This is a genomic window from Nonomuraea glycinis (assembly GCF_014646515.1).
GTDB classification, from domain to species: domain Bacteria; phylum Actinomycetota; class Actinomycetes; order Streptosporangiales; family Streptosporangiaceae; genus Nonomuraea; species Nonomuraea glycinis.
Genome location: NZ_BMNK01000022.1, coordinates 1 through 111,489, shown reverse-complemented (window position 1 = coordinate 111,489; position 111,489 = coordinate 1). Strand labels below are relative to the sequence as shown.

Sequence of the window (111,489 nt, the reverse complement as noted above, 5' to 3'; positions counted from 1 at the left end):
CGTGCACCAGGCGCTGTTCGGCATCTACCTGGGCTGCTCGTTCGCGCCCAACCACAAGGGAATGCCGATCCTGACCGCCGAGGACAAGCTCGACTTCCTGCGCAAGCAGGTGCTGACCTCGCGCAACGTCAAGGGCGGCATCTTCACCGACGTGCTGCTCGGCCAGCTCAACTACCAGATCGAGCACCACCTGTTCCCGAACATGCCCGCGCCCAACCTGCGCAAGGCCCAGCCGATCGTCCGGCGCTACTGCGAGGAGATCGGCGTCAGCTACCTGGAGACCGGGCTGATCAAGTCCTACAGCCAGGCGCTCGGCCATCTCAACGAGGTCGGCGCGCCGCTGCGCTGACGCGCTTCGGGGGCCGGCCGGCCCTCGGAGCGCTCACTCCTGTTCCAGCCGCAGGCGCAGGGTCTCCCTGCGCGCTTCCAGCTCGGCGATGAGTCCCGCCCGCTCATCGGCCTGAGCGATCATGGCGGCGATCTCGAACTGGTCGGTCGCCCCCATGTCACGGATCTGGTCGCGTAGGTCCTTATTATCCTGCTTCAGCTTCGCCAAATCCTCGTCGAGGCGGCGCAGGTCGTCTTTGGTGCTCATTCCTCAGCACTACCCGCGTGCACCGGGGCTACCACCAGGGGTTGATGTATCCGCCGCGCAGGCCGTGGACAATGGGCAGCATGCGCAGGTTGACGACGGGCACCGTCGGGTCGCTCGCCGTGATCGCCGTGGTGGTGGCCGCCGTGGCCATCACCTGGGCGGTCCGGCCGGACAGACAGCCCAACGTCCTGGACGTGCTGCTGCCGCTCATCGCCACGGCGGGGATGCTGCTCCGCGAGCGTTATCCGGTGCTCGCGCTGGTGGTCGTGTCGGCGGCCGTGGTCGCCTACTATCCCTTCGCCAGGCTCGACGCGCCGCTCATCTTCCTGCCGTTCGTGGTCCTCTACACCGCCGCCGACCGGGGCCGTCTCATCGCCGCCATCGCCACCGGCGCGGCCTCGTTACTGGCCATGGGGCTCGGCGAGCTCCAGGGCACCCGGCACGTCGACGACAGCACCTTCGTGATGATCGCGGGCTGGGTGGTGGCCGCCATCGCCGCGGGCGGCGTGACCCACAACCGCCGCGCCTTCCTGCGGGAGGCAGAGCAGCGGGTGCGCGACGCGGAGCACAGCAAGGAGGAGGAGGCCAGGCGGCGGGCCGGCGAGGAGCGGCTGCGCATCGCCAGGGAGCTGCACGACCTGCTCGGGCACAACATCTCCATGATCAACGTGCAGGCCTCGGCCGCGTTGCACGGGCTGAAGAAGCGGCCCGAGGAGGCCGAGTCGGCGCTGCGTACGATCAAGGACACGAGCAAGGAGACGCTGCGCGAGCTGCGTACCACGCTGGGGGTGCTGCGCCAGGTGGACGAGGACGCGCCGACCGCGCCCGCCGGGAGTCTGGCGCGGCTGGACGCGCTGGTGGAAACCTCCGGGCTGAGCGTGCGCACCGAGGTGTCGGGGCCGTTGGACGCGGTGCCCGCCGAGGTGGATCTGGCCGCGGCCCGGATCATCCGGGAGGCGCTGACGAACGTGTCCCGGCACTCCGGCAGCGAGGAAGCCACCCTGACCGTCAGCAACACGTCCGGAAATATCGTGATCCGCGTTGAGGATGCTGGTCCGGGCGTCACCTTCACCGAGGGCAGCGGCTTCGGCTTGCAGGGCATGCGCGAACGCGCCACCGCACTGGGCGGCAGCCTCGACGCGGGCCCCAGACCCGAAGGCGGCTTCCGAGTCACCGCCCGACTACCGCTGAACGGAGCGCCATGACCCGCACGCCGCCCACCGGCCATCCCCATCCGGACGGAGTGTCATGATTCGCACGCTGCTCGCCGATGATCAGCATCTGGTACGGGCCGGGTTCCGGTCCATCCTGAGCGACGAGGACGACATCGAGGTGGTGGCCGAGGCCGCCAACGGCGCCGAGGCGGTGGCCGGAGCCCGCGAGAGCAGGCCCGACGTGGTCCTCATGGACATCCGCATGCCCCGGCTCGACGGGCTGGAGGCCACCCGCCAGATCATCGCCGACCCACGGCTGGCGCAGGTCAGAGTGATCATCCTGACCACGTTCGACCTCGACGACTACGTCTACGGCGCGCTGCGCGCGGGCGCCAGCGGCTTCCTGGTCAAGGACACCGAGCCCGCCGAGCTGATCCACGCCGTCCGGGTGGTCGCCAGGGGCGACGCGCTGATCGCGCCGTCCGTCACCCGCAAGCTGATCGCCGAGTTCGCGAGCCGGGTCAAGCGCCCGGAGCCGGGGCCCGAGCTCAACGCGCTCACCGAGCGGGAGCGGGAGGTCCTGGGGCTGGTCGCGGGCGGGCTGTCCAACGACGAGATCGCGGCCAGGCTGGTGCTCAGCCCGGCCACGGCCAAGACGCACGTCAGCCGGATCATGAGCAAGCTCCGGGTGCGCGACCGGGCCCAGCTCGTGGTGCTCGCCTACGAGGCCGGACTCATCACGCCGGGCTGGCTTACTCCCTGACGGACCGGCTCACCTCTAACGGGCCGCCGGGTCACCTCTAACGGGCCGGGTCACCCGTGACGGGCCGGCTCACCCCTTACGGGCCGGTTCACCCCTTACGGGCCGGCTTACCTCCTGAGTCGTACGCCTTCCGGCGTCATGTCACCGGAGGTGTACACCAGGTGCCCGCGCTGGGCTGACGCGCCGGGGCAGGCCAGGGCCGGATGCTCCTCGGCATGGAAACCGTGGAACTCGCCCGCCTGCAGTTCGCGCTCACCGCAGGCGCGCACTTCCTGTTCGTCGCGCTGACGCTCGGCCTGGCGACGCTGGTGGCCCTCCTCCAGACCCGGGCCACGTTCGGGCGCGACCCGGTCCACCAGGCGATGACGCGCTTCTGGGGGCAGCTCTACATCATCAACTACGCGATGGGCATCGTCACCGGGCTGGTCATGGAGTTTCAGCTCGGGCTGTCGTGGAGCGGCCTGACGAAGTTCGCGGGCAACGCGTTCGGCTCGGCGCTGGCACTCGAGACCATGATGGCGTTCTTCGTCGAGGCGACGTTCCTGGGCCTGTGGATCTTCGGCTGGAACAAGCTGAACCGCTGGGCCCATCTGACGCTGATCTGGGTGGTCACGCTCACCGCCTACGCCTCGGCGTTCTGGATCATGGTGGCGAACGGCTTCCTGCAGCACCCCGTCGGCCACCGGGTCCAGGACGGGGTGCTGCACCTGGGCGACTTCGGCGCGATGGTGGCCAACCCGGCGGCGCTGGTGGCGTTCGGGCACATCCTGAGCGGCGCGCTGGTGGTCGCCGGGTTCTTCATGGCCGGGGTGAGCGCCTACCACCTGCGCAGGCGGACGGCCGAGCAGGACTTCTTCCGCAAGTCGCTGCGCGTCGGGATCACGGTCGCGCTGCCCGCGACACTGGTCACCGCCACGTTCGGCGGCATCGCGTTCCAGACGCTCCAGCCGGCGAAGAGCGCCGCCTGGGTAGGGAACGCCGGGCGGATGGCCGAGGCGCAGGCCGAGATGGTGGCGCTGCACGGGCCCGGCGACTACCTGCCGCCCGTGGCGTGGGTGCAGAGCGGGGCGATGACGATGCTGATCCTGTTCGCGCTGATGTTCTTCTTCGCCGGGCTGAGTTTCCTGCTGATGCTGTTCCGGCCGGTGGTTCGAGGGCTGCGGATCTGGCACTGGCTGCTGACCGCGATGATCCCGGTGCCGTTCGTCGCGATGCTGGGCGGGTGGATCTTCCGTGAGATGGGGCGGCAGCCGTGGGCGGTCTATGGGCTGCTGACGACGGCTGAGGCGATGTCCCCGGTGAGCGCCGGGCAGATGCGGTTCTCGGTCATCGCCTTCACCTCGGTGTTCGCCGTACTGATCGTGATCAATTACTGGCTGCTGGCCAGGGCCGCCCGGCGCGGGCCCGCCGGCGTGACCCTGGGCGATCGGCCCATCGAGGCGGCCGTCCCCGTCGCGACGTTCTGAGGGAGCGGATATGGAGATCTTCATCCTGGCCTTCTTCGCACTCGGCTATCTGGTGCTGGCGGGGGCCGATATCGGGGTCGGCATGCTGCTGCCGTACCTGGGGCGGACCTCGGGCGAGCGGCGTGAGACGATCGCCGCCATCGCGCCGTTCTTCCTCGGCAACGAGGTGTGGCTGGTGGCCACCGCCGGAGTGCTCGTCGGCCTGTTCCCCAAGCTGGAGGGCGACCTGATGGCCGCGCACTACTCGCTGGTCGTGGTGCTGCTGCTGTCGTGGGTGATCCGCGACATGGGGCTGTGGCTGCGCGGCCGGGTATCGGGCCCGCGCTGGTGGTCGCTGTGGGATGGGGCGATCGTCGCCGGCAGTTGGGGGCTGGCGCTGAGCTGGGGGTTGCTGCTCAGCGACGTGCTGCTCGGGATGAGCGGCCCGCTCGCTCTGCTGCCCGCGCTGGCGCTCGCGGCGCTGTTCGCCACGCACGGGCTGGCCTTCGCGGCGCTGCGGCTGCGCGGGACGCTGCGCGAGCGGGCGGCGGTGCTGTCGGGCGGCGCGAGCGAGGTGCGCACCCTCGCCCTGACGGCGGCCGCCGTGGCCGTCGTCGGGGTGCTGGCCGGGCTGCGGCTCCCCCTGGAGGCGGGGACGTCCGGCGCGCTGCTGGCCCCGGTCATCCTGGTCATGATGCCGCCGCTGGTGGCCTCGCAGGCCTGGGTGTGGTGGACTTTCAGGCACCGCGTCAGCGGCCCGTCCTACCTATGAACCTCAGTGGGACAGGATCGAGGCGTCCTCAGGGGGGACATCGGGGGACGAGACGCGCAGCCAGCGGCAGCCGTACCCGTCGAGAGGCAGGCTCACCCGGCCGCTCTCGGGCACTTCCAGCGTGCCGTCCACCAGGAGGTCGGTGAGCCGGCAGCCTTCCAGGCCGGCCAGTGACAGCTCGACGTCCGCGTGGCGGTCGGCGAGGTTGTGCACTGCGATGACCGTGGCGCCATCGGCGTCGCAGCGGTGCGCGAAGACCTCCGGGCTGCCGGACTCCAGCAGGGTGTGGGTGCCCCAGGCCAGCTCGGGACACTGGCGGTAGCGCTCGATGAGAAGCTGGATCCAGCGCAGCAGCGATGAGGTGTCACGCAACTGGTCGGCCACGTTGACCCGTTCGGGGCCGAACTCGCCCTCGGTCATCGCGCGCACCGGCGTGCCCCTGGTGAAGCCGCCCTCCTTGGACCACTGCATGGGCGTACGGACCGCCATGCGGCCTTCGGCCCGCAGGTCCTCGCCCATGCCGATCTCCTCGCCGTAGAAGAGCACCGGGGTGCCCGGCAGGGAGAACAGCAGGCTGTAGACGAGCTTGACGTGCCGCGGGTCGCCGCCGAGCATCGGCGGGACCCGCCTGCGCAGCCCTCGGCCGAAGAGCTGCATGTCCTTGTCCGGGCCGAACGCCTTGAAGATCTCCTGGCGTTCGTCCTCGGTGAGTTTGTCCAGGGTCAGCTCGTCATGGTTGCGCAGGAACACCGCCCACTGGCAGTCCTTCGGCGGCGCGGGCCGCTGCTTGAGCGCGGCGGCGAGCGGCGCGGCCTCGCCCCGGGCCAGCGACAGCCAGGCGCGCTGCATGCCGATGAAGTCGAAGCACATGCTGAGCTGGTCGCCGAGCCCGTCGCCGAAGTAGGCGAGCAGCTCGTCGTAGGCCACGTTGACCTCGCCGAGCAGCACCGAGTCGCCCTTGCGCCGGGTCATGAAGGCCCGCAGGTCGGCCAGCACCTCATGCGGGTCGGGCAGCTCGGGCGCGACGTTCTCGATCAGGAACGGCACCGCGTCGACCCGGAACCCCGACAGCCCGAGCTCCATCCAGAAGCCCAGAATGCGGGTGATCTCGTCGCGCACCTCGGGGTTGCCCATGTTCACGTCGGGCTGGTGGCGGTAGAAGCTGTGCAGGTAGTACTGGCCGGTGCCCTCGTCGAGCTCCCAGACGCTGTCCTCCTTGTCGGGGAAGACCACCTCCTTGGGCTCCGGCTCCGGGGTGTCGGACCAGACGTACCAGTCGCGCCGCGCCGAGTCCTTGCTCTTACGCGCCTCCACGAACCAGGGATGCTGGTCGGAGGTGTGGTTGACGACCAGGTCGGCGATGACCCGCAGGCCGCGGTCGTGCGCGGTGCGCATGAACTCCACGAAGTCACCCAGCGTGCCCAGCCGGGGATCGACGCTGTAGTAGTCGGTGACGTCGTAACCATCGTCCTGCTTGGGCGTCGGATAGAACGGCATCAGCCACAGGCAGGTGACCCCGAGCCCCGCCAGATAGTCGATCTGCTGCGTGAGCCCCCGGAAGTCGCCGATGCCATCACCGTTCCCGTCCTTGAACGTCTCCACGTCCAGGCAGTAGATGACCGCGTTCTTCCACCAAAGGTCGCTGGTGTACGTCATTCGCATCGCGCCTCACTACCCCGGCAGGCCGCGATCTCACCACACCCACAAGTGACCTCAAACATTGACGCAGTACGACAAGTCGCCACTAAGGTCTGACCCGACACGATCCACTGGAAGGGCCACCATGAGCGACTACGCGATCACCTTCGACCTGATCGACACCGACAAGGACGGCCGCATCTCCGCCGTCGAGCTGGTACGGCTGATGGAGGTCCTCGGCCGCCCCATCACTTTGGAGGCGGCCCAGGAAGGCGTCCGCAAACTCGACCAGGACGGCGACGGCCTCATCGACGTCACCGAACTCGGCACGTTCCTCCAGCCCTGACCTACGCCCTAGGCGATCCCCAGGCTTTCAAGCAGACGCCACATCCCCGTCGACGGATCCTGATCAAGCGGGCCGCAGTCCGGCTTCGTGCCGCGCCGATGCGCACACTTGCCGGACCTGCAACGCTTGTCCAGGCTCCGCGCATGGTCGCAGGTCATCTTGATGCGCGGGAGCAGGTTGTCGGCCCTGGCCTTGGTGATCCTCTTGTCCTTCGCACCGAACCCGAGGAAGCCTGGGCTCTGTGCCAGGAGTTGGTGAATCTGATGATTCCAGCCGTCCTGAGGCACATCGTGCAGCGCGTAGTGCAGATATAGCCAGAAGTCGAAAGAGGGGTTGGAAAAGGCCACCCTGACCTTCGAATGTCCGTCGAGCGCGTCCAGGGCCTCGGCGACGTCCCTGTGCCTGTCGCGATCGAAGAGCGCCCAAATTTCGGCGTACTGCTCGCCTTCCGGCCGGCGGGCGTCCTCCTCGGCCACGGCCAGGACGCGCTCGGCAACCCGCCACGGCTTCATGTCGTCCGGCCGAGATCGGGGCATGTCGATCCGGAACGAGCACTGTTCGGAGAACGCGTTCTGCAGCATGGTCAGGTAGTCGTACTCCGTGACCGCGCCCTCAGCCACCGCATAGAAGATCCGGTTGGCCGCGCGAGGCGGTGGCTGAGCCGTCAAGCTCGAGCCGCGTTGCCGCTTCGTCTTTCGCTTGTCGGGGCTCAAGCCAGCGCCTCCCCGGCCTCGCGCACCAGCTCTCCGGGCGCGACCCGAGGTGCGCCGCCGAAGCGGCCCAGAAGCCATCCCCGTTCGAGGTTCTCGTTCGGGCGCGGGGGCGGGCGCAGGCTCGACAGCGGATACAGCTGGGTGACCCCCTGATGATCCTTCTCGCTGATCCACACCATGTCCCGGTCGAGGATTCTCTCGCCGCCCGAGAGGGGACGCAGAAGTGACGCGTCATGCGTGGTGAACACCATCTGCGCACCACGGACGTTGACCTCGGCGTCCTCGAACATCCAGATCACCTCCGCCACCAAGGCCGGATGCAGGCTGGCGTCCAGCTCGTCCACCAGCACCGTGGTCCCCTGCTGGAACGCCTCCAGCAGCGGGCCGAGCAGCGCGAACCAGGAGCGGGTGCCCATCGACTCGTGGGCGAAATCCAGAGAAGTGGTGTGCTCACCGGCCCGATGCAGCAGGCGCACCTCGCCCGTCCGCAGCGCCTCGTCGTCGAACCCGACGATGCCCAGATCGGCCCGAGTCAGCAGCCGCCCCACCTGATCCCTGAAGCGCTCTTCGCGAACCACTCGCGCCTTGGTGAACTCCTGGCGTTGCGGCCGGTCCTGCTCGGGGCTGATCAACCACAGATTGTCGCGGAACCACTCGAACACCGGCAGCAGCTGCTCGTTGTTCCACTCGGCGGCAACCGTGAGGAAGAGGGAGTCCGGCCGGGTCTTCCGCACCAGGTCCTGTTTCTCCCCACGCAGTCCCTCACCGGCGAAGTGGATCTCGTCGCCGTCCCGGTCGAACCAGACCTGACGCCGTCCCTTGGGGTAGGCATGCAGCCACTCCGCATGCACGCGCTCGTCGTCGATCTCGAACCCGTAGGTGTAGCGGATCCCGTCCAGCTCGAGATCGACCTCGTAGAAGGACGTCTCCTCGGCGCACTGGGGATCGAGCGCGAAGGGGACGCGCCGGACCGGGTGCTCTTCGTTGACCCAGGCGACGGATTTCAGCACGGCATGACGCATCATCCGCAGGCCGGTGAGGGTGTTGGACTTGCCCGAAGCGTTCGCTCCGTAGATGCCCACGACCGGCACCACGGATACGGGCCGCCCGGCCTCCTTGATCGGGAGACGACGGGCGGCACCGCTGCCCAGCTCCGTCGCGACCATCGAAAGGCGCTGATCGCTCCTGAACGACAGGACGTTCGCCAACCGGAAACCGAGAAGCATGAGCACCCCCTTCCTGGCCGTCAGGATACCGTTTCAAGCTTTCTGGCGAACACTTCATACGTAGGATGGCATCAAATGGATTGACCATCAGGTTGTGACGGCACGTCACGAAAGGCGGGGTGTGAGTAAAGGCCGCCTATCTGGTACGACCTCACCAGGGCAGACCTTCGCGTCCTGAGTGCCTGCCATGGGCCGGGCGGTTCGGTGGCGTGCCGAACCAACCAGGCGTCTGTGTCCCGCGCGAGGAGCGTTTCACTCTCGGGGGAGCGGGAGAGGGCCGGGAGGCCCCCTCGCCGGGGTGTGGGGGGCTGCCCCCACGGTCACAGCCTGAGCTCGTCGGCGCGTAGCGCCTGATCAGGCGAAGACCGTGTCGAGCATGGCTGGAGCGTTCAGGCGGTGTGCAGGTAGATCTGGCCGAAGACCTCGGACAGGTGCTTCAGGTCCGTGGTGGTGTCCACCTCGGGGGTCGCCGGGTCGTAGACGGTGGCCAGGCGCGGGCGGATGGTGGTGAGCTTCTTGAGCTGGTCCCAGGTGGTGTTGGCCGCCCACTTCTCGCCGTACGCCCGGCTGATCTGGCCCTGGGAGTCGCGCCAGCGGCTCCACAGGGTGACGGTTTCGGCGGCGTCGTTCTGGAGGGGCGCCGCGACGCGGTCGGTGATCGACGTGGTGGCCTGCTCGGGGGTGAGCTGGGCGGTGCCGGGGGTGGTGAAGCCGGCGTCCTCCGCGGCGATCTGCGCGTAGGCGTCCCAGGCGCGGGCGCGGACCTGGATCCACTGGTTGCGCTGGGCGGTGGCGGCGTCGATCCGCCAGGTGGTGTACTCGGTGGCCAGGTGGCCGCTGTCGAGGGCGAGCTGGTCGACGAGGCCCTTGGTGAGCCAGGCGCCGACGCGGTCGGCGTCGAGCAGCGGATACTTCTTGGCGATCTCCGTCTTGCACGCTTCGTCGGCGCCGCAGCCGAACACCGGCATCAGCGTGTGCACGGCGAGCTTCTTGCCCGGCGCCGCCTGGCGGAGCGCGGCGGAGGCCTGGGCGACGAACGCGTCCATGTCGTCGGCGGTCTCGAAGTCCTTGTCATAGCCGAGCTGCGAGCTGAACCGCACCCCTACGACCCCCGGCTGTACGGCCAGGGCGGCGAGCTTCTTGGCCGCCGCGGCGAGGGTGCCGGCCCGGTAGTCGTCGGCCAGTTCGGCGTCGATCCAGATGCGCAGGCCCGTGGCGGCGGCGGTCTTGGCGGCCTGGCCGGTGGGGGTCTCGGCGGCCTGCTGGGCCTGGGCCGGGGTGATCCCGTCGGGGCCGATGAAGCAGGGTTCGGCGGTCTCGCACTCGGGCGTGCCGCCCTCACCACCGCCGTCGTCGGGGCCGGGAGCGCCGCCGTCGTGCATCTCGCCGTCGCCCTCGGCGTCGAAGTCGGCGCACCGCTCGCCGGACGTGGTGCAGTCGACGACGTTGTCGTCCATCGGCCCGGTGTCCTTCATGTTCTGGCCGTCGTTGCCGAGCCAGAAGTTGGCGATGTCGTCGACCTCGTCGGGGGTCGCCATCCAGTGGCAGACGACGTACGCGGGGGCGTCCTCGGACATCAGGTCGTTGCAGCTGCGCGGATCGTCCTCCGACCACGCGGGGACGCCGACGCCGAGCAGGGAGAGGGCGAGGCCGATGACGAAGATCTGCCGCAGTCGCATGGCGCCTAACTTCCAAGGGGGTGATCGTCGGGCATATCGCACAATATCCGGCTGATCAGTATCGTTCAATGCGTTCGGACACCCGACTCCACCCTCAGTAGCCGTACGAGTCGAGCCGGAAAATGGCGCGACAGCAGGTGAACGACCCAGGCAGACTAGGTGCTTTCAAGGGGGCGGCGTGCGTACTTTTCTGGGTGATCTCGGCCTGCTCCGGGACCGGCGTTTCACCTTGCTGCTGTCGGCCCGGACCATCTCGATGCTGGGCAGCTCCTTCGCCCCTGTGGCCCTGGCCTTCGGCATCCTTGAGCTGCCCGGCGCGACCGCCACCACGCTGTCCGTGGTGCTCACCGCCGAGGCGCTGCCGATGGTGCTGTTCATGCTGTTCGGCGGCGTGCTCGCGGACCGGCTGCCGCGACAGCGGGTGATGATGGTCGGCGAATGGGTCAACGCGCTGGCGTTCTTCGCGCTGGGCGCGATGATGCTCAGCGGCTGGACCCCGCTGTTCGGCATGGCGACGGCGGCGGCCTGCAGCGGGGTCGCGATGGCGGTGCTCTACCCGGCGCTGACCGGGATCATCCCCGAGGTGGTGCCCGCCGACCGGCTGCAGACCGGCAACGCGCTGCTCGGCCTCGGCGCGAACGTCTCCCGCGTGGCCGGCGCGGTGCTCGGTGGCGGCACGGTGGTGCTGGTCGGCGGCGGCTGGGCGCTGGCGGTGAGCGGCGCACTGTTCGCCGTGGCGGGGTTGCTGCTCGCGGCGCTGCGGCTGACGCCCGCTGAGCGGGCGTCGGGCCCGGCGCAGTCGGTCCTGTCGGACCTGCGCGAGGGGTGGCGCGAGTTCAGCTCCCGGCAGTGGATCTGGGTGGTGGTCGCGCAGTTCTCGGTGCTGGTGATGGCGCTGCAGGCGGGGCACGGGGTGCTCGGGCCGCTGATGGCCAAGGAGAGCCTGGGCGGGGCCCCGGCCTGGTCGGCGTTCCTCGCCGGTGAGGCCATCGGCACGATCGCCGGCGTCTTCGTCTCCCTGCGCGTGCGGCCACGCCGCCCGATCCTGGTCGGCACCCTGCTCTGCCTGCCGTCCGCGCTGCCGTACTTCCTGCTGGGCGCGGAGGCGCCGCTCTGGGCGAGCGTGTTGGCGGCGTTCGGGCTGGGCGTCTGCTTCGACGTGTTCGGGGTGCTGTGGCAGACGACCATGCAGCGGGAGGTGCCGGCGGAGTCGCTGTCGCGGGTGGCCTCGTACGACGCGCTCGGCTCGCTGATGTTCGGCCCGCTGGGACTTTTGCTGGCCGCGCCGGCGGCGGCGGTCATCGGCCCGCAGGCGGCGTTGACCGCCTGCGGGGTTCTCATCGTGCTGTCCACCTGCGCCGCCCTGCTCTCCCCCGCGGTGCGCAACCTGCGCGCCCCGATGCCGGAGCCGGTCTCAAGCTGAGCGGAAGTGGTCGCGGGCCCGCGGCTGGAACATCAGCGCCACCGCCCCGAGCACGGCCAGCACGTGCAGCAGCCTGCTGCCGCCGAAGAGCAGCTCCTGCACGCCGGCCTGGGTGACGGCGTCGATGATCGAGCCGCCCGCCAGCAGCCACTGGACCGGCTCGACCACCATCGACAGCAGGCCGAGCACGCCCAACAGGCCCACCAGGCTCCAGCGGGCCCAGTTACGGCCCTGCCACATCCGCCAGACGAGGAAGAACGCGGTCCCGAAGACGACGACCCGCAGGCCGACCCCGGACAGCACCTCACCGGCGCCGGCCGTTCCGCTGGACAGCAGGCCGGTGACGGCGAGCACGGTCTCGAAGATCCCGGCCGCCACCGCCACCAGCCATAGAAGGGCGGCGGCGCGCACGGTTTGCGGGGTCTCGGTGGGCGGTGCGACGGTGGTGGTCATGACGGCTCCTCGGGTCGTTGTCACCCGGCAAGTCTGCGCCGCCACCCCTGCTCGGGCACGCCCGTCGCCCCCCGAATCGTAGGTGAGGCCTGCCCTACCCGGCCGTTCCGCTGGTCCGCAGCCCGCGTGAGGGGGTCCGTTCGTGCAGGCCGAACCGCGCCTCCGGCTCGTGGTCGCCGTCGAGGACGCCGGTCACGTAGGAGGCGAGCTCCGGGGCGTGCTTGAAGCCATGTCCGGAGTCGCCGCCCAGCAGCCACACGCCCGGTGAGACCTCGGCGATGATCCACTCGGTGTCGGTGGTGAGCGCGTACTGGCAGACCTGGCTGAAGAGGACCGGCGCGGACACCAGCGAGGGGAACCGCCGCGCCAGGTAGGCCCTGGCGCCGGCGACGCTGGCCTCGTCCACGGTCCGCTCGCCGTGCTCGGGATCGTACGGCGCGCCCTCGAGGTCGGAGGTGGCCTTCATGCCCACGCCGTCCACGTCACCGTGCCCGTACGCGGCCGCGCCGTGGTCGACCCAGGCGGGCGTGCCGGGGACGGTCCACTCGGCGGGCACCGCGAAGTGCAGTGTGTCCTGCTTGGTCACGGTCAGCGGGACGTCGAACAGCTCGGGCAGCCAGGCGCCGCACGCCCACACCACCCGGTCCGCGACGAGCACCTCGCCGCCGACCCGGACAGCGCTCCGGTACGGCGCGTCGTCGCCGGTCACCGGCACCGCCCGGCCTCTGACCAGGTGTACTCCGGCGGCCTCGGCCAGCCTGGCGGTCACCTGGGTGGCCCGCCGTGCCCTGATCACCCCGGCCTTCGGCTCCCAGAGCAGGAAGCTGAGGTCGTCCCCGCGGAACTCGGGGAAGAACCGGGCGCCGTCCGACGGGTCCAGCACCTCACACGGGATATCCAGATTTTTCAGGACCCGGGTGCTGTCGCTCTCCCAGCCGTCGGGCGTCCCCGCGAACCACATCATGCCCGCCTCGTGGTACAGCTCCTCCCCCGCCCGCTCGGAGAGCCGCCGCCAGCCGTCCCGCGCCCGCCAGGCCATCCGGGCATACCAGTCCTCCGCGCCGTGCGCGCAGCGCATCAGCCGGGTCTCGCCCGCGCTGGCCTGCCGTACGTGCCCGGGTTTGTGCTGTTCGACCAGCGTCACCTGCCAGCCGCTCTCGGCCAGCCGCAACGCCAGCGATGATCCCCAGATGCCCGCCCCGATCACGACGACCGTCTTCATGGCATTACGGTGACCGAAAAACACCGATTTCCGCAAGGTCAAACGATGATGAGCGTGACCACGACGCCGGCGCAGTTGCCGGCCACGCAGATCCGCATCGGGACCCGGGACACGCCGGGCGCGGTGGGCACGCCGCCGATGTGACCGTCCGGGCCGATGGTGACCCCGGCGGGGACGGCCTCGTAGCTGGTCACGGTGAAGGTCGGGATCACACCGGAGGGGCCGCCGTTCACCTGGATCCGGCCGTCCAGCCGCTGGCCGGCCCGGCCGGGGAAGGTGAGCGTCCCCGGCGACCACGGCACGTTGCGCAGCACCACGAACGTGATGCGCTCCTCCGCGCAGGACTGGCCGCTGCAGAGCCGGACCGGCACGTTGTAGGTGCCGGTGCGCTCCGGCGTGCCGTACAGTCTGCCGCTCGCGTCCACCCCGACGCCGGGGGCGAGGTCGGTGGCGGCCTGGACGGTGATGCCCTTCTCCAGCGGCATCAGGCTCCGGCTCACCTCGATGCCCTCGGTGACGTAGAAGACGTCCTCCAGCAGCCGGTCGGACGGGCTCGCCTGAGGGGCGCCCCAGGCGAGCCGGATGGCTTTCGTCCCGACGGTCGGCAGGACGGGAAGAAGGGCGCACATGGCCAAACCGGCGACCAGGAGTGTCCACGTTTGCCGCATATTTACCCCCCGGTGCTTCTGCCCAGCTACGTACCCCTTTAGGCGCTTAGCGTCACCCCCATCTCACGCATAGATAATCGGGGGCATGGTCGCTGAATCCGCCCAGACCCTGGAGCGCGGGCTCCGCCTGCTGAGACTGCTGTCCGACGGGAGGAACGGCCGCACGCCCACCGAGCTGAGCGCCGAGCTGTCGCTGAGCCGCCCGGTGGTCTACCGGCTGCTGACGACGCTGCTCAACGAGGGGTTCGTGCGCCGTGACGCCGAGGGCCGGGTGCATCTCGGCTTCGGGGTGCTCGTGCTGGCGCAGGCCGTACAACCTCTGTTGAGAGCGGCGGCGCTGCCGACGCTGCGGCGGCTGGCCGAGCGGGTGGGCGCGACCGCGCACCTGACCGTCGCGGAGGGTGACGACGGGCTGGCCGTGGCGGTGGCCGAGCCGTCGTGGACCGACATGCACGTGGCCTACCGCGAGGGGTCGCGCCATCCGCTGGCCAAAGGGGCGGCCGGACAGGCGATCCTGGCCCTGCGTGCGGGCCGGGCCGAATATCTCGCGACCGAGGGGCAGTTGCAAGAGGGCGCACGAGGGGTGGCGGCGCCGGTGACGGGGCTGCCCTGGCTGGAGGCCTCGGTCGGGGTGGTGACGTTCGGACCGCTGGAGGACTCCACGGGCGCGCGGGTCGTCGAGGCCGCGGCCGAACTGGCTGACGCCCTGGGTTGACATGTCCGGGGTGATGACGGACCGTTGTCACACATAGAGGACGAAAGCGTCCGCTATACGGACGGTTTGTGGAGGGGTAGATGCCGTACTACCGCGTCGTGGGAGAGGTGCCGCGCAAGCGCCACATCCAGTTCAGGCGGCCCGACGGCGGGCTCTACGCCGAGGAGCTGATGGGCGAGGAAGGCTTCTCGTCGGACGCCTCGCTGCTCTACCACCGTCATCTGCCCACCGCGATCGTCAAGGCCGAAGCCGTCACGGCCACGGCCGACACGCGGCTGGAGCCCAACCTGCCGCTGTCGCCCCGCCACTTCCGCACCCAGGCCCTGTCCAGCGCGGGCGACCTGGTGTCCGGGCGGATCCTGCTGGCGGGCAACGCCGACGTCCGCTTGTCGTACGCCACCAGCGACCGGCCCAGCGAGCTCTACCGCAACTCCATGGGCGACGAGTGCGTGTACGTCCAGGCAGGCCGGGTCCGGTTCGAGTCCACCTACGGGGTGATCGAGGCGGGGCCCGGCGACTACGTCGTCATCCCGACCGGCACCATCCACCGCTGGGTGCCCGACGGGCAGGTCAACGTGCTGGCCATCGAGGCGTCCGGGCACATCAGGCCGCCCAGGCGCTATCTGTCGCAGTACGGCCAGTTCCTGGAGCACGCCCCCTACAGCGAGCGCGACCTGCGCGCGCCCACCGAGCCGCTGACCGTCGAGGGGGCGGAGGTGCCGGTGCTGGTACGCACCCGGGGCGGGCTGACCAGGCTCGTCTACCGCGACCATCCCTTCGACGTGGTCGGCTGGGACGGCTGCCTCTACCCGTACGCGTTCAACATCGACGACTTCGAGCCCCTGGTGAAGAGGACGCACGCGCCGCCGCCGGTGCACCAGACGTTCGAAGGGCCCGGCTTCGTGGTGTGCTCCTTCTGCCCGCGCCCGCTCGACTTCCACCCCGATTCCGTACCGATCCCCTACAACCATCACAACGTGGACTCCGATGAGTTCATGTTCTACGTGGGCGGCGACTACTCCGCGCGCAAGGGCTCGGGCATCGACGTCGGCTCGATCTCCCTGCATCCGGCCGGCTTCACGCACGGGCCGCAGCCCGGCGCGGTCGAGGCGGTCATCGACGCCGTCGCCAAGGGCGTCACCACCACCAGCGAGATGGCGGTGATGGTGGACACCTTCCGCCCGCTCGACCTCGGTCAGGGCGCGCTGTCCTGCGAGGACCCCGGTTACGCCTGGACGTGGTCACGATGACGCACACTTCGCCAACGTTCTTCACCGATCTGGTCGACGACGCGGGCCTGTTCCCGCCGACGTCGCTGCACATGTCCGAGGCCCTGGGCCGCCACGAGCGCGACCAGGAGCGCGGCACCCGGATGCTCACCCACCGCTTCCTGTGCCCGACCAGCCGCCTGGACGCCCTGCGCCGCGAGTCGTTCAGGCCCCGGCGGATCGGGCTGATCGTCGACACCGAGGAGATTCCCCCGTTCGACGACCTGCCGGTGGACTTCGTCGAGGTGCGGCTGAACGACGACCTCAGCCTCGATCGGACCGCCCGCGAACTGCGCGAGACGCTGCCGCCCGACGTGCGGCTGTTCGTCGAGGTGCTGCCCAGGAAGCACTTCTCGGACGTGCCCAAGGGGGTGGAGCTGAAGGTCCGCTGCGGCGGAGCGGAGGCCCATGACTTCCCGCAGGCCGAGCAACTCGCCGGGTTCATCCGGTTCTGCGCAGACAACGACATCCCGTTCAAGGCCACCGCCGGGCTGCACCGCGCCGTCCGCCACTTCGACCCCACGCTCGGCGTGGACCGGCACGGCTTCCTCAACCTGCTGCTCGCGGTCTGCGAGGCCGTCGAGCACCGCGACCCGGCGCCCGTCCTGCGCTCCACCGACGTGGGACATCTCGTACGGATGGCGCGCGCCGTGCCCGAGGAGACCGCCGAACGGGCGCGTCACCTGCTGGTGAGCTACGGCTCGTGCAGCACCGTGACGCCCATCGAGGACATGCTCGCCCTGGGACTGATCGAGGAGGACGCGTGAGCTGGGGACTGGACAACCTGCCGTACGGGGTCTTCTCCCCGCAGGGCGAGCGGCCGAGGGTGGGCGTGCGCTACGGCGACAAGGTGCTCGACCTGGCCGCCGCCCTGCACGACGAGGTGTTCGCCGCCCCGACGCTCAACCCGTTCATGGCCCGGGGGCACACCGCCTGGCGCGACACCAGGGCGCTCATCCAGAACAAGCTCACCAGCGACCTGACCGTCACCGAGCCGCACCTGATCCCGCTCGACCGGGTGCGGCTGCACATGCCGTTCGAGGTCGCCGACTACGTCGACTTCTACTGCTCGCTGGAGCACGCGAGCAACCTCGGCCGGATCTTCCGGCCGGACGCCGAGCCGCTGCTGCCCAACTGGCGTCACCTGCCCGTCGGCTACCACGGCCGGGCGGGCACCGTGGTGCCCTCCGGCACGCCGGTCAGCCGGCCGCACGGCCAGCTCGGCGCGGGCGTGTTCGGCCCGACCGCCAAGCTGGACATCGAGGCCGAGCTGGGGTTCGTGGTGGGCGTGCCGTCCGAGCAGGGCTCGGCCGCGGGCGCGTTCGAGGAGCACGTCTTCGGCGTGACGCTGGTCAACGACTGGAGCGCGCGCGACATCCAGGGCTGGGAGTACGTGCCGCTCGGGCCGTTCCTGGGCAAGTCGTTCGCCACCTCGATCTCGCCGTGGATCACCCCGCTGGAGGCGCTGCCCAGGGTCCCCGGCCGGGCACAGGACCCGGCGCCGCTGGACTACCTGCGCCGGCGGGACGACTGGGGGCTCGACGTCACCCTGGAGGTGTCGATCAACGGCGAGGTCGTCTCCCGGCCGCCGTACCGGGGGATGTACTGGACGCCGGACCAGATGCTCGCCCACCTGACCGTGAACGGCGCCTCGCTGCGCACCGGCGACCTGTTCGCCAGCGGCACGGTCTCCGGCGAGCAGCGCGAGGAGCGGGGCTCGCTCATCGAGCTCACCTGGAACGGCACCGACCCGATCAAGCTGACCAACGGCGACACCAGAACATTCCTGAAGAACGGCGACACCGTGACCATCCGCGCCACCGCGGGCGAGGTCAGCTTGGGGGAAGTTTCCGGAACCATCGGATAAGTGACTCCGGGTGCCTGACACATGACACACCGCTACCCTTGAGGGTCCCGTAACCCAGGAGAGCACAGGAGTGACATGCTGCGGCGTGCCGCGACGATCTGCCTGGCCGCCCTGCTCACCCTCGGCGGCTGCGGCACCCCGGACCCTCCGCCGCGCCCGCCCGTGGTCCACGTCTTCCCGCCTTTCGACACCAAACGGGCCCTGCCCGAACAGCGGATCGTGGTCAGGGCGCAGAGCGGCACGCTCAGTCAGGTCCTCGCCTACACCTCCGGCGCTTCCGTGCCCGGCACGCTCGACGCCACCCGCACCGCCTGGCGCTCCGACTGGACGCTCAAGCCGGGCGCCGAATACACGATCACCGCCACCGCGAAAGGCTCGGGCGGCCCCGCGACGGTCGCCATGGGGCGGTTCCGCACCCGCCCGGCCGAGCGCACCTTCGGCCTGGCCGCCATCGCGCCGCTGCCCGGTGAGACCGTGGGCGTCGGCATGCCGATCATCCTCGACTTCGACACCCCGGTGCACCCCAAGGCCGCCGTCGAGCGGGCGCTGGAGGTCAGGACGACGCCTCCCGTCGAAGGGGCCTGGCGGTGGACGAGCGACACCCGGGCGGTCTACCGCACCCGGCGGTTCTGGCCCGCCAGGCGGAAGGTCACGGTCACCGCCCACCTGGCCGGCGTCCGCCTCGCCCCCGGCGTCTACGGAGCCGCCGACCAGACGTTCGGCTTCACCGTGGGGCGCGAGCAGATCTCCGAGGTCGACGCGGCGACCCACCGGATGGCCGTCCGCCGCGACGGCCGCACCGTGCAGCACATGGCCATCAGCGCCGGCACGGCCAGCACCCGCGAATACACCACCACCAGCGGCATCCACCTGACCATGGACAAGGGCGACCCGGTGCGCATGATCTCGCCCGGCCGCTCGAAGGGCGATCCGGGCTTCTACGACGTCATGATCGACCACGCCGTCCGCATCTCCGACAGCGGCGAGTACGTGCACGCCAAGGACAACGTGTGGGCCCAGGGCAGGGCGAACGTCAGCCACGGCTGCATCAACGCCCGGCCGGACCAGGCGGCCTGGTTCTACGCCCACTCGCTGCGCGGCGACCCGGTGACGATCACCGGGACCACCCGCGAGCTCGCATGGCAGAACGGCTGGGGCTACTGGCAGTTGCCGTGGGGCGAATGGCGTAGCGAAAGCGCCCTCTTTTCCGAGGCCTCGAAGCCATCACAGGGCCTGCCATAAGGGCAAATCCAGCATTACGGTGGAGGGAGGGGGGAACGGTCTCGCGTTCTGGACCGTTGTTCCTTATAGGAGGCGGAGCATGGATGCATGGATCATCTGGATAATCCTCGCAGTCGTCCTCGGCGTGGCCGAGATCTTCACGCTCACCGCCGCCGTCGGGCTTCTCGGGATCGCCTCGCTCCTGACCGCGGCGAGCGCCGCCATCGGGCTCCCGGTGCCGCTGCAGCTCCTCGTGTTCGCCTTGTCATCCACGGCGGGGCTGGTCGTCATCCGGCCCATCGCCGCGCGCCACATCCGCCAGCCGCAGCTGCGCCGCTTCGGAGTGGAAGCCCTCGTCGGCAAGCCCGCCTACGTGCTGGCCGAAGTCACCGGCCGGGACGGCAGAATTCGCCTCGCCGGCGAGGAATGGTCCGCGCGCGCATATGACGAGACCCTTGTGATCCCCACTGGCGCCACCGTCGACGTCATCGAGATCGACGGAGCGACCGCCCTCGTATATCCCCGGGAGTGACCCATGGATCCGTTGTTGATAGTCGGGCTGTTCATCATCCTTTTTGCGGTTTTCACCGTACTGAAAGCCGTGCGTATCGTGCCGCAGGCCCGAGCCCGTAACGTCGAGCGGCTCGGCCGCTACAACCGGACGCTCAAGCCCGGCCTGAACTTCGTCATCCCGTACGTCGACCGCGTCTATTCCATGATCGACCTACGTGAGCAGGTCGTGTCCTTCCGTCCCCAGCCGGTCATCACCGAGGACAACCTGGTCGTCGAGATCGACACCGTCCTCTACTTCCAGGTCACCGACCCGCGGGCCGCGGCGTACGAGATCGCGAACTACATCCAGGCGGTCGAGCAGCTGACCGTCACCACGCTGCGTAACGTCGTCGGCTCCATGGACCTGGAGAAGACGCTGACCTCCCGCGACACCATCAACAGCCAGTTGCGCGGCGTGCTCGACGAGGCCACCGGCAAGTGGGGCCTGCGCGTCAACCGGGTGGAGATCAAGGCCATCGACCCGCCCAAGTCCATCAAGGACGCGATGGAGAAGCAGATGCGGGCCGAGCGCGACAAGCGGGCCGCGATCCTCAACGCCGAAGGCCAGCGCCAGTCGCAGATCCTGACCGCCGAGGGTGACAAGCAGAGCCAGATTCTGCGGGCCGAGGGCGCCCGGTCGGCCGCCATCCTGGAGGCCGAAGGCGAGTCCCGCGCCATCGACCAGGTCTTCCAGGCGGTCCACCGCAACGACCCCGATCCCAAGCTGCTCGCCTACCAGTATCTCCAGGTGCTGCCGCAGCTCGCCAAGGGCGACAACAACACCTTCTGGGTCATCCCCAGCGAGGTCACCTCGGCCCTGCAGGGCGTCTCCAAGGCGTTCACCGAGGCCCTGCCCACGGTCGCCGCCCGCCAGGAGGTGTCCGCGGACTCCGCGGCCATCGAAGAGGAGATCGCCAAGGCCACCGAAGCGGCCGCCGAGGCCGTCGCCGACGCCCAGGAAGCCGAGAGCCCGAAGGGCCCCCGCCAGCTCACCAAGGGCGTCCCCGACCCGTCCCCCTTCCCCGACCTGGACCGGGAGCACCGCGAGTCAGGCCGCTGACCCCTTGGGAGGATGCCCGCTGTGGACAGTCCGCAGCGGGCACCTCTGTGTCGGGCACCTGCCCGGGACAGGTCTCAGGTGCTGTCCGCGCGACAAGCACGAGCCACCGAGCGGCCGGTCCGTATGCCCTCGCCGGCCCCTTCAGGCGACTTCGAGCAGTCGGCGCACCTCACTCTCCCGGTGCAGGATCCGCGCCCGGCACGCGAGCTTGACGGCCGCGTCCGCCAGCGCGAGACTCCGATCCACCTGGGGAATGTCGTCCCCCATCTCGGTGCGCAACCACTCGGAGACCTCCGCCCAGGAGTAGACGCTGATGTTGTCGGCCTCGATGACCGGCTCCGGGAATCCCCCCGGCCCCCGCTGCCCGGCGGCCAACTGCCTCAGGCTGGCCTGCGTACGCCCCCCATGCCGCCGCGCCGCGTCCCCCAGCGTCACCCCGTCGCCCTGCCCGATGCCGACCGCCCACAGATCTTCGACCTCCCTGATCTGGACGAGCACGCTGAGAATGGCCTCCATCAGGCTGTCCGCGTCGCGGTCACACATGAGCTGGACACTGCCGTCACGATGTCCAGCAACCGCACAGTCATCCAGACCGGCTTCGTAGAGGGCGTCAACCTCATCGTCGGTAGGCTCCCGGTTCAGGGTGACGCGGAAGTTCCAGGTAATCATGAGATCTCCTCGCTTTTACCGCACTCCGAATGATCGGCGACCCATTCGAGAATGCCCTTTGCGTGGTTTCCGGGATTGCGAGGCGTGCACCACACCTGATAGGGCGTGGCGCCACACACACATTCGACCCATCCCCAGCGGTGCCTGTTGTGGCTCTCCACTACAGCCAAGCCGTCGACCTTGCGCACCTTCTTGAAGGCGGCGTTGATCTCGTTGTGCTGATGTCTCCCTCGACCGACCATGTTCTAACTCTGCAACAGTGTTGCATAGTTAGAACGCTGTTTCCAAGCCTGGGGCGCCCACTGATTCTGAGCCCCGTCAGGTCTGGGCGGTCGGTCAGCGCTGGCCTTGGTCGAAGTACGCCGCCAGGTCCGGGTCCAGCGGCGGGACGTCGTACGGCGTGCCGTTGTCGCGCAGGGACATGGTGGCCATGTAACCGGCGGCGACGCTCATGCGGGCGGCCACCGGGGAGGTGTCCGTGACGCCGCCCTCTCTGACGAAGCGGCGGAACTCGGCGATGATCTCCAGGTCGGCGCCGCCGTGGCTGCCGGTGGCCCGGGGGACCTGGTAGGCGATGTCGCAGTCGGCGCGGTAGTCGCTCGGGCCGGTGTTCCAGACCTTGACGGTGTCGCCCGGGCCGTCGCCGAAGTTCTCCAGCCGCCCCTCGGTGCCGATGACCGTGTAGTTGCGCACATAGTCCGGGGAGAAGTGACACTGCTGGTAGGCGGCGATGACGCCGTTGTCCAGCCGCATGTTCATCACCGAGACGTCCTCGACGTCGACGACGTCGTTGAGGTCCCGGCGGGCGGTGGGCGGCCAGTCGAAGTCGCGCAGCCAGCCTTCGGGCCGGGGCGTGCCGGGCTCCCGGCGCGGCAGGTCGCCGTAGAGCATCAGGTCGCCCAGGGCGTTGACCCGGGTGGTGTAGCCGCCCGCGAGCCAGTGGATGACGTCGAGGTCGTGCGCGGCCTTCTGCAGGAGCAGGCCGGTGGTACGGGTGCGGTCGGCGTGCCAGTCCTTGAAGTAGTAGTCGCCGCCGTAGGAGACGAAGTGCCGCACCCAGACGGTCTTCGGCACGCCGATGTCGCCTCTGGCGATGATGTCGCGCATCAGCCGGACGACGCCCATGTGCCGCATGTTGTGGCCGACGTACAGCCTGGTGCCGGTCGCGCGGGCGGCGCGCAGCACGTTGTCGCAGCCGTCCACGGTGATGGCGAGCGGCTTCTCCAGGTAGACGGCCTTGCCGGCCTGGAGGCAGTCGATCGCGACGCGCTCGTGGGTGTCGTCCGGCGTCATCACGATGATCGCGTCGAGGTCGTCGCGGCCGAGCAGCTCCCGGTAGTCGAGCGTGGTCGCGGGCTCGCCGAAGAGCGGCGCCTGCGCCTTGAGCGCCGCCGGGTCCACGTCGCAGACGGCGGCCACCACCGAGCCCCGGCCGGGCTGGTGTGCGGCCAGGGCGAGGCTGGTGCGCAGGCCAAGGCCGACGACTCCGAAACGCAGGTCTTCCACGGGTGTCCTCTCCATCCTGTACGGCATCCGTACGAAACTACTCGTTACCTGGCGCGACCCCCCGCGTGAAGCTGAGCTGTGGGGGCACTTAAGAATCCCTCGATGGACACGGCGGGGGCACGGCGGGCACAGTGCGTAAGGTTCGAACTGGGGGGATGCACGCGATGAAAGCGCTGGTCAAGGAGCGGGCCGAGCCAGGTCTGTGGCTGGTCGACGTACCGGAGCCCGTTCTGGGGCCGGGCGAGGTGAAAATCAGAGTGCTACGCACCGGCATATGCGGCACAGACCTGCATATCCGGAAATTTGATGACTGGGCGCGGCAAACGCTGACGCTTCCGCTCATCGTGGGACATGAGTTCTCCGGGCACGTGGTCGAGGTGGCCGACGGCGTCGAGGACATCGCCGTGGGCGACCTGGTCAGCGGCGAGGGCCACCTCGTCTGCGGCAAGTGCCGCAACTGCATGGCCGGCCGCCGCCACCTGTGCCGCAACACCATCGGCCTGGGCGTCCACCGCGACGGCGCGTTCGCCGAATACCTGACCCTGCCCGCCACGAACGTCTGGGTGCACCGGACCCCGGTCCATCCCGACGTGGCGGCCATCTTCGACCCGTTCGGCAACGCCGTGCACACCGCGCTGTCGTTCCCCCTGGTCGGCGAGGACGTGCTGATCACCGGGGCGGGCCCGATCGGGCTGATGGCGGCCGCCGTGGCCACCCACGTGGGCGCCCGCAACGTGGCGATCACCGACGTCAGCGACGAACGCCTCAACCTGGCCACCAAGCTCGGCGTCTCCCTGGCGCTGAACGTCTCCCGCGACACCCTCGCCGAGGGCATGCGCCGCCTCAACATGCACGAGGGCTTCGACGTCGGACTGGAGATGTCCGGCAACCCGGCCGCCCTGCGCGACATGATCGCGAACATGACCCACGGCGGCAAGATCGCCATGCTCGGCCTGCCCGCGGCGGACTTCGCCGTCGACTGGTCCACGGTCGTCACCTCCATGCTCACCATCAAGGGCATCTACGGCCGGGAGATGTACGAGACCTGGTACAACATGTCGGTCCTGCTGGAGAAGGGGCTCGACCTCTCCCCCGTGATCACCGACCGGTTCTCCTACGAGGACTTCGACACCGCCTTCAACACCGCCGCGAGTGGACGTACCGGCAAGGTCATTCTGGATTGGAGCGCTTGATGTTCACGAACGTGCGCGATCAGCTGCGTGCGACGCTGGAGGAGATCACCGAGGCCGGGCTGCACAAGCCCGAGCGGGTGATCACCACCCCGCAGAGCTCGTCGGTCGGCGTCGCCGGGCGCGAAGTGCTGAACTTCTGCGCCAACAACTACCTCGGCCTGGCCGACAATCCGGAGGTCGTCGAGGCCGCCAAGCGGGCGCTGGACCAGTGGGGGTTCGGCATGGCCTCCGTACGGTTCATCTGCGGCACCCAGGAGGTGCACAAGGAGCTCGAAGCCCGCCTGTCGGACTTCCTCGGCATGGAGGACACCGTCCTCTACAGCTCCTGCTTCGACGCCAACGGCGGCGTCTTCGAGACACTGCTCGACGCGCAGGACGCGGTCATCTCCGACGCGCTCAACCACGCGAGCATCATCGACGGCATCCGGCTGTCCAAGGCCCGGCGGCTCCGCTACGCCAACCGGGACATGGCCGAGCTGGAAGCCCGGCTGAAGGAGGCGTCGGACGCCCGGCGCCGCCTGATCGTCACCGACGGCGTCTTCTCCATGGACGGCTACCTCGCGCCGCTGGCCGACATCTGCGACCTGGCCGAGCGCTACGACGCCATGGTCATGGTCGACGACTCGCACGCCGTCGGCTTCGTCGGCCCGACCGGGCGGGGCACCCCCGAGCTGCACGGCGTCACCGACCGGATCGACATCATCACCGGCACCCTCGGCAAGGCGCTGGGCGGCGCCAGCGGCGGCTACGTGTCGGCCCGCGCGGAGATCTGCGAGCTGCTGCGCCAGCGCTCGCGCCCCTACCTGTTCTCCAACTCGCTGGCCCCCGTCATCGCCTCCGCCTCGCTGCGCATCCTCGACCTGCTGGAGACCTCCAGCGAGGCTCGTGAGCGGCTGCGCGCCAACACCGAGCGCTTCCGCGCCAAGATGACCGAGGCCGGTTTCGACATCCTGCCGGGCGACCATCCGATCGTCCCGGTGATGATCGGCGAGGCCGCCGTGGCGGGCGCCATGGCCGAGCGCCTGCTGGAGCTGGGCGTCTACGTGATCGGCTTCTCCTACCCGGTGGTGCCGCACGGCCAGGCCCGCATCCGCGTCCAGCTCTCCGCCGCGCACTCCACCGAGGACGTCGACCACGCCGTGTCCGCCTTCATCCAGGCCCGCGCCGACCGGCTCTGACCCACCGGCACGGCGGTCGGCTCGGGAGGCTGGATAAGCTCGCCGCGTGATAGATACGCGGCGGCTGCGCACGCTGCGCGCGGTGGCCGACCATGGCACGGTGACCGCCGCGGCCGCCGCCCTGCACCTCACCCCGTCGGCGGTGTCCCAGCAGCTCGTCGCGCTGGAGCACGAGGTGGGCCACCGGCTGTTCGTCCGCGACGGCCGGGGCGTCCGCCTCACCGCCGTCGGCAAGATCATGCTCGGCCACACCAACGAGGTCCTCGCCCAGCTCGAACGCGCCGAGGCCGAGGTCGCCGCCTACAGCTCCGGCGAGGCGGGCGAGGTGACCGTGGCCTGCTTCGCCACCGCGATCAGCGCCGTGCTCTCCCCCGCGATCACCTCGCTGCGCGCCGCCGCTCCCGGCCTTCAGGTACGGGTACGCGACGCCGAGGGGGACCAGAGCCTGACCATGCTGCTCGACGGCGAGGCCGACGTCGCCATCGCGGTGGAATACCGGGGCGGCCCCGACGTCACCGACCGCCGCCTGCATCGCCTGCCGTTGTACGCCGAGCCGTTCGACCTGGTGCTGCCCGAAGGCCACGCCCTGGCCGCCGCCCCGCTGTCGGCCTTCGGCGAGCAGACCTGGATCGGCCCCTATCCGGGCAACCCGGTGCACGACGTGATCGCCTTCGCCTGCGAGCAGGCGGGCTTCACCCCCCGCTTCGCGCACTGCTCCGACGACTTCCGCGCGGTGGTCGCCCTGGTCGGCGCAGGCGCGGGCGTGGCACTGGTCCCCCGGCTCGCGCTGCGGGACATGGCCCTGTCCGGCGTGACGGTGTCCGGCGTGACGGTGTCCGACGTGACCATGTCCAGCGTGACGGCGCCCGGCGTGACGGTTCACCACGTGCCCGGACCCGAGCGCCGCGTCTTCGCCGCCGTCCGCCGGGGCGCGGACTCCCACCCTCTGCTGCGCCCCCTGCTCGACACCCTCCGCGAGATCGCCGGCTCCCTGGGGTCGAGTGACACATCCGGCAGAACCGGTGAAACCATACGCGACGGCTACGCCCGCGCGATCCCGATGACCTCGGCGAACCGGTCGTAACGGGTCAGCTCCTCATCCACCGGCCCGAGCACGTACTCCTGCCCCACCTGACCGATCGCCTCGTGCAGCGCCTTCGCGGCCCGGCGCGCCCGGCGGCGGCCCCCCAGCCACGCGGCCAGCCGCGCAAGCAGCGCGACCAGCACCCCGGCCAGCGCGCCGCCGGCCAGCAGCACGGTGGGCCAGGGCAGCTCCCCCGCCGTCGGCAGCGGGGGCTGCGGCAGGCGCAGGTAGTCCATCCCGAGCAGCACGCCCAGCCAGCCGGCCCCCGCCACCATGGTGGCGAACAGCAGCCACTGCAGCACGTTCACCGCCCGCCACCAGCGCGGCCTCCGGGTCTCCCGGAGGGAGGTCCGGCCGACGGCCCGATCCACCGCGTCGGGCAACTCCGCCTCCCGCGAGCGCGCCGCCCGCCGCACGGCAGCGCCCCAAGCCTGCGGCAGGTCCGTCGCCGCCGCCTCGCCGACGTCCCTGATCGCCGTCTCCACCTGCGCCCGCTGTACGGCGGAGGCGGCCGGGAGCGAGGTGTGCCCCACCGGCTCCCGCTCGGCGGCCACCCCGATCCGCAGCCTGCGCAACGGATCGGGCCGGAACCGGCGCACCCATCGGGTGACGGGCCACCCGGTGGCGATGACGGCCCGGTGCCGGTGCCCCTTGCGCACGGCCGCCACGACGAGCGGCACCCCGGCGGCCTTGGACAGCGCCGCCGTCAGCGGCCGATCCAACCGCCCGGCGCCCTGCCCCTCCGCCACTCGTACCAACTCCACCCGCCCGGCGCCCTGCCCATCCACCCGTACCAGCTCTGACCGCCCGGCGCCCATCCCATCCGTCACCCGTACCAGCTCCACAGCCCCGTCGGCGGACGCTGCGGCCAGGTGGTCGGCGGCGGTGATGACGTCGGCGGCCAGGCGGGCCGACCAGGACCGCCGCTCACTCACCCGGTTCGCCAGCAGGACGCGCAACTCGGCCAGGCCCGCGCCGGTACGGGCCGAGACCCCGACGATGGGCACCCCCGTCAGCCCGTCCTCGTCGAGCAGCCGCCGCAGGTCGCCCAGGCACCGCGCGACGGCGGCCTCGGGCAGCCGGTCGATCTGGTTGAGCACCACCACCATCACGTCCTGGTGCCCGGCCAGCGGCCGCAGATAGCGTTCGTGCACGGCGGCGTCGGCGTACTTCTGCGGATCCAGCACCCACACGAGCAGGTCGACCAGCTCCACCAGCCGGTCCACCTCCAGCCGGTGCGCGAGCCGGATGGAGTCATGGTCGGGCAGGTCGAGCAGGACCAGCCCGGACAGGTCACCGGAGGAGGCCGAGTGCCGGCGGGGCACCTCCAGCCAGTCGAGCAGCGGACCGGCCCCCTCCCCGTCCCACAGCGCCGCCTGGGCGGTCGCCGTGGTGGGCCGGGTGACGCCGACGGCCGAGAGCTCCTCCCCGGCCAGCACGTTGAACAGCGACGACTTCCCGCTGCCGGTGGCCCCGGCGAGCGCCGCCACGGTGTGCTCCACCGACAGCCGGCGCCGTATCCCCGCCCGCTCGGTCACTGTCCGCGCCGCGGCCACCGCCTCCCCGGGCAGCCGCCCCTCCCCCAGCTCGACCGCCTCCGTCAGCGCGGCCAGCCGCGAGTCCAGCGACGGCCCCTTCTTACGGCGCAGCAGCTTCATGGCGATCCGCCCTCGGGTAGCTCCGCCTGGTGGGTACGGACCGATCGGGCGGACGCCCGCAGCATGGCGGCCGTGTCCGGCGGCGGCTGGACGGTCTCCAGCAACGTGGTGTAGCGGACCGCCTCCTCCTCCATCAGCCCCCGCACCCGCTCCCGTAGGTCCTCCCGGGCCGCCACGGTGAGCGTCCGCACCGCCTGGTCGCCGAACACCGCCTCCAGCAGCTTCTGCGACAGCACGCTGGTGCCGCCCGCGATGCCCACCTCGATCCCGGTCAGCCCGCCGGTGGAGGCGAAGACGGCCAGCATCAGCAGCACCCCGGCCCCGTTCACGCCGAAGGACGCCAGCCGCGCCGCCGACCGCCGGGACGCGCCTTCCTCCCGTACGAGATCGAGCACGTACTCCTGCCAGCCCCGTACCGTCGCCTCGGCCCGCTTGCCGAGGTCCGGGGAGGCGCGGCCGAGCCGGGCCCGTTCGACGGCGCCGACGCGGTCCAGCAGGCCGGGCCCGCCCGGCGCGGCGGACCAGCCGTCGAGGGCGCGTTCGGCGGCGCTGTCGGCCGCGCCCCTGATCAGCGCCTCGACGCCGGACTCCAGCGCGTCGCGCAGCTGGGTGCCGGGCGCCTGCCCGGTGAAGAAGCCGACCACCCGGTCACGCAGCCGGCCGACCCGGCTCTCCAGCGAGCGCATCAGGTCGCCGGTGCCGATGAAATCCTGCCAGCGGGCCAGCACCTCGCCCCGCAGCAGCGACCCGTCGCGCATGCCCTCGTCGAAGTCGGCCATCGCGCCCGCGTACGCGGCGGTCACGATGGCGTGCAGCCCGGCGAAGGCGCTCTCCTGCCGCTCGACCGCGTCGGCCAGCGCCGGCACCCGGACGGCCAGGCTGTCGAGCGTGCCGGACAGCGTCTGGCGTACCACCCGGGAGCGTTCGGCGGCGTCGGCGGCGAGCCCGGTGAGCCAGTCGGCGATGGGCGCCACCGCCTCGGCGGGCAGCCGGGCCTTCTCGCTGGGCAGCGCGGCCTCCGGCACGGCGAACAGGCGGGTGCCGTCGAGGCCGTTGTCGACCAGGAGGCGTTCGAGGTCGCGGGTGACGGGCCCGGCGGCCTCCGGCGGCACCCGGTCGAGCACCAGGGCGAGCGCGGTGCTGCGCTCGCGGGCCGAGCGCAGGAAGCTCCACGGCACCTCGTCGGCGTAGCGGGCGGCGGTGGTGACGAACAGCCACAGGTCGGCCGCGGCGAGGAGCTGCGCGGCCAGCTCCCGGTTGGCGGTCACCACGGAGTCGATGTCGGGCGCGTCGAGCAGCGCCAGCCCGCTGCCGAGCGCCTCGGCCGTCACCACCCGCAGCGCTCCCACGCCGGCGCCGGTGGCGCGGGACAGGCCGGGCAGCACGTTCGGGCCCATGAACCAGTCGTGGTCGGCGGGGCTCACCACCAGCGTGGGCACCAGCGTGGTGGGGCGCAGCACGCCTGGCTCGGCGACGTCGGCGCCGACCAGCGAGTTGACCAGCGTGGACTTGCCCGCACCGGTGGACCCGCCGACGACGGCGAGCAGCGGCGCGTCGATGGCGCGCAGCCGGGGCAGCAGGTAGTCGTCGAGCTGCCCGGTCAGCTCCTTGAGCGCGCGCCGGTCGGCGGCGGCCTCCCCGACGGCCAGCGGGAACAGCTCCCGATCCAGCGGCCGGCGCAGTCCTTCGAGCGCGCCCAACAGGTCCATACGGTCAAGCTAGCCCGCAGGAGGCTCCCTTAACACGTAACCGACGCTGCGCAACGTGTGAATGAGTCGTGGCTCCACGTCGTCGACCTTGCGCCGCAGGTAGGACACGTACGATTCGACCACGCCGGCGTCGCCGCCGAAGTCGTAGTTCCAGACGTGGTCGAGGATCTGCGCCTTGGACAGCACCCGCCCGGCGTTGGCCATGAAATAGTGCAGCAGCTTGAACTCGGTCGGCGACAGCCGCACCTGCCGCCCGGCGCGCCACACCTCGCGCGCCTCCTCGTCCAGCTCCAGGTCCGCCACTTTCAGCTTGCTCGCGGGCGCGCCCTCCGCTCTGGTACGGCGCAGCACCGCGCGGATCCTGGCCTGGACCTCCTCCAGGCTGAACGGCTTGGTGACGTAGTCGTCGCCCACCCGCAGCCCGGCGATCTTGTCCTCGGTGGCTTCGCGGGCGGTCAGGAACAGCACCGGCGCGTCGATGAGCCTGGCCACCTCGAACCCGTCCAGGTCCGGCAGCATGACGTCCAGCACGACCAGATCGGGCCTGGCCCGCCGAGCCACCTCGACGGCTTCGTGCCCGTCGGCGGCGGTGACCACCTCGAACCCGGAGAAGCGCAGGCTGGCGGAGAGCAGGTCTCGGATACTGGGCTCGTCGTCCACCACCATGATCAGCGCCTCGGGTTCGGTCACGTACCCAGAGTGACAAAACCACCTGAGGAATTGCTGAACGACTAATCCAAAGCGAGTGGGAGTTCTACTCGGAACGTCGCCCCTTCGCCCACCGCGCTCCGCGCCCGTACGGTCCCGCCGTGCGCCCCCACCAGCGCCCGCACGATGGCCAGGCCGAGCCCGCTGCCCCGGTCCTCGCCCGACCGGCGGCGGGAGCGGGCCGAGTCGGCCCGGTAGAAGCGCTCGAAGACCCGCTCGACCTGGTCGGGGGTGAGGCCGGGCCCCTTGTCCGCCACTTCGAGGAAGACCGTCTCGTCGTCGGCCCCCACCCGGACGGTGATCGGCGTGCCCTCCTCGGTGTGGACGAGGGCGTTGGACATGAGGTTGCCGACGACCTGGCGCAGCCGTACCTCGTCACCGGAGACGATCAGGGCGGCGCCGCCCACGACGTCCAGCCCGATCTCGCGGGACGGCGCGAGGATCCGCGCGTCCTGCACGGCGTCGGCCGCCAGCGCCAGCATGTCCACCGGGCGCATCTTCAACGGCCTGGCCTGGTCCACCTGGGCGAGCAGCAGCAGGTCGTCGACCAGCAGGCCCATCCTGCCCGCGGCGCTCTCCACCCGCAGCATCAGCTCGGCGGCGTCGGCGTTCGGGTTCTGCCGGGCGTACTCGGCGAAGCCGCGGATCGAGGTGAGCGGGGTGCGCAGCTCGTGCGAGGCGTCGGTGACGAACTGGCGCATCCGGTCCTCCGACCTCCGGGCCGCCTCCTCGGACGCCGAGCGGGCCGCGAACGCGCTCTCGATCTGGGCCAGCATCCCGTTCAGCGCGCCGGCCAACCGGCCCACCTCGGTGCGCGGGTCGCCGTCCGGCACCCGGCGTCCCAGCTCACCGGCGGCGATGGTGCCGGCCGTGTGCTCGATCTCCGCCAGCGGCCGCATGCTGCGCCGTACGATCGTGACGCCCACGACGGCGAGGATGAGCACGATGCCGCCGCCGCCCAGGAGCTCGATGAGGACGAGCCGCCAGGTGATCTCGTTGACCTCTTCCAGATCCGTGGCGACCACGAAGGTGCCCTGCGGCGTCGTGGTCTCCTTGACCCGCCAGGCGCCGCCGCCGTTGACGGCCGGCGCGGTGTAGATGCCCGGGCCGGGCGAGTCCTCCAGCACCGGCTTGGGCTTGATGTCGACGTCCCGGTCGCCCTGCGTCGGGGTGAGGCGGCCGGCGGCGTCCTTCATCAGCACGATCGTGTCGGACTCGATGAGCAGCGCCTTGTCGGGCAGTTTCCGGCCCGCCAGGCGCCGCTGCTCATCGTTGACCAGCCGTTTGGTCACCCGTACGGACACGAGGTTGACCTGGCTGTCTACGCGGTCGAGCAGGTAGCCGTTCAGGACCGAGACGCTGACCAGGCCGATGAAGCTCATGCCGAGCCCGAGCAGCGCCAGCATCGACGCCATCAGCTTGACCCTGAGCGGGAGGCCGCTCAACCTCGCCATTACACGCCCGGCGGGAGCCGCAGGACGTAGCCGACGCCGCGCAGCGTGTGGATGAGCCGGGGGCTGCGGTTGTCGATCTTACGGCGGAGCACGGAGACGTAGGACTCGACGATGCCGACCTCGCCCCGGAAGTCGTAGTCCCAGACGTGGTCGAGGATCTGCGGCTTCGACAGCACCCGGCCCGCGTTCGTCATGAAGTAGCGCAACAGCTTGAACTCGGTCGGCGACAGCGCGATCGCGTGGCCGCCCCGCCACACCTCGTGGCTCTCCTCGTCCAATTCGATGTCGGCGAAGGTCAGCCGGGGCGGCGGCGGTTGCGTCTCGCCGCTGGTGCGCCGGAGCACCGCGTGGATCCTGGCGACGACCTCCTCCAGGCTGAACGGCTTGGTCACGTAGTCGTCACCGCCGATCGTCAGGCCGCGGATCTTGTCCTCGGTCTCGTCGCGGGCGGTCAGGAACACCACGGGGGTACGGATGCCGCCGCCGCGCATCCGCCGGACGATCTCGAATCCGTCCAGGTCGGGCAGCATGACGTCGAGGACGACGAGGTCCGGCCGCTGCCGCTGGACGGAGGCCACGGCGTCCACGCCGCTCTTGGCGGTGCACACGTCGAAGCCCGCGAACCTGAGGCTCGCGGCGAGGAGTTCGAGAATGTTCTGGTCATCTTCGACGATCAGGAGTCGCGCTTCCATCACCATCAAGGATGCACTCATCGGACGGGTGCTGGGACAATTCCGGCGATGTGCCGGGCGATGGCCAAGCTGGACGTGGCCGCCGGTGAGGGGGCGTTGCGCACCAGAACCACCCTGCCCTGAACGTCCACCGCGAAGTCGTCGACCAGCCCGCCGTCTCTCGCGACGGCTTGCGCGCGCACGCCGCCCTCGGCCCGTCGCAGGTCGGCGGCGGTGAGCTCGGGTACGTAGCGGCGCGCGGCGTCGAGGAAGGCGCCCTTGACCAGCGAGCCGTAGACCTCCTTGACGCCGGTACGCCAGTGCCGCCGGGCCAGGCGGAGGGTGCCGGGCCAGCGGACAATTGCCGGAAAATTACTGAAATTTCGCCATTTATAGCCTTCGTAGGCGGTGGCGAGCACCGCGTTCGGGCCCACCAGCACCTCGCCGTCGAGGTGCCGGGTCAGATGTACGCCCAGGAACGGATAGCGCGGATCGGGCACCGGATAGATCAGCCCCCGCACCAGCTCCCTGGCTTTTCCGTCGAGCGCGTAGTACTCACCCCTGAACGGCACGATCCGCACGTCCCCCGGCATCCCGGCCATCCTGGCGACCGCATCGGTGCCCAGACCCGCGCAGACCACCAGCCGGTCGAAGCCGAACCGCCGCCGCCCCGCCACCACCTGGACCCCGCCGGCGCTCTCCCTGACGCCCTGCACCGGATGCTCCAGCCGTACAGAACCGCCGAGCTCTGCCACGTCGAGCGCGAGCCGGCGCGCGACCGCCGGGAAGTCGGTGATCGCCGTCCGCGGCGAGTGGAGCGCGCCGACGCCGACCGCGTGCGGCTCGATCTCGCGCAGCCCCAGCCCGTCGAGCTCGGCGAGGTCCGGCACGCCGTTGGCCCTGGCCCGCTCGGCCAGCGCCGCCAGCAGCGGCCGCTCGGCCCGCGTGCTCGCCACCACCAGCTTGCCGACCTCGTCGTACGGCAGCGCGTGCTGGGCGCAGTAGGCCTTGAGCAGGGCCACACCCTCGCGGCAGAGCCTGGCCTTGAGCGAGCCGGGCGGGTAGTAGATGCCCGCGTGCACGACGCCGCTGTTGTGGCCGGTCTGGTGCGCGCCGACGCGGCCCTCCTTCTCCAGCACGGTCACCTCGGCGCCCCGCGTCACGGCCAGCTCCCGGGCGACCGCCAGACCGACGATCCCGGCCCCCACGACTCCGATCTTCTCCGTCACCAGGCCAGTGTGCCCCCGCGTTCAGCCCTCGACCACCGCAAGGCATCCCGAAGCGGCGCCTTCCACCACCACTGACCTCCAATCTGGGCCGGTGAATCGAACATGAGTACGATGGATTCATGTACGTCCCGCCAGAATGGCCCGCGGAGGTCCGGCCACCCAGCGTCCCCGACTGGGAGACCTCGGCCGTTGCCTGGCTGCTCGACGCGGTGCCCCCGGACTACCGAGCCTACGAGGTGCTCAGGCGGCACCCCATCGCCCTGGCCCGGATGGCGAACCACCACGTCAACTCAGCCATCGAGGCGGCCCGCACCGGCTACCGAAGGGCGGCGGTCGAGCTCAAGGGCCACCTCCCGCCACACGCCATCGAGGCCGTTCTGGACACCTACCGGGAAGAGGGGCCCCGGCTGGTACGCCTGTCCCGCTCCATCGCCGTGGTCGAGCAGGCCTTGCGCGGCGACATGTTCACCGCCACCATGCGCCGCCCGTGACTCTGCCCCTCGCCACTCATTTCAAGTTTGATTTCATCCTTGAACTAACCTAGGCTCGGCTCTCCCAAGTAGCGCCGCACTGACAGGAGAGCGACTGTGAAGCTCGGCATCATGCTGCCCGTGTCGGGGGTCCACGCCTCACCGGCGAACATCACGACCATCGCCCAAGCCGCCGAGAGGATCGGCTACGACTCGATCACGACCTACGAACGCCTGTTGCGCCCGATGGCACCGACGATGCCCGGCCCCGACGGCACCCTGGAGCGGCTCCCCGACATCTACCGCACCACCTTCGAGCCGCTACAGACGTTGAGTCACGTGGCGGCGCTCACCAGCCGCATCGCTCTGGGCACCAGCATCATCAACCCGCTGTTCCACCCGCCGGTCGTGCTGGCCCGCAGGCTGGCGACGCTCGACCAGTTCAGCGGTGGCCGCGTCCTCGCCGGTTTCGGGCAGGGCTGGATGCCGCAGGAGTTCGCCACCGCGGGCGTGCCCATGAAGCGGCGCGGCGCCGGCTTCGACGAGGTCATCGCGGCGATACGGGCCTGCTGGGGACCCGACCCTGTGGAGTACGAGGGCCGCTTCTACACGATCGAAGCCTCCGAGATCAACCCGAAGCCCGTCCGCGGCGACATCCCGATCACCGTCGGCACGATCTCCGACAGCGGCATCGACCGGGCCGCCCGCATCGCCGATGGCATCACGCCGATGGCCTGGGCCCTGGACGGGGTGACCGCGCAGGCCAAGCGCTTCTGGGAAACCGCTGAGCGCCTCGGACGAGACCCGGCCGCGCTCACGGTGACGGCACAGACCAACCACCCCATGGAGCCCAAGCCGGTCAGCGGGGACCGCCCGTTCCTTCGCGGCGCCCCACGGCAGCTCGCCGACGACATCGAGCAACTGCGGGAGCGTGGGTTCACCGGGGTTCTGTTCGCGTTCCCGCCGCCCGATGAGATCGCCACGCAGATCGAGATGCTCGAGGAGCTCCGTTCCCTGGTGCCCGCAGGGTGAGCGGATGGTCCGGCCTGCCTGGGCGGATAGGATCGGCCGCATGGAGGGTCAGGACGAACCGCGTTGGCTGTCGCCGGATGAGCATGACGCCTGGATCTCCCTGGCCTGGCTGATGATCAAGCTGCCGGGCGAGTTCGACGCCCAGCTCCAGCGCGACAGCGGCATCTCCCTCTTCGAATACCTGGTGCTCTCCTCGCTGTCCATGTCGCCCGACCGGTGCATGCGGATGAGCGACCTGGCCCAGCACGTGAACGGCTCCGTCTCCCGGCTGTCCAACGTGGCCAAGCGCCTGGAGCAGCGCGGCTGGATCGCACGAGCGCCCTCCACCGGGAACGGCCGCTACATCGAGGCGACACTCACCGAGGCGGGCATGGCCGTGCTCCACCAAGCCGCCTCCGGCCACGTCGAGACAGTGCGGCGGTATGTCTTCGACGTGCTCGGCGCCGATCAGGTGACCGGGCTGCGTGACATCGGCCGCCAGATCGCGGCCCAGGTCGAACACGACCGCACCGGGTCTCCCTCGGCGAGACGGATCCTGCGATAGCCCTGATCGGCACGGCGACCGGTCAGCCGGTGAGGCCGAGCTCTCCGGCGCGCATCCCGGCCTGGAAGCGGGAGCCGGACTCAAGCAGGGCCATCAGGTCGGCCACCCGCCGCCTGTAGGTGCGCAGCGACAGGCCGAGCTGCCGGGCCGCGGACTCGTCTGTGTGGCCTCCGCCGAGCATCCGCAGCACGGCCTGGCCATCGGCGTCGAGCTGCGGCATGTCGGAGCGCAGGTAGGCGTCGAGCTCGGTGGCCGCCTTCCAGGCCGCCTCGATCAGCATCCGGACGCCGCCCACCACGGACGGCGTGTCGGTCACGGTGTACTCCCTCGGCCCGCCGAACGGGGGCGCGACCTCGGCGAGGATGGCGAACGACCGGTCGAGGACGATCGTCTCGTGCGGCAGCGGGGAGGCGCTGATCCGCACCTCAGCGCCTTGTGCCACGACCTCCCACAGGTGCCGCCGGGCGTCCTCGTCGGCGAGCGCGGCCGGGCTGAGCAGCTTGCGCACCCTGAAGGGCGGGGGCCCGCCCCCGCTCAGCCGCCGGATGACCGCCTCACGCGCCTCAGGCTGCGCCCACGTGGTCAGATCACGCGCCGCGCACACGAAGTCGTCCTTGACCGAGGCGAACAGGGGGTAGGCCCTGGCCACGAGCTCCGTGTCGCCGCGTACGGTGATGACCACGGCCTCAGTGTATGGCAGCTTCTTGCCACCGCTTTGAGCCCGAGGCGCCCGGTCGACGAGGCTGAGGCTATGACAGAGAACATGTTCCAGCTCGGCGGCGACCTCCCGGTGCGCCGGCTCGGTTTCGGTGCCATGCGTCTGCCCAGGAAGACCTTCACCGGCCCGGCCCGCGACCCGGAGTCCGGGATAGCGGTGCTGCGCAGGGCCGTCGAGCTCGGCGTCGACCACATCGACACCGCGTCGTTCTACCGCCACGAGGGCGTCGCGGCGAACGAGCTGATTCGCAAGGCACTGCACCCCTACCCCGCCGGGCTGGTCATCGCCACGAAGGTCGGGCCGATCGAGGACGAGCAGGGCGTGCCGAGCCGGCAAGCCCGGCCAGGCGAGTTGCGGGCCCTGGTCGAGGAGAACCTGACGAGCCTCGGGGTGGACCGCCTCGACCTGGTCTACCTGCGGGTCGGCGGCCTTGCCGAGCCGGGCGGCGAGTCGATCGCCGAACGCTTCGAGGTCCTGGCCGGGCTCCGCGAGGAGGGCCTGATCCGACACCTCGGCGTGAGCAACGTCGATGCCGCCCAACTCGCCGAGGCCCGCACCATCGCTCCCGTGGCCGCGGTGCAGAACAGCTTCCACGTCCAGGAGCGCCACTCGGCCGACGTGCTGACCGCCTGCGCCGCCGACGGGGTCGCGTTCGTGCCCTTCTTCCCGCTCGGCGGCGGCTTCCGCCCGATCGACCCTGCCCGCCTGGCCCGAGTCACCGAGCGGCACCAGGCCACTCCCGCGCAGGTGGCGCTCGCCTGGCTGCTCACCACGTCCCCGGTGACCCTGGCCATCCCCGGCACCGGCTCCATCGCCCACCTGGAGGAGAACATGGCCGCGGCCGCCATCCACCTCACCGACGAGGACCTCGCCGACCTCGAACCCTGAGACCTTTGCCCGGGTTCTGGTCATTCGGACCCCTTAAGAGCTGGCGCACCGGCCGGCTGGGATTACCGCCACCATGCGGCGTCACCCTGGGTAGGACGCTGGTCCGGCTGTCGGTCGAGGTGGCTCGCCAGGTCATCGGGGTTCGCGCCGATCAGGGCGTAGAGGTAGCCCTGGGCGAACTGCTCGGGGGTGGGCACGCGCTTCCTGACCGCCGCGACTCCCCAGCGCAGGGGATGGATGTTCCACTCCCGGCCGTACCGCGCTTCGAGGTCTTCGCAGTTCATGGTAGGTAGCCCGGGATCAGCGCAGCGGCCTTGCCCGGAGAATCGCCGGGGACAAGCGTCACCCTGTCGGGCAGGACAACATCGTCTGGCCCGGTCTGAGCGACTTCCACGATGTACGCGCCCGACCGCGGCGCTATCCGTACGGTAGCGATTCGCCGCCCTTGAGAGGAAAAGACCAGCAGCTCTGGCGGGTACCGATCCAAGGCACTGATCGGCTTGGAGGGGTAGTACGCGGACTTGAGCGTGAGCCGGAGCCATTCGACCGTGCGGCTAGGCATCCCGCGCCTGAGCAGTACTCGTAGCTTGGCCAGCGCTTCGTCATGCCGGCCCGCGACGACGTCGCTGATCGGCTCGCGGACAGGGTTCGCTTGAGCCTCTTCGGCCGTTCTTCCCAACATTTCGTGATTCATCGCAATTTCACCGACCATGTCCGTGTTTGGGGGCGAGCCACGTTGCAACATCAAGGGGTAGGGCGATGTTCTGTTCCGCCGGACCGCGCTTGACTCTTTTTCAAGAGCCATTCCAAGAATGCCTTTGACCAGCTACCTTCGGAACTGGCGCGCAATAACACCATCGAACGATCGTGTCGCCCTCATTGTTGCGACCCATCACAACTCCTGTCGCCCCCGTCGAACGGAGCCGAAATGTCGGCAATTCCGGATCTATCTCCTGAAATCGCCTTTGGCCGAGAGCTACGCAAACTGCGCACGGCCCAGAACTGGTCGCTAGAAGCCCTGGGCGCCAAAGTCGGATATTCAGGGACGATGGTCGGCTACTTCGAGCGTGCGAAGCGACCTATTCCGGAATCGTTCGTCACGACGGCAGAGGAGGCGCTGGGGCTCAACGGGGAGCTTGTGGCGCTCTGGAAGGAAATCAATCCGAAGGCCGCCCCCGCATGGTTCCGGGCATGGCCGAAAATCGAAGCGGCTGCCCGCGTCATCCGAACATGGGAACCTTTGGTCTTCCCCGGCCTACTACAGACGTCCGACTACGCCCGAGTGGTTCTGCGCGGCGTGCCAGGCGCGACGGAAGAGGAAGTGGAGCAGGCGCTTGAGGCCCGGCTCAAGCGGCAAGCCATCTTCGGCCGGCCTACGTCCCCGATATTCGCCGCTGTAATAGACGAGGGAGTCTTGCATCGCCCCATCGGCACCAGCAGCATCATGTACGAACAGCTCGAACACCTGGCATCACTGATGGATCATCCGAAGATCACCATACAGGTCGTCCCCTTTGCGGCAGGGATGACCACGGGCCTGCTCGGGGGCTTCGCCATCGCTCAACTCCCCGAAGGGCGCGACTGGGCTTACCTGGAATCTGCGTCAAGCGGCCAAGTAACCGATCGTATAGAGCAGGTGCAGAGCATTAGCCTGAGGTACGACACGATCCGCGCATGGGCGCACCCCCTCCACGTCACCCGGGACGTGATACGCGAGATGCAGAAGAGGTACAGAGATGAGTGAGGAACTGTCCCACGCCGACTGGCGGAAGGCCAAGGCTTCGGGCGCGAACAACGGCAACTGCCTGGAGGTTGCACCTCTGTCCGGCGGGCGTGTAGGCATCCGCGACTCCGAAACCCCCGAGAAACCCCCATTCATTGTCCGCCCCGAAGTCTGGGACGCCTTCATCGACGGCGCTAAAAAGGGCGAATTCGACTTCTAACAGAGTAAGGTCCTCGACTTCGGTCGGGGACCTTGTCGTACCACTGACTTGCTGTTCTGTTTTGTTGCGCCACAAACAGCTTCCGCGCATGGTCTTACTTCTGGCATGAACCTATCGTTGGGAGGAGAACGGTCCCCATTCTCAGGAGGCTCAGATGAGCGCGACGAAAGATCAGCCCGCACGACCCTGGGGCATGAGCAGGACAACGGAAAACCTGCCCGAAGCTTCTCGTCCGTGGGTCGCTACGCGACTCGATCCCGAAACACAACTGGCGATCTTCTACGACGAGAAAGGCGCGACCATCGATATAACGAGCGGCGAAGGTTCCTCAAGAACCTACGCATCGGTCTCCATGAGCCGTCCCCACGATGGGGCAACGAACGCCCCTCAGCACGCCGATGACTCCCCCACCGACAACGAAACGGACTAGTACGTGGCGTCTACCCGCAACACCGTCATGGTGATCACCTGCGAGGAGGACTCCACCGCCGATCTGGTCATCGCCGCGCTCAATAGACGCGGGGCAGTAGTCGTACGGGTGGATCCTGCCGACATCGGCCCCGATCTGACGTTCAGCGGAAGAATCGGGGCCGATCGCAGGCAGTGGACAGGGCGCTTGCGTACTCCCAGCCGGGACGTCCCCTTGGAGAATGTGCGAGCGGTCTACTATCGTCGCCCGTCCCTCTGGCGGTTCGACGAACTGGAGCCGCAGGCACGGAAGTTCGCCGTCGCCGAAGCAAGGCAGGGTCTCAAGGGCCTGTTGACCAGCCTTCCTGAGTGCCGGTACGTCAACCACCCCTTCGGCAATGACCGCAGCGAGTACAAACCCGCCCAGTTGCAGGCGGCTGTGGAGGTCGGGCTCGATGTGCCGGCGACCCTGATCACCAATGACCTCAAAGCCGTGAACGAGTTCGTACAGGAGCACAAACCGATCATTTACAAGTCCTTCCGGGGCGTGCCTTCGGCTCCTGGCGGCGAGGTGGCAACAATCTGGGCCGAAGAAGTCGATCCATCGGACGTAGATGAATCAGTCATCGTCACTGCCCACCTGTTTCAAGCGAAGGTGCGCAAATCCAGCGATGCCAGGGTGACCGTGGTCGGCCCCAGAGTCTTCGCCAGTGAGATCACCGGTCCAGGCGGCGATCTGGACTGGCGGCGGGACGACTGGAGCAAGCTGGAGCACGCTCCCATCCAGGTACCCTCGTCAGTCGTCGCCGCACTGCACGCATACCTCGATCACTTCGGGCTCGTCTTCGGGTGTTTCGACTTCGGTCTAGAGGCCCGAGAAGGCAATGACGGGCCGTATCGGTGGACATTCTTCGAATGCAACCCGAACGGACAATGGGGCTGGCTGCCTGACGCGGAGGCGATAGCCGACGCTTTCGCGGAGACCCTGCTGGAAGGGCGGTCCACATGAGCCTGGCGGCGAAGCTGCGCCACGAACTGGCGGCCACGATCGGCTCCCCTGGCTGGCGCACCGCGTTGGAGACAGTGCCTCGCGAGGTGTTTCTCGGACAGGCCGTCTACAGGTACGAGCCCGAACGCGGCTGGGTGCCGGTGCGGCGCTCCGAGATGAGCACCGAAGATTGGCTTCACCTCGCCTACACCGATGAGACGTGGGTAACTCAGATCGCCGGTGTGCTGGCCGAGGACGCGACCGATCCGGTGCTGATCTCCCGGCCTACATCGTCATCGACGCTTCCAGGGCTGGTCGTACGGATGCTGGATGCCGCCGAGATCGGCGAAGGCGAGAAGATCATGGAGATCGGCACCGGCACCGGCTATTCCACCGCCCTGATGTGCTGTCGGCTCGGCGACGATGCGGTGACCTCCGTCGAGTTCGACCCCGTCATCGCTGCCCGCGCGAAAGCCGCCATCGCTGAGGCCGGCTACATGCCCATGCTCGTCCAGGGCGACGGCCTGCTCGGCTACGAGGCCGACGCCCCCTACGACCGGCTCATCGCTACCTGCGCGGTAAGGACGATCCCCCCTGCATGGGTACGACAGGTCCGCCAGGGCGGGACGATCACGGCCCCCATGCTGGGCTGGACCGGAGGGGTCGCCTTCGCGCATCTCCACGTCACCGACGTCGGCACGGCCAGCGGCAGATTCCTCAGTGACGACGTGTACTTCATGCCCGCCAGACCGCACGCGGCCCCGCCACTCGACACGATCCAGTTGGGCATCGGAGACGCGAGTGAGACCCAGGTGGATCCGTCGCTCCTGAAGAACGACACGGCTCTGTTCGTGGCCCAGCTTGCCGCTCCTCAGGCACAGCATGCGTGGGCGGGGGACATCTTGACACTCGACGACACCGAGACCGGTTCGCACGCCGACGTCAGGCCGGCCCTTGATGGTGGATGGGTGGTCCATCAGGACGGGCCGATCCGCATATGGGACGCGATCGAAAAGGCCATCGCGATGTGGCAGGAAGCAGGCAGCCCCCATCAGTCCGGCTTCGGGCTCACGGTCACCCGCGAGAGTCAGCGGGTGTGGCTCGGCGAGCCTGATGGGCCTCGCTGGGAACTCCCGTCATACAGGTCGTCCCTTTCGACCACCGGAAGAACCTGACGACTTCTAACAGAACAAAGTCCCCGGCTTTGGCCGGGGACTTTGTTGTTGCTAATAGCTTGCTGTTCTGTTTTCCGTGGCACCTGCGGCACGACAGCCAGGCCGGCGCGGTGACCACAGCACGCGGTTCGACCTCGGCCGACCACACCTTGATCACGCGAAATCAAGGCTAGTTGAAGCAGTCCTGCTTGTTGAGTGCGATGCCGTAGGAGGCGACCTTGCCGCGGGTGACCTCGAAGCTGTAGTAAGCCTTCTTGTTGCCGGAGACCTTGATCGTGTAGTAGCCGTGGAAGTTCTTCTTGATGCGCGGGTAAGCGGCCTTCAACTGCTTGGCAGTAGAGCCGATCTTGATACCTTCGGGGGTCTCCATGCCCTTCGCGGCGAAAATGGCGGCCAGTCCCACGGTTGGCGACATGTAGGTTTCGACCGAGTTCTTCGCATTCGGGACCTTCTTCAGGTCCCAGTCGGTACACATGCCTCCGCTCGGGGTCTTCCCCGCTGCCTCCCCCGTCGCCCTGGCCTGCTTGACGGTCATGCCGAGCTTGACGGCACCGTAGCCGTAGGGACCCAGCGTCGGCTTCGCCTGGGCGACCGCCGCGGTGGCGCCGGTGAGCAGCAACGAGCCCGCGAGGAGCGAGGTCCCGATCATCATCTTCATCATGTCTGCTTCGATGAGGAAACACCGGAAAAGGTTCGAGTCAGGATCAAATTGTGCAACCGGCAAGGCTGAAGCCAGGTAAGCGATGACCTCTGTAGCGCCCGGTGCAGTCGGGTACGTTCGTGCTGTCCGAGATCTCCGCTGCTCGTGAGGACCTGTTATGAAAGCCATCACCGTCCGAGACCGCGCCGCCGGGGTGGCCGGGCTTTCCCTGACGGAGGAGCCGTACCCGCACGCCGCCGAGAACGACGTCATCGTCCGGGTGCATGCCGCGGGGTTCACCCCCGGTGAGCTCGACTGGCCGGGAACGTGGGCCGATCGGGCGGGCCGTGATCGAACGCCGAGTGTGCTCGGGCATGAGGTGTCGGGTGTCGTCGCCGAGTTGGGTTACGGAACCACCGGCCTGACCGTGGGCCGGCGGGTGTTCGGGCTGACCGACTGGGCCCGCAACGGCTCGCTGGCCGAGTACGTCGCGGTGGAGGCCCGCAATCTCGCGCCGCTGCCGGCGGGCATCGACCACGCCGTGGCCGCCGCGCTGCCGATCTCAGGGCTGACCGCATGGCAGGGCCTGTTCGACCACGGCCGCCTCGCCGCCGGTCAGACCGTCCTCGTTCACGGCGCCGCAGGCGGTGTCGGTTCTCTCGCCGTACAGCTCGCGCGCGAAGCGGGAGCCCGGGTGATCGGCACCGGCAGGGGCGGTGCCAGGGATACGGCACTCGGGCTCGGCGCGGACGTCTTCCTTGACCTGGAGAACGATCCCCTCGAAGAGGCCGGCCAGGTCGACCTGGTGTTCGACGTGATCGGCGGGGACATCCTGGACCGCTCGGCCGCGCTGGTGCGCCCCGGCGGCACGCTCGTCACCATCGTCTCGCCACCCACGGTCCGGCCTCGGGACGGGCAGGCGATCTTCTTCGTCGTCGAACCCGATCGCGCCCGGCTCGCGGACCTGGCCTGGCGACTCCGGGACGGACGGCTCCGCGCGATCGTCGGGGCCGTGCTGACGCTCGCCGAGGCCCCCTCCGCGTTCGCGCCCACCCACCGTACGCCCGGCAAGACGATCATCCGGGTCGCGGAAGGCGAATAGCCGGCTGCGCATGGATCGCGGTCCAGGCCACGTGCACTGCCGCGCGGCAGCCGTACATGCGGCTCGTCGTGGTGCGGTCCTGGAGCGGCTCGACCGGCCAGACCATCACCAAGGCTTGAACGCGCCCTTGGTTAGCCTCCGAACTGCCGGGACAGGGTAGCGGGAGCCGGGGCGCCTCCCGGTCGTCCCGGTCGCCTCGAAGAGCCGAGCAGGAGAGGGAGTCGCCGTGATCCCAGTACGGTTCGCCGGTGGGTTTCTGGCTGTCGGCCTGCTTGCCGCGTGCACTCCCTCGGCAGAGCGGGTGACCGGCACGGTGCCGGTCGCCGCCACGGCTTCGCAGCCACCCTCCGAGACGGTGACGCCGCTGGTGGAACAGGTGCTGCCGAATGCCGAAGGCAAGACGTTCACCTCGGCGATCGTCGACTTCCCGCCCAGCGCACGCGCGGTGCCGCATCGGCACGGCGAGGCTTTCGTGTACGCCTACGTGCTCGAGGGCACGTTCCGCAGCCAACTCGGTGGCGAGCCAGTACGTACGTACCACCAAGGCGAGAACTGGGTCGAGCCGCCGGGCGCCCACCATGTGCTCACGGAGAACACCAGCCGGACAGAACCGGCGAAACTGCTGGTCGTCTTCATTTCCAACACCGGAGATGAGATCAAGGTCGACGATCCACCGGGGTAGCCGGCCACCAGATCACCAGAGGGGACGAAGGAACCTATGGGCAACGAACACGCACACCATCTCGAGAACCCCAACGCGACCACGCCGCCGCCGAAGATCGAGCTCGTCTCGTCGGTGCCGGCGCCGCCGACGCCGGACAACGCCGAGGTGATGACGATCCACGTCACCCTGCCACCGGGCAGCGAGGGCAACCCGCCGCACCGCCACACCGGTCCAGCGTTCGGGTTCGTGATCAAAGGCGAGATGCTCTTCGAGCTGGAAGGCGAACAGCAGCGGGTCCTCAAGGCCGGGGAGTCGTTCTGGGAGCCGGGCGGCGATCTCATCCACTACCAGGACGGCAACAACCTCCCGGACGCCGAGACCGAGTTCGTCGTCACGATGTTCGGTGTGGCCGGGCAGCCGATGCTCATCCCGGTGAGCGCGGAAGAACTCGAAGAGCGGCGGGACCGACGAGCCCCTCGCCCATGAGCGGGGTTTTCACCGGCGTGCCTTTCCGTTCCGTCCCACAACTTCGCCTGAGAACGCTGGCGTCCGCATGACCGCCACCGGCGACCTGCCCCCACCGGAGCCCGGCCCGCATCCTACGGAACGTCACCATAAAGCCTTACAGGAACGACACCTTACGACAGCTGAATAGGCGAGCCCACCAGTCAGTACCGGAGGCCCATGGGGATCAGGCGGCGCCGTGAGCAGACTCAGGGCCGCTTACCGCTTTCAGTTGCTCGAGTAAAACGCCGAGGCTGGTCCCGCGCCGAGGCTCTTGTGGCGGTGGCAGGTCGGCGATCGCGCCCACCAGGAGTGGTCCGTCCAGCAGGTCGGCGGTGAACGTCACGCCGGTGAGGCGGGCCGCCATCGCGAACATCCGCGCGAGGCCATGTCCGGACAGGTCGTCGAAGCGTTGGTCCCGGTCCTCATCTGAGCTCTCCTCGAGAGGCAGGCCGAACTCGCGCATGAGGCGGGCGAGCCGGTCGGTGTCGGCACCGAAGCGACGCTCGGGAAAAGTCGGGTCGAAAGCCGTGAGCACCATGCCGTCCGCGGCGTAATGAAAGTAGTCGCAGGCATAGTCATGCCGTAGGACGGACACCACGTCGGTGCCGGCCGACAGCCGCGCCAGCGTCGGGTCGTCCGTCCCCGACCAGCCGCACGGTTCCACCGCCGCGCACCCATCGCCGGTTGCGACCACTCCGACATAACCCCCTCCGTCACCACCCTCGGTCACCATCGTGAAGTCGGAAACCGCCAGTTCCAGGTCGGCGAAACTCATCTGCGTGCTCGTGCGGGCGCCGAACCGGCGCAGTACCTCGGCCGGGTCGAGCCCGCGCAGCAAGGTCACGCAGTAGATCTCGCCGAGCAGGTTGCCCCGATCGCCGTACGGCGGTTGCAGCCAGCGGAACGGCGTCAGCGCATCGATGGTCATGCCGCGATCTTGGCAGGCCCCACCGACATAGGTAGGTCCACTTCGCCTTTCCGCGCGCACCTGCTGCCCGAGAGCGGCTTTTTGCCACCGGCATCACGGAAAGTCACTACAGGGCCCGCCTCGCGCTGCGCGACGCGGGCCCAGATAAGTGGACTTGCATCGGTCAGGTCGCTGCCTGACCCTCGCGCCACCGGCCGGCAGCCTCGCGGACGGCGTCGATCGTATGTGCCTCGACGCCGAACGCTATCTGCACGACGTCGTCGTTACGACGGCCGATGCGCAGCCGCTTCGCGTCGCCCTGGTGGTAGCGGCGCTGGTCGACCGCGTACAGCGTGTAATCGGTCAGGTCATAGCCCCGCCCGCTGAGCCCCCGGCGGGCCTCGGCCTTCAGATGCCAGCCCTGGCCGGTGTCGCTGACGAGCGCCGAGGCGGCGGGCGGCTCAGGGCGGACGCCTTCGCAGCGCACCGCGAGCAGTACCAGGTCATCGGCCAAATGAGGGTTACCGATGAGCAACATGTACATGTTGAACTCGCTGTGCAGGATGTGCAGATTCCCGTATGGTGGAGACATCCACCAAGCCGTAGACCGGAACAGAGCGACCCGGTCCGTTCGCAGGAGTGAGTTACCCGCATGACCGCCACGCATGAGCCACTGGGGATTTCCGAAGCCCGCAGCCAACTCGGCACGCTCGTAGCGCGCGCCGTCCACGGCCACCAGCCCACCACCATTCGCCGATCCAACGCGGAGCGCGCCGTCCTTATCTCCGAAGCCGACTACGAGGAGCTACTACGAGCCCGCCGCGAACTGGAGGCCGGCCACGTGACCGAAGCGATCGCCGCACACGCCCGCGGCGAGCGCGAAATGATTACCTACGACAGCAAGGAAGCCCTGTATGCCGACCTTGGCCTACCGACACCCCAGTGAGCGCTCTTGAAACGGCTCCTCCACATTGACCTCGCGGTACGCGACATCCTGCGCCAGGCAGCGCCCGGCCTACGGACCGCCATCGCGAACACCCTCCTCGACCTGATCGAGGAACCTGAACCGCTCGGGGCCGTGCCGTACGGCGGTATCCCCAACGCATTCGAGATCCGCACTGACACCTTCCGCATGGTTTACACATGCGGTCCTGATCACGTCTCGATCTGGGTGCTGGAGATCAACACCTAGCGCTGAGCGAGCGAGAACGCGCTGAGAGCATCCAGAAGCCCCCGTGCCGCGCTTCTGGATCTCCTAAACATCAGTCGACGCGAGTTAGCCCGCCAGCGTGCGCTATAAAGAGATCATTTAACGAAGATCACGAGACGCGAACCGGGCAAAGGTCAATATTGCCCCGATCGGCGCATGCTGGACTCGAACAGATGGACGATCCTCTGCCACCCGGCGTACGCTCGGCCCTCATGGAGCAACCCGCCGCCGAGGAGCCCCGCGCGCTCGTGATGAGCCCGGCCGACGTCATCACGCAGGAGGCCGCGGAGATTCTCAACCCACTGATCAAGCCACTGGCGGCCTTCGAGGGCGTGGCCCGATCTCACCGGCGATAAGCGACGTCTTCGGCCTCAACTCGTCCCAGGTTGAGCGGGCCGAGATCACCGGGTGCGGCGGGCCAGCAGGGTGATGCCGCCGATGGCGGCCGCGGCGGCGGCCAGCCAGATGAGGATGTCGCGCCCGGTCAGCCCCACCGGCTCGGCCGCCGGTTCGGCGGCGCGGGTGCCCTGGGTCGTGGGACGGTCTGGGGACGCGGAGGCCTGTGGGGTCGCCGAGGGCAGAGCGGCATCCGGCAGCGGGATCCGGTAGACGGGACTCTTGGGTCCTTCCGATCCGGTCAGCAGGGCTTTTCCATCAGCGGTGTAGGTGATGGACTCCGCCTGCTGCAGGTCGGGCATCGAGACCTTGCTGATCTGCTCGCCCGACGGCCGGTACAGGGTGGCGGAGAAGTAGGTACGGACGACGTACGAAGAGCCGTCGGGCGCGTAGGCCGCGTCGGTGGCCATCAGCGGTGCGGCGGCGACCTTGCGCAGGACGTTCGCCCTGCCGGTGCGCAGCTTCTTGGGTGCCGCGTAGACGCTGCCGGCGAACTCCTTGGACACGACGTACAGCCGGCCGGTCTTCGGGTGGACCATGATGCCCTCGGCGTTGCGGGCGCCGTCGGCGTAGCGGAACCGGTAGCGGATGGCGGGGAGGGTGGCGTCGGTGAGGTTGCGCGGTTCGTTGACCTTGTAGATGGAGATGTCGGGCCAGGCGCCGTCGAAGTTGTCGCCGATGTCGGCGAACCACAGGACACCACGCCCCGTGGCTGGATCCTTCGAGGCGGCCATGGCCTCCCAGTCACGCGCCTCCGCCCCCCGCAGCCGGAAGGTGGCCTTCGTCCGCCCGTCCTCGCCGACGGCGTAGAACTCGGGCTGCGCCGCGCTGTCGTTGTGGGTGTAGTAGACGCCGTCGTGGCTGGGCGAGACGGCCAGCCCACTGGACTCGGTGATCCGAGCGTCCCTGAACGTGAACAGCTTTTCATCATCGGCGGACGCCGAACCAGGCGACAAGCCAGATAGACCGTACGCCGGTGCCGTGCAGACGGCGAGCAGCACGCCCGCCACAACGCACGCCCGAATCATGATTCCCCCACGCCGCAATCATGCCCCAATCGCCCCCATGCCCGGCTCCCCCACGCGGGCACTGTGCCGGTGAAACCCCACCCCCTGCAGGCCGACGAGCAGCACGTTGACCACCACCAGAGCCACCCACAGCCCATCGATCCCCCAGGTGACGGCGACAGGCACGGCCGCCGACACCAGCAGGCCGTAACCGGCGGCGAAGTAGCCCAGGCTGGCTCCGGACCGTTTGAGCGCGGTGAGGCCGATGCCCTGCACGGCCTGGGCGGCGTCGGCCATGGATGCGGCCACCATCAGGGGCAACAGGGAGAGCACGCGCTCACGTACCCCTGGATCGTCGCTGAACAGCGCCATCACCGGATCGCCGAGCAAGAGCAGCGCGAGCGCGGCGAGACTGGTCGCGGTGACGGCGAGCAGGGCGGCGGTCCGGTTGGCCCGCCGGGCCTCGGCCGTGGTGCGCGCCCGCGCGACCTCCGGCACCGACGCCTGCGCCACCGACAGCGAGGCCAGCATGGTGAACCCGGTGAGCGTGCTCAGCACGGCGTGCGCGGCGGTGTCGCGGGGACTGGTCAGGCCGGCGGCGAAGGTGACGACGCCCAGCCCGCCGAACTTGATCAGGATCGTCCCCGCGAGCGGCACGCTCACCCGCGCCAGGCGGACGATCTCCCCGGCGCGCGGCCAGGCCTGGCCGACCCGGCGGCCGAGGGCACGACGCAGACTGAGGTTCGCGACGGTCACGGACGCGACGCCGGACAGCAGCCACGCCACCCCCACCCCGGTGAGCCCGAGCCGTGGCACCAGGGCCACGGCCAGCACGATCATCACCGCCGTGCCGGCCAGGCTGGACCAGAGCACCCCACGGCTGCGGCCGATCGCGACGAGCACCGACGTAGCGCCGCCTCCGGAGGCGTAGACCAGCAGGTAGAGGGCCAGCAGCCAGGGCAGCGCGCCGATCTCGGCGACCACCTCGCCCGGCACTCCGGCCAGGCCCGCCAGGAGCGGCACGCCCAGCACGGCCAGGCCGCCCGCCACGCCGACGAGGAGGCTGAGCCAGCGCGCGTCCCGCAGAATCGGCACCACCGCGTCCGGATCGTCCCGGTGTGGCGCCACGAACGGCGCCAGGCCGCGTAACGCCCCCGCGACGGCGGTGGCGGCAGGCGTCAGCACGGCGGTCACCACCGCGAAGGCGGCCAGCGTGACGGTGGCGTGCCGGCCGAGCACGGCGGTGACGACGAGCGAGCCGACCAGCCCCGTCACCATGGACAGCAGCAGCGGAATCGCCGCGCGGAGCAAACCGGTCATGACGGCCAAGGCCCCCCTCTAGGCTGGAGTCCACTCCAGGTACTTAGGCTGGCAGGCATGGATTACGTGAAACTCGGACGCAGTGGCCTCCGGGTCAGCCCGCTCTGCCTCGGCACCATGAACTTCGGCCCGTACACCTCGGATGACGACTCGTACGCCATCATGGACCGGGCCCTTGAGCTGGGGATCAACTTCTTCGACACCGCCAACGTCTACGGGTGGAAGCTCGGCGAGGGCATCACCGAGAACATCATCGGCCGGTGGTTCGCCAAGGGCGGCGGCCGCCGGGAGAAGACCGTCCTCGCGACCAAGCTCAACGGCGCGATGAGCGAGTGGCCCAACGACGCCAAGCTGTCCGCGCTGAACATCCGCCGGGCCTGCGACGCCTCGCTGAAGCGTCTGCAGACCGACTACATCGACATCTACCAGGCCCACCACGTCGACCGGGACACCCCGTACGACGAGTTCTGGGAGGCCATGGACGTCCTGCGCCAGCAGGGCAAGATCGTGTACGTGGGATCGTCCAACTTCGCCGGCTGGCACATCGCCAAGGCGCAGGAGGCGGCCACCAGGCGCGGCTCGTTCGGCCTGACCAGTGAGCAGAGCCACTACAACCTGCTCACCAGGACGGTCGAGCTGGAAGTGCTGCCCGCCTGCCAGGACTACGGCCTCGGCGTGATCCCGTGGAGCCCGCTGGCCGGCGGCCTGCTGGGCGGCATCCTGCGCAAGATCGACAAGGGCCGTTCGGCCAACGAGCGCATGGTCACGGAGCTCGAGAAGCACCGCGACAAGATCGAGCAGTACGAGAAGTTCTGTGACGACCTGGGCGAGGACCCGGCCCACGTGGGGCTGGCCTGGCTGCTGGCCCAGCCGGCGGTCACGGCCCCGATCATCGGCCCGCGCACCATGGAGCAGCTCGACGGCACCATGCGGACGCTGGAGATCAAGCTGGACGAGCAGGCGCTGACCCGGCTGGACGAGATCTTCCCGGGGCACCGCCCCGCGCCGGAGGACTACGCCTGGTAGTCAGCCGCCCAGCAGGGCGCCGACGATCACGATCAGGAAGAGGAGGCCGAGCACAGTCGGCAGCAGCCAGGAGCGAGAACGGTCCACAGTTCGGAGCCTAGTCCCGTGCCGGCGATGCCAGCGCCCATTCGTCGAGTGACTCGTACCTCACCTGGGCACCCTGCTCGCTCTTGACGAGCCGGACGCTCTCCGCCCGCCAGGTCGAGCCGGTGAATCCGGACAGCGACGCGACGAGCGGGCGGAGATCCATCTCCGCCCGCGCTCGGGCGAGCGTGAGGTGCGGGTGAAAGCGCTTCTCATCAGTCTGTACGGCCCCCGCCCGCCGGCCCCCCGCCCTGACCGAGTCGGCCAGCCGCGTCATCGGGTCACCGGACAGCCCGGCCCAGAACACCCGGGCGCGTGACGCGGACGAGAAGGCCCCGAACCCGGTGAAGGCCAGGGTCGGGACGGTGTGCCGGTGGACGGCGCGGGCCAGGCGGACCCGTAGGTCCGGCAGCACCCGCTCGGGCACCTCACCGAAGAAGGCCACCGTGATGTGCCAGGTGGCGCGGTCCGGCCAGCGCAGGCCGGGCACCTGCCCGACGTGCGGCGCGATGGCGTGTTCGAGCTCGTCGAGCACCTCGTCGGGCGGCACCACGGCCGCGAAGAGCCTCATGCCACCCGATTGTGCACCGCGGCGGGTCAGGCGGTGGCCGGCGCCCGGCGCGCGACCCTCGAGACGATCAGCTTGGTCGCCAGGACCGCGAGCGCGGTGCCCACGAGCACGAACGCGCCGGAGAGCACGACGCCCGTCCTGGGCCCGCCGAGCTCGGACATCCAGCCGACCAGCGGCGCCCCGAGAGGCGTGCCACCGGTGAAGACCAGCATGTAGATGCCCATGACCCGGCCGCGCATCTCGGGGGAGGTGGCGAGCTGGACGATGGAGTTCGCGGCCGTGTTGATGGTGATCAACGCGATGCCGGTGGGGATCAGCATCCCCAGGTAGACCGGGTAGACGGGGGCGAAGCCGGAGGCGATCTGGAACAGCCCGAACCCGATCGCGCCGGCGAACAGCACCTTGCGCGACATGCTCGCCCTGCGCGCGGCCAGCAGCGCCCCAGCGAGTGCGCCGACGGCGAACATGCTGGAGGCCAGGCCGAAAGAGGACGCCCCTGCCTTGAAGACCTCGCGGGCCATCAGCGCGATCGACATCGAGAACGACTGGGAGAACATCGACACGAACGCGAGCAGCAGTATCGGCATCAGCAGCTCTTCGTGCCGGAGCACGTACTTGAGCCCTTCGCGGAGCTGGCCCTTGGCGCGTGGCACCGGATCGGACAGGGTCAGCTCGGACTTGCGCATGAAGACCAGGCTGGAGATGACGGCGGCGAAGGTGAGCGCGTTGACCAGGAAGATCGGGCCGGTTCCGCCGAGCACGTAGATGAGCAGTCCGGCGAGCGCCGGTCCCACCACGCGGGCCAGGTTGAAGATCGAGCTGTTGAGCGCGATGGCGTTGGACAGGTCCCGCCGGCCGACCATCTCGACCACGAACGCCTGCCGGGTCGGCACCTCCACACAGGAGATCAGGCCGAGCGTGAACGCCATCACGTAGACGTGCCACACCTGGGCGGCGCCCGTCATGGTCAGCACACCGATGCTGAGCGCGAGGGCGGCCATCAGCGACTGCGCGGTGATGAGGATCGGCCGCTTGGGGTAGCGATCGGCCAGCACGCCGCCGAACATGCCGAACAGCAGCATCGGGAGGAACTGCAGTGCGGTCGCCGTGCCGAGCGCCGCGGCGCTGCCGTTGGTCAGCTCCAGCACCAGCCAGTCCTGGGCGGTGCGCTGCAGCCAGGTGCCGATGTTGGAGACGGCGCCACCGGCCGCGAACATGCGATAGTTGCGAACCCTGAGTGACCGGAACATCCCGGTCCTGGGTTCTTCGGGCTCCTCGGGCTCTAGATCCTGCTGAGCTTCTCCAGAATGGGGGCCGCCTGCCGGAGAATCGAGCGCTCCTCGGGGGTCAGCTCCATCAGCCGCTGGGTCAGCCACGCCTCCTTGCGGGCGCGCTCCTCCTTCAGCAACTGCCGGGCGGCCTCGGTCACGCTCACGGTCACCTGGCGCCGGTCGGTCGGATGCGGGGCGCGCTGGAGCAGCCCACGTTCCTCTAGGGCGGCGACCACGCGCGTCATCGAGGGCGGTTGCACCTTCTCGAGTCCGGCCAGCTCGCCGGGGGTTATCGAGGAATGGCGCTCCACCGCGGCGAGTGTCGCGAACTGCGTGGGCGTCAGCGAGTGCGCCGCCGCCTGCCGCCGGAGTCGCCGGGTCAGTCTTGCCAATGAGACGCGCAGCGCTGAAGCGAGGCCCGCGCCGGTGCGTAGGTCCATCTTGGGCTGAGGTGTGGTTAGCATGAGTCATTACCTTTGCTAACTATATAGCAGATCGCGATATTTCCCTAACGGAGGAAGTGTCTCACTCCTTGATACACCGGGGCGGCCCCCAGCGCGCGGGGCCGCCCCAGCCGTCTCACAGCCCGAACAGCACCCTGATCGGCCCGAGCGCGAAGTACACGACGAACAGCAGCGCCACCCCCCACATCAGCGGGTGGATCTCCTTCGCCTTGCCCCGCACGACCTTGATGAGCACGTACGAGATGAAGCCGGCGCCGATGCCGTTGGAGATCGAGTACGTGAACGGCATGAGCGCGATGGTGAGGAACGCCGGGATGGCGATCTCGTAGTCGGTCCAGTCGATGTCCCGGATCGCGGTCATCATCAGGAAGCCGACGATCACCAGTGCGGGCGCGGCGGCCTCGTACGGTACGACACTGACCAGCGGCGTGAAGAAGATCGCCACCAGGAACAGCAGGCCGGTCACCACGCTCGCGAGGCCGGTCCTGGCCCCCTCGCCGACCCCGGCGGCCGACTCGATGTAGGTGGTGTTGGAGGAGACCGATCCGGCCCCGCCCGCGACGGCCCCGAGCGAGTCGATGAGCAGGATCTCCTTGGTACGCGGCAGCGTCCCGTCCTCCTGCACCAGGTCCGCCTGGCGGCCGACGCCGACGATCGTGCCCATGGTGTCGAAGAAGTCCGTGATGAGCAGCGTGAACACGAACAGCAGCGCCAGCAGGACGGAGACCGAGCTGAACGCGCCGAACGGGTCGAACTCGGTGAACAACACGAGCGGGTTGTGGAAGCCGAAGACCTCGGTCGGCCAGGCGGGGACGGTGAGCTGGAAGCCGCCCGGGTTCTCGGCGGAGAACTGGCCGGACGACGTCAGGGCCTCCACGATGATCGCCAGTACGGTGGTGACGACGATGCCGATGAGGATCGCGCCCTTGACCTTGCGCGCGACCAGCGCGGCGGTGAGGAGCAGGCCGACCACGAACACGAAGATCGGCCAGGACGTCAGGCTGCCCGCGATGCCCATCTCCAGCGGCGGCCCGGCCGGCACCCGGCGCACGAATCCGGCGTCCACGAAGCCGATCAGCGCGATGAACAGGCCGATGCCGACGCTGATGGCGGTCTTGAGCTGATTGGGGATGGCCTTGAACACCGCCACCCGCAGCCCCGTCAGGACCAGGATGCCGATCACGACACCCTCCAGGAAGATCAGGCCCATGGCCTCTTCCCAGGTCATCAACGGGGCGATGTTGAAGGTGACGAAGGCGTTCAGCCCCAGCCCGGCCGCCAGCGCGAAAGGCACCCGGGCCACGACGCCCATGAGGATGGTCAGCACGCCGGCCACGAACGCGGTCCCGGCGGCCACCAGCGCCACGTTGGGCGTGGTGCCGTCGCCGATGACCTCGCCCTGAATGTCCTTACCGTTGGCGATGATGATCGGGTTCAGCACCACGATGTAGGCCATGGTGAAGAAGGTGGCCAACCCGCCCCGGACCTCACGGGATACGGTTGAGCCACGTGCGGAGATTGCGAAGAAACGATCTATTGCATGACGAGTGTCGTTCACGGGCGAAGAGTGACAGTTAGGGTGTTTTGCCACAAAGACCGGTAATCGGATCGAGACCCGATTGGAAGCTAGGGTGGATGTCGTGACGCAGCAGTGGCACCCCGACCCCGAGCCGATCGAGACCAACGACACGGCGGCCGTCGGCATCGGCACCGGCCTGTGGGCGATCGCCCTGGTCGCGTTGCTGATCTTCCGCCCCGCCCCGGAGAACACCTGGTGGATCTGGACCTGCCTGACGGGCGTCGGGTTCGGCTTGCTGGGCATGTGGATCGTGAGCAGGCCCCGCCGTAGCTGACATCTGTCACGTCCGGGCCCTGGCCGTTGTCACCCCGGACCCCTTCAGGAAGTCACCCGAAAGAGCTGTTACGCCGCACTACATGGGTATTTGTCCTGCCATCATGCTAGATGCCATGAAAAAGACCTTGTTCACATTCGTCGTGGGTGTGACGGCTCTCGCCGGGTGCGGCACCTCCGGCGAGCCCGCGGCCCAGCCCACCACCACGCCGACCGCCCAGAGCGCCGGCACGGTGGCCTGGAGCACCTGTACGGGCCTCACCGGCCCCGACGGCAAGCCGGTCGCGCCCGACCCGGCCGTCCAGTGCGGCAAGGTCGCCGTCCCCCTCGACTACGCCAAGCCCTCCGGCGACACGATCGACCTGGCACTGCTCCGCATCAAGGCCACCGGCGACCGGCTCGGCTCCCTGGTCTTCAACTTCGGCGGCCCCGGCGCGTCAGGCGTCGACACGATGCCCCTGGCCGGCCGGGCCTTCGCCAGCCTGGGCACCCGCTACGACCTGGTCAGCTTCGATCCGCGCGGCGTCGAACGCAGCGCCGGCGTCACCTGCGGCGGCGAGATCGACAAGCTGCTGGAGTCGACTGTCGCCGCGGACGGCGACCGGCTCGCCAAGGAGTTCGCCGCCGCCTGCGAGAAGGACTCCGCCAAGGTGCTGCCGCACGTCGGCACCGTCAACGCCGCCCAGGACCTCGACCGCATCCGCGCCGCGGTCGGCGACGAGAAGCTCAACTACTTCGGCCTGTCGTACGGCACCCACCTCGGCGCCGTCTATGCCACCAAGTTTCCGCGCAACGTCGGCCGCTTCGTCCTGGACAGCGCCTACGACCCGACCGTCACCTTCGAGGAGCGGGCGGTGATCCAGGCGACCGGCTTCGCCAAGTCCTTCGACGCCTTCGCCGAGAGCTGCGTCGCCCAGGGCTGCGACCTGGGCAAGACCGGCGACGAGATCGAGCGGAACGTCGAGAAGCTGCTGGACGGACTCAAGGACAAGCCGCTCAAGGTCGGCGACCGCGAGCTCACCTACGGCCTGGGCCAACTGGCCATCATCACCCCGCTGTACGCCAAGGCCACCTGGCCCATGCTGGAGCAGGGCGCCGCGGCCGCCATCAAGGGCGACGGCAGCACGCTGCTGTCGCTGGCCGACTCCTACACCGGCCGCAAGCCCGACGGCACCTACTCCACCATGATGGCCAGCCTGCAGGCGATCAACTGCGTGGACAGCGCCGAGCGGCCCACCGAGGCCGAGACAGCCGCGATCAACGAGAAGGTGCGGAAGGTCTTCCCGATCCTCGCCGCCGACAGCTCCTCCGGCGGGGCCTGCGCCCACTGGCCCGCCGAGGGCACCGACGAGGCCAAGAAGATCGACGCCACCGGCTCCGCGCCCATCCTGGTCGTCGGCGGCAAGGGCGACCCCGCCACCCCCTACCAGTGGGCGGTCTCCCTCACCGAACGGCTCAAGACCGGCGTCCTGGTCACCTACGAGGGCGAAGGCCACGGCGCCTACCTCAGCGGCAGCAGCTGTGTGATGCGCACGGTCGACGCCTACGTGCTGAACGACAAACTCCCCGCCGCCGACACCACCTGCCCCGCCAGCTGACCACCCACCGAGCCTGCCCGGCCGACCACGCCAGGCAGGCCCTCACGGAGACCGCGGCAACCCACGCAGCGAAATCCGGGCGAACACGGCCCAGGCCGGACTACGACAAATCCCGACCTGGGCCAGCGTTATGACGAAATCCTGACTTGCGCCCGCCCTTGGGACGGCCTTACGAATGGGCCGGCCCTTGGGGCGGGGTTACGAATGGGCCGGCCCATGGGGCGGGGTCAAGACAGGTCCGACTCGGCCAGCAGGAGGGGCACCGCGTCGGGGTCGCGCAGCAGGGCGGCGACCGCCAGCCGGTCGTTCCACTGGCCGGTGGCCCAGGCCAGGCCACGCGCCAGCCCGTCCAGCCCGGTGCAGTGCACGGCGCCCTCGAAGAAGCGCCACGCGCAGGCCACCCCGTCCACCAGCAGCTTGTCGTGCTCGACGTAGGTCTCGGGGGCCGTCGGGAGCAGCGAGCGCACCTGGGGCGGCACCTGCCGCGTCTCGCCCGCCGAGGTGACCTCGCCGGAGGTCATCTCGCCGGCGAGTGGCAGGTCGAGCAGCTCCGACAGCGACTCGGCCAGGTCGTACGGGGCCAGCACCAGCGGATGGTGGGTGACCAGTTGCAGCAGGTCGGGCGCCTCCACCACGACGACCTGATCGGCGTCGGCCACCACGATGTCGCCGCCGAGCACCGAGCGGACCCGGGTCGGCGGCGCCACCCGGGACGGCTCGACGCCCGCCAGCGCGATCCACAGGGCGCGCAGCTGAGCCCGGTCGACCACGATGGACTCGTCGGCCATCAGGTCGAGCAACTCCTCCGGGCCGCCGTGCGACTCCAGCAACTCGGCCAGCGTGCTGCGCACACCGAGCATCGCCAGCGCCGCCTCGTCCAGCCCCGCCGGCGCGTCACCGTAGAGGCCCTGCAGCAGCGGGTCGGCTCCCGGCAGCCGCAGCTCGCGCGGCTTGCGCCCGCCGAGCACGGCATGACCGGCCAGCCACCAGGCGGTGTAGGAGGGCACCTCGACGCCCTCGACGCGCAGCGGATGCAGGGCGGCGCGCAGCGGCGGCCTGGTCAGCAGCGCCAGCGCGGCCGCCCAGTCGGCGACGAGCTCCAGGTCGCGCACCGCCACGAACTCCGGCACCACCGGCGGCACCTCGAGGTCGGGCAGCAGGTCGTGCAGATGGTCCAGCCAGTCGTCCTCGCCGTCGAGGTCGTGGTCGCAGTCGTCCTGGTCGAGCAGCACGTCGGCGTCGTGCACCACGGCGAAGCCGTCGAGCACCCCGGCGGCGGCCAGCACCCGCGGCCCGTAGGTGGCCACCAGGTCGTCGGCGGCCACCCCGAGGTGCGTGTCGGGCTCCAGCAGTCCCGCCAGGGCGCCGCCGGCCAGCATCAGCTCGCCCGCCGGATAGAGCTCGCCGTCGGTGCCGCGCAGCGCCAGCTCCGCCAGCCACGGCGCCTCACCGGGCGCCAGCGACGCCGTCTGCACCAGCGACAGCACCGCCTTGGCCAGCGGCTCGGGGTCGGAACTGTCGATCGACTGGGCGACGGCCTCCCTGGTGAGCGGGTCTTCGAGGATGGTCCTGGGGGTGGCCTCGGCGGCGCCCAGCCGCACCAGCGTCGGATGGGCGGCGTCCGGGTGCACGATGCGCAGCCCGAGCGGCGCGAGATCGAGCCCCACCTGCTCGGCCCCGCCGCCCGAGGCGACCGAGCCGGGCTCCAGGATGAGCGTGCCGCGCGGGCCGCGCACCAGCCGCCCGTCGGCCAGCGGCACCGGCAGGGCGCCCAGCGACTCGGGGTCGTCGGCCGGCAGCACGTCGTAGAGCGAGCGCCACCACGACGGGTCGCGCGCCTCCACCGCCTCACCCGACAGCAGGTCCACCACCTCGGCCAGCTCCACCCGGCGCACGCCGAGCGAGCCCATGGCGGGATCCCTGGCGGGCCAGCCGGCCGGCAGCAGGCCGGGAACGAAGTCGGCGACGGCCGCCAGCAGCTCCGACGAGCCCGCGACCACGGCGGCCTCCCGGCCGGCGACGACCCAGCCGTCCGCCCCCGGCTCCTGGGCCGGGTGCTCGACCTGCCACTCGGCGTCGGGCTCGTAGACGTCGGCGTCGGCGAACGACGGCGTCTGCACGGCGGGGGCGGGAGCCGACAGCGCGGGCAGCAGCGGGACGTCGGGGAGCCGCTGCAGGATGGCCCGGCGCACCCGGGCGTCGAGCTCGCCCTTGCCCATCAGGGCCGGGACCAGGTTGAGCAGCTTGGGCGTGCGCGGCAGCTCCTTGAGCAGCCGGACATAGGCGTCGGCGGCCTGCTCGACCAGGAAGTCGGTCAGCGGGCCCTTGGCCACGTGGCGGCGGTCGGTGGCCATCGGGAAGGAGGCGATGAGCAGCGCGGGCAGCGCGAGCGGCTCGTCGCTGGGCGTCGGCGCGTGCACCACGGGCGGCACGTTGGCCGGCAGCGGCCCCGGCTCCCCTGTGCCGGTGAGCGGGACGGCCCAGCGCACCGACCAGAAGGGCCGGGCGCGCTCCTCGGTCGGGCGGTCGGCGAAGAGCGCCGCCACCTCGTCGGGGGCGAAGTCCCCGGAGGCGGAGACCACGTGCCAGCCGTCGGCCGACACCGTGCGGATCTCGCCGTCGAGGTCGATCTCGATCGCGGTCAGGGCGGGCATGCCCAGCGGCAGCGCCGGGCCCGCCTCGGTGAGCATCCGCCGCACCGCCTCGGCCGACGCCTGGTCACGCAGCGGGAGACGTACGACGGAGTCGAAACCGTCGGGGACGTCGAGCGGGTCGGCCGCGAACGGCAGGCGCAGCAGCGGGACGTGGCCCGAACGGGAGGTCAGCTCGCCCGCGAGCCCCGGCACGGCGGCGACCAGCTCGGTCGTCCCCGCGCGCGACCAGCGGACCGCGCCCGTGGCGCGGGAGCCGATGGCCGGCTCGTCGCAGACGGAGACCACCGCCGCGAAGCCGACGCCGAACCGGCCGGCCGCGCCCACCTCGTCACGCTTGCCGGACACGCGCAGCGTCGACAGGCCCTCGACACCGACGGCGTCGAGCGGTGCGCCGGTGTTGGCCGCGATCAGCACGTCATCGCGCAGCGTCAGCCGGAGCACCCCTGGCACGCCCGCGCGCAGCGCCGCGTCGGCGGCGTTCTGCGCCAGCTCGACGATCAGCCGGTCGCGGTAGCCGCCGAGCGCGAAGTCCTCCTCGGCATTGGCGTCCTCGCGGAATCTGGCGGGCGAGGCCGTCCAGGAGGCGAGCACGGCGGCCCGCATCCGGTCGGTGCCAAAGGTGTCGGTCATCGATCACGATCCTGTATATGAAGTAGGCGAGACACCGTAGGTTAGCGGCCCTCGCCGACACTTCCCGACAGGAAAAGGATCAGGAGTGGCCGAGCTCCTCGGAGGCGGCTTCGTCCACCGAACCGGCCTCCTCCTCCATCATGTCGAAACTCAGCTCGTCGAGAATCGGCAGGGCCTGGTCCACGGACGGCGGCATGACGGCGGCCTCGGAGTGCGCGCCGCAGCCGTGGTCGGCGGCGACCACCCGGCCGTCGTCCGGCGCGTACTCGTTAGTGCAGACGCCGAACATCTGCCGGAGCCCACCCGCGAGCAGCCAGTAGAAGCCGCAGGTGGAGCACTGCGCGGGCGCGGCGTGTGCGATCGGAGTGTGCGGCCCGTGCTCGCCCGAATGCCAGCGTCTGGCGGTCCGGTCCTTGCCGATGGCCGAGAGCACACGTGCCCGGCCCAGGCCGTACTCGAAAATCATCTGACGATCGGTGCCGTCGTCGGTGTCGTTGAACCCCGGCTCCAGCCGGTCGTCATCCTCCGGGGTCGGCAGCAGATCGCCCACCCCCAGGTCGCCCGGCCGCAGCCGCTCGCTCCACGGCAGCCACTCGGGCGCCAGCAGCGCGCCCTGGCCGGGGAGCAGGACGGCCTCGCTGACCGTGACCTTCTTCGCCCGGGAGGCACGGGTGACCGTGACCGCCCAGCGCCAGCCGCGGTAGGCGCGGTCTTGACAGGCGAAGTAGTGGGTGACGATCCGGTCGCCCTCGCCTTCGTAGCCGAGGTGCTCGCCCGGCTCGCCCGGTCGCGCGAGCTCCCCTGCGGCGGCGCGCGCCAGATCCACCGCGTCGACACATGCCTGATCGAGCGCGGAGACGCGGGTCCTGGCACGGCTCATCGGCCCGCCTCCGCCGAAAGGTGCTGTTCGCTCACACTTCATTCTCACCCATGGCAGGACCGGACGGGGCCTCTAGTGCAGATCCGACGCTGAGATCGCCCGGAGAACGGACAGGACTCGACACGGCCGTACGGGGATCTCCGGTGCACATCCGGCACTGAGCTCACCCGGAGAACGGATGAGTCCCTTACGGACGGATGGGGATCTCCAGTGCGGATCCGGCGCTGAGATCGCCTGGCGATCGGGTAAGACTGGTAGGCGTGGAGGGAGGCTGGGAGCGAGCGAGAGAGATCTCGCGACGCATGGGACGCGGCATCGCCGGCGCGGGCCGCGCGACCGTACGCGCCGGAAAGGCGACCGCAGGCGGCACTGCCCGCGCGGGGCGAGCCACGGGCCGGGGCGTGCGCAATGTCGGTCTGGCCACCCGCCGCCTCACCCACGCCCACGGCGCCGACCGCACCGGCCTCGGCCGCCTGATCGAGCTCACCGCCGGGCACAGCGCGGGTGACACGCTGGTCACCGTGGCGCTGGCCAGCACCGTCTTCTTCGGGGTGCCGGTCGGCGAAGCACGCGGGCCCGTCGCCCTCTACCTGGTCATCACGATGCTGCCGTTCGCGTTGCTGGCGCCGTTCGTGGGGCCGATCCTCGACCGGTTCAGGTCGGGCCGCCGCTACGTCATGGCCGGCACGCTGTTCGGCCGTGGCCTGCTGTGCTTCGCGATGGCCGCCGCCGTGGGGCCGCAGGACCTGCTGACGCTGTTCGCCGGGGCGCTGGGCGTGCTGGTGCTGTCGAAGGCCTACAACGTGTCGAGGGCCGCGATCATGCCGAGCGTGCTGCCCGCCGACATCACGCTCGTCTCGGCCAACGCCAGGGTGGCGCTGTTCTCGCTGGTGACCGCCGGGGTGATGGTGCCGGTCGGCGCGGGGCTGACGCTCTGGCTGGGCAGCACCATGATGCTGCGGGTGGCGATGGTGGTGTTCCTGGTCGCCGGCGTGTTCGCCGTCCGGCTGCCGCGGCATGTGGACTCCCCGGACCTCGACGAGGAGACGCCCGAGGAGGGCCGGGCGCCGCGCTGGCGGACCCTGCTCAACGTGGGCCCGGCGGTGGGCGAGGCGGTCTGGGCCAACGTGGCCATCCGGCTGTTCTCCGGCTTCCTGCTGTTCTTCCTGCTCTTCCTGGTGCAGGACAAGGGTGTGCCGTGGCTGGCCGTACCCGACCCGTTCTTCGACACGCCGAAGACGATCGCGCTGCTGGCGGCGGCGGCCGGGATCGGTGGCCTGATCGGCGCGTTCGCCGCCAACTGGACGCGCAACCACGCGCCCGGCGCCATCGTGCTGATCACGCTGGGCACGACCGCGGTGACCACGGTCGTGGCCGCGATCTTCTTCGGCCTGTGGGCCGCGGTCGCGGTCTCGCTGATCACCGCGTTCGCCCAGGAGCTGGGCAAGCTCGCGCTCGACGCGATCGTGCAGCGCGAGATCGGCGAGGAGGTGCGCTCGTCCACGTTCGGCGTGGTCGAGGCGATGCTGCAGCTCGCCTGGGTGTTCGGCGGGCTGATCGGGCTGGTCCTGTCGCTGACCGAGAGCAGCACGGCGGGGCTGGTCACGCTGGCCGTGGTGCTGACCGCCGTACTCGGCTGGCTGGTCGTGACCAGGCGCACCCGCATCCGCGCCGCCAACCGCCGGGCCCGCGCCCAGCACGCCGACCCGCCCACCGACCGGCACCCGGCGGCCCAGCCCTCCGGCGCGCATCCCGACCCCCGGCCGGACCGGTACGCGGGCGAGCAGGGCGAGCAGGGCGAGCCGACCACCGACCGGTATGCCGACCAGCAGGCCCACCGGCATTCGGACCAGCAGGCCGACCCGACCGTGGACCACCGGTATTCAGGCCAGCAAGCCGAGCCGCTCGACACCACCAAGCCGCTGACGAACCCGTTCGGTTAGGCGTCGAGGTCGTCGGCCACGGCCCTGAGCACCTGGGCGATCTTCTTGGCGTGCGCGGCGTCCGGGTGCTTGCCCCGCTGGTAGGACGTCGAGACGTCGTCGAGCAGCTTGATCAGGTCCTCGACGATCACCACCAGCTCGTCCGGCTTCTTACGCTTGACCTTCGGCTTCGTCTTCGCCAGCGTCGGCGGCTGCTCGAGGATCCGTACCGAGAGCGCCTGCTGGCCGCGCCTGCCCTCCGCGACGCCGAACTCGACCTTCTGGCCGGGCTTCAGTGGCCCGGCGTCGGCCGGGAGCGCGGAGGAATGCACGAAGACCTCACCGCCGTCGTCACGGGTGAGGAAGCCGAAACCCTTGTCGGCGTCGTACCACTTGACCTTGCCACTCGGCACAGGAGGACCTCGTTCAAACAGTCGTGATTAGGTGATGGACGTAGGTTATGCCCCGCAGAGCGGCAGGGCGACCGGGTAAATGCCGGTGAATTAAGGGACTTCCTCGCGCGAGCGCCAGGCGGCGAACCAGGTGCCGAATTCCGTCAGGTCGCTCAGCGCCACATCCGCCCCATGATCGCGCAACTGCCCCACGGTGTACGGCCCGGTCGCGACCGTCACGCTGACAGCGCCGCCCGCCCGCGCCGCCTCGATGTCCGCGACGTGATCGCCCACGTACGCCCGCGCGCCGAAGCGGGTGAGCGCCGCGCCCTTGGCCGCGCCGAAGACCGAGCCGGCCACCTCGTCCACGTCCAGTCCGAGCCGGCGCACGGTGCTCCTGGCGTCCCGGAGGTTCTTCCCGGTCACCACGATGACCCGGCCGCCACCTGCCCGTACGCTCTCGATCGCCTCGTGCGCCCCGGCCATCGCGGTGTGCGCCGGCACGCCGACCTCGGGGTAGATCTCCCGGTAGAGCTCGGCCGCGTCCAGGATCGCCTCGGCGGGCAGCCAGTTGGCCAGCTCGTGCTCCAGCGGCGGCCCGAGCCGCGCGACGATCGCCTGGCTGTCGATGGGCACGCCCAGTCGAGAGGACAGGGCATCGTAAACCGCCGCGATCCCCGTCCTTGTATCCGCCAATGTCATGTCCAGGTCGAATCCCACCGAAGTCCCCACAGGTGAAGGATGCCAAAAAAGGCGGCGATCCGCGTAACGGGCGCTGGTTGTGGGACCGTAGGAAAGACAGAAAGGAATTACTTACCGGGACGGAAGCGGCCATCGCGGACAGGACCTCGGCGCACGGCGCCGTGCCGACTACGCTCCTCACCCGGAGGTATCAGGAGAGATGACCAGATCGTCAAGCGCGGGCCCGCCCGTGACCACGAGCACCCGTGCCCGGATCATCGACGAGGCGCTGCGGCTGTTCGCCGAGCGGGGTTACGCCGCCACCTCGGTGGCCGAGATCGAGGCGGCCGCCGGGCTCTCCCCCGGCGCCGGCGGGCTCTACCGGCACTTCAGGTCCAAGTACGAGGTGCTGTCCGCGGCGATCAACGAGCACGCGGCCAGGACCCGCACGCAGGTCGCCGACGGCCTGGCGGAGCTGAGCGGCATGGAGACCTCGGTGGACCTGGAGGTGCGGCTGTCCCGCCTGTGCCGGGCCGGTCTGGCCAAGGTCCGCGAGGAGTCGGAGCTGACCCGGGTCTTCTTCCGCGACCTCAGCCAGTTTCCCGAGCTGGTGGCGGTGGTGCGTGAAGGGCTGCTGCAGCCCATGTTCGACGCGATCACCACCTGGTTCGGCAGCCAGCCCGAATACCGTGACGCCGAGGTCGACTGGGCGAGCATCGGCGCCGTGCTCGGCGGGGCGGTCGTGCACTACCGGCTGTTCCAGGAGACGGTGGGCCTGACGCCGGGCAACACGGAGAAGGACCGGTTCGTCAGCGCGTGGGTGCGGCTGGCCGTCGGCCTGCTGCCCAGCCCCGCGCCCGTCACCTGACGCCTCAACGGCCGGCGTCGCCGTCGAGGAGCCGGAAGACGAGCCAGGCGACGCCCGCACCCGTCCCGATCATGAACATCACGCCGCTCGCGTCGAAGAACTCCAGCATGAACGCCTGCAGCCCCGGCCGGTCCCCCACCCGCAGGCCGCCCACGACCACGCCGCCCACGGTGTAGCCGAGCAGGGGCGCGAAGACCCCGATCAGCCGCTCACGCAGCGTCCAGGCGTCGCTCGCCATGACCAGGATCGCGCCGAGCGCCCACACCATCACCGGCACCCGGAAGATGGCCACGGCGGGCAGGTCGAAGGGCACGAGCAGCGCGGCGACCACGAGGATCGCCAGGGCGGCGATCTCCCGCGGGTGGTCCTTGACGACGGTCCTGGCGTCCCGGCCGCCGGTGGCCAGCGGGTTCGCGGTGAACATGGCCGCCCTGCGCAGCCAGGCGAACGGCAGACCCCGCTCCGGCCCGGCCGGCCGCCGCCCGACCGGCCGACGCGCCACGCCCGGCGGCAGGCTCTCGTCGTCCCTGATCCTGGGGAAGGCCGCCGTCGCGCCGGACCGCGCCGCCGCCGGATCGGGGTGCGCCGCGGGCCCGACGGTGGGCAGGGCCGGCGAAACCCCCGTTCGTACGGTCTCAGGGGCGGACTCGGCCAGCCTGCGCACCTCCCGCTCCACCAGGAGGGCAGGGTCGCCGAAGTGGTCGAGCACCTTGGCCATCCGCCGGGCGTCCTCGCTGCCCTGCCGCTCCTCCTCGATCCTGGCCCGCAGCCGCCTGGTGAAGTCGATCCGCTGGTCGGCCCGGAGCACCCCGTGCGCCGCGTCGGCCGCCGCGCTGACGTAGTTGAGGATGAGCAGGTCCACTCGCTCTGTCACGCCTAGCAATGCTGCCCCAATGAGCAGGGACATACCATGGCATCGATGGAGTTCACGGAGTGGATCAGGGGGCGTACCGACGAGGAGCTGCGGACGCTCGTCTCAGCGCGTCCCGAGCTGATCAGTCCGGTGCCGGCCCACTTGGAGGGGCTGGCGGCGCGGGCGGGCAGCCCCTCGGCGATCGCGCGGGTGCTCGACCGGCTGGACCGCTTCACCCTGGCGGTCGTCGAGACGCTGGCCGTACACGAGGGGCCGATCAGGAAGACGGCGCTGCGCGAGCTGGTCGGCGGTGCGCTGGCGGCGGGCAAGCCCGAGCCCGCGCTGGGCGCGGCGCTGGCGCGGCTGCGCGACCTGGCCCTCGTCTACGGCCCCGACAGCGCGATCGACCTGGCCCCGGGCGTGCGCAAGGTGCTGGAGGACCCGGCGGGGCTGGGGCCGATCGCCGAGGTGGCGTTCCGGCACCACCCGCCGGAGCAGTTGACGGAGATGGCCGACGAGATCGCGCCCAGTACGACCGGGTCCGGCAGGGAGCGCCTGGCCGCGGCGCTGACCGACCCGGCGGCGCTCATCGACCAGGTCTCGCCCGAGGCGCGGCACGCGCTCGAACAGCTCGCCTGGGGACCGCCGACCGGCCGGGTGCCCAACGCCCGCCGCGAGGTGCGGCTGGACACCGCCCGCTCGCCCATCGAGCAGTTGCTGGCCCGCGGCCTGCTGGCGGCGACCGGCGAGGAGAGCGTGACGCTGCCCCGCGAGGTCGGCCTGCACCTGCGTGGCGGGCGGGTGCACCGGGACCTGCTCGCCGTGCCGCCCGCGCTGGAGGGCACCGCCCGCGACCAGGCCATGGCCGACCGGACCGCCGCCGGGCAGGCGTTCATGTTCGTCCGGGCGGTGGAGGAGCTGTGCGAGCGGTGGAGCATCGATCCGCCCGGCGTGCTGCGCACCGGCGGGCTGGGCGTCCGCGACATGAAACGTACGGCGAGCGAGCTCGACCTGCCCGAGTGGGCCACCGCGCTGGTCGTGGAGGTCGCGCACGCGGCCGGGCTGACCTCGGCCGGCGGCAGCGTCGACGGCGAGTGGCTGCCGACCAGCGGCTACGACCTGTGGCGGATCAGAGGCACCGCCGACCGGTGGGTGGTGCTGGCCGCCGCCTGGCTGCAGATGGACCGGGTGCCCGGCCTGGTCGGCGAGCGCGACGACCGTGACCGCCCGCTCAACGCGCTCCACCCCGACCTGCGCCGCTCCTCCGCACCGGCGGTGCGCGCCGCCACCCTCGGCGTGCTGGACGCCGCGCCGGGGCTCGCGCCCTCGCGGGACAGCGTCCTGCGAAGGCTCGCCTGGGAGCAGCCGCGCCGCCGTGGCCCGCTGCGTGAGCAGCTCACCGAGTTCGCGCTGCGCGAGGCCGAGCAGCTCGGCCTGACCGGGCTCGGCACGCTGTCCGGCCACGGGCGCGCCCTGCTCGCGGGCGAGGCCGCCGCCTCGGTGCTGGACCCGCTGCTGCCCGAGCCGGTCGATCACGTGCTGCTGCAGGCCGACCTGACGGCGGTCGCGCCAGGGCCGCTGACCAGCGAGCTGAACCGCTGGATGACGCTCGCCGCCGACGTGGAGTCCAAGGGCGGCGCGACGGTCTACCGGTTCGCCGAGAGCTCCGTACGACGCGCCCTCGACGCCGGGCAGGGGGTCGAGGAGCTGCTGGCCATGCTGGAGCGCCACTCCGCCACGCCCGTCCCCCAGGCGCTGTCCTACCTGATCTCCGACGTGGGCCGCCGGCACGGCCGGATGCGGGTCGGCACCGCGTCCGCCTACATCCGCTGCGACGACCCGGCGCTGCTCGACCAGATCAGCGCCGACCGCCGCTCGGCCGCGCTGCGCCTGCGCAGGCTGGCGCCCACGGTCATCGCCTCGCGCTCGTCACGGGCCGCGCTGGTCGACTCGCTGCGCGCCATGGGGTACGCCCCCGTTCCCGAATCACTGGACGGCGACGTGATCATCTCCCAGCTGGAGAGCAGGCGGACCGAGGGGCCGGCCCCGGCGCGGCCGGTGACCTCACCCAACGGCCTCGACCCGGAGGTGGCCACGGCCGCCGTCCGCGCGCTGCGGGCCGGCGACGCCGCGCACCTGGCCCGGCGCGAGCCCGTGGACGCCCCCAGCGGCCAGGTCCCGCGCAGCCCCGCCACCGCCACGATCTCGGTGCTGCAGGACGCGATCAGGCAGGGCGTACGCGTCTGGATCGGCTACCTCGACTCGCAGGGCAACGCCACCTCCCGCATCCTGGAGCCGGCCAGGATGGAGGGCGGTTACCTGACCGCCTACGACGAGACCAGGGCCGCCGTGCACCGTTTCGCGCTGCACCGGATCACCGGCGTCTCAGGCATCTGACACCTGGCGGGCCAGGTCCACGACCGCGGCCGGCGAGGTCAGGCCGGCCGCGTGCGCCCTGGCCGCGGCCAGCTCGGGGCCGTCCGCCCTGCCCCCGGATCCGGCGACGCACAGCTCGAACAGCTCGGCGGCGGCGGGCGGCTCCCAGGGCTGTTCGACCTCGACCGTCGGCGCGGGCGCGCCGTTCCTGGTCAGGACGAGGAAGCAGCCGACCTCGACGAGCTCGTCGGCCAGCTTGAGCAGGTCGTGCCGCTCGTCGGCGCCACCGGCCCAGTCGGGCAGCAGGTAGGCGCGGCCGGGCTCGAACTCCATCCGCGCGGCCAGCTCGACCACCGTCGCCACCGGGGAGAGCACCGCGACGCTGCCCTCGGCCAGCGACATCCGGGACAGCAGGGCGATGGCCCCCAGCCGCTTGCCCGTCGCCTCGGCGCCCGACAGGACCAGGAGATGGCCGTCGGCGAGCCTGCGCACCGCCTCGGGGAAGCCGGGCGGCTCCAGGTAGGTGCGCAGGTGGCGGGCGACGTCGTACGGACTGATGTCCTCCAGGACGGCCGGCGGGAACTCGAGGGGCGGCTCAGTCGCGAGGTTCACAGGGCGCACCGCAAGTCGACGGCCTGAAGATTGTTTTCACCCGTAATCGTGGGCCAACGGGCTCTTTCATTATTGGTAAAGATTCTTGGCTATTGCTTCCCGGCTGCTCCGACCTCACAGTATGCCGATATTTCGGGATGCAGGGAGTCATGATGATCTTTCCTCCATTTGCTGGTACGTGTCCTGCCTGGCCCAGGTTTCCCATCACCTCAATACTGGATCGGCCCGTACGAGAAACAGGAATCACCGCAGGGCGGATTTATGCCTAAATAACGGGAAGTGGCGCACCCTCCACAATGACTAGTCAGGCTCTGCGACTTGCGCGCCGCCGGAGCTTGACTCCGCCCAGCGAACCGCATCAAGTTAGGGCATGTGACCGAGCAGACACTGGGCCGGCTGGCCGAGGAATCGTGGACCAGGTTCGAGGACTTCGACTCGGTGTTCTACGAGGGGGTCTGGCACCGCAGCCACACGCTGGCCGTGCGGGCCCGCCGGGCCTGTGGCGGATTTGTCGAGGCCGGGATCCGGCCGGGTGACCGGGTCGTGCTGATGATGGCCACCTCGCCCGAGGTGCAGGTCATCTATCAGGCGCTGTGGGCGGCGGGCGCGGTGGTGACGCCGGTGGTGTTCCTGGTCAGCGCCGAGGAGCTGCGGCACATCCTGCTCGACAGCGGCGCGGTGGCCGTCGTCACCTCGCCGGAGCTGGTGGCCACGGTGGAGGCGACCGGGGTGGACGTGCCGGTGTACGTCGACACGGCCGAGCTCGAACGGGCCGACGAGCACGGTCCGGTGCCGAGGGACCCGGGCGACCTGGCCGCGCTGATGTACACGGGCGGCACGACCGGCAGGGCCAAGGGCGTCATGCTCAGCCACGCGGGCCTCTGGCAGGTGGCCAAGGCATCCTACGAAATATCCCACCAGGAGGGGATCAATCGTGCGATCGTGCCGGTGCCTCTCTCCCATGCCTACGGGCTGATCGTCACGGTCGCCGGCATGCACGCCACCGAGCCGCCGCAGGCCGTGCTGATGCGCTGGTTCGACCCCGCGGCGTTCCTCCGCCTCGCGGCCGAGCAGCGCGTGCGCTACGGCGCCGTGGTCCCGTCCATGCTGCAGATGCTGCTGGCCGAGCCGCTGGAGTCGCACCCGCTGCCCGACCTGGCCTTCCTCACCTGCGGCGCGGCCCCGCTCGGCCGGGACGTGCTGGTGGAGTTCGAACGGCGGATGCCGGGCGTGCAGATCCTGGAGGGCTACGGCCTGACTGAGACCAGCGCGGTGACCACGTTCAACCCGCCGGGCAGGCGCAAGCCCGGCAGCGTGGGCCTGCCGCTCCCCGGCTACACGATCACCATCCGCGACCCGTGGGGCGAGGTCATGGAGACCGGCGACGTGGGCGAGATCTGCGTCTCCGGCACGGCGCTGATGCTCGGCTACTGGGGCGAGCACGCCCCCGACCCCGGCGGCACCGCGCTGGAGGACGGCGAGCTGCGCACCGGCGACATCGGCTGCCTGGACGACGACGGCTACCTCCACGTCGTGGACAGGAAGAAGGATCTGATCATCCGGGGCGGGTTCAACGTGTTCCCGCGCGATGTGGAGGACGCGCTGAACGAGCACCCGGACGTGGTGATGTCGTGCGTGGTGGGCCGCCCCGATCCGCGCCTGGGCGAGGAGGTCGTGGCCTTCGTCCAGCTCAGGGCCGGCGGCACGGTCACCGCCGAGGAGCTGATGGCCTGGGCCAGGGACCGGGCCGGCCGGGTGAAGTATCCGCGCGAGGTGACGTTCGTCGACTCGATCCCGGTCACGAGCGCGCTCAAGCTCGACCGCAAGGCCCTGCGCGCCCGGCTCCACGATCCAGTGCGGTGAGGCATGACCGGGTCAGGCGTGTGGCTGATCCGTGATAAATGTTGACCTCACAAGGAGGTGACATGAGCCACGAAGAGCCCCCCGGCGAATACCCTTACCAGCCCTACGGTGCGCCGTACGGCCAGCAGCCCCCTCCGCAGTACGGCTACGGCTATCCCCCGCCACCACGCCACAGCGGGCCGAACGCCAACGCGATCGTCTCGCTCGTGGTCAACCTCGTCACCATCGTCAGCTGCTGCAACCTGCTCGCCATCCCCGGCGCGATCCTCGCGGGGCTGTCCCTGCGGACGTCCACCGATCCCGACACCGCCCGCACCATGGTGATCTGGAGCTGGGTCCTGCTCGGGCTGGGTTTCCTGCTGACCATCGCCACCTTCCTCTTCCTCGGCGTCAACGGCTATCTCGACGACTAGCCGGGCGGTTTCCCGGGTTCGGGACTGATTCGGCCGCCGCGCGTGTTGGATAGGCGTCAACCGTAGAAGGGATGTCTGTGAACGACGGCCCGCTCATCGTCCAATCGGACAAGACGCTGCTGCTCGAGGTCGATCACGACAAGGCCGCCGAGTGTCGTAAGGCGATCGCGCCGTTCGCCGAGCTCGAGCGCGCGCCCGAGCACGTGCACACCTACCGCGTCACGCCGCTGGCGCTGTGGAACGCGCGTGCCGCCGGGCACGACGCCGAGCAGGTCATCGACGCGCTGATCGGTCACAGCCGCTACCCGGTGCCGCACGCGCTGCTCGTCGACATCGCCGAGACCATGGCCCGCTACGGCCGGCTCAAGCTGGAGAAGGACCCGGTCCACGGCCTGATGCTGACCTCCACCGACCGGGCCGTGCTCGAAGAGGTGCTGCGCTCGAAGAAGATCCAGCCGATGCTGGGCGAGCGCCTGGGCCCCGACTCGGTCGCCGTGCATCCGAGCGACCGGGGCAACGTCAAGCAGGCGCTGCTCAAGCTCGGCTGGCCCGCCGAGGACCTGGCCGGATACGTCGACGGCGAGCATCACAAGATCGACCTGATGCAGGACGGCTGGACGCTGCGCCCCTACCAGCAGGCGGCGGCCGACGCGTTCTGGGACGGCGGCTCTGGCGTGGTGGTGCTGCCGTGCGGCGCCGGCAAGACGATCGTCGGCGCGGCCGCGATGGCGCACGCCCAGGCGACCACGCTCATCATGGTCACCAACACGGTCTCGGCCCACCAGTGGCGGCAGGAGTTGCTCAAGCGCACCTCGCTGACCGAGGACGAGATCGGCGAATACTCCGGCTCCAAGAAGGAGATCCGCCCGGTCACCATCGCCACCTACCAGGTGATGACCACCAGGCGTAAGGGCGTCTACAGCCACCTGGAGCTCTTCGACGCGCGCGACTGGGGTCTGATCGTCTACGACGAGGTGCACCTGCTGCCCGCGCCGATCTTCCGGATGACCGCCGACCTGCAGGCCCGCAGGCGGGTCGGGCTGACGGCGACGCTGGTGCGCGAGGACGGCCGCGAGGGTGACGTGTTCTCCCTGATCGGTCCCAAGCGTTACGACGCGCCCTGGAAGGAGATGGAGCACCAGGGCTGGATCGCCCCGGCCGACTGTGTCGAGGTCCGCGTCACGCTGACCGACGAGGAGCGGCTGGCGTACGCGATGGCCGAGGCGGAGGAGCGCTACCGCTTCTGCGCCTCCACGCCGTCCAAGACGCAGGTGACCAAGGCGCTGGTCCGCCGCCACCTGGGCGAGCAGGTGCTGGTCATCGGCCAGTACATCGACCAGCTCGACGAGCTGGGCGAGCAGCTGAACGCGCCGGTCATCAAGGGCGAGACCAGGATCAAGGAGCGGGAGCGCCTCTACCAGGCCTTCCGCGACAAGGAGATCCAGGTGCTGGTGGTGTCGAAGGTGGCTAACTTCTCCATCGACCTGCCCGAGGCGGCCGTCGCCATCCAGGTGTCGGGGACGTTCGGCTCCCGCCAGGAGGAGGCGCAGCGGCTCGGCCGGGTGCTGCGGCCCAAGGCCGACGGCGGCGGGGCGCGCTTCTACACGGTGGTGAGCAGGGACACGGTCGACCAGGAGTTCGCGGCGCACCGCCAGCGGTTCCTGGCCGAGCAGGGCTACGCCTACCAGATCATCGACGCGGACGACGTACACGACGAGGTGTGACGCCCGGCCGCTCGTCAAGGAGCGGCCAGGCGCTAACGCCCTATGTCCACGAGACTCCGCGGGCCGTCGACAATCGAACCACCCCCCTCACTGCGTCCTCTCCACGACGCTGCCAGATCCGGCAGCGACATACCCTGATGATCCGGCATTCCCACCTGGTATGCCCGGATTTTTCGGTATTTCCGGCGTTCGTTACGTGGCCGTGTCGATCACTTCGCGAGCATGCCGCCGAGGAACAGCACCCCTTCGGCGGCGATCCACGCCACGACGCCCGTCCCCATGAGCCGGCCGAAAAGGCGCTGGTCGTACCGAGCGGCCGGGATCAGCCAGGCCGCCAGGGTGAAACTCGCGGCGACGGCCGCGAACAGCCCCGACACGGTGGAAACGGTGGCGAGCCGCCGCGAGCAGACGGGCGGCGACTCGCCGCAGAACGCCTCCAGCCCCCAGCCCGCGAACACCGACATACTCCAGAGCGCCGCCAGCAGGAAACTCGCGACAGTGGGGATGATCGGGGAGATACCGAGCCGCGACACGCCCATTTCCTACCCTTCTGTGCGCCCGGTTAAATGCTTTGGAAGGCCGTCGGCAAGCCCACTAAGCTGGTTGATTCGCTACCTTGACCACCACCTCCGGGAGGCACTTTCGCATGCCCGCACACCAACTGGCCCCCGACGTGCTGGCCGCCGAACAGACCCATCTCGCCGAGTCCCGGGCCGCGCTGCAGGCCATGCGCGCGCACGCGCAGTCGCTGTCGTCGGACGCGGCCGGCGACTGGGTCTCGCAGCAGATCCTGCAGTCGCTGCTCGACCAGCGGGTGGCCGCGCTGGCCGACCACCCGGACACGCCGCTGTTCTTCGGCCGGCTCGACCGCTCGATGGACGACGACCTGCCGTCCGTCATCTACGTCGGCCGCCGCCACGTGCACGACGGCAACAGCCGTCCACTGGTGATCGACTGGCGTGCCCCGGTCTCGCGCCCCTTCTACCAGGCCAGCCCCGCCGACCCGATGGGCGTGGCGCTGCGCCGGCGCTTCGGCTACCACGGCGGCGCGCTGACCGCGTTCGAGGACGAGCCGCTGAACCAGGGGGCCGAGCTCGGCCCGTCCCGCATCCTCACCGACGAGATCGAACGCCCGCGCACCGGCCCGATGCGCGACATCGTCGCCACCATCCAGCCCGACCAGGACGAGATCGTCCGCGCCGCCCTGGCCCAGACGGTGTGCGTCCAGGGCGCCCCCGGCACCGGCAAGACCGCGGTCGGCCTGCACCGGGCCGCCTACCTCCTCTTCACCCACCGCGAACGGCTGGCCCGGTCAGGCGTGATGATCGTCGGACCGAACCGCGCGTTCCTGTCCTACATCTCCTCGGTGCTCCCCGCGCTGGGCGAGGTCAAGGTCGACCAGACGACCGTGGCCGGCCTGCTCGGCGAGCACGCGACGCCGGAGGACCCGATGGTCTCGGCCGTCAAGGGCGACGCCCGGATGGCGGAGGTGCTGCGCCGCGCCCTCTGGCTGCACATCGTGAAGCCGGAGGAAGGGCTGGTCTTCAGCAAGGGCGCCTACCGGCACCGGGTGGCCGACTACGAGGTGCGCGAGATCGTCGCCTCCCTGCGCGGCACCACCCGCTACGGTCCCGGCCGTGCGGCCCTGACCCAGCGCCTCGCGCACCTGGTCCTGGTACGGATGGAGCAGCGCGGGGAGTCGCCCGACGACCGGGTGCAGGACGCGGTGGCCCGCTCCAAGCCGGTCAGGCAGCTGGTGGACGCCATCTGGCCGAAGCTCACGCCCGAGCAGGTCCTCTACCGCCTCCTGGCGGACCCGGAGTTCCTCGCCCGGGCCGCCAAGTCCGATTTCTCGCCCGAGGAGCAGGACACGCTGCTCTGGCGGAAGCCGTACCGGAGTTGGAAGTCCGCGAAATGGTCGGCCGCCGACGCCGCGCTCCTGGACGAGCTCGGCGACCTCATCGAACGCACCCCCTCGATCGGCCACCTCGTCGTCGACGAGGCGCAGGACCTGTCGGAGATGCAGTTGCGCGCCCTCGGCCGCCGCTGCCGCAACGGCTCGGCCACCGTGCTCGGCGACCTCGCCCAGGGCACCACCGCCTGGTCGACCAGCTCATGGCAGGCGGTGCTCAAGCACCTCGGCCAGGACGGCGAGGTCACCGAGCTGACGCTCGGCTTCCGCGTGCCGCGCGAGGTGCTCGACTACGCCGCCCGCCTGCTGCCCTCGATCGCCCCCGACCTCGCCGCCCCCCGCTCGCTGCGCCCCGGCGCGGGCTCCCTGTCCGTACGGCCGGACGGCGAGCTCGGCCGAGCCGTCACCGAAGCGCTGACCAGGGAGGGCTCGATCGGCGTCATCGTGCCGGACGCCCTGGCCGCCGAAGTCTCCGCCTCGCTGGCCGACGTCCCGCACGCCGTGCTCGGCCCCGACTCGACCGACGAGCACCGGCTGCTGATCGTCCCCGCGACGCTGGCCAAAGGTCTGGAGTACGACCACGTGATCGTGGTGGAGCCGGCCGACATCGTCGCTGCCGAGCCCCGCGGCCTGGCCCGCCTGTACGTGGTGCTCACCCGAGCCGTCACCTCCCTCACGGTCCTGCACCGCAAGCCGCTGCCCGCCCAGCTGACCGCCTGACGACGCCCGCCCGGGTGGTGAGCGGGCCGGCCCCCGGCTCCTAGGATGACGACAGGACGATCTACCGAGGAGGATGCCGTGCCGGCACCGCTGCCACACGAATACCTGCCGCCAGTCCCCGCGCTCACGGTCGAGAGCGACGACCTGACGGACGGAGCGAGGCTGAACGACCGCCACGTCTTCAACGACTGGGGCATGCGGGGCCAGAACCTGTCCCCGCACCTGCGCTGGTCCGGCGCCCCCGCCGGAACCCGCGGCTACGCCGTGACCTGCTTCGACCCCGACGCCCCGACCGGCAGCGGATTCTGGCACTGGGTGCTCTTCGACATCCCCGCCACGGTCACCGAGCTGCCCACCGGAGCGGGCACGGCCCCCGACTTCAAGGGCCTGCCCCCGGGCGCCACCCACGCCCGCACCGACTACGGCACCAGGGCCTACGGCGGCGCCGCACCCCCGCCCGGAGACCCGCACCGCTACGTCTACACGGTGCACGCCCTGTCGGTGGACTCCCTGGGCGTGGACAGCGACACCAGCCCAGCGGTGGTCGGCTTCAACATCACCGCCAACACCCTGGCCCGAGGCCACATCGTCGCCCTCTACAGCACCTGAGCCGGGCCGATTCCGGGGGCCTGCTAGGTTGAGCGGCCATGAAAGCTCCGGGAATCAGCATCCGTGCCGGCGGCCTGGACGACGTGGCGCACGTCCTGGACTTCTGGCTCCAGGCCGCCGAGGGGACCGACCGACGCGACTCGCCCGCCAAGGTGACCGCGCTGCTCCACCACGACCCCGGCGCTCTGCTGCTCGCCGAGCTCCCCAGCCGGCTCGGCGAGCCGACCACCACCCAGCTCGGTGAGCGGGTCACCGCTCAACCGGGCACGCCTGGAGGCGAGCTGGTGGGGACTCTCATCGCCGGCTGGGACGGCTGGCGTGCCCACCTCTACCGCCTCGCCGTCCACCCGGCCCACCGCCGCCAGGGCATCGCCACCGCGCTGCTGGCGGCGGCCGAGGACCGCTTCAGCCGGTTCGGCGCCTTCCGCGCGGACGCCATGATCCTCCAAGGCAACACCCTCGCCCACCCGGCCTGGTCCGCCGCCGGCTACGCCCCCCAACCCGAATGGTCCCGCTGGGTGAAGCCGCTCGCCTGACGACGCGGACGTTCGTTCTCCTTACGACCGCGTCAGATCACGCCGGTCACGCGTGGAGAGGGCCGAGCGTGTGGACGCCACCGGTCGCGCCTGCTGGGCTCGGTGCTTGCTGGGGCTCATGCCTTTGACTCGCTTGAACGCCGCGCTGAAACTGAACGCGTCCGCGAAGCCCACGCGCTTGGCGACGTCGGCGATGGTCGTGTCCGGTTCGGTGAGCAGATCCGAGGCGATGGTCATGCGCCACTGGGTGAGGTAGGCCAGCGGGGGCTCACCTACCAGCGTGGTGAACCGGCGCGCGAAGGCGGAGCGCGAGACGCCGCCCCGGGCGGCCAGCTGCGCGACCGTCCACGGGCGCGCCGGGTCGTCGTGCATGAGGCGCAGCGCCTCGCCCACGATCGGGTCGCTCAGCGCGGTGTACCACGCCGGCGCGCTGCTCTCCGGCCGGTCGAACCACGCGCGCAGCGTGCAGACGAGCATCCAGTCCAGGAGGCGGTCGAGCACTACCTGCTGTCCCGGCCGGTCGGCCGCGACCTCCGCCGCGATGTACTCGCTCACCGCGGCGGTGTCGCCGTCCTCGGACACGGTCAGCACCGGTGGCAGCGCCTTGAGCAGCCGCCGGCCGACGTCGCCGCGCACCGGATAGGCGCCCACGATCAGCGTCGTGGACCCGCCGGGATCGCCGCACGTCCAGCCGAGATGGTGGACTGTGCCGCCGTTCGCCGGGATCGCGCAGTGCTCGCCGCAGTCGACGGCCGCCGACGCGTCCGTGGCCGGCTCGTCCATGAACGAGAACGGTCGTGGCCCGCGTACGACCACCACCTCACCGGCCGTGATGCGCTGAGGCTCCTGCGCCTCAGCCATGATCCACCCCTCGCCGCGCAGCAGGGAGCACAGTGTCAGCGGCGCGCCGTCGACGAACCGTAACGACCACGGCGGCGACAGGATCGTGTGCCCGAAGACAGAGCCGTCGGCGCGTACCCCGCGCAGGAGATCGGCGAAGGCGTCCATGACCGCAGCGTAGACGAATGGACATGCGTACGCGGTTCTGACCCATGGCAAGTCCACCTCCGCCCACGGTTTCATGAGATCCATGAGCGAACATCTATTTCTTGTCCTGGGCGCCACGGGAAAGACCGGCCGACGGGTGACCGCCAGGCTGCGGGCCGCAGGCAGGACCGTACGGGCCGCCTCCCGATCGAGCGAGGCCCGCTTCGACTGGACTGATCCGGCCACCTGGGACGCCGTGCTCGACGGTGTCTCAACGGCCTACGTCATCGCGCCCGAGGTGCCCGGCCCCGCGCACGACTTCGTCCCCAGGGCGGTGGCCGCCGGCGTGCGCCGGTTCGTGCTGCTGTCCGCCCGAGGGGCCGACACCTGGGGCGACTCCCCTTTCGGCCTGGACATGCGCGCGGCGGAGGAGGCCGTGCGCGCGTCCGGCGTCGAGTGGACGATCCTGCGCCCGCCGAACTTCAGCCAGAACTTCGACGAGGACGTCTTCCACGCCCCGCTCATGGCGGGCGAGCTGGCACTGCCCGCCCATGACATCGTGGAGCCCTTCATCGACGCGGACGATGTCGCCGACGTCGCGGTGGCCGCGCTCACCGAGCCTGGACACGCCGGCCATACCTACGAGCTGTCCGGCCCACGGGGGCTCACCTTCCGGGAGGCCGTCGAGGAGATCGCGCGGGTGTCGGGACGGCCGGTTCGCTACGTCGATGTCTCTCCCGAGGAGTACGTCGCCGCCTCCGTCGCGCAGGGGATCTCGCCCGAGGTGGCAAGCTACCTCAACGAGATGTTCGACCTGATGCGCCGTGGCAGGTTCGCCGAGACCACCGACGACGTGCACCGCGTTCTGGGCCGCCCACCCCGCGATTTCGAGACCTATGTCGCGCGCGCGGCGGCCGCGGGGGCGTGGCGTTGATCCCGACTCTGATGCCTGCCGGCCGTAAATAGAGCTGTAAGGCGCGCCATTGAACAGGGAGAGAACATCAGAGCGGCCCGAGACCGGAAATCCGGCTCGGGCCGCTCTGATGTGGTGCTGACGCGCCGGAAAAAGCCCGGCGCGCGGTATTACAGGACTAGAAGTCCATGTCGCCGCCACCGGGCATGCCGGCAGGGGCCGCAGGGGACTTCTCGGGCTTCTCGGCGATGACGGCCTCGGTGGTGAGGAAGAGCGCCGCGATGGAAGCGGCGTTCTGCAGCGCGGAGCGCGTCACCTTGGCCGGGTCGATGATGCCCGCCTTGAACATGTTGACGTACTCGCCGGAGGCCGCGTTGAGGCCCTCACCCGGGGTGAGGTTGCGCACCTTCTCGACCACGACGCCGCCTTCGAGGCCGGCGTTGACCGCGATCTGCTTGAGCGGCTCCTCAAGAGCCTTGCGCACGATCGCGGCACCGGTGGCCTCGTCGCCCAGGAGCTCGAGCTTGTCGAACGCCTTGGCGCCGGCCTGCAGCAGCGCGACGCCACCGCCGGGCACGATGCCCTCCTCGACGGCCGCCTTGGCGTTACGCACGGCGTCCTCGATGCGGTGCTTGCGCTCCTTGAGCTCCACCTCGGTCGCCGCGCCGGCCTTGATGACGGCGACGCCGCCGGCCAGCTTGGCGAGACGCTCCTGGAGCTTCTCGCGGTCGTAGTCGGAGTCGGTGCGGTCGATCTCGGCACGGATCTCGTTGACCCGGCCCGCGATCTGGTCGGCGTCACCGGCGCCGTCGACGATCGTCGTCTCGTCCTTGGTCACCACGACCTTACGGGCGCGGCCCAGCAGGTCGAGGGTGGCGTTCTCCAGCTTGAGACCGACCTCCTCGGCGATGACCTGACCACCGGTGAGGGTGGCGATGTCGCCGAGCATGGCCTTGCGGCGGTCACCGAAGCCGGGGGCCTTGACGGCCACCGAGCGGAACAGGCCGCGGATCTTGTTGACGACCAGGGTCGCCAGCGCCTCGCCCTCGACGTCCTCGGCGATGATCAGGAGCGGCTTGCCGGACTGCACGACCTTGTCGAGCAGCGGCAGCAGGTCCTTGTTCGCCGAGACCTTCGAGTTGACGATCAGAATGTACGGGTCCTCGAGCACGGCCTCCATACGGTCGGAGTCCGTGACGAAGTACATCGACGTCATGCCCTTGTCGAAGCGCATGCCCTCGGTGAGCTCAAGCTCCAGGCCGAAGGTGTTGCTCTCCTCGACGGTGATGACGCCTTCCTTGCCGACCTTGTCCATCGCCTCGGCGATGAGCGCCCCGATCTCGGGGTCGGCGGCGGAGATGGAGGCCGTCGAAGCGATCTGCTCCTTGGTCTCCACGTCCTTGGCGAGCTTGGAGAGCTCCTCGCTCACCCGCTCGACGGCGGCCTCGATGCCCTTCTTCAGGGCCATCGGGTTGGCGCCGGCGGCGACGTTGCGCAGGCCCTCGCGCACCAGCGCCTGAGCGAGCACGGTGGCGGTCGTGGTGCCGTCGCCCGCGACGTCATCCGTCTTCTTGGCGACTTCCTTGACCAGCTCGGCGCCGATCTTCTCCCACGGGTCCTCGAGCTCGATCTCCTTGGCGATCGACACACCGTCGTTGGTGATCGTGGGGGCGCCCCACTTCTTCTCCAGCACGACGTTGCGGCCCTTGGGCCCCAGGGTCACCTTGACGGCGTCGGCGAGCTGGTTCATACCACGCTCGAGACCGCGCCGGGCTTCCTCGTCAAACGCGATCATCTTGGCTGCCATAAGGCTGGACCTCCCAGTTGCAGGGTGGCTGGCTGTGGATCGAGCCGAAGCCCGCGACGGCATGTGGGTCCGCAACTCCTTCGGCAGACCCCATCGTCTCGATCCCAGGTTGGCACTCTGCAACAGAGAGTGCCAACGAATTGTTTAGCACTCTACCCCGTCGAGTGCAAGCTGACGCCACCCACGCCCAGGTCAAGTCCGTACAGCGCGAACGGCGGGCCAGGGCGGCCCGCCGTACACCGAGGGGGCGGCAGGCCGCACGCACTGCGCTGACGTGCGGGCTGCCGGGGCTTACCAGCTACGCGACCGCACGGACGGACTCCGCCTGCGGCCCCTTCTGGCCCTGCGTGATCTCGAACTCGACCCGTTGCCCCTGTTCGAGAGATCGATAGCCATCCATCATGATTGCCGAGTAATGGACGAATACATCCTTACCACCGTCTACCGCGATGAACCCATAACCCTTGTCCGCGTTGAACCATTTGACGGTGCCCTGCGCCACTTCCGACTCCTCTTACTGGGCTCATAGGTCCCACCCATTCCTCCGCAGGACCCACAATCGTCATGACGAATGGGGAATCAGTCAGACGACCGCACTCGACCATACCTGCGACATGACGGTGTACACCAGAGTCAAACGACAAATCGGAAATTTCACCAAAGTAGTTCAATCTTGAATTTGATAGCGAAAAAAAGAGAAGGCGCCCGCATGCGGGCGCCTTCTCCAGGGGGTACGGTCAGCCGCCGGCCACCGCCGGGATGATGGAGATCTGAGTGCCTTCAGGGGCAGGCGTGTCAAGCCCCTGAGCGAATCGGACATCCTCTTCGCCAACATAAACGTTGACAAAACGCCGAATCTTGCCCGATTCATCGAGAATGCGGGCGCCGATTCCCGGATAGTCGGAGTCGAGCTTGCCGAGCACGTCACGCAGGGTCGCGCCCTCTCCACTCACCTCCGCGTTACCGCCGGTGTAGGTGCGAAGGATGGTAGGAATCCGCACAGAAACGCTCATGATGAACTCGCCTTTCCTGATTTTCAGACAGTCGCGCGGAACGCGTCGAGAGAAGGCCGGATCACGGCCGTGGGCTGGGCGTCGTCGACGATGGCGTCGAGCGTCTTGAGCCCGTCGCCGGTGTTGAGCACCACGGTCTCCAGCTCCGGGTCGAGCTGACCGGTCTCGACGAGCTTCTTCAGCACGCCCACCGTGACACCGCCCGCCGTCTCGGCGAAGATGCCCTCGGTCGAGGCCAGCAGCTTGATCGCCGCGACGATCTCGGGGTCCGTCACGTCCTCCACCGAGCCGCCGGTACGGCGGGCGATGTCGAGCACGTAAGGGCCGTCGGCGGGGTTGCCGATGGCCAGCGACTTGGCGATGGTATCCGGCTTGACCGGCTGGACCACGTCGTGGCCCGCCTTGTAGGCCGTGGACACCGGCGAGCAGCCGAGCGCCTGCGCGCCGTAGATCTTGTAGGGGCCGTCCTCGACGAGCCCGAGCTCGATCAGCTCCTTGAAGCCCTTGTCGATCTTCGTGAGCTGGGAGCCCGAGGCCACCGGGATGATGATCTGCTCGGGCAGCTTCCAGCCGAGCTGCTCGGCGATCTCGTACGCGAGCGTCTTGGAGCCCTCGGCGTAGTAGGGCCTGAGGTTGACGTTGACGAAGCCCCACTTGTCGCCCATCGGGTCCCCGATCAGCTCGGAGCAGAACCGGTTGACCTCGTCGTAGGTGCCCTCGATGCCGACGAGCCTGCCGCCGAACACCCGGGCCATGGCGATCTTGGCCTGCTCCAGCCCCGCGGGGATGAACACGCAGGCGTCCAGCCCGGCCCGCGCGGCGGCGGCCGTCACGGCGCCGGCCAGGTTGCCGGTGGAGGAGCAGGACAGGGTGTGGAAGCCGAAGTTGCGCGCCGCCTCGACGGCGATGGCGACCACCCGGTCCTTGAAGGAGTGGGTGGGGTTGCCGGAGTCGTCCTTCACGTGGAGGGACCTGATGCCCAGCGCCTTACCGAGGTTGCCCGCCTTGACGAGCTTGGTCCAGCCGGGGTTCATGTTGGGCTTGGTGGCGACGTCCACGGGCACCGGCAGGAGCGAGCGGTAGCGCCAGATGTTGGCCGGTCCGGCCTCGATGGAGGCCCGGGTGACGGTGCCGAATTCGTAGGCCGCCTCAAGCGGCCCGAAACACTCCGAACAGGCGAAACTGGGGCCGAGGGGGTAGCGCGTGCCGCACTCGCGGCAGGAGAGAGCGACAGCGGGACCAAAGTCGAGCGACATGAAGCGAGGCCTTCCCTCATCTTCGCCCGTGGCCGCCTTGACCACGGACCGGAATTGGCACCTAGTCCCGGTCGGCCTCGCCAGGTCGCGAGTCACAAGCCGGGAGGGTTGCCGGGGCTTCGCAGGGCCGGTCCCTCCACCCCTCTGGATGAGCAATATTCAGTTGTTGCTGCTGACCGGACTCTACCTAATCAACGGCGTGACCTGCCCAGTCATCTCATCATGCGAGATTTGAGGTCTCATCGGTAGTCCTCGCCCAGTGCCGCCTGGACATATTTCCGTGCCTGGTGGATACGTGACTTGGCGGTGCCGAGCGGAATCTTGAGCTGCTCGGCCACCTCGCTGTAGTCGAGCTGGACGATGTCGCGCAGCACCAGCGCCTGGGCCAGATCCGGCTTGTCGGCCTCCAGCGCCTCCATGGCGTCGAGCAGGTCGAGCCGCGATCCGGCGATCACGCTGACCCGGCGGACGTCGGGCTTCTGCATGGGCAGCTCGTCGGAGGTCTGCTCGGCCGCCCTGCGCTTCAGCGACCGGTAGGTGGTGCGCGCGCAGTTGGCGGTCACGATGTGCAGCCAGGTGCTGAACCTGGCCCGCCCCTCGAACCGCCCGATGTTGCGCGCGACGGCCAGCAACGTGTCCTGCGCCGCCTCCTCCGCGTCCTGGTGGTAGGGCAGGATGCGGGCACAGTGCCGCAGCACGTCCGGTTCGATCCTGCGCAGGAGCTCGCCAAGTGCGCGATGATCGCCGACTGCGGCGGAGCGGGCCAGTTCCTCGGTTAGCTCATCAAGCGCCATAGCTGGGATCCTAAGGTCGGAGGGAGCCTCAATGAACAGCATCCTGCTCGCCTCGAACAGAGGCCCGGTCTCGTTCACCGTATCGGAAGACGGTGTGCTGACCATGAAACGCGGTGGTGGCGGGCTCGTGTCGGGCCTGTCCGGCGTGGCCAAGGACCAAGGCGTGCTGTGGGTGTGCGCCGCTCTGTCCGACGGCGACCACAGCGCCGTCCGGCAGGCCCCCGGCGGCCGGCTCGACCACGCCGGCTACAAGACCGGGGCGCTGCGGATGCTCGACATCGCGCCGGCCGTCTTCCACCGCGCCTACAACTCCGTGGCCAACTCCACCCTGTGGTTCGTCAACCACCTGCTCTACGACACCCCGAACGCGCCGCACTTCGGCACCAGGTTCCAGCGCGACTGGGAGTCCTACCGCGACTACAACGGGGCGTTCGCCCTGGCGCTGGCCGAGGAGGCCGGGCACGGCGCGCGGGTGATGGTGCAGGACTATCACCTGACGCTGACCCCGGCGATGCTCCGGGCCGAGCGGCCGGACCTGCGCATCGCGCACTTCAGCCACACGCCGTGGGCGCCGCCCGAATACTTCTCGCTGCTGCCCGACGACGTCGCGGGCGAGGTGCTGGAGGGCATCCTGGGCGCCGACCACGCGGGCTTCCTCACCCACCGGTGGGCGGGGGCGTTCATGGACTGCTGCGAGACGGTGCTGGGCGCGCGGGTGAACCGCGCGGACCGTACGATCACGCACGAGGGCAGGGTCACCCGCGTCGGCGTGCACGCGCTGGGCGTCGACGGCAAGGCGCTGTGGGCGCGGGCGGCCGAGCCCGACGTCGAGTCGCACATGGCGGCGCTGCGCGAGCAGGTGGGCGAGCGCAGGCTCATCGTGCGCATCGACCGCACCGAGCTGTCGAAGAACATCGTGCGCGGCCTGCTCGCCTACCGCGAGTTCCTGGCCGCCCATCCCGAGTGGCACGGTCGCGTGGTGCACCTGGCGTTCGCCTATCCCAGCCGGCATGACCTGCCCGAATACCGCGAGTACACCGCGTCGGTGCAGCGCTGCGCGCAGGAGATCGAGGACGAGTACGCCACGGAGGACTGGGTTCCGCTGATCCTCAACGTCGAGGACGACTATCCCCGCTCCCTGGCCGCCTACCGGATGGCGGACGTGCTGCTGGTCAACCCGATCCGCGACGGCATGAACCTGGTCGCCAAGGAGGGCCCGGTCCTGTCCCCCCGCTGCGCGCTGGTGCTGTCCCGCGAGGCGGGCGCGGCGGCCGAGCTCGGCCCGCACGCGCTCATGGTGAATCCCTACGATGTCAGCGGCACGGCCGGCGCGCTGCACCGCGCGCTGGTCATGCCGGAGGAGGAGCGGGCCCGCCGCCGTGAGGGGCTGGAGTCGGCCGCCACCGCGCTGCCCCCGCAGAAGTGGCTGGCCGCCCAGCTCGACGCGCTGGCCTGAGGCCGGTCAGTTCCAGTCGGCGTTCCGCAGCGCGGTGGGCAGCCCCTTGGTCTTCCAGTTGTCGACGACCAGGACCTTGGTCTGCGGCAGATACCACTCGCGCGTGGTGAAGCGCACGTTGGTGGCCTTGCCCGAGTGGGTCCGGCAGCGGGTCTGGAACTCGTGGTAGGCCGCCTTGTGACCGGGCCCGACCTGACGCAGCCCCTTCGTGTGCCGGCCGACCCTCTCCACCCGGGCGAGCTTGCCGTTGACCGGGCACAGCTGCACGTCGGAGGCCGGGTAGTAGCCGCCCCTGCGCACGTCGTACGGGCCGAACCCCTCGGCCCCCAGCTTGATCGCCTTAGGCCCGAGGATCCAGAACCCCTTGCAGTCCGGGGTGAAGAAGCCGCCCTTGGGGTCGGCGCACTTGCCGGTGACGACGTGGATCCAGTCGGTGCCGCCGCCGTAGATCCGCCACTTGAACGGCAGGTAGAGGGTCAGGCCGCCGCGCAGTTTCAGCTGGTGGGCGGGGGCGGTGGCGGCCGTGGCGGTGACGGGCGCCAGGAGGACGGCGGCCGCGGCGGCCGCCACGACGGCAAGGTATCGCTTCTTCATGGGGCGACCATAAGAGGGGCGACTTGCAAACCACTCAAGAGCGGCTGAAAGCGGACGTAAGCTCCCTCAGCAGCGCCACCACGCCGTCAGGCCCGTCCACCACGATGTCCGCCCGATCGGCCAGCGCGGTCACCTCGGCCGAGCCGCTGCAGACCGTCACGCCGGGCAGCTCGGACGCCCTGACCGCGTCGAAGGCGGCCAGGTCGCCCAGGTCGTCGCCGGCGAACAGCACGGACCTGGCGTCCCGTTCGGCCAGGAACAGGCTGAGCGCGTGCCCCTTGTCCATGCCGGGCGGCCTGAGCTCCAGCACCAGCCGGCCCGGCTCGACGACCAGGCCGTGCTTGGCGGCCAGCTCGGCCATCGGCTCGCGCAGCTTGGCCAGCGCGCCCTCGGGGTCGGCGCTGCGCCTGGTGTGCACGGCCACCGCCCGGCCCTTGTCCTCGATGGTCACCCCGAGCAGGCCGAGGGAATCGAGCAGGAGCGGCAGTTCGGCCTCGACCCTCGGCACGCCGGCGGGGGGCGGTGGGCCGGAGATCCGGCCGTTCTCCCACCGCTCGAACCCGTAGTGGCCGAGCACCACCAGGCCTGGCACGCGCTCCAGCCCGGGGCCGAGCTCGAGCGCGGTGGCCACCGGCCTGCCGGTCACGATGGCCACCGCGTTGACGTACGCGCCGAGCTCGGCGAGGACGGCAGGCGCGTCGGGATGGACGCGGGCCGCCGCGGGATCGGCGACGATCGGGGACAGGGTCCCGTCGAAGTCGAGCCCGATCACGGCGCCCGACGGATCTTTCAGGATCGCTTCCATACCAGGGATGTTCATCACGCGGCTGCCCTACCCAGCGGGTCAGGGACGCATGCCGAAGCGCCTGGCCGCACGCTCGCGCTGGCGGCCGGCGCGGAGCCTGCGCAGGCGCTTGACCAGCATCGGGTCCTGCTCCAGCGCCTCCGGCCTGTCGATCAATTCGCCGAGCAACTGGTAGTAGCGGGTGGTGGAGAAGCCGAAGGTCTCCTTGATGGCCTGCTCCTTGGCGCCCGCGTAGCGCCACCAGTGGCGTTCGAAGGCGAGGAGTTCGAGCTCGCGGTCCGTGAGGGGCTGACGATCGGGTCCCGGGGCAGCACTGTCACCGCCGGCCGGCGCAGTGTCCATAATCTCCTCCTCAGGGAAGGGGCACGCGAGCTTGGCGGCGCACGTGGCCCGTCGCCATCGTAATGTGCGTGGTGCGGCTGTTCTCGGCGTATCGGGAGACGTACAGTCACCAGGTGTGACCTCTGTCATCACGCTTCTCACCGATTACGGGCTCGAGGACGGCTACGTCGCCGCCTGCCACGGGGTGATCGCCACGATCGCGCCGTCGGCCCGGGTGATCGACGTGTGCCACCTCGTTCCTTCCGGCGATGTACGGCGCGGCGCGGCGATTCTCGCGCAGACGATCCCCTACCTACCCAGCGGTGTGCACATCGGCGCGGTCGATCCCGGCGCGGGCGGGGTGCGGCGCGCGGTGGCCGTGGCGGTGGCCGATCGGGTGTTCGTCGGCCCGGACAACGGGCTGCTGTCGTGGGCGATCCACGCCGCAGGCGGCGCGCGGGCGGCGTACGAAATCAGCGACGAGCGGCACTTCCTGCGGCCGGTCTCGCCCACCTTCCACGGCCGGGACGTGTACGCCCCGGTCGCGGGGCGGCTGTGCGGCGGCCTCGACCCGGCCGACCTGGGCCCGGCGGTGCCGCTGGAGCGGCTGGTGTCGTTGCCGGAGCCGACCTCGGTGCTGCGCGAGGGCGCGGTGGAGGGCGAGGTCGTCTCGGTCGATCGTTACGGCAACACCCAGTTGTCGATCTCGGCGGGCGACCTGGAGGCGCTGGGCCTGCGGGTGGGCGACACGCTCGGGGTGATGCTGGGCAGGCGGCGCCTGTCGATGCCCTACCGCGAGTCCTACACCGCGGTGCCGCCGGGTGACCTGGTGGCGTTCGCCGACTCGGCGGGGCTGATCGCCTTCGCCGTGAACAGCGGTGACGCGGCTCAGCGGCTGGGCCTCCCCCCGGGTGCACATGTCCGGCTTTCCCCCTCTGGTTGATACGAAAGCCACAGAACGGTAATTACACGGCGTATCGGACTGTTTACCGAACCGTCGGAATGAATCATCGATCGCGTGTCAGAATGCACGGCAGTTCGGGCGCCCCCTCCCTCCGTTCGAGGTCGCCGTGCATCATGTCTGTGTTGTCCTGCTCTCCATCATGTTCGCGGTCTGGCCAGCCACCGGACCGCCCGTCCCCGACCGCTGGCGCTCGTGGCCGGTCACCCGGGTCTTCCCGGCTGCCGTGCCCGGCATCAGCCCCTCCGGGGCCCGGGTCACCTACCTGCTGACCGGCGTCGCGCCCGAGGCGCCCTGCCGGTCGGCCTTCCACCCCGGCGCGCTCCCCGCGCGGCCGGCGTGCGTCACCGCGCTGCGCGCGACGTACGCCGACAGCACGTCCACGTTCGTGGCCACGGTCGGCATCGCCGTGCTGACCGGGTTCGGCGAGCCGGCGGTGTCCGGCGTCTCCCGCCCGCCCACGGTGCGGCCGGTGGCCTTCCCCGGCGGGCCCGCCGAGCGCTTCGGCGAGCTCCAGTACGTCACCGGGGTCGTGATCGGCTCGCACGAGCGCTACCTGGTGGCCACGGCCGCCGGGCACGCCGACGGCAGGCCGTACCGGCCGGGTGACCGGGCCGACAGCCGGCTGCGCGGCATCGCCAGGCAGCTCGCCTTCGAGCTGCACCGAGGTCTGACCGGATGAGGTGGCGGTGGCGCCGGCCGCGGACCTGGACGAGGTGGTGGCGGCGTCTGCCGCGGACCTGCCTGCTGCCGCTGCTGCCCCTGCTGCTGCTGGGCTGTGTGACAGCGCTGCCAGCCGGTGGCGTGGCGGCGACCGTGCCCGCGCAGGACACGACCCGCGACGACGACGTGGGGGCCATGGCGCGGGCCAGGCAGTGGCAGCTCTCCCTGCTGCGGCTGCCCGAGGCGTGGCGGACCAGCAGAGGCGAGGGGGTGCTGGTGGCCGTGCTCGACACCGGTGTCCGCGCCCATCCGGATCTCGGCGGCGTCGTGGTGCAGGGCCCCGACCTGACCGGCGCCGCGCGGACCGGCGGCATGTGGGGGCACCACGGCACGGCCATGGCCAGCCTGATCGCCGGCCGCGGCCATGGCCCGGGCCTCGGCGTGATCGGCGTGGCTCCCGCGGCCCGCGTACTGTCGGTCAGGGTCACGCTGGAGAGCGCCGACCCCCGGCGCGAGCTGCTGCGCTCGGGCGGGCGGCACGCGCTGGCCAGGGGCATCCGCTACGCGGTCGACCACGGCGCGGACGTGATCAGTATGTCGCTGGGCGGGGGCAGCGGCGCGTGGGAGGGCGCGGCCGCCGAGGAGGAGGCCGTGCAGTACGCCATCGCCCGCGGTGTCGTCCTCGTGGCCTCCTCCGGCAACGACGGCGACACGACCAACAGGAAGACCTTCCCCGCCGCCTACCCGGGGGTGATCGCCGTCGGCGCCGTCGACAGCCGGCTCCGGCCGGCCCGCTTCTCCAACCGGCGGGACTACCTGTCGGTCGTGGCGCCCGGGACGGGCATCGTCACCGCGAGCGCCTTCGGCGACTACGTGGTCGGCGACGGCACAAGCTCCGCGGCCGCCATGGTCGCGGGTATCGCCGCGCTGATCAGGTCGGCCCATCCGGACCTGTCGCCCTTCCAGGTCCGCCGGGCCATCGAGCGCGGCACCAGGCAACGGCCGCCCGGCGGCTACGACAGCTCCTACGGGCACGGGGTGGCGAACGCGGTGCTGGCCCTGCGCGAGGCGGGCCGGCTGGCCGTGACGCCCCCGCTGCCCGGCGGCGGCTCCGGCGCGGCCGGGGCGGCGCCCCCGCCACGAGCCCACTTCGGGGACGGCCCGCCCGCCGAGCCGCCCGCCTCGCGGATGGCGGTGGTGGTGGGCATGGTGCTGCTGGCGGCGGGGATGTCCGCGCGCGTGGTCGGGCGGCAGCGGCGGCGCTGCCGGGACCTGACCTGACGAGACACCGAGGCCCTCCACAGCGATCCTGTGGAGGGCCTCGGCCGCCTCGACTAGTTGACGTGCACCACGTCGTGCGTCTCGGCGAAGTGGCACGCGCTCTCGTGCGTGGTGCCCGGCCTGATCTGCAGCAACGGCTCCTCCGTCGCGCAGATCTCCTGCGCCTTCCAGCAACGGGTGCGGAAGCGGCAGCCCGACGGCGGGTTGGCCGGCGAGGGCGGGTCACCCTGCAGGATGATCCGCTCGCGCTGCTCCCGGCCCTCGGGGTCCGGGACCGGCACCGCCGACAGCAGGGCCTGGGCGTACGGGTGCGCCGGCTTGTCGTAGATGTCGACATCGTTGCCGATCTCGACGACCTTGCCGAGATACATCACCGCGACCCTGTCGGAGATGTGGCGTACCACCGACAGGTCGTGGGCGATGAAGATGTACGCCAGGTTGAACTCGTTCTGCAGCCGCTCCAGCAGGTTGATGACCTGCGCCTGGATCGACACGTCGAGCGCGGAGACCGGCTCGTCGCAGACGATGACCTCCGGCTGGAGCGCCAGCCCACGGGCGATGCCGATGCGCTGCCGCTGACCGCCGGAGAACTGGTGCGGGTAGCGGTTGATGTGGTCCGGGTTGAGGCCCACGACCTCCAGCAGCTCCTGCACCTTGCGGGCGCGGTCGCCCTTCGGCGCGACCTCGGTGTGGATGTCGTACGGCTCCCCGATGATGTCGCCGACGGTCATCCGCGGGTTCAGCGAGGTGTACGGATCCTGCATCACCATCTGGATGTTGCGGCGCATCCGCTTGAGCTCGGCGCCCCTGGCCTTGGCGATGTCCTTGCCGTTGATCATCACCGAGCCGGAGGTCGGCCGCTCCAGCGCCATGAGCACCTTGGCCAGCGTGGACTTGCCGCAGCCCGACTCGCCCACGATGCCCAGCGTCTCGCCCCGGTCGAGGTCGAAGGAGACCCCGTCCACGGCCTTGATGGCGCCGATCTGCCTCTTCATCACGATGCCCTGGGTCAGCGGAAAGTGCTTGACCAGATCGCGAACCTCGAGGATGCGCTCACCCTTGGTCGCCATCGAGGACCTCCCTCCAGTAGTGGCAGGCGCTGTTACGGGTGCCGCCGATCTCGTAGAGCGGGGGGGCGTCGGTCACGCAGTCGTCCTGCCGGTAGGGGCACCGGGGATGGAAGGCGCAGCCGGTCGGCATGTCGAGCAGGTTCGGCGGCAGGCCCTTGATGGCGTACAGCTCGTGGCCCTTGAGGTCGACCCTGGGGATCGACTCCAGCAGGCCCTTCGTGTACGGGTGGGCGGGCGCCTTGTAGATGTCGTGCACGGAGGCGTTCTCCACGATGCGCCCGGCGTACATGACCGCGATCTTGTCGGCGACGTCGGCGACGACGCCGAGGTCGTGCGTGATCAGGATCATGCCCATGTTGCTCTCGCGCTGCAGCTCCGCGAGCAGCTCCATGATCTGCGCCTGGACCGTCACGTCGAGCGCGGTGGTCGGCTCGTCCGCGATCAGCACCTCGGGGTCCAGTGCGATCGCCATGGCGATCATGATGCGCTGCCGCATGCCCCCGGAGAACTGGTGCGGATAGTCGTTGACGCGCTGCTTGGCGGCCGGGATGCGCACCTTGTCCATCAGCTCGACGGCCTTCTTCATGCCGTCGCGCTTGGACATGCCGCGGTGCACCCGGAACATCTCGCTGATCTGCCAGCCCACGGTGAAGACCGGGTTGAGCGCGGAAAGCGCGTCCTGGAAGATCATCGCGATGCGCTGGCCACGCACCTGGGTGCGCGCCTCCTCCGACAGCTTGAGCAGGTCGGTGCCGTGGAAGCGGACCTCCCCCTGGGGGATGCGCGCGGGCGGCACGTCGAGGATGCCCATGATGGCCTGAGCCGTCACGGACTTGCCCGAGCCGGACTCGCCGAGCACGGCGACCGTCTCGCCGGGGTTGAGCGAGTAACTCACCCCGTTGACGGCCCGTACGACGCCCGCGCGGGTGGCGAACTCCACGTGCAGGTTGTCGACGTCGAGCAGCGGACCGTTGCCTCGCCCTCCCTCGGCGGGCAACTCGTCCAGCGATGTCTTGCTCACTTGAACCCCCCTCCTACCTGAGCTTCGGATCGAGCGCGTCGCGTACGGCGTCGCCCAGCATGATGAACGCGAGCACGGTGACGCTCAGGAACACCGCGGGGAAGACCAGCGGCAGCGGAGCCTCCAGGAACCGGTTGCGGGCGTCGGCGATCATCAGGCCCCACGAGATGTCGGGCGACTGGACGCCGACCCCCAGGAAGGACAGCGCGGCCTCGGCCGCGATGAACCCGCCCAGGTTGATGGTGGCCACGACGATCACCGGAGCGACCGCGTTCGGCAGCAGGTGCTTGAACATGACCCGGGCCTGGCTCGCGCCCAGCGCCCGTGCGGCCAGCACGAAGTCCTGGCCTCTGGCCGTGAGGACGGCGGCCCGCATGATGCGGAACGTCATCGGCCAGGCCAGGATCGACAGCGCGATCACCACGAGCCAGATGCCCAGGCTCGCGTCCCGGAACGTCGCCGTGATGAGCAGCGCGCCCAGGATCGACGGGATGGCGAAGAAGACCTCGGTGACCCGGGAGGTGATCGTGTCGGTGAGGCCGCCCCTGGCGCCCGCGATGAGGCCGAGCAGCCCGCCCACCAGCGCGGTGATGACCGTGGTGGTGACACCGATGATGATCGAGTTCTTGGCGCCGTAGATGGTCCTGGCGAACACGTCACAGCCGAGGCTGTCGCGGCCGAACGGGTGGCCGGAGCTCGGCCCCTGCCGGGCGGTGGACAGCTCGCAGGTGCGCGCGTCGAACGGGTTGATGGAGGTGAACAGCGAGGGCCAGAACGACATGACCAGCAGAATGGCGATGAGGATCAGCGAGAAGATGAACATCGGCCTGCGGCGCAGGTCGTACCACGCGTCGCTCCACAGGCTCGCCGAGCGGGCCGCCTTCTTGCGGCCCCCGGCCGGCGGCGGACTCGCCGTGGCCTTCTCGTCCGTCGTCAGCGTCTGGGTGTCCTGGGGCACAGGTCCGGCCTGTGGCATGTCACTCATAGCGGATCCTCGGGTCGAGCACTGCGTACAACATGTCGACAACCAGGTTCGCCACGATGTACACCAATACCAGGATGGTCACGATACCGACGACGATCGGCTGCTCGCGCAGGTAAACGCCCTGATAGAGCTGCAGGCCGATGCCCGGCAGGTTGAAGATCGTCTCGGTGATCACCGCGCCGCCCATGAGGGCGCCGAGGTCTGCTCCCAGATAGGTGACCATCGGGATCAGCGCGTTGCGCAACCCGTGCCTGCCGACGACTCTCCGTCTGGACAGGCCCTTGGCCGTGGCGGTGCGGATGTAGTCCGATCTCAGGGTCTCCACCAGGCTCGTTCTGGTGAGCCGGGTGAGATACGCGATCGACGTCCCGGCCAGCACGAACCCTGGCAGCAGGTACGATTTCAGCCCCTGTGTGGCGCCCGCGATCGGAAAGACCTCGAAGCCCACGGTCTGCTTGAGCCAGACGCCCAGCCACAGCTGCAGGACGAACCCGGTGACCAGCGTCGGGACGGAGATCAGCAGCAGCGTCGAGGCGAGGATCGCGGTGTCGGTGGCCCTGCCACGGCGCAGCGCCGCCCACAGGCCCAGCACGACGCCGATGACGGCCTCCATGACCAGCGCAACCAGCGCCAGGTTCAGCGTTACCTGGATCTTGCCTGCCATCAGCTGGCTGACGGAGACGCCAGCGAAGGTCTTCCCGAAGTCGCCGTGCAGGAAGACGCCGCTGATGTAGTACCAGTACTGCAGCAGCAGCGGGTCGTTGAGATGGTATTGGTCGCGAATGATCGCGACGATGTTCGGGTCCAGCCGCTTCTCGCCGGCCAGCGCCTCTACGGGGTCACCGGGAAGCGCGAAGACAATCGCGAAGATGAACAGGGTGGCGCCCAGCAGGACTGGTATCGCCTGAATGAGGCGCCTGATGATGTATCGGCCCATACAAGTCTCCCGTACATGCCAGAAGGCAGTGCCTGGGATCCAGGGTTAGCACAGGTCCAGACGACTGCCTTCGAAGCGGGCTCTCAGGGGGCGAGCCGCCAGCGCAGCCGCCCCCCGAAAACGAAAGTCAGGCCTTCTCGACCTCGGCCCATTCAACCTGGTTGAGCAGGTTGATCTTGACGTTCTTAACCTTGTTCGAGTAGCCGGAGTTGTTCCGGTAGAAGTACACCGGAACGTACGGGAGGTCCTTGATCAGGACATCGTCGGCCTGCTGGTAGAGCTTCAGGCCCTCTTCGGCGGTCGCGGCCTGGTCACCCTTGGCCACCAGGTCGTCGAACTCCTTGTTGGAGTAACCGGCGTAGTTGGAGCCGGTCTTGATCGCGCCGGTGGAGAAGATCGGCGACAGGTAGTTCTCCGCCGACGGGTAGTCGATCGCCCAGCCCATGCGGAACATGCCCTTGTACTTCTTGGCGTCCAGGTCGTCGAGGATGTTGGCGAACTTCTCGAACGGCTTGACCGTCACGTCCACACCGAGGTTGGCGCGCAGGTTGTTGGCGACGGCCTCGATCCACTCCTTGTGGCCACCGTCGGCGTTGTAGCCGAGCTCCAGCTTCGCCGGGCCCTTGGCCGCGGCGTACTGCTCCTTGGCCTTGCCCGGGTCGTAGGTGCAGGCCGCGCAGGCGCCCTGACGGTAGCCCGCGATGGCCGGGTTGATGAAGTCGTCGGCGGGTGCACGGGTGCCGGAGAAGACCGTCTCGGCGATGGTCTTCCTGTCGATGGCCATCGAGATGGCCTCGCGGACCTTGATGTCCTTGTACTCGTCGTTGTACTGCAGGGGGAAGCCGATGTAGCCGACGCCGGCGTCCGGCTGGTCCTGGTAGCGGTCGCCAAGGGCCGTCTTCGCGCTGGCGATCGCCGAGGCGGGCAGCGCGTCGTGGATGTCCACGTTGTCGGCCTGGAGGTCGTTGTAGGCCGTCTCGGAGCTGTTGTAGAGCTTGAACTGGAGCTTGGTCCAGCCCTTCGGCTTCGTGCCGGGGTACTTGTCGTACACCGTCATGTCGACCGTCTGGTCGGTGCCCTTCTTGTAGGGCTTGTCGAGCTTGAACAGACCCTGGCCGATGGGCTGCTCGCCGAACGCCGCGGTGACCTTGCCGTCGTCGCCGAAGGCGGCCTTGGGCAGCGGGTAGAACGCGGTGTAACCGAGCATCACCTTGAACTGGGAGAACGGGGCCGCCAGCTTGACGGTGAAGGTGGTGTCGTCGACGGCCTTGAGACCCGACATCTCCTTGGTCGTGACTTCCTTGCCCTCACCGGGGTTGAGGTCGGCATAGCCCTCGACGCGGCCGAAGAAGTAGCCGGCACCCTGGGCGTTGTCCTGGTTGGCGGCGTAGTTCCACGCGTCGACATAGTTCTGCGCGATCAGCGGCTCACCGTTGTGCCAGGTGTAACCCGGCTTGAGCTTGATCGTCCAGGTGACGTTGTCATCACTGGTGATCGACTCGGCGGCGGCCTCGACCGCCTCCTTGTTCTCGTTGTAGTTCACCAGGGGCTCGAAGACCGCGGCGAGTACCTCCGCACCCTCGGACTCGGTGGTGTTGGAGGGGACCAGCAGGTTCTGCGGCTCGCCCAACTCCATGCGGACCGGCGTGTCGCCGCCACCCGCCGCGGAGTCGCCAGACTGGGTGGCACCGCCGCCACACGCGGCGACCGCGAGGGCGAGCAGCGCGGTACCGGCGACAATCCGTGCGCCTCTAGTAACACGCATGGTAAAAAATCCTCCCTCTAACCAAGTGGACGTAAGCCCTGAGCTGCGTTGATCGTGAGCAGCCTGACGGGAGGTTCCTTGTGATCCACCCGGATTTGGCTGACCTGGTCAAACCAGCTGACGCCCTGCCAGTCGATCGCGACTATCCCTTACTACTTGCCACCAGCGAGTCTCTGGCGCGTTGCAGTTCGGTCACACGTGCGCCTTTGCAGCGTCACACCCATACCCGCCAAACGGCCTCAAACCGAATGAATCGGCCAGACGGGCATAGGCCAGGACGTGAACGCACGATGAAAATTACCTCTTACCAGCCGGTGCTCGCGCCGTTGCCGCCGTGGCCGGGCCCGCTGAGCTACGGTTGAGCGAGTCTTGACGGTGCCTTGGAACCGGGCATCGTCAGCGTCCGTCCAACTGTCGCCGCAGTCCCCTGCGGCAGGCACCTCAACCACCCCGATCCAATAGAGTCCTTGCCATGAGCCAGCCGGAATCCGCAGTCGCGGACGCCCAGGCGGGCGGCCGAAGCGCGCAGGAGCCGCTGGCCAAGCTCGCCCAGAGATACGGTCTTCGCCGCGCCATCGCGCGGCCGAGGTTCCATGTCTATCTGCGCCAGCTCGTAGAGCGGCGACACTTCATCCTGACGTACGCCACCTCGCGCAACGTCTCGAAATACTCCAGCTCCGCGCTCGGTCAGCTCTGGCAGGTGCTGACCCCGCTGCTGAACGCCGCCATCTACTACGTGATGTTCGGCATCGTCCTGGGCGGCCGGGACGGCGTCGTGAACTACCCGGCCTTCCTGCTCACCGGCATCTTCGTCTTCACCTACACGCAGCGCAGCTTCACCGCCGGCGCCAAGTCCATCTCCGGCAACCTGTCGCTGATCCGCGCCCTGCACTTCCCACGCGCGGCGCTGCCGCTCGCCTACACCATCCAGGAGCTGCAGCAGCTCGCCATCTCCATGGGCGTGCTGGTGCTGATCGTGCTGATCACCGGCGAGGTGCCGACCTGGTACTGGCTGATGATCCCGGTCGTGCTCGTGTTGCAGACGATGTTCAACATCGGCGCCGGGCTGGTCATGGCCCGCATGGGCGCCTCGATGCGGGACCTCAACCAGTTGCTCCCGTTCATCACCCGCACCTGGCTCTACGCCTCCGGTGTCTTCTTCTCCATCCAGGACAAGGTGGTCGGCAGCGCGGAGCTTCCGCAGTGGGTCGCCACCGCCATGTATCTCAACCCCGCCGCCGCGTACATCGAGTGGATGCGGGATATTCTCATCTACAAGCACATCCCCCCGGCGATGGTGTGGGCGCCTTGCGTATTCTGGGCAGTGTTCGCACTCGGCTTCGGCTTCTGGTACTTCTGGCGGGCCGAGGAGAGGTACGGGCGTGGCTGAACTGACCAAGGAGCTGTCACAGGTGAAGGGTGAGGAGCCCGCCGTCCGCGGCAAGGACGTCAGGGTGCATCCCAACCCGGAGCCTCCGGCGAAGGGCCCCTTGGACGCACCCACCGGTACGCCGACCGTCATCGTCGACGACCTGCACATCGTCTACCGCGTCTACGGCGCGGCGTCGGAGAACGAGAAGGGCAACGCGGTCAACGCCCTCACGCGCATTCTCAAGCGCCAGGGCAGGCCGCAGATGAAAGAGGTGCACGCCGTCAAGGGCGTCTCCTTCGTGGCCTATCACGGCGACGCGATCGGCGTCGTGGGGCGCAACGGCTCGGGCAAGTCCACGCTGCTGCGCGCCATCGCCGGCCTGCTGCCGCCGCACGAGGGCGCCGTCTACACCGACGGGCAGCCCTCCCTGCTCGGCGTCAACGCCGCGCTCATGCGCGAGCTCACCGGCGAGCGCAACATCGTCCTCGGCTGTTACGCGATGGGCATGACGCCGGCCGAGGTCCGGGAGAAATACCAGGAGATCGTCGACTTCTCCGGCATCGATGAGTTCGTCCAGCTGCCGATGTCGACCTACTCCTCCGGCATGGGCGCCCGCCTGCGCTTCGCGATCTCCTCGGCCAAGACCCACGACGTGCTCCTCATCGACGAGGCGCTGGCGACGGGCGACCGCGAGTTCCGCAAGAAGAGCGAGCAGCGCATCCGCCAGATCCGCGAGTCCGCCGGCACCGTCTTCCTGGTCGCCCACGACCTGAAGGTGATCGAGCAGACGTGCAACCGGGTGATCTGGCTGCACAAGGGGAAGATCAAGATGGACGGCGACCCCAAAGAGGTCCTCGCCGCCTACACCAAGGGCTAGCCCCCCGCGGTCCTGCGCGCCGCCACTCCATTCGCTGCTGTGTGCGAAAACTGAGCCATGCGTGGCGTAAGAGACTGACATCGCCAACCTGTGTCCGATAGGATTCGAACGTCGGTTCGAGCATGGGAACGGCGATGGAGTGGGGGACGCGATGGGCGAGCTTTCGGCCGCGATCGACCACCTGGACACCGAGGACGTGTCCGAGATCCCGCGGACGCAGCTGGCTGAGCAGCTGCTCGATCTGCACTGGCAGATGGCGCGGCTGCAGGCCCAGATCGCTCGCCGCACGGGGGTTCGGCTGCCATGACGGGACAGAGAAGAGCCGCCGGCCCTGTCTGGGCCGGCGGCTGGGGCTCGGCGGTGCCGCTGCCCTGCAAGGAGCGGCACCACACGAGCCTGCCGGGCTTGGCGGCCCGGCTTGAGGGTGAGCTCGCTCGCTGGCGCGAGGGCTCTTGACCCGTACGCGTCAGGCTTCGACGCCCTGGCATCTCAGGGGGCTTCGAAGGCGGGACGCGTTCGGTGCGACGGTGTTCCCTGGCGCGTGAGACGCGCCGTCGAAGGGCACCCGCCGCGCGTGAACGCCACCTTGCCGCGGTGCGGCGGTCCATGAGACGTCGGCACCTCTGACGCTCACGGACCTCCGCATCGCCGCCGGTCGGCCGGCGTTCAGCACGTTGTGCGACAGGGGGTCAGCGACCCACGTGACTGGTCAGTGCGGCCGTGGTCCAGCCCAGCGAGGTGATCGCGTCGGCGTAGATCCCGGCGGCCTTGGTCCCGTTGGCGGCGACGACCGTGGAGGCGTCGTCGATGAGAGGGGAGATCTCGTCGATGACGGCGAGCTGCGTGGCGGCCGGGAGCGTCTCGACGAGCGGCGTCAGCTCGGCCGGCACCACCCGTCCGATCGCCGGCGCCAGCTCGCCGCTGCGGGTCGAGGGCAGCGCGTTCTTGGCCGCCTCGGCCAGGCCGACCACCGAGCTCTCCATCGACAGGGTGCCGGCGCCCTGGGTGGCGCCGTTCATCGTCCTGGTGGTGGTGTCGGTGGCGTCAGGCAGCAGGTTGGCGCTGGTCAGCTTGGCCATCGCGCCGCCCAGCGAGCCCTCCACCAGGTCGGCCACCGAGGCGAAGGCGCCGCGCAGCGTCTGCTCCTCGGCGGCCTTGACCTGGAAGCTCTGGACCTGCCTGACACCGCCGGGCCCCGCCATGCGGGCGGCGCCGCCGGGCACCACACCGCCGGGCACCACACCGCCGAGCGCGGGCAGGTTGCCCAGCAGCCCACCGGTCAGCGGCAGGCCGGCGACCTTGGGGCCGAGCTCGGGCCGCGGCCGCGAGTGAGGGGTGATGTCCTCGTAGGAGTTGGGGCTCCCCATGTGCTCGGTCTGGTCCTCCGCGTCCACCTGGCCGCCGAGCGGCAGGGCGCCGCCGAGCAGGCCGCCGAGCACCCCCGCACCCGTGAGCTGGCTGAGCAGGTTCCCCGCGCCTCCGGCGGCGTCCCCGCCGAGCAGGCCGCCGAAGGGGTCGTCACTGGGCGCTTGCTTGACGCCGTGGTCGTTGACCTCGGCGTGGACCGGCGCGGCCAGAGCCGCCGCCGCCAGCCCGAATGATGTGACGGCCACCGCCGTCTTGATTACACGTTTCATGATTGCCTTCCCGGCTCGTGATCGATCGCGCTCGAATGCAGTGGAAATGCGAATCGATAACCCCCGAATGCCGTGGCGTACGCGCTATGGGCACCACACGAAGCGCGCCGTCCCGGCTGAGCTACTGACGCAGTTCTATCACCATCGGAAGACTCGCGTCGGCCGCTAAAAGCCAGCGTGACACGGGCTTTGTGGGCAAGTTACGTAGCGGCGTAAGGGTAATGAACGGGAGGACAAGTCGGGAAATAGCAGGAGGCTATTTCGGTTATTCAGTGGACGTCTCCCACGACATGGAAGGGCGCCCACACGGCCCGTGAACAAGCGTCGACAAACAAATGTCGCGGGCCGGGGGCGCAAATTTTCCGGTTGCGGTAGACGCGCTTGACCGCTCAGACCGGCAGGAGGGCGTCCTCGGTGGAGGCCTCGAACGGGAAACGGTCGGCGAACGCCGGCCGCAGGTCCGTCAGCCAGACCGCCGACGGATCGTAGTGGGCGAAGAACGGCCGCCCCACCAGCGCGGGATCACGCGACTGGATCAGGTGGAGCACGAAATACCGCTGACCGTCGATCTCGGTGACGCCATCGACGCACACCTTGCCGGGCGTCGAGGACATGGACGGCCCCCGCACGGTCCGGCAGAGCCCGGACACACTCGCGTAGGCATCCCTGAAGATCTCGTACGCTCGGGCGAGCGGCACCGCGAAGTAGTCCTGCGGACCGGTGTCGCGCTCGACGAACATGTAATAGGGGATCATCCCCATCGCGTGCTGCCGGCGCCACATGGCCGACCACACTGCGGGATCGTCATTGATGGACCTGATGAGCGGCGCCTGGGTCCTGATCGTCGCCCCGCTGTCGAGAATGCGCCGGACCGCCGACTCCACCAGCGGTGACTCCAGCTCGCGCGGGTGCGAATAGTGGGCCATGAACGCGAGGTTCTTGCCCGCCCGTACGACCTCCTCGAACAGGCCGAGCGTGGCGTCCGCGTCGGGATCGGTGACGAAGCGCTGCGGCCAGTAGGCCAGCGCCTTGGTGCCGATCCTGATGGACTCCAGCTGCTCCAGCTCGAGCAGCGGCCCCAGGTAACGCCTGATCACCGACTCGCCCATGATCATGGCGTCGCCGCCGGTGATCAGGACGCTGGTGACCTCCGGATGCCGGCGGATGTAGTCCACCATCTGGTCAACATCGTCGGAGGCGAACTTCAGATCGGCGTCGCCGACGAACTGCGCCCAGCGGAAGCAGTAGGTGCAGTAGGCGTGACAGGTCTGCCCCTGCTTGGGGAAGATGAGCACTGTCTCTGGATATTTGTGCTGAAGTCCTGGCACCGGCTCGTCGCCGATGCGTGGGACGTTGAGCTCCTTCTGGCCGGCGGGGTGCGGGTTGAGCTGGGCTCGCACCCGGTTGGCCTCGGCCTGGATCTCGGCGTTGGGCGCCTCGGCCTTCAGAAGGTCGGCCAGCCTGGCGACGTCGGCCGCGGGAAGCATGTCCTCCTGCGGGAAGACCAGGCGGTACATCGGGTCGTCGGGCGCGGCCGACCAATCTATGAGTTCGTCGACGACGTAGGCGTTGGTCCGGAAGGGCAGCACCGTCGCGACGGCGCGCACCTTCAGCCGCTGGTCATCGTCGAGTCCAGCTCGCAGCAGGAGGTCATCGAGATGCTTGGACGTGTATGCCCGGAAGCGCCGCGTTCCTGCTTGGTTCAAGATCACTAGGCCGTTCCCATCTTTTTTGTTCGATCTGCTGTAAACCTCATGCCCCCGTCGTGCGTCTAGGGCTCTTATATCGGGACGCGGCCCACCACGGCTACGGTTCCGTGTGAGCTCCAGATTTCTTGGGAGCTTCGTTACCTAAAAAGTCGCGACATATCGCGATTAGTCTTAGACTGGCCGTCGTGACCGACGATCCCGTACTGCGAGCCTCCGACGCCGACCGCGACCACGCGGCCACCCTGCTCGGCGAGGCCTACGCCACCGGCCGACTCACCACCGTCGAGCACGCCGATCGGCTCGAAGCCGTCTACACGGCCAAGACCATGGGCGACCTCGTCCCCCTGACCCACGACCTGCCCCAGGTGCCCGGCGGCACGAGCGCCCCGGCCGCCCTGCAGAAGCAGACCGTCAACACCGTCTTCAGCAAGGTCATCAAGCGCGGGCGCTGGATCGCCTCCCGGCACACCCATCTGGCGGCCACCTTCGGCGCCCTCGTCGTGGACCTGTCCCAGGCCGTCCTGCCGGGGCGCGAGATCACGGTGTCCGTCAGCGCGTTCTGCGCCAAAATGATCATCCGGGTGCCGCCGGACGCCCAGGTGATCGACGAGGTGGGCGCGCTGTTCGCCAAGCGCCAGGTCTCCGGCGACTCGGGCGGCGACGGGCCGGTGATCAGGGTCGTCGGCCAGGCCACGTTCAGCAAGGTCATCGTGGCCCGCACCGTCTCGGACTGGAACCTGAGCGGCGACGCCTGACGGTCCGCCCACCGGTTAACCTGGGATCGGCCGTGCCTACGATGCGGACATCAGGCACAACCGCGCTCCGGCCACGCGACACGAACCGGATCGCTGGCCGTACGAGGTGACCATTTGTCCGACAGCAGGCCGATCGCGCTCGACGCCATGGGCGGCGACCACGCGCCCCACGAGATCGTGGCGGGAGCCGTGCACGCCGTGCGGGAGCGTGGACTGCGGGTGGTGCTCGTCGGCTCGCCCCGGGTGCTCTACGAGTCGCTCGCCGAGCTGGACGCCACCCATGAGATTCCCATCGTGCGCGCCGAGGAGGCGCTGGCCATGGACGAGGGCGCGCTGGCCAGCCTGCGCCGCCCCCGCTCCAGCATCGCGATCGCCTGCCACCTGCTGCGCCGCGGCGACGTGTCGGCGGTGGTGTCGGCCGGCTCCACCGCGGGCATCGTGGCCACCGGCAAACTACGGCTCAAGACCCAGCAGGGCGTGCTCCGACCGGCCATCGCCGTCGCCCTGCCCACCCTGCCGCACCCCACCCTGCTCCTGGACGCCGGCGCGAACGCCGAGGTCAAGCCCGAGGTGCTGGTGCAGTTCGGGCACCTGGGCGCCGCCTACGCCGAGCTGGCCTACGGCATCGACGCGCCCAGGGTCGGCCTGCTCACCATCGGCAGCGAGGCGGAGAAGGGCAGCAAGGTCGTCAGGCGGGCGCACGAGCTGCTCGAGGCCGCGCCCGGCCTGCACTTCGTCGGCAACGTCGAGGGCTACGACCTGCTGACCGGCAAAGCGGATGTGATCACGACCGACGGCTTCACCGGCAACGTGGCGCTCAAGACCATGGAAGGCGCGGTCCGCTACGCCTTCGACGAGCTCAGGCAGACCATCGGCGGCAGCCCGCTGGCCCGGCTGGGCGCGTTCATGCAGCGCACCCGCTTGCGCGAGCTCAGCCGCCGCCTCGACGCCGAGGCCCATGGCGGTGCGGTGCTGCTCGGCCTGAACGGCACCGTGGTGATCGCGCACGGCTCGTCCAAGGCCAAGGGCATCAGCGCCGCCTGCCGGCTCGCGGCCGACCTGGCGACGGCCGGCCTCGTGGCCGGCATCGGCGAGCGGGTCCAACGTCCTCACAGGTCGCGCTGACCCCCGGTAGGGTGAGTCCCCGTCCGCACATCGGGGGGTATGCGTGCATGGGCTGACGTCCGCGCAGGTCGCGGAGGCTAAGACCAACGACGTGCCGCGCCGGTCCAGCAGGTCGCTGAGCGCGATCATCCGGGCGAACGTCTTCACCCTCTTCAACCTGGTCATCGGCCTGTTATGGGCGCTCATCCTGATCTTCGGCGCGTGGCAGGACGGCATGTTCGGCCTCATCATGGTCGCCAACGTGCTGATCGGCGTCGTCCAGGAGCTGCGCGCCAAGCGCACCCTCGACCGGCTGGCCGTCGTCGGCCAGAGCCCCGTCACCGTCCGCCGCGATGGCCAGGACCAGGAGATCCCGCCGCACCAGGTGGTGCTCGGCGACCTCATCCTGCTCGGCCCCGGAGACCACCTGCTGGTCGACGGCGAGGTCGTCGCGTCCGACGGGCTGGAGATCGACGAGTCGCTGCTGACCGGCGAGGCCGACCCGGTGCACAAGCGGCCCGGCGACCGCGCCCTGTCGGGCAGCTTCGCCGTCGCCGGGACCGGCGCGTTCAGGGCCACCGCCGTCGGCGCCGACGCCTACGCCGTACGGCTGGCCGAGGAGGCGAGCCGGTTCCACCTGGCGCATTCGGAGTTACGCGACGGCGTGGCCAGGTTCATCAAATACATCACCTGGCTGGTCATCCCGATCGGCGCCCTGCTCATCTACAGCCAGCTGCGCAACGCGGCCGACTTCGGCGCCGCCATCACCGGCGCGGTCGCCGGCATCGTCACCATGATCCCCGAGGGGCTGGTGCTGATGACCTCGATCGCCTTCGCCGTCGGCGTCGTACGACTCGGCCGGCGCGGCTGCCTGGTCCAGGAGCTCCCCGCGATCGAGGGCCTGGCCAGGGTGGACGTCCTCTGCCTGGACAAGACCGGCACGCTCACCGCCGGCGGCATGAAGCTGGACCGGGTGCTGCACCTGCGCGACGGGCTGCCCGTCGAGGACGCGCTCGCCTCCCTGGCCGCCGCGGACTCCCGGCCCAACGGCACCGCCAAGGCCATCCGGGCGAGCCACCCCGTCGCGCCCTGGCAGCCGCTCGACACCGTGCCGTTCTCCTCCGCCCGCAAATGGAGCGGCGCGGACTTCGGGCCGCACGGAACCTGGCTGCTGGGCGCGCCCGACATCCTGCTGGCCCCCGGCGCCGACGGCTACGACCAGGCCGCCGAGCTGTCCGCCACCGGTGCCCGGGTGCTGGCGCTGTGCCGTACCAGCGACCTGTCGGCGCCCGAGCACTGCGCGCCCGCCGCGCTGATCACGCTCGAACAGCGGGTCAGACCCGACGCCGAGGAGACGCTGCGCTACTTCGCCGCGCAGGGCGTCACCGTCAAGGTCATCTCCGGCGACAGCACCGCCGCCGTGTCGGCCATCGCCACCGGCCTGAAGATCCCCGGCGCCGACCGCGCCCTCGACGCCCGCACGCTGCCCGACGACGACCCGGACCGGCTCGCCGAGCTGCTCGACTCGCACACCGTCTTCGGCCGCGTCACCCCGCAGCAGAAACGCCGCTTCGTCGGCGCGCTCCAGGCGCGCGGCCACACCGTGGCGATGACCGGCGACGGCGTCAACGACGTCCTCGCGCTGAAGGACGCCGACCTGGGCATCGCGATGGGCGCGGGCAGCCCGGCGACCAAGGCCGTCGCGCAGGTGGTGCTGCTCGACGACCGGTTCGCCACACTGCCGCACCTGGTCGGCGAGGGCCGCAGGGTGCTGACCAACATCGAACGGGTCTCCGGCCTGTTCCTCACCAAGACCTTCTACGCCATCGTGCTGTCGCTGGCGACCGGCGTGCTGGGCATGATGTTCCCGTTCACGCCACGGCACTCGACCCTGGTGAACGCGGTGACCATCGGCCTGCCCGCCCTGTTCCTGGCGCTGGCGCCGGCGATGGACCGGGCCCGCGCCGGGTTCGTGCCCCGGGTGCTCCGGCTGGCCGTACCGGCCGGGGTGATCTGCGCCGTCGCCGTGCTGCTGGCGTACGGGGCGGCCCGCAGCGGCAGCCTGGAGCAGGACCGCACCTCAGCGGTGCTCGCGCTCTTCCTCACCACCTGGTGGGTGCTCGTGCTGATCGCCAGGCCGCTCAACCGGTGGCGGATCGCCCTGGTCGGCGCCATGGCCGCGCTGTTCGCGGCGGCTCTGGCGCTGCCGTTCGTCCGGGATCTGTTCGCACTGCGTACCGGCGATCCGGCCGACGGTCTGACCGCCGTCGGCATCTCCGTGGTGGCGGCCGCGGCGATCAGCATCGCGGTCAGGCTCGCCGGTACCCTTAGACCATGACCGACCCGCAGATAGTGCTCACCGAGCGCGTCCAGCAGGCGCTGGCGTCCGCGTTCGGCTCCGAGCACGCCGACGCAGACCCGCTGATCCGGCCCTCCCAGTTCGCCGACTTCCAGGCGAACGTCGCGATGAGCCTGGCCAAGCGCCTGCGACGGTCCCCGCGGGAGGTCGCCGAGTCGATCCGGGTCGCGCTGACCGACTTCCCCGGCACGGTGGAGGTCAGCGGCCCCGGCTTCCTCAACATCACGCTCGACGACTCGTGGATCGCCGGCGAGGCCACGGGCATGCGCGAGGACGCCCGCCTCGGCGTGCCCGCCGTCACCCCGCCGCAGACCGTGGTGATCGACTACTCCGCGCCCAACGCGGCCAAGGAGATGCACGTCGGCCACCTGCGCACGACGATCGTCGGCGACGCGCTGGCGCGGGTGCACGAGCGCCTCGGCAACCACGTCGTCAGGCAGAACCACCTGGGCGACTGGGGCACCCCGTTCGGCATGCTCATCGAGCATCTGCTCGACATCGGCGAGCAGGCCGCCGTCGCGCAGCTCGAAGCCGGCATGGGGACTGAGTACTACCAGGCGGCCAGGGCCAAGTTCGAGGCCGACGAGACGTTCAAGACCCGCGCCCGGGTGCGGGTGACCACGCTGCAGTCGGGCGACCCCGAGACCATCCGGCTCTGGCACGTCTTCATGGACGCCACCGTCCGCTACTTCAACAAGATCTACGCCATGCTCGGCGTGACGCTCACCGACGCCGACATCGCCGGCGAGAGCATGTACAACCCGATGCTGGAGAAGACCTGCCAGGACCTGGAGGCCGCCGGGGTGGCGGCCATCAGCGACGGCGCGCTCTGCGTCTTCCCGCCCGGCTTCACCGGCTCCGACGACAAGCCGCTCCCCCTGATCATCAGGAAGAGCGACGGCGGCTACGGCTACGCCTCCACCGACATGGCGGCCATCCGCTACCGGGTGCACGACCTCAAGGCCGACCGCATCCTCTATGTCGTGGGCGCGGACCAGGCGCTGCACTTCCGCATGGTGTTCGCCGCTGGCCGGCTGGCCGGCTGGCTCCCCGACACCGTCGACGCCCAGCATGTGCAGATCGGCATGATGCTCGGCAAGGACGGCCGCAGGTTCAAGACCCGCTCCGGCGAGTCGGTGAAGCTGAGCGACCTGCTGCAGGAGGCCGTCGACCGCGCCTCGGCGCGCCTGGCCGACCGCGGCTACGACGAGGCCACCCGCGAGGAGATCGCGCACGCGGTGGGCATGGGCGCGGTGAAGTACGCCGACCTGTCGGTCAGCCACGACACCGAGTACGTCTTCGACTTCGACCGCATGCTGGAGTTCCACGGCAACACCGGCCCCTACATGCAGTACGCCACCGCCCGGATCCGCTCGATCTTCCGCAAGGCCGGGATGGAGCCGGCGCAGGCCACCGCGTCCATCGTGCCCGCCGAGCCCGCCGAGCGCGCCCTGGCGCTGCACCTGCTGGGCTTCGGCGAGATCGTCGGCCAGGTCGCGGCCCACTCCGAGCCGCACCGGCTGTCGGCGTTCCTGTTCGAGACGGCCAGCCTGTTCAGCACCTTCTACGAGCAGTGCCCGGTGGTCAAGGAGGGCGTCGACGCCGAGACCAGCGCGCACCGGCTGGCGCTGTGCGCGCTGACGCTGCGGGTGCTGGAGTCGGGGCTCGACCTTCTGGGCGTCCCTGTCCCCGCCCGCATGTAAACAGGGCGGTTAGCGCGAAGTCCCCCGTTCCGTCGTGGGCGCGCCTCCGCCTCGAAGGCGCGCTCACCGGGTTAGGCTTTACGCGGTCATGAACTGAGGCCGACATGGGGGAGTTCTCTGCCTTGAGCACGGATCTGACTGCTGGCCCCCAAGCAGCGGCGGAGCTTCGCCGCTACGCGGAGGCACTGCTGTCGCACCTGGCGGCCAACGGCACCGCGCCTCCCTCAGCGCCTGGCTTCGCCGACATTCCCGGTCACTGGCTGCCGCCCGCCGTGGAGGCGCTGGTGGCGATCCTCGGCGGTGACGACCCGCTGGAGCCGCTGAGCAAGGCGGCCGGCCGTGACCAGCAGCACACGGCGCTCTTCCTCTGCCTGGCGCTGGCCGTGGCGGGGCACGGCAGCCGCGTCCACGCCTCCTGGCTCGGCACCGCCTTCGGCGACCTGTCCCTCGACCACCCGGTCACGCACGGCCAGCGCTCCCTGTGGCTCGCCGCGGCCAGGGGCGCCTACGGCCCGGCCGGCAAGATCTTCGTGCTGCGCAAGCTGGACGCGCTGGCGGTGCAGGAGCACGCCGACCCGCAGCAGTGGGTGCAGGCTCTGGTGCCCGACGAGCCGTCGGTCGTGGTGCCCGCCTCCCTCACCGACTTCCCCGAGATGGCGGAGATCCCCGAGCTGGGCCGGCCCGCCCAGGCGGCCGCCCGGCTGGCCAGGCTGCGCTCCCGCTGCGAGGAGATCACCTCGACGAGACAGGCCGAGCACAACTCCGCCACCACCCTGACCAACGACGCCGCCAGCCCGGCCACGGCATGGGCCGAGGACGAGCCGCTGGCGGTGCTGCGCTCACTGATCGGGCTGGGCACCCCGCCGGGGCCGCTGGCCTCGCTCAGCTCGCATCTCCTCGACGACCTGCGCCCCGGCGCCGATCTGCACTTGACGGCCATCGCCCTGCACGTGGCCGGGCCGATACTGCGCGGCTTCGCGGAGGAGCTGGAGGCCGACTGCCGGCTGGAGCCACCCGCCACGGTGACCGTGACGTTGCTCGGCCACCCCATCGAGCTGCATCCGGAAGGCCCCGACCCCACCACGCTGGCCGCCGCGGAGGCCTCGATCGTCCTGGCCGGCACCACGCCACGCCGCCCCCCGTGGGACGTGGCGCTGCTGGCCGTCGCAGGTGTGGCGTGTCTGGCAGGGGCGGTGCTCGGCCCCACGCTGCTCGCGGCGGCGGGAGTGGCCCTGCTGGGCCTGGCCGGCTGGCGGCTCTGGCGGCGGCGTAAGGCCGCCGAATCCGACGCTCGCTATGTGGCCGCCCAGATCAGCGAGCTGAAGGAGCTGGCCGACGGCGCGGTGTGGGCGCTGCACGCCTACGCCCGCGAAGCCGAAGGCCGCGCCAAGCAGGCCGCCGACGACTCCGCCGAACTCTCCCGGCTGATCCGTCGCGGCCCGCGCGCGGCCTAGCTCGTCTCGATCTCCACGTGCGCCGGGGCGAGCAGGAACACCCGGTCGGCGATCCGCTCGATCCGTCCCTCGCACCCATAGGCCAGCCCCGCGGCGAAGTCGACCATCCTGGTCGCCTCCGGCATCGCCATCCCCGTCACATCCATGATCACGGTCTGACCCTCGCGGAAGTACTGGCCGATCAACGGTGCGTCGTTGTACTTCAGCGGCTGGACCATCACGATCCGTGACGATTCGCTGCTGGAGCGCCACCTGCGAGCCGCCCTCTCGGTCGCAGGCATGTACTCCTCTTCGTACTGCCCGTCGTCGTCGTAGCCCTCGTCGTAGTGGTCGATCCCGCTCAGGCCAAGGTAGCCCGCTACCTTACGCACTGCCCCCATCGGCTTGTCCTTTCCTCAGGAACTCACCGCAATCGGCACGTCCCGACACATTGGACGGTAACCGACGATTCCGTGTTCGCCTTGCGACACGCCCAGCGCTAATTGTATTTTGTACGGCTTGCGTCCTGGTTTCATCTCAATATCTGGGCCCGTATAGCAGCGGTTCATGCGCCCGTTGATCGCGGACGCCTTCACCGGGCCGGCATTCAAGGGTAATCCCGCAGCGGTCCTGCCTGCTGGAAGATCCCATTGCCGACGCGTGGGCGCGGTCCGTGGCCCCGGAACCAGGCCTGTCCGAGACGCCTTCCTGACTCAGCGGCGACCGCTCACATCCTGTATTCGATGCACGGCGACAGAGCCCGTCGAATTCCGCACCATGGCGGAGCCCGAACCGTGAATCGCGACCTCGACAGCATGATCACAATAGATTTCCCGGCTGCGAAAGTGACTCTCGCCACAGGTGCCGAAGCCTCGCACAAAAGTCTCGGCCCCACTTCTGCGCGGCCGGGAAGAAGCGACTTCGACCTGTTGTCGGCGCTGGGGGACGTGGCGTGGGTGACACTCGACGGCGACCGCGTCCAGCTCGCGGGACGCGCCGTCACCGTCCTCTCTGACCCCTCGCACATCTCGCCTCCCAACAGCCACTAACTCCGGGGACTGCCCGTATTCAGATCGCAAATCACCTCCGCGCATGTCACAATCGCGCATCGCTTGCGGACCTGGCGTGAAACTGCAGGCTCCGGGCCCTGTCCCGAAACCCGAGCCCGCGATAGAACCGCCCCGGCCCGGGGTAGGCGTCGTCGCCGCGTGGCGCCACCACCGCCACCTCCGCCCCCCTCTCCCGCGCGGCCCGCAGCCCCGCCAGACACGCCGCCCTGGCCAGCCCTCGGCCACGATGCGCCGGCACGGTGCCCACCGGCTCCAGCACCACCGCCTTGACGGCGTCGTCCAGCCAGAGCAGACAGTAGGCCGCGACGCTCCCGTCCGGCGCCACCACGCACCAGTCCAGGTCCCCCTGGTACGGCCAGGCGTCCCGTACGGCTCTGTAGCTCTCCACACTGACCCGTGACGGGTGGAAGGCAGCCCGATGTGCCATCACCCGGCCCGGCACGTCCTCGTCGCCCACAGGTCGCGCGACGTACCCGGCCGGCAGGCGGATCTCCGGCAGCGCCTCCAGGCCGCGACTCAGCCCGCGATTCAGCTGCACGAAGAACGGCCCGTCGTCGGCCCTCAGGTAACCGCGCCGCTCGATCGCCTCGATCAGGTGTGTCTCGGCGCTGGAGACGACGACACTGCGATCAGCATCCCGTACGGTCTCCTCGAACCACCCCAGCACCTCATCCACCAGCTCCGGGCGGGCCGGATCGACAGCCAGCTCCAGATGCCCCGGCAGTTCGATCCACCCCCAGGCCAGCGTCCGCCCGCCGGTGTGCCACAGCATGGTCGGCCATTCAGGCTCGCGCCCCACATGCTGGAACCGCCCCCAAGCCAGATCCCCGACATGCCAGCGGGACTCCGGGGACCAGATCCGGCTGGTGAGCTCCTGCATCGCCCGAAGGTCGCGAGGGCCGGCGTAGCGCCGCGTGTTGACCATGAACGGCAGTCTCGCGGATCGGGCCGACAGTTCTGGGCGAAGACGAACGACCCATCACCGGACAGACACCAAAAGGAGCATCCCGGGCCGCCGGGCAGCTAGCAACAAGCGTGCCCCGTGCTGCCGGACAGCCAACCAACTGAAGGCGTGCCCCGGGCCGCCGGACACACCGCCCGTCCGGCGCCCAGCCGTAATGCCTCGGCGCACTGCCCACCGGCTCGATCTCCACCGCCCTGACCGCGGCCTGGACGGACCGGCCCATTCGGGACGGGCCGCGTCACCGCCCTCGGGACGGCCTTGTAATCGTTTTCGGGATGGGCCGCACCACCGCCGCCGCTCTGGTGAGGCAGGGTGCGGCATCCCGGTCCTGCTGTACTCAGGTCAGTCCAGTACTCGGGTCAGTCCTGGTATCGGGTCAGTCGCAGTGCTCGGGTCAGTCGCAGTGCTCGAACAGGCTGTCGTACTTGGTCGAGCCGATGGCGCCGCCCCACTTGACGCAGGTACGCAGGGCCTTGGCCTTGACCGGGCCGGCGTAGTACTGGAAGGAGCCGGCGTCGGTGGCGCGCTTCTGGCCCTTGACCTCAAGATAGGCGTTGGCGCTGACCTTGCCGCTGCCGCTCTTGCGCACGGTGGTGACGCAGTTCTGTCCGGTTGCCGCGGAGTAGAGCAGGTAGACGCTGCCCTGCGAGCCCAGGGCGGCGGAGTCGACGCGCTTGAAGCCCGAACCGCAGATCTGCTCGGGGGTGTACGGGTTGGATCCCGTGGGCTTGGATCCTGTCGAGGTGCTCTTGGGCGGGGTCGCGCCGCTTCCGCAGTTGTTGGACTTGATCTTCTGGCCCGGGTACCCGAAGGTGGCGCCGTTGAATGAGGCCCGAACGATCTTCCCGCTGGAAGTGCGCTGCTCGTAGTGCAGGTGAGCGGCCATCTTGTACTTGGCCGACGTCTTGCCGACCTCGCCGATCTTCTGGCCCTGGCTGACGTTGGCGCCGTTGGAGACATGGCGCTTCTTGAGATGAGCGTAGAGGGTGACACTGCCGTCGGAATGACGGATCTTGACGACGTTGCCGAAACCGTCGGCGGTGCGGTATTCGGACATCACGACCTTGCCGGCGGCAGCGGCCACCACGGTCCTGCCTTCATCGGCGTTTCCGTCGGTCGCTGACCCGTTGAAGTCGATTTCAGAGCCGGTGTGGGCCGAACTGCCCGTGCTGCCCACCCAGGTTTCGTTACATGGGAAGGGCAACTGGAACGTGGGGGCGGCGGCGCGCACGCCTTCCGTCTCTGCCGCACTGGCGGTGCCGACCGCACTCATGCCGACCAAGGGAAGAGCGACGCCACAGAGGCCCGCGATCAGGATCTTGCGCATGCGGAAAGGCTGCCATCCCGATGATTAGGACGTCTAGAGTATTCGCTCATACTTCACCCAGACAGTTGATATTTGTCGGAATCGTAGCGAGACAGGGACGTACCGTGATCCATAGCCTCAGCTCCCTGAACAACAAAAAAAGGGGTCCTCACGCTTCCAGGCGTGAAAACCCCCTCCCGCAAGCCCCACACCGTGAGACGTGGAACCCTCCTGGAACTCTCCAGAAATGCAGGTAGGGCCCCGACACATGTCGGGGCCCTACCTGAAAGATTGTCCGGCGG

Annotated in this window: 112 protein-coding genes and 1 riboswitch (1 of these 113 only partly in view); of the genes, 58 read left to right on the top strand and 54 right to left on the bottom strand. The window is 69.8% G+C overall.

Annotated elements, in window-relative coordinates:
• Window positions 1–349, top strand: partial view of a fatty acid desaturase family protein gene (locus IEY87_RS40755; RefSeq protein ID WP_372462293.1) — the 3' portion only. 665 nt of this gene lie to the left of the window's left edge; 349 of the gene's 1,014 nt are visible here — the last part of the coding sequence; its start codon lies off the left edge, out of view; its stop codon occupies window positions 347–349.
• A 33-nt stretch (window positions 350–382) separates the two neighbouring features.
• Here the strand turns inward: IEY87_RS40755 and IEY87_RS40750 are convergent, their stop codons facing one another.
• Window positions 383–595, bottom strand: a complete 213-nt coding sequence (locus IEY87_RS40750; protein ID WP_189144226.1) for a hypothetical protein — start codon at window positions 593–595, stop codon at window positions 383–385.
• Window positions 596–675: 80 nt separating this feature from the next.
• Here IEY87_RS40750 and IEY87_RS40745 point away from each other — a divergent pair, with 80 nt between their 5' ends.
• The 4 genes from IEY87_RS40745 to IEY87_RS40730 all read left to right on the top strand — a co-directional run bounded on the left by IEY87_RS40745 (window position 676) and on the right by IEY87_RS40730 (window position 4,729).
• Window positions 676–1,800, top strand: coding sequence for a sensor histidine kinase (locus IEY87_RS40745; RefSeq protein ID WP_189144225.1), 1,125 nt, complete (start codon window positions 676–678; stop codon window positions 1,798–1,800).
• 43 nt (window positions 1,801–1,843) lie between these two features.
• Window positions 1,844–2,512, top strand: coding sequence for a response regulator transcription factor (locus tag IEY87_RS40740; RefSeq protein WP_189144224.1), 669 nt, complete (start codon window positions 1,844–1,846; stop codon window positions 2,510–2,512).
• 215 nt (window positions 2,513–2,727) lie between these two features.
• Window positions 2,728–3,978 carry a cytochrome ubiquinol oxidase subunit I gene (locus IEY87_RS40735; RefSeq protein WP_189144223.1) on the top strand — a complete coding sequence of 417 codons (1,251 nt, stop codon included), beginning with the start codon at window positions 2,728–2,730 and terminating at the stop codon, window positions 3,976–3,978.
• Window positions 3,979–3,988: 10 nt separating this feature from the next.
• On the top strand, window positions 3,989–4,729 hold the full coding sequence (locus IEY87_RS40730) for a cytochrome d ubiquinol oxidase subunit II (protein WP_189144222.1): 741 nt from the start codon (window positions 3,989–3,991) through the stop codon (window positions 4,727–4,729).
• Between the two features lie 3 nt (window positions 4,730–4,732).
• Here the strand turns inward: IEY87_RS40730 and IEY87_RS40725 are convergent, their stop codons facing one another.
• A complete protein-coding gene (locus IEY87_RS40725; protein ID WP_189144221.1) occupies window positions 4,733–6,391 on the bottom strand; it encodes an alpha-amylase family protein in 1,659 nt (552 codons plus the stop codon).
• 121 nt (window positions 6,392–6,512) lie between these two features.
• Between IEY87_RS40725 and IEY87_RS40720 the strand changes: the two genes are divergently transcribed.
• Window positions 6,513–6,713: an EF-hand domain-containing protein gene (locus tag IEY87_RS40720; protein WP_189144220.1), complete on the top strand. Its 201-nt coding sequence runs from the start codon at window positions 6,513–6,515 to the stop codon at window positions 6,711–6,713.
• An 8-nt stretch (window positions 6,714–6,721) separates the two neighbouring features.
• Here IEY87_RS40720 and IEY87_RS40715 read toward each other — a convergent pair whose 3' ends face one another.
• From IEY87_RS40715 to IEY87_RS40705, 3 genes are all read right to left on the bottom strand, one after another.
• The gene (locus IEY87_RS40715) at window positions 6,722–7,426 is read right to left on the bottom strand and encodes an RloB family protein (protein ID WP_189144219.1); all 705 of its coding nucleotides are present in this window, start codon (window positions 7,424–7,426) and stop codon (window positions 6,722–6,724) included.
• A complete protein-coding gene (locus tag IEY87_RS40710; RefSeq protein WP_189144218.1) occupies window positions 7,423–8,652 on the bottom strand; it encodes an AAA family ATPase in 1,230 nt (409 codons plus the stop codon). Before IEY87_RS40710 ends, IEY87_RS40715 begins: the two co-directional genes overlap by 4 nt.
• A gap of 389 nt (window positions 8,653–9,041) precedes the next feature.
• Window positions 9,042–10,331 carry a hypothetical protein gene (locus IEY87_RS40705; protein ID WP_189144217.1) on the bottom strand — a complete coding sequence of 430 codons (1,290 nt, stop codon included), beginning with the start codon at window positions 10,329–10,331 and terminating at the stop codon, window positions 9,042–9,044.
• Window positions 10,332–10,509: 178 nt separating this feature from the next.
• Between IEY87_RS40705 and IEY87_RS40700 the strand changes: the two genes are divergently transcribed.
• Window positions 10,510–11,754 (top strand): MFS transporter, encoded by a 1,245-nt coding sequence (locus tag IEY87_RS40700; protein WP_189144216.1) that lies wholly within the window; start codon window positions 10,510–10,512, stop codon window positions 11,752–11,754.
• Here the strand turns inward: IEY87_RS40700 and IEY87_RS40695 are convergent.
• The 3 genes from IEY87_RS40695 to IEY87_RS40685 all read right to left on the bottom strand — a co-directional run bounded on the left by IEY87_RS40695 (window position 11,746) and on the right by IEY87_RS40685 (window position 14,097).
• A complete protein-coding gene (locus IEY87_RS40695; protein ID WP_189144215.1) occupies window positions 11,746–12,207 on the bottom strand; it encodes a hypothetical protein in 462 nt (153 codons plus the stop codon). The two genes, IEY87_RS40700 and IEY87_RS40695, sit on opposite strands and share 9 nt — an antisense overlap.
• 94 nt (window positions 12,208–12,301) lie before the next feature.
• Window positions 12,302–13,429, bottom strand: coding sequence for an NAD(P)/FAD-dependent oxidoreductase (locus tag IEY87_RS40690; RefSeq protein WP_189144214.1), 1,128 nt, complete (start codon window positions 13,427–13,429; stop codon window positions 12,302–12,304).
• A 38-nt stretch (window positions 13,430–13,467) separates the two neighbouring features.
• Window positions 13,468–14,097 carry a hypothetical protein gene (locus IEY87_RS40685; protein ID WP_189144213.1) on the bottom strand — a complete coding sequence of 210 codons (630 nt, stop codon included), beginning with the start codon at window positions 14,095–14,097 and terminating at the stop codon, window positions 13,468–13,470.
• An 85-nt stretch (window positions 14,098–14,182) separates the two neighbouring features.
• Between IEY87_RS40685 and IEY87_RS40680 the strand changes: the two genes are divergently transcribed.
• The 7 genes from IEY87_RS40680 (at window position 14,183) to IEY87_RS40650 (ending at window position 20,780) form a co-directional block, all read left to right on the top strand.
• Entirely contained in the window at window positions 14,183–14,812 is a 630-nt protein-coding gene (locus IEY87_RS40680; RefSeq protein ID WP_189144212.1) for a helix-turn-helix domain-containing protein, read from the top strand.
• An 80-nt stretch (window positions 14,813–14,892) separates the two neighbouring features.
• Window positions 14,893–16,062, top strand: a complete 1,170-nt coding sequence (locus IEY87_RS40675) for a homogentisate 1,2-dioxygenase (RefSeq protein ID WP_189144211.1) — start codon at window positions 14,893–14,895, stop codon at window positions 16,060–16,062.
• Complete coding sequence (locus tag IEY87_RS40670; RefSeq protein WP_189144210.1) at window positions 16,059–16,847, top strand: hypothetical protein; 789 nt, start codon at window positions 16,059–16,061, stop codon at window positions 16,845–16,847. Before IEY87_RS40675 ends, IEY87_RS40670 begins: the two co-directional genes overlap by 4 nt.
• Window positions 16,844–17,947, top strand: a complete 1,104-nt coding sequence (fahA, locus tag IEY87_RS40665) for a fumarylacetoacetase (protein ID WP_189144209.1) — start codon at window positions 16,844–16,846, stop codon at window positions 17,945–17,947. The genes IEY87_RS40670 and fahA overlap by 4 nt, the downstream gene beginning before the upstream one ends.
• 75 nt (window positions 17,948–18,022) lie before the next feature.
• Window positions 18,023–19,189 carry a L,D-transpeptidase gene (locus IEY87_RS40660; protein ID WP_189144208.1) on the top strand — a complete coding sequence of 389 codons (1,167 nt, stop codon included), beginning with the start codon at window positions 18,023–18,025 and terminating at the stop codon, window positions 19,187–19,189.
• Between the two features lie 79 nt (window positions 19,190–19,268).
• Entirely contained in the window at window positions 19,269–19,700 is a 432-nt protein-coding gene (locus IEY87_RS40655; RefSeq protein ID WP_189144207.1) for an NfeD family protein, read from the top strand.
• A gap of 3 nt (window positions 19,701–19,703) precedes the next feature.
• Entirely contained in the window at window positions 19,704–20,780 is a 1,077-nt protein-coding gene (locus IEY87_RS40650) for an SPFH domain-containing protein (protein WP_189144206.1), read from the top strand.
• A gap of 141 nt (window positions 20,781–20,921) precedes the next feature.
• On the opposite strand, the gene IEY87_RS40645 is transcribed toward IEY87_RS40650, so the two are convergent.
• Together IEY87_RS40645 and IEY87_RS40640 are read right to left on the bottom strand one after the other, a co-directional pair.
• Window positions 20,922–21,449, bottom strand: a complete 528-nt coding sequence (locus tag IEY87_RS40645; protein ID WP_189144205.1) for a hypothetical protein — start codon at window positions 21,447–21,449, stop codon at window positions 20,922–20,924.
• 336 nt (window positions 21,450–21,785) lie between these two features.
• A complete protein-coding gene (locus tag IEY87_RS40640; protein ID WP_189144204.1) occupies window positions 21,786–22,955 on the bottom strand; it encodes a Gfo/Idh/MocA family protein in 1,170 nt (389 codons plus the stop codon).
• Window positions 22,956–23,119: 164 nt separating this feature from the next.
• On the opposite strand from IEY87_RS40640, the gene tdh reads away from it, so the two are divergent.
• From tdh to IEY87_RS40625, 3 genes are read left to right on the top strand one after another with little or no spacing between them, the layout of a single operon-like run.
• Window positions 23,120–24,148, top strand: coding sequence for an L-threonine 3-dehydrogenase (tdh, locus tag IEY87_RS40635; RefSeq protein ID WP_189144292.1), 1,029 nt, complete (start codon window positions 23,120–23,122; stop codon window positions 24,146–24,148).
• Window positions 24,148–25,326: a glycine C-acetyltransferase gene (locus IEY87_RS40630; RefSeq protein ID WP_189144203.1), complete on the top strand. Its 1,179-nt coding sequence runs from the start codon at window positions 24,148–24,150 to the stop codon at window positions 25,324–25,326. The genes tdh and IEY87_RS40630 overlap by 1 nt, the downstream gene beginning before the upstream one ends.
• A gap of 46 nt (window positions 25,327–25,372) precedes the next feature.
• Entirely contained in the window at window positions 25,373–26,410 is a 1,038-nt protein-coding gene (locus tag IEY87_RS40625) for a LysR family transcriptional regulator (protein ID WP_189144202.1), read from the top strand.
• Here IEY87_RS40625 and IEY87_RS40620 read toward each other — a convergent pair.
• The 6 genes from IEY87_RS40620 to lhgD form a co-directional block, all read right to left on the bottom strand.
• A complete protein-coding gene (locus IEY87_RS40620) occupies window positions 26,368–28,068 on the bottom strand; it encodes a YfjP family GTPase (protein ID WP_189144201.1) in 1,701 nt (566 codons plus the stop codon). The two genes, IEY87_RS40625 and IEY87_RS40620, sit on opposite strands and share 43 nt — an antisense overlap.
• Entirely contained in the window at window positions 28,065–29,777 is a 1,713-nt protein-coding gene (locus IEY87_RS40615) for a GTPase family protein (RefSeq protein ID WP_189144200.1), read from the bottom strand. The genes IEY87_RS40620 and IEY87_RS40615 overlap by 4 nt, the downstream gene beginning before the upstream one ends.
• Before the next feature lie 9 nt (window positions 29,778–29,786).
• Entirely contained in the window at window positions 29,787–30,443 is a 657-nt protein-coding gene (locus IEY87_RS40610; protein WP_189144291.1) for a response regulator transcription factor, read from the bottom strand.
• A gap of 65 nt (window positions 30,444–30,508) precedes the next feature.
• The gene (locus IEY87_RS40605) at window positions 30,509–31,939 is read right to left on the bottom strand and encodes a sensor histidine kinase (protein WP_189144199.1); all 1,431 of its coding nucleotides are present in this window, start codon (window positions 31,937–31,939) and stop codon (window positions 30,509–30,511) included.
• Window positions 31,939–32,637 carry a response regulator transcription factor gene (locus IEY87_RS40600; RefSeq protein ID WP_225278150.1) on the bottom strand — a complete coding sequence of 233 codons (699 nt, stop codon included), beginning with the start codon at window positions 32,635–32,637 and terminating at the stop codon, window positions 31,939–31,941. Before IEY87_RS40600 ends, IEY87_RS40605 begins: the two co-directional genes overlap by 1 nt.
• Before the next feature lie 11 nt (window positions 32,638–32,648).
• Window positions 32,649–33,842, bottom strand: coding sequence for an L-2-hydroxyglutarate dehydrogenase (gene lhgD / locus IEY87_RS40595; protein ID WP_225278151.1), 1,194 nt, complete (start codon window positions 33,840–33,842; stop codon window positions 32,649–32,651).
• Between the two features lie 116 nt (window positions 33,843–33,958).
• On the opposite strand from lhgD, the gene IEY87_RS40590 reads away from it, so the two are divergent.
• The 3 genes from IEY87_RS40590 to IEY87_RS40580 all read left to right on the top strand — a co-directional run bounded on the left by IEY87_RS40590 (window position 33,959) and on the right by IEY87_RS40580 (window position 35,885).
• Window positions 33,959–34,330 (top strand): hypothetical protein, encoded by a 372-nt coding sequence (locus tag IEY87_RS40590; RefSeq protein WP_189144197.1) that lies wholly within the window; start codon window positions 33,959–33,961, stop codon window positions 34,328–34,330.
• 96 nt (window positions 34,331–34,426) lie between these two features.
• Window positions 34,427–35,341: a TIGR03619 family F420-dependent LLM class oxidoreductase gene (locus IEY87_RS40585; protein WP_189144196.1), complete on the top strand. Its 915-nt coding sequence runs from the start codon at window positions 34,427–34,429 to the stop codon at window positions 35,339–35,341.
• A gap of 40 nt (window positions 35,342–35,381) precedes the next feature.
• Complete coding sequence (locus IEY87_RS40580; RefSeq protein WP_189144195.1) at window positions 35,382–35,885, top strand: MarR family winged helix-turn-helix transcriptional regulator; 504 nt, start codon at window positions 35,382–35,384, stop codon at window positions 35,883–35,885.
• Window positions 35,886–35,907: 22 nt separating this feature from the next.
• Here the strand turns inward: IEY87_RS40580 and IEY87_RS40575 are convergent, their stop codons facing one another.
• The gene (locus IEY87_RS40575; RefSeq protein WP_225278134.1) at window positions 35,908–36,567 is read right to left on the bottom strand and encodes a helix-turn-helix transcriptional regulator; all 660 of its coding nucleotides are present in this window, start codon (window positions 36,565–36,567) and stop codon (window positions 35,908–35,910) included.
• 69 nt (window positions 36,568–36,636) lie between these two features.
• Between IEY87_RS40575 and IEY87_RS40570 the strand changes: the two genes are divergently transcribed.
• Window positions 36,637–37,491 (top strand): oxidoreductase, encoded by an 855-nt coding sequence (locus tag IEY87_RS40570; protein ID WP_189144194.1) that lies wholly within the window; start codon window positions 36,637–36,639, stop codon window positions 37,489–37,491.
• A 62-nt stretch (window positions 37,492–37,553) separates the two neighbouring features.
• Here IEY87_RS40570 and IEY87_RS40565 read toward each other — a convergent pair whose 3' ends face one another.
• Together IEY87_RS40565 and IEY87_RS40560 are read right to left on the bottom strand one after the other, a co-directional pair.
• Entirely contained in the window at window positions 37,554–37,775 is a 222-nt protein-coding gene (locus IEY87_RS40565; RefSeq protein ID WP_189144193.1) for a hypothetical protein, read from the bottom strand.
• On the bottom strand, window positions 37,772–38,203 hold the full coding sequence (locus IEY87_RS40560) for a hypothetical protein (RefSeq protein WP_189144192.1): 432 nt from the start codon (window positions 38,201–38,203) through the stop codon (window positions 37,772–37,774). Before IEY87_RS40560 ends, IEY87_RS40565 begins: the two co-directional genes overlap by 4 nt.
• Before the next feature lie 216 nt (window positions 38,204–38,419).
• Here IEY87_RS40560 and IEY87_RS40555 point away from each other — a divergent pair, with 216 nt between their 5' ends.
• From IEY87_RS40555 to tgmC, 5 genes are all read left to right on the top strand, one after another.
• Entirely contained in the window at window positions 38,420–39,235 is an 816-nt protein-coding gene (locus IEY87_RS40555) for a helix-turn-helix domain-containing protein (protein WP_189144191.1), read from the top strand.
• A complete protein-coding gene (locus IEY87_RS40550) occupies window positions 39,228–39,434 on the top strand; it encodes a DUF397 domain-containing protein (protein WP_189144190.1) in 207 nt (68 codons plus the stop codon). The genes IEY87_RS40555 and IEY87_RS40550 overlap by 8 nt, the downstream gene beginning before the upstream one ends.
• A gap of 154 nt (window positions 39,435–39,588) precedes the next feature.
• Window positions 39,589–39,864 carry a putative ATP-grasp-modified RiPP gene (gene tgmA / locus IEY87_RS40545; protein WP_189144189.1) on the top strand — a complete coding sequence of 92 codons (276 nt, stop codon included), beginning with the start codon at window positions 39,589–39,591 and terminating at the stop codon, window positions 39,862–39,864.
• Window positions 39,865–39,867: 3 nt separating this feature from the next.
• Complete coding sequence (tgmB, locus tag IEY87_RS40540; protein WP_225278135.1) at window positions 39,868–40,851, top strand: ATP-grasp ribosomal peptide maturase; 984 nt, start codon at window positions 39,868–39,870, stop codon at window positions 40,849–40,851.
• Entirely contained in the window at window positions 40,848–42,005 is a 1,158-nt protein-coding gene (tgmC, locus tag IEY87_RS40535) for an ATP-grasp peptide maturase system methyltransferase (RefSeq protein WP_189144188.1), read from the top strand. The genes tgmB and tgmC overlap by 4 nt, the downstream gene beginning before the upstream one ends.
• A 169-nt stretch (window positions 42,006–42,174) precedes the next feature.
• Here tgmC and IEY87_RS40530 read toward each other — a convergent pair whose 3' ends face one another.
• The gene (locus IEY87_RS40530; RefSeq protein WP_225278136.1) at window positions 42,175–42,666 is read right to left on the bottom strand and encodes a hypothetical protein; all 492 of its coding nucleotides are present in this window, start codon (window positions 42,664–42,666) and stop codon (window positions 42,175–42,177) included.
• 157 nt (window positions 42,667–42,823) lie between these two features.
• On the opposite strand from IEY87_RS40530, the gene IEY87_RS40525 reads away from it, so the two are divergent.
• From IEY87_RS40525 to IEY87_RS40515, 3 genes are all read left to right on the top strand, one after another.
• On the top strand, window positions 42,824–43,747 hold the full coding sequence (locus IEY87_RS40525; RefSeq protein ID WP_189144187.1) for an NADP-dependent oxidoreductase: 924 nt from the start codon (window positions 42,824–42,826) through the stop codon (window positions 43,745–43,747).
• A gap of 301 nt (window positions 43,748–44,048) precedes the next feature.
• Window positions 44,049–44,429 (top strand): cupin domain-containing protein, encoded by a 381-nt coding sequence (locus IEY87_RS40520; protein WP_225278137.1) that lies wholly within the window; start codon window positions 44,049–44,051, stop codon window positions 44,427–44,429.
• A gap of 36 nt (window positions 44,430–44,465) precedes the next feature.
• On the top strand, window positions 44,466–44,897 hold the full coding sequence (locus IEY87_RS40515) for a cupin domain-containing protein (protein WP_189144185.1): 432 nt from the start codon (window positions 44,466–44,468) through the stop codon (window positions 44,895–44,897).
• Window positions 44,898–45,102: 205 nt separating this feature from the next.
• Here the strand turns inward: IEY87_RS40515 and IEY87_RS40510 are convergent, their stop codons facing one another.
• Together IEY87_RS40510 and IEY87_RS40505 are read right to left on the bottom strand one after the other, a co-directional pair.
• A complete protein-coding gene (locus IEY87_RS40510) occupies window positions 45,103–45,846 on the bottom strand; it encodes a DUF6461 domain-containing protein (protein ID WP_189144184.1) in 744 nt (247 codons plus the stop codon).
• 163 nt (window positions 45,847–46,009) lie between these two features.
• Complete coding sequence (locus IEY87_RS40505) at window positions 46,010–46,369, bottom strand: hypothetical protein (RefSeq protein WP_189144183.1); 360 nt, start codon at window positions 46,367–46,369, stop codon at window positions 46,010–46,012.
• 108 nt (window positions 46,370–46,477) lie between these two features.
• Between IEY87_RS40505 and IEY87_RS40500 the strand changes: the two genes are divergently transcribed.
• The 3 genes from IEY87_RS40500 to IEY87_RS40490 all read left to right on the top strand — a co-directional run bounded on the left by IEY87_RS40500 (window position 46,478) and on the right by IEY87_RS40490 (window position 47,391).
• The gene (locus IEY87_RS40500) at window positions 46,478–46,771 is read left to right on the top strand and encodes a type II toxin-antitoxin system Phd/YefM family antitoxin (RefSeq protein ID WP_189144182.1); all 294 of its coding nucleotides are present in this window, start codon (window positions 46,478–46,480) and stop codon (window positions 46,769–46,771) included.
• Between the two features lie 6 nt (window positions 46,772–46,777).
• A complete protein-coding gene (locus IEY87_RS40495; RefSeq protein WP_189144181.1) occupies window positions 46,778–47,017 on the top strand; it encodes a hypothetical protein in 240 nt (79 codons plus the stop codon).
• A 191-nt stretch (window positions 47,018–47,208) separates the two neighbouring features.
• A complete protein-coding gene (locus tag IEY87_RS40490) occupies window positions 47,209–47,391 on the top strand; it encodes a hypothetical protein (protein ID WP_189144180.1) in 183 nt (60 codons plus the stop codon).
• Window positions 47,392–47,436: 45 nt separating this feature from the next.
• On the opposite strand, the gene IEY87_RS40485 is transcribed toward IEY87_RS40490, so the two are convergent.
• Window positions 47,437–48,459 (bottom strand): hypothetical protein, encoded by a 1,023-nt coding sequence (locus IEY87_RS40485; RefSeq protein WP_225278138.1) that lies wholly within the window; start codon window positions 48,457–48,459, stop codon window positions 47,437–47,439.
• Between the two features lie 18 nt (window positions 48,460–48,477).
• Window positions 48,478–49,758 carry an MATE family efflux transporter gene (locus tag IEY87_RS40480; RefSeq protein ID WP_189144179.1) on the bottom strand — a complete coding sequence of 427 codons (1,281 nt, stop codon included), beginning with the start codon at window positions 49,756–49,758 and terminating at the stop codon, window positions 48,478–48,480.
• 57 nt (window positions 49,759–49,815) lie between these two features.
• Between IEY87_RS40480 and IEY87_RS40475 the strand changes: the two genes are divergently transcribed.
• Window positions 49,816–50,784: an aldo/keto reductase gene (locus IEY87_RS40475; protein WP_189144178.1), complete on the top strand. Its 969-nt coding sequence runs from the start codon at window positions 49,816–49,818 to the stop codon at window positions 50,782–50,784.
• A gap of 97 nt (window positions 50,785–50,881) precedes the next feature.
• On the opposite strand, the gene thpR is transcribed toward IEY87_RS40475, so the two are convergent.
• The 4 genes from thpR to IEY87_RS40455 all read right to left on the bottom strand — a co-directional run bounded on the left by thpR (window position 50,882) and on the right by IEY87_RS40455 (window position 54,765).
• Window positions 50,882–51,439: an RNA 2',3'-cyclic phosphodiesterase gene (thpR, locus tag IEY87_RS40470; RefSeq protein ID WP_189144177.1), complete on the bottom strand. Its 558-nt coding sequence runs from the start codon at window positions 51,437–51,439 to the stop codon at window positions 50,882–50,884.
• 26 nt (window positions 51,440–51,465) lie between these two features.
• On the bottom strand, window positions 51,466–52,689 hold the full coding sequence (locus tag IEY87_RS40465) for an MFS transporter (RefSeq protein WP_189144176.1): 1,224 nt from the start codon (window positions 52,687–52,689) through the stop codon (window positions 51,466–51,468).
• Window positions 52,690–52,721: 32 nt separating this feature from the next.
• Window positions 52,722–53,174: a MarR family winged helix-turn-helix transcriptional regulator gene (locus tag IEY87_RS40460; RefSeq protein WP_189144175.1), complete on the bottom strand. Its 453-nt coding sequence runs from the start codon at window positions 53,172–53,174 to the stop codon at window positions 52,722–52,724.
• Between the two features lie 115 nt (window positions 53,175–53,289).
• Window positions 53,290–54,765, bottom strand: coding sequence for an NCS2 family permease (locus IEY87_RS40455; protein WP_308113014.1), 1,476 nt, complete (start codon window positions 54,763–54,765; stop codon window positions 53,290–53,292).
• A 49-nt stretch (window positions 54,766–54,814) separates the two neighbouring features.
• Here IEY87_RS40455 and IEY87_RS40450 point away from each other — a divergent pair, with 49 nt between their 5' ends.
• Together IEY87_RS40450 and IEY87_RS40445 are read left to right on the top strand one after the other, a co-directional pair.
• A complete protein-coding gene (locus IEY87_RS40450; protein WP_189144173.1) occupies window positions 54,815–55,027 on the top strand; it encodes a DUF2530 domain-containing protein in 213 nt (70 codons plus the stop codon).
• A 115-nt stretch (window positions 55,028–55,142) separates the two neighbouring features.
• Window positions 55,143–56,624 carry an alpha/beta hydrolase gene (locus tag IEY87_RS40445; protein ID WP_189144172.1) on the top strand — a complete coding sequence of 494 codons (1,482 nt, stop codon included), beginning with the start codon at window positions 55,143–55,145 and terminating at the stop codon, window positions 56,622–56,624.
• 227 nt (window positions 56,625–56,851) lie between these two features.
• Here IEY87_RS40445 and IEY87_RS40440 read toward each other — a convergent pair whose 3' ends face one another.
• Together IEY87_RS40440 and IEY87_RS40435 are read right to left on the bottom strand one after the other, a co-directional pair.
• A complete protein-coding gene (locus IEY87_RS40440; RefSeq protein ID WP_189144171.1) occupies window positions 56,852–59,908 on the bottom strand; it encodes a sacsin N-terminal ATP-binding-like domain-containing protein in 3,057 nt (1,018 codons plus the stop codon).
• A 79-nt stretch (window positions 59,909–59,987) separates the two neighbouring features.
• A complete protein-coding gene (locus IEY87_RS40435; protein WP_189144170.1) occupies window positions 59,988–60,788 on the bottom strand; it encodes a DUF3027 domain-containing protein in 801 nt (266 codons plus the stop codon).
• Window positions 60,789–61,090: 302 nt separating this feature from the next.
• Between IEY87_RS40435 and IEY87_RS40430 the strand changes: the two genes are divergently transcribed.
• Window positions 61,091–62,731, top strand: a complete 1,641-nt coding sequence (locus tag IEY87_RS40430) for an MFS transporter (protein WP_225278140.1) — start codon at window positions 61,091–61,093, stop codon at window positions 62,729–62,731.
• Here the strand turns inward: IEY87_RS40430 and IEY87_RS40425 are convergent.
• Window positions 62,728–63,123 carry a cold-shock protein gene (locus IEY87_RS40425; protein WP_189144168.1) on the bottom strand — a complete coding sequence of 132 codons (396 nt, stop codon included), beginning with the start codon at window positions 63,121–63,123 and terminating at the stop codon, window positions 62,728–62,730. The two genes, IEY87_RS40430 and IEY87_RS40425, sit on opposite strands and share 4 nt — an antisense overlap.
• Before the next feature lie 90 nt (window positions 63,124–63,213).
• The gene (locus IEY87_RS40420; protein ID WP_268241372.1) at window positions 63,214–63,822 is read right to left on the bottom strand and encodes an HAD family hydrolase; all 609 of its coding nucleotides are present in this window, start codon (window positions 63,820–63,822) and stop codon (window positions 63,214–63,216) included.
• A 181-nt stretch (window positions 63,823–64,003) separates the two neighbouring features.
• Here IEY87_RS40420 and IEY87_RS40415 point away from each other — a divergent pair, with 181 nt between their 5' ends.
• Window positions 64,004–64,651 (top strand): TetR/AcrR family transcriptional regulator, encoded by a 648-nt coding sequence (locus tag IEY87_RS40415; protein ID WP_225278142.1) that lies wholly within the window; start codon window positions 64,004–64,006, stop codon window positions 64,649–64,651.
• 4 nt (window positions 64,652–64,655) lie between these two features.
• On the opposite strand, the gene IEY87_RS40410 is transcribed toward IEY87_RS40415, so the two are convergent.
• Window positions 64,656–65,525: a hypothetical protein gene (locus IEY87_RS40410; protein WP_189144167.1), complete on the bottom strand. Its 870-nt coding sequence runs from the start codon at window positions 65,523–65,525 to the stop codon at window positions 64,656–64,658.
• Between the two features lie 45 nt (window positions 65,526–65,570).
• Between IEY87_RS40410 and IEY87_RS40405 the strand changes: the two genes are divergently transcribed.
• Window positions 65,571–67,901: a helicase-associated domain-containing protein gene (locus IEY87_RS40405; protein WP_189144166.1), complete on the top strand. Its 2,331-nt coding sequence runs from the start codon at window positions 65,571–65,573 to the stop codon at window positions 67,899–67,901.
• On the opposite strand, the gene IEY87_RS40400 is transcribed toward IEY87_RS40405, so the two are convergent.
• A complete protein-coding gene (locus tag IEY87_RS40400) occupies window positions 67,890–68,492 on the bottom strand; it encodes a hypothetical protein (protein ID WP_189144165.1) in 603 nt (200 codons plus the stop codon). The genes IEY87_RS40405 and IEY87_RS40400 overlap by 12 nt on opposite strands.
• Before the next feature lie 372 nt (window positions 68,493–68,864).
• On the opposite strand from IEY87_RS40400, the gene IEY87_RS40395 reads away from it, so the two are divergent.
• From IEY87_RS40395 to IEY87_RS40385, 3 genes are all read left to right on the top strand, one after another.
• The gene (locus IEY87_RS40395; protein ID WP_189144164.1) at window positions 68,865–70,355 is read left to right on the top strand and encodes a class I adenylate-forming enzyme family protein; all 1,491 of its coding nucleotides are present in this window, start codon (window positions 68,865–68,867) and stop codon (window positions 70,353–70,355) included.
• Between the two features lie 62 nt (window positions 70,356–70,417).
• Complete coding sequence (locus tag IEY87_RS40390; protein ID WP_189144163.1) at window positions 70,418–70,768, top strand: hypothetical protein; 351 nt, start codon at window positions 70,418–70,420, stop codon at window positions 70,766–70,768.
• 71 nt (window positions 70,769–70,839) lie between these two features.
• Window positions 70,840–72,492 (top strand): DNA repair helicase XPB, encoded by a 1,653-nt coding sequence (locus IEY87_RS40385; RefSeq protein ID WP_189144162.1) that lies wholly within the window; start codon window positions 70,840–70,842, stop codon window positions 72,490–72,492.
• Between the two features lie 209 nt (window positions 72,493–72,701).
• On the opposite strand, the gene IEY87_RS40380 is transcribed toward IEY87_RS40385, so the two are convergent.
• A complete protein-coding gene (locus tag IEY87_RS40380; RefSeq protein ID WP_189144161.1) occupies window positions 72,702–73,025 on the bottom strand; it encodes a hypothetical protein in 324 nt (107 codons plus the stop codon).
• Window positions 73,026–73,138: 113 nt separating this feature from the next.
• Here IEY87_RS40380 and IEY87_RS40375 point away from each other — a divergent pair, with 113 nt between their 5' ends.
• The 3 genes from IEY87_RS40375 to IEY87_RS40365 all read left to right on the top strand — a co-directional run bounded on the left by IEY87_RS40375 (window position 73,139) and on the right by IEY87_RS40365 (window position 76,269).
• Window positions 73,139–75,124 carry a HelD family protein gene (locus tag IEY87_RS40375; protein WP_189144160.1) on the top strand — a complete coding sequence of 662 codons (1,986 nt, stop codon included), beginning with the start codon at window positions 73,139–73,141 and terminating at the stop codon, window positions 75,122–75,124.
• Window positions 75,125–75,202: 78 nt separating this feature from the next.
• Window positions 75,203–75,733: a YbhB/YbcL family Raf kinase inhibitor-like protein gene (locus IEY87_RS40370; RefSeq protein WP_225278143.1), complete on the top strand. Its 531-nt coding sequence runs from the start codon at window positions 75,203–75,205 to the stop codon at window positions 75,731–75,733.
• Between the two features lie 38 nt (window positions 75,734–75,771).
• A complete protein-coding gene (locus tag IEY87_RS40365) occupies window positions 75,772–76,269 on the top strand; it encodes a GNAT family N-acetyltransferase (RefSeq protein WP_189144158.1) in 498 nt (165 codons plus the stop codon).
• 21 nt (window positions 76,270–76,290) lie between these two features.
• Here IEY87_RS40365 and IEY87_RS40360 read toward each other — a convergent pair whose 3' ends face one another.
• Complete coding sequence (locus tag IEY87_RS40360; RefSeq protein ID WP_189144157.1) at window positions 76,291–77,277, bottom strand: AraC family transcriptional regulator; 987 nt, start codon at window positions 77,275–77,277, stop codon at window positions 76,291–76,293.
• 82 nt (window positions 77,278–77,359) lie between these two features.
• Here IEY87_RS40360 and IEY87_RS40355 point away from each other — a divergent pair, with 82 nt between their 5' ends.
• Window positions 77,360–78,190, top strand: a complete 831-nt coding sequence (locus IEY87_RS40355) for an NAD(P)H-binding protein (RefSeq protein ID WP_189144156.1) — start codon at window positions 77,360–77,362, stop codon at window positions 78,188–78,190.
• Window positions 78,191–78,347: 157 nt separating this feature from the next.
• Here IEY87_RS40355 and groL read toward each other — a convergent pair whose 3' ends face one another.
• The 5 genes from groL to IEY87_RS40330 form a co-directional block, all read right to left on the bottom strand.
• Window positions 78,348–79,976, bottom strand: a complete 1,629-nt coding sequence (gene groL, locus IEY87_RS40350) for a chaperonin GroEL (protein ID WP_189144155.1) — start codon at window positions 79,974–79,976, stop codon at window positions 78,348–78,350.
• Between the two features lie 298 nt (window positions 79,977–80,274).
• Window positions 80,275–80,478: a cold-shock protein gene (locus tag IEY87_RS40345; protein WP_148035128.1), complete on the bottom strand. Its 204-nt coding sequence runs from the start codon at window positions 80,476–80,478 to the stop codon at window positions 80,275–80,277.
• A gap of 235 nt (window positions 80,479–80,713) precedes the next feature.
• Window positions 80,714–80,989 (bottom strand): MoaD/ThiS family protein, encoded by a 276-nt coding sequence (locus tag IEY87_RS40340; RefSeq protein WP_189144154.1) that lies wholly within the window; start codon window positions 80,987–80,989, stop codon window positions 80,714–80,716.
• A gap of 23 nt (window positions 80,990–81,012) precedes the next feature.
• Window positions 81,013–82,245 carry a threonine synthase gene (gene thrC, locus IEY87_RS40335; RefSeq protein WP_189144153.1) on the bottom strand — a complete coding sequence of 411 codons (1,233 nt, stop codon included), beginning with the start codon at window positions 82,243–82,245 and terminating at the stop codon, window positions 81,013–81,015.
• Window positions 82,246–82,258: 13 nt separating this feature from the next.
• Window positions 82,259–82,400, bottom strand: a riboswitch (SAM riboswitch).
• An 84-nt stretch (window positions 82,401–82,484) separates the two neighbouring features.
• Entirely contained in the window at window positions 82,485–83,039 is a 555-nt protein-coding gene (locus IEY87_RS40330) for an RNA polymerase sigma factor (protein WP_189144152.1), read from the bottom strand.
• Window positions 83,040–83,070: 31 nt separating this feature from the next.
• Between IEY87_RS40330 and IEY87_RS40325 the strand changes: the two genes are divergently transcribed.
• Window positions 83,071–84,495: an alpha,alpha-trehalose-phosphate synthase (UDP-forming) gene (locus IEY87_RS40325; RefSeq protein ID WP_189144151.1), complete on the top strand. Its 1,425-nt coding sequence runs from the start codon at window positions 83,071–83,073 to the stop codon at window positions 84,493–84,495.
• A 6-nt stretch (window positions 84,496–84,501) separates the two neighbouring features.
• Here IEY87_RS40325 and IEY87_RS40320 read toward each other — a convergent pair whose 3' ends face one another.
• The 3 genes from IEY87_RS40320 to IEY87_RS40310 are packed head-to-tail and all read right to left on the bottom strand — an operon-like array spanning window position 84,502 to window position 86,236.
• Window positions 84,502–85,089, bottom strand: coding sequence for a hypothetical protein (locus tag IEY87_RS40320; RefSeq protein WP_189144150.1), 588 nt, complete (start codon window positions 85,087–85,089; stop codon window positions 84,502–84,504).
• 34 nt (window positions 85,090–85,123) lie between these two features.
• Window positions 85,124–85,894 carry a trehalose-phosphatase gene (gene otsB, locus IEY87_RS40315; protein ID WP_225278144.1) on the bottom strand — a complete coding sequence of 257 codons (771 nt, stop codon included), beginning with the start codon at window positions 85,892–85,894 and terminating at the stop codon, window positions 85,124–85,126.
• Between the two features lie 39 nt (window positions 85,895–85,933).
• Window positions 85,934–86,236, bottom strand: a complete 303-nt coding sequence (locus IEY87_RS40310) for a DUF3263 domain-containing protein (RefSeq protein ID WP_189144148.1) — start codon at window positions 86,234–86,236, stop codon at window positions 85,934–85,936.
• A 115-nt stretch (window positions 86,237–86,351) separates the two neighbouring features.
• Between IEY87_RS40310 and IEY87_RS40305 the strand changes: the two genes are divergently transcribed.
• The 3 genes from IEY87_RS40305 to IEY87_RS40295 all read left to right on the top strand — a co-directional run bounded on the left by IEY87_RS40305 (window position 86,352) and on the right by IEY87_RS40295 (window position 89,120).
• Entirely contained in the window at window positions 86,352–87,158 is an 807-nt protein-coding gene (locus tag IEY87_RS40305; RefSeq protein WP_189144147.1) for an SAM hydrolase/SAM-dependent halogenase family protein, read from the top strand.
• Between the two features lie 160 nt (window positions 87,159–87,318).
• Window positions 87,319–87,858: a hypothetical protein gene (locus IEY87_RS40300; RefSeq protein WP_189144146.1), complete on the top strand. Its 540-nt coding sequence runs from the start codon at window positions 87,319–87,321 to the stop codon at window positions 87,856–87,858.
• Entirely contained in the window at window positions 87,855–89,120 is a 1,266-nt protein-coding gene (locus IEY87_RS40295; protein ID WP_189144145.1) for a S8 family serine peptidase, read from the top strand. Before IEY87_RS40300 ends, IEY87_RS40295 begins: the two co-directional genes overlap by 4 nt.
• A 53-nt stretch (window positions 89,121–89,173) precedes the next feature.
• Here the strand turns inward: IEY87_RS40295 and IEY87_RS40290 are convergent, their stop codons facing one another.
• From IEY87_RS40290 to IEY87_RS40270, 5 genes are all read right to left on the bottom strand, one after another.
• Window positions 89,174–90,190: an ABC transporter ATP-binding protein gene (locus IEY87_RS40290; protein WP_189144144.1), complete on the bottom strand. Its 1,017-nt coding sequence runs from the start codon at window positions 90,188–90,190 to the stop codon at window positions 89,174–89,176.
• Complete coding sequence (locus tag IEY87_RS40285) at window positions 90,174–91,211, bottom strand: ABC transporter ATP-binding protein (protein ID WP_189144143.1); 1,038 nt, start codon at window positions 91,209–91,211, stop codon at window positions 90,174–90,176. The genes IEY87_RS40290 and IEY87_RS40285 overlap by 17 nt, the downstream gene beginning before the upstream one ends.
• A gap of 13 nt (window positions 91,212–91,224) precedes the next feature.
• Window positions 91,225–92,196 carry an ABC transporter permease gene (locus tag IEY87_RS40280; protein WP_189144142.1) on the bottom strand — a complete coding sequence of 324 codons (972 nt, stop codon included), beginning with the start codon at window positions 92,194–92,196 and terminating at the stop codon, window positions 91,225–91,227.
• The gene (locus IEY87_RS40275) at window positions 92,189–93,133 is read right to left on the bottom strand and encodes an ABC transporter permease (RefSeq protein WP_189144141.1); all 945 of its coding nucleotides are present in this window, start codon (window positions 93,131–93,133) and stop codon (window positions 92,189–92,191) included. The genes IEY87_RS40280 and IEY87_RS40275 overlap by 8 nt, the downstream gene beginning before the upstream one ends.
• Before the next feature lie 127 nt (window positions 93,134–93,260).
• Window positions 93,261–94,898, bottom strand: coding sequence for a peptide ABC transporter substrate-binding protein (locus tag IEY87_RS40270; RefSeq protein WP_189144140.1), 1,638 nt, complete (start codon window positions 94,896–94,898; stop codon window positions 93,261–93,263).
• 472 nt (window positions 94,899–95,370) lie between these two features.
• Here IEY87_RS40270 and IEY87_RS40265 point away from each other — a divergent pair, with 472 nt between their 5' ends.
• From IEY87_RS40265 to IEY87_RS40250, 4 genes are all read left to right on the top strand, one after another.
• Window positions 95,371–96,288 carry an ABC transporter permease gene (locus tag IEY87_RS40265; RefSeq protein ID WP_189144139.1) on the top strand — a complete coding sequence of 306 codons (918 nt, stop codon included), beginning with the start codon at window positions 95,371–95,373 and terminating at the stop codon, window positions 96,286–96,288.
• On the top strand, window positions 96,281–97,147 hold the full coding sequence (locus tag IEY87_RS40260) for an ABC transporter ATP-binding protein (protein WP_189144138.1): 867 nt from the start codon (window positions 96,281–96,283) through the stop codon (window positions 97,145–97,147). The genes IEY87_RS40265 and IEY87_RS40260 overlap by 8 nt, the downstream gene beginning before the upstream one ends.
• Before the next feature lie 151 nt (window positions 97,148–97,298).
• The gene (locus IEY87_RS40255; protein WP_189144137.1) at window positions 97,299–97,454 is read left to right on the top strand and encodes a hypothetical protein; all 156 of its coding nucleotides are present in this window, start codon (window positions 97,299–97,301) and stop codon (window positions 97,452–97,454) included.
• A complete protein-coding gene (locus IEY87_RS40250; protein WP_189144136.1) occupies window positions 97,451–97,603 on the top strand; it encodes a hypothetical protein in 153 nt (50 codons plus the stop codon). The genes IEY87_RS40255 and IEY87_RS40250 overlap by 4 nt, the downstream gene beginning before the upstream one ends.
• Before the next feature lie 233 nt (window positions 97,604–97,836).
• Here the strand turns inward: IEY87_RS40250 and IEY87_RS40245 are convergent, their stop codons facing one another.
• Both IEY87_RS40245 and IEY87_RS40240 read right to left on the bottom strand, forming a co-directional pair.
• On the bottom strand, window positions 97,837–98,784 hold the full coding sequence (locus IEY87_RS40245) for a hypothetical protein (RefSeq protein WP_189144135.1): 948 nt from the start codon (window positions 98,782–98,784) through the stop codon (window positions 97,837–97,839).
• A gap of 389 nt (window positions 98,785–99,173) precedes the next feature.
• Window positions 99,174–100,496, bottom strand: a complete 1,323-nt coding sequence (locus tag IEY87_RS40240; RefSeq protein ID WP_189144134.1) for a KamA family radical SAM protein — start codon at window positions 100,494–100,496, stop codon at window positions 99,174–99,176.
• 182 nt (window positions 100,497–100,678) lie between these two features.
• Between IEY87_RS40240 and IEY87_RS40235 the strand changes: the two genes are divergently transcribed.
• The 5 genes from IEY87_RS40235 (at window position 100,679) to IEY87_RS40215 (ending at window position 107,868) form a co-directional block, all read left to right on the top strand.
• Window positions 100,679–101,248 carry a DUF1707 SHOCT-like domain-containing protein gene (locus tag IEY87_RS40235; RefSeq protein ID WP_225278145.1) on the top strand — a complete coding sequence of 190 codons (570 nt, stop codon included), beginning with the start codon at window positions 100,679–100,681 and terminating at the stop codon, window positions 101,246–101,248.
• A gap of 114 nt (window positions 101,249–101,362) precedes the next feature.
• Entirely contained in the window at window positions 101,363–102,373 is a 1,011-nt protein-coding gene (gene plsX, locus IEY87_RS40230) for a phosphate acyltransferase PlsX (RefSeq protein WP_263653229.1), read from the top strand.
• A gap of 43 nt (window positions 102,374–102,416) precedes the next feature.
• Window positions 102,417–104,690 carry an HAD-IC family P-type ATPase gene (locus IEY87_RS40225; RefSeq protein WP_189144133.1) on the top strand — a complete coding sequence of 758 codons (2,274 nt, stop codon included), beginning with the start codon at window positions 102,417–102,419 and terminating at the stop codon, window positions 104,688–104,690.
• Complete coding sequence (argS, locus tag IEY87_RS40220; protein ID WP_189144132.1) at window positions 104,687–106,414, top strand: arginine--tRNA ligase; 1,728 nt, start codon at window positions 104,687–104,689, stop codon at window positions 106,412–106,414. The genes IEY87_RS40225 and argS overlap by 4 nt, the downstream gene beginning before the upstream one ends.
• 122 nt (window positions 106,415–106,536) lie before the next feature.
• Window positions 106,537–107,868 carry a hypothetical protein gene (locus IEY87_RS40215; RefSeq protein ID WP_225278146.1) on the top strand — a complete coding sequence of 444 codons (1,332 nt, stop codon included), beginning with the start codon at window positions 106,537–106,539 and terminating at the stop codon, window positions 107,866–107,868.
• Here IEY87_RS40215 and IEY87_RS40210 read toward each other — a convergent pair.
• The 3 genes from IEY87_RS40210 to IEY87_RS40200 all read right to left on the bottom strand — a co-directional run bounded on the left by IEY87_RS40210 (window position 107,865) and on the right by IEY87_RS40200 (window position 111,208).
• The gene (locus tag IEY87_RS40210) at window positions 107,865–108,248 is read right to left on the bottom strand and encodes a cell division protein SepF (protein WP_189144130.1); all 384 of its coding nucleotides are present in this window, start codon (window positions 108,246–108,248) and stop codon (window positions 107,865–107,867) included. The two genes, IEY87_RS40215 and IEY87_RS40210, sit on opposite strands and share 4 nt — an antisense overlap.
• 694 nt (window positions 108,249–108,942) lie before the next feature.
• Window positions 108,943–109,842, bottom strand: a complete 900-nt coding sequence (locus IEY87_RS40205) for a GNAT family N-acetyltransferase (RefSeq protein ID WP_189144129.1) — start codon at window positions 109,840–109,842, stop codon at window positions 108,943–108,945.
• A gap of 433 nt (window positions 109,843–110,275) precedes the next feature.
• Entirely contained in the window at window positions 110,276–111,208 is a 933-nt protein-coding gene (locus IEY87_RS40200; RefSeq protein ID WP_189144128.1) for a M23 family metallopeptidase, read from the bottom strand.
• Window positions 111,209–111,489: the final 281 nt, after the last annotated feature.

Coding starts and splice junctions, on each gene's coding strand:
- IEY87_RS40725 (WP_189144221.1), bottom strand. CDS start 6,391: ATGCGAATGACGTACACCAGCGACCTTTGGTGGAAGAACGCGGTCATC.
- IEY87_RS40530 (WP_225278136.1), bottom strand. CDS start 42,666: ATGATGAAGATGATGATCGGGACCTCGCTCCTCGCGGGCTCGTTGCTG.
- IEY87_RS40680 (WP_189144212.1), top strand. CDS start 14,183: ATGGTCGCTGAATCCGCCCAGACCCTGGAGCGCGGGCTCCGCCTGCTG.
- IEY87_RS40740 (WP_189144224.1), top strand. CDS start 1,844: ATGATTCGCACGCTGCTCGCCGATGATCAGCATCTGGTACGGGCCGGG.
- IEY87_RS40330 (WP_189144152.1), bottom strand. CDS start 83,039: ATGGCGCTTGATGAGCTAACCGAGGAACTGGCCCGCTCCGCCGCAGTC.
- IEY87_RS40660 (WP_189144208.1), top strand. CDS start 18,023: ATGCTGCGGCGTGCCGCGACGATCTGCCTGGCCGCCCTGCTCACCCTC.
- IEY87_RS40505 (WP_189144183.1), bottom strand. CDS start 46,369: ATGTACATGTTGCTCATCGGTAACCCTCATTTGGCCGATGACCTGGTA.
- IEY87_RS40390 (WP_189144163.1), top strand. CDS start 70,418: ATGAGCCACGAAGAGCCCCCCGGCGAATACCCTTACCAGCCCTACGGT.
- IEY87_RS40750 (WP_189144226.1), bottom strand. CDS start 595: ATGAGCACCAAAGACGACCTGCGCCGCCTCGACGAGGATTTGGCGAAG.
- IEY87_RS40465 (WP_189144176.1), bottom strand. CDS start 52,689: ATGTTCCGGTCACTCAGGGTTCGCAACTATCGCATGTTCGCGGCCGGT.
- IEY87_RS40280 (WP_189144142.1), bottom strand. CDS start 92,196: ATGAGTGACATGCCACAGGCCGGACCTGTGCCCCAGGACACCCAGACG.
- IEY87_RS40430 (WP_225278140.1), top strand. CDS start 61,091: ATGGGACGCGGCATCGCCGGCGCGGGCCGCGCGACCGTACGCGCCGGA.
- IEY87_RS40650 (WP_189144206.1), top strand. CDS start 19,704: ATGGATCCGTTGTTGATAGTCGGGCTGTTCATCATCCTTTTTGCGGTT.
- IEY87_RS40610 (WP_189144291.1), bottom strand. CDS start 30,443: ATGGTGGTGGACGACGAGCCCAGTATCCGAGACCTGCTCTCCGCCAGC.
- IEY87_RS40255 (WP_189144137.1), top strand. CDS start 97,299: ATGGGCGAGCTTTCGGCCGCGATCGACCACCTGGACACCGAGGACGTG.
- IEY87_RS40685 (WP_189144213.1), bottom strand. CDS start 14,097: ATGCGGCAAACGTGGACACTCCTGGTCGCCGGTTTGGCCATGTGCGCC.
- IEY87_RS40605 (WP_189144199.1), bottom strand. CDS start 31,939: ATGGCGAGGTTGAGCGGCCTCCCGCTCAGGGTCAAGCTGATGGCGTCG.
- IEY87_RS40460 (WP_189144175.1), bottom strand. CDS start 53,174: ATGCTAACCACACCTCAGCCCAAGATGGACCTACGCACCGGCGCGGGC.
- IEY87_RS40375 (WP_189144160.1), top strand. CDS start 73,139: ATGCCCGCACACCAACTGGCCCCCGACGTGCTGGCCGCCGAACAGACC.
- IEY87_RS40270 (WP_189144140.1), bottom strand. CDS start 94,898: ATGCGTGTTACTAGAGGCGCACGGATTGTCGCCGGTACCGCGCTGCTC.
- IEY87_RS40265 (WP_189144139.1), top strand. CDS start 95,371: ATGAGCCAGCCGGAATCCGCAGTCGCGGACGCCCAGGCGGGCGGCCGA.
- IEY87_RS40440 (WP_189144171.1), bottom strand. CDS start 59,908: ATGACCGACACCTTTGGCACCGACCGGATGCGGGCCGCCGTGCTCGCC.
- tdh (WP_189144292.1), top strand. CDS start 23,120: ATGAAAGCGCTGGTCAAGGAGCGGGCCGAGCCAGGTCTGTGGCTGGTC.
- tgmC (WP_189144188.1), top strand. CDS start 40,848: ATGAGCCTGGCGGCGAAGCTGCGCCACGAACTGGCGGCCACGATCGGC.
- groL (WP_189144155.1), bottom strand. CDS start 79,976: ATGGCAGCCAAGATGATCGCGTTTGACGAGGAAGCCCGGCGCGGTCTC.
- IEY87_RS40250 (WP_189144136.1), top strand. CDS start 97,451: ATGACGGGACAGAGAAGAGCCGCCGGCCCTGTCTGGGCCGGCGGCTGG.
- IEY87_RS40600 (WP_225278150.1), bottom strand. CDS start 32,637: ATGGTGATGGAAGCGCGACTCCTGATCGTCGAAGATGACCAGAACATT.
- argS (WP_189144132.1), top strand. CDS start 104,687: ATGACCGACCCGCAGATAGTGCTCACCGAGCGCGTCCAGCAGGCGCTG.
- tgmA (WP_189144189.1), top strand. CDS start 39,589: ATGAGCGCGACGAAAGATCAGCCCGCACGACCCTGGGGCATGAGCAGG.
- IEY87_RS40385 (WP_189144162.1), top strand. CDS start 70,840: ATGTCTGTGAACGACGGCCCGCTCATCGTCCAATCGGACAAGACGCTG.
- IEY87_RS40485 (WP_225278138.1), bottom strand. CDS start 48,459: ATGATTCGGGCGTGCGTTGTGGCGGGCGTGCTGCTCGCCGTCTGCACG.
- IEY87_RS40490 (WP_189144180.1), top strand. CDS start 47,209: ATGGACGATCCTCTGCCACCCGGCGTACGCTCGGCCCTCATGGAGCAA.
- IEY87_RS40275 (WP_189144141.1), bottom strand. CDS start 93,133: ATGGGCCGATACATCATCAGGCGCCTCATTCAGGCGATACCAGTCCTG.
- IEY87_RS40555 (WP_189144191.1), top strand. CDS start 38,420: ATGTCGGCAATTCCGGATCTATCTCCTGAAATCGCCTTTGGCCGAGAG.
- IEY87_RS40690 (WP_189144214.1), bottom strand. CDS start 13,429: ATGAAGACGGTCGTCGTGATCGGGGCGGGCATCTGGGGATCATCGCTG.
- IEY87_RS40355 (WP_189144156.1), top strand. CDS start 77,360: ATGAGCGAACATCTATTTCTTGTCCTGGGCGCCACGGGAAAGACCGGC.
- IEY87_RS40325 (WP_189144151.1), top strand. CDS start 83,071: ATGAACAGCATCCTGCTCGCCTCGAACAGAGGCCCGGTCTCGTTCACC.
- IEY87_RS40405 (WP_189144166.1), top strand. CDS start 65,571: ATGGAGTTCACGGAGTGGATCAGGGGGCGTACCGACGAGGAGCTGCGG.
- IEY87_RS40655 (WP_189144207.1), top strand. CDS start 19,269: ATGGATGCATGGATCATCTGGATAATCCTCGCAGTCGTCCTCGGCGTG.
- IEY87_RS40580 (WP_189144195.1), top strand. CDS start 35,382: ATGGAGGGTCAGGACGAACCGCGTTGGCTGTCGCCGGATGAGCATGAC.
- IEY87_RS40645 (WP_189144205.1), bottom strand. CDS start 21,449: ATGATTACCTGGAACTTCCGCGTCACCCTGAACCGGGAGCCTACCGAC.
- IEY87_RS40435 (WP_189144170.1), bottom strand. CDS start 60,788: ATGAGCCGTGCCAGGACCCGCGTCTCCGCGCTCGATCAGGCATGTGTC.
- IEY87_RS40615 (WP_189144200.1), bottom strand. CDS start 29,777: ATGGACCTGTTGGGCGCGCTCGAAGGACTGCGCCGGCCGCTGGATCGG.
- IEY87_RS40675 (WP_189144211.1), top strand. CDS start 14,893: ATGCCGTACTACCGCGTCGTGGGAGAGGTGCCGCGCAAGCGCCACATC.
- IEY87_RS40720 (WP_189144220.1), top strand. CDS start 6,513: ATGAGCGACTACGCGATCACCTTCGACCTGATCGACACCGACAAGGAC.
- IEY87_RS40590 (WP_189144197.1), top strand. CDS start 33,959: ATGTACGTCCCGCCAGAATGGCCCGCGGAGGTCCGGCCACCCAGCGTC.
- IEY87_RS40500 (WP_189144182.1), top strand. CDS start 46,478: ATGACCGCCACGCATGAGCCACTGGGGATTTCCGAAGCCCGCAGCCAA.
- IEY87_RS40710 (WP_189144218.1), bottom strand. CDS start 8,652: ATGCTTCTCGGTTTCCGGTTGGCGAACGTCCTGTCGTTCAGGAGCGAT.
- IEY87_RS40245 (WP_189144135.1), bottom strand. CDS start 98,784: ATGAAACGTGTAATCAAGACGGCGGTGGCCGTCACATCATTCGGGCTG.
- IEY87_RS40415 (WP_225278142.1), top strand. CDS start 64,004: ATGACCAGATCGTCAAGCGCGGGCCCGCCCGTGACCACGAGCACCCGT.
- thrC (WP_189144153.1), bottom strand. CDS start 82,245: ATGTCGCTCGACTTTGGTCCCGCTGTCGCTCTCTCCTGCCGCGAGTGC.
- IEY87_RS40695 (WP_189144215.1), bottom strand. CDS start 12,207: ATGACCACCACCGTCGCACCGCCCACCGAGACCCCGCAAACCGTGCGC.
- IEY87_RS40205 (WP_189144129.1), bottom strand. CDS start 109,842: ATGGTCAACACGCGGCGCTACGCCGGCCCTCGCGACCTTCGGGCGATG.
- IEY87_RS40445 (WP_189144172.1), top strand. CDS start 55,143: ATGAAAAAGACCTTGTTCACATTCGTCGTGGGTGTGACGGCTCTCGCC.
- IEY87_RS40290 (WP_189144144.1), bottom strand. CDS start 90,190: ATGGCGACCAAGGGTGAGCGCATCCTCGAGGTTCGCGATCTGGTCAAG.
- IEY87_RS40360 (WP_189144157.1), bottom strand. CDS start 77,277: ATGGACGCCTTCGCCGATCTCCTGCGCGGGGTACGCGCCGACGGCTCT.
- IEY87_RS40745 (WP_189144225.1), top strand. CDS start 676: ATGCGCAGGTTGACGACGGGCACCGTCGGGTCGCTCGCCGTGATCGCC.
- IEY87_RS40525 (WP_189144187.1), top strand. CDS start 42,824: ATGAAAGCCATCACCGTCCGAGACCGCGCCGCCGGGGTGGCCGGGCTT.
- IEY87_RS40340 (WP_189144154.1), bottom strand. CDS start 80,989: ATGAGCGTTTCTGTGCGGATTCCTACCATCCTTCGCACCTACACCGGC.
- IEY87_RS40730 (WP_189144222.1), top strand. CDS start 3,989: ATGGAGATCTTCATCCTGGCCTTCTTCGCACTCGGCTATCTGGTGCTG.
- IEY87_RS40210 (WP_189144130.1), bottom strand. CDS start 108,248: ATGGGGGCAGTGCGTAAGGTAGCGGGCTACCTTGGCCTGAGCGGGATC.
- IEY87_RS40630 (WP_189144203.1), top strand. CDS start 24,148: ATGTTCACGAACGTGCGCGATCAGCTGCGTGCGACGCTGGAGGAGATC.
- IEY87_RS40300 (WP_189144146.1), top strand. CDS start 87,319: ATGTTCGCGGTCTGGCCAGCCACCGGACCGCCCGTCCCCGACCGCTGG.
- IEY87_RS40320 (WP_189144150.1), bottom strand. CDS start 85,089: ATGAAGAAGCGATACCTTGCCGTCGTGGCGGCCGCCGCGGCCGCCGTC.
- IEY87_RS40480 (WP_189144179.1), bottom strand. CDS start 49,758: ATGACCGGTTTGCTCCGCGCGGCGATTCCGCTGCTGCTGTCCATGGTG.
- IEY87_RS40735 (WP_189144223.1), top strand. CDS start 2,728: ATGGAAACCGTGGAACTCGCCCGCCTGCAGTTCGCGCTCACCGCAGGC.
- IEY87_RS40295 (WP_189144145.1), top strand. CDS start 87,855: ATGAGGTGGCGGTGGCGCCGGCCGCGGACCTGGACGAGGTGGTGGCGG.
- IEY87_RS40560 (WP_189144192.1), bottom strand. CDS start 38,203: ATGGTCGGTGAAATTGCGATGAATCACGAAATGTTGGGAAGAACGGCC.
- IEY87_RS40200 (WP_189144128.1), bottom strand. CDS start 111,208: ATGCGCAAGATCCTGATCGCGGGCCTCTGTGGCGTCGCTCTTCCCTTG.
- IEY87_RS40565 (WP_189144193.1), bottom strand. CDS start 37,775: ATGAACTGCGAAGACCTCGAAGCGCGGTACGGCCGGGAGTGGAACATC.
- IEY87_RS40515 (WP_189144185.1), top strand. CDS start 44,466: ATGGGCAACGAACACGCACACCATCTCGAGAACCCCAACGCGACCACG.
- IEY87_RS40705 (WP_189144217.1), bottom strand. CDS start 10,331: ATGCGACTGCGGCAGATCTTCGTCATCGGCCTCGCCCTCTCCCTGCTC.
- IEY87_RS40570 (WP_189144194.1), top strand. CDS start 36,637: ATGACAGAGAACATGTTCCAGCTCGGCGGCGACCTCCCGGTGCGCCGG.
- IEY87_RS40670 (WP_189144210.1), top strand. CDS start 16,059: ATGACGCACACTTCGCCAACGTTCTTCACCGATCTGGTCGACGACGCG.
- IEY87_RS40310 (WP_189144148.1), bottom strand. CDS start 86,236: ATGGACACTGCGCCGGCCGGCGGTGACAGTGCTGCCCCGGGACCCGAT.
- IEY87_RS40550 (WP_189144190.1), top strand. CDS start 39,228: ATGAGTGAGGAACTGTCCCACGCCGACTGGCGGAAGGCCAAGGCTTCG.
- IEY87_RS40365 (WP_189144158.1), top strand. CDS start 75,772: ATGAAAGCTCCGGGAATCAGCATCCGTGCCGGCGGCCTGGACGACGTG.
- thpR (WP_189144177.1), bottom strand. CDS start 51,439: ATGAGGCTCTTCGCGGCCGTGGTGCCGCCCGACGAGGTGCTCGACGAG.
- IEY87_RS40620 (WP_189144201.1), bottom strand. CDS start 28,068: ATGAAGCTGCTGCGCCGTAAGAAGGGGCCGTCGCTGGACTCGCGGCTG.
- otsB (WP_225278144.1), bottom strand. CDS start 85,894: ATGGAAGCGATCCTGAAAGATCCGTCGGGCGCCGTGATCGGGCTCGAC.
- IEY87_RS40510 (WP_189144184.1), bottom strand. CDS start 45,846: ATGACCATCGATGCGCTGACGCCGTTCCGCTGGCTGCAACCGCCGTAC.
- IEY87_RS40475 (WP_189144178.1), top strand. CDS start 49,816: ATGGATTACGTGAAACTCGGACGCAGTGGCCTCCGGGTCAGCCCGCTC.